This is a genomic window from Pseudomonas sp. PDM24, from assembly GCF_019218905.1.
Classification (GTDB): Bacteria; Pseudomonadota; Gammaproteobacteria; order Pseudomonadales; family Pseudomonadaceae; genus Aquipseudomonas.
Genome location: NZ_JAHUWR010000011.1, coordinates 1 through 113,317 on the forward strand (window position 1 = coordinate 1; position 113,317 = coordinate 113,317).

Below are 113,317 nucleotides of genomic sequence, written 5' to 3' on the forward strand. Positions count from 1 at the left end.
TCGTGGGCTATCACGTCCATGAAAGCCTGCACACCGAGTCGGTAGCACACGCACTGCGCCGGGCGGTAAAGCACCGTCGAACGGAGCAGTCGCTGGTTCATCACTCGGATAGAGGCAGCCAGTATTGAGTCCCGTCCTGAATAAGGTTTACACCTTCTGATCCGTTTTTCAGGAGGACGTAATGAAATCAGCAAAAAGGCGTAGTCAGCGCGACTACACGCTGACCTTTAAATTGTCGGTCGTCGATCAGGTCGAAAAAGGCGAGCTGAGTTATAAAGAGGCTCAGGAGCGCTACGGGATTCAAGGCAAAACGACCGTTCTGACGTGGTTACGCAAGCATGGTCGGCAGGATTGGAGCCCAGGCACATACATTGGCTCGCCGAGGATGGGGTCTATGCCCGACAAAAACCGACCATTAACGCCAGAGCAACGCATCAAAGAGCTGTCCCGTCCTGAAACAGGTGTAAACCTATTTCAGGACTAGACACTGTGATTTAACTTGAGCCGATGGCGCCACCTCCAGCGAACATAGTTTCTGAACTAACACAGCCATAACCGTCTATACATTGCAGGGGGCATCCCCTTTCTGAGAGAACGGATATGTTTAGATCTCGCTCGTTGATTGCCGCTATGACGTGTCTTGCCTTGGCGTCCGGTTCAATGACTGCATTGGCCGACCCGGGAAACGGGAAGGGCCAGGGAAGCGGCAAGGGAAATCCACAAAACATCCAGGACCATGGCAACGCCAGCCATGGAAACAAAGGCAAAGGTTCAGGGGGTGACGATTGGAGTCACGGCCCTAGCATCAATCACGGAAGTGTCCTTGGAATCGTGGGTGGTTATCGCGACTATTGGAGCCCTGGGCCCGCCTTGCCACCCGGCATTCAAAAAAATCTCGCCCGCGGAAAACCGCTACCGCCGGGGATCGCCAAAAAACTCGATGGCCGATTACTCGGCAGGCTTCCGCATTACGATGGCTACGAGTGGCGCCAGGCTGGCACTGACTTGATATTGGTGGCCATCGCTACCGGGATCATCTACGAAGTTCTCAATGGCGCATTCGATTGATAATGAAACTGACCAATTCAATCGTGTCCTCGCAGCATAACGACCTGTAAATCACGGGAAGCAATGTGCATTGTTCGATAACTGCACATTGCCTGCCGTTGGTCGTTGACCTTTGAACTGTGTGCCGCCGAAACAGTCAATTACTCCGTGCAATATCAACCACACGGAATCTCCCCATGTTATTAAAAAACAAGAGTTTTGCAGCCGTCATGTCATGCGTGATGATGCTCGCAGCCGCCCCCTTATTGCCCGCTGACCTGTCCATCATGAGTTCCGCCTATGCGAAGGATGGTGGTGGTGGTGGTGGTGGTGGTGGTGGTGGTGGTGGTGGTGGTGGTAACGGCGGCGGCAATGGTGGTGGTAACGGTGGTGGCAATGGTGGCGGTAATGGCAGTGGCCACGGTGGTTCCGGCCATTCCGGCGGCGTCAGCAATGGCCACGGCAATGGCTTGAGCAGTGATCACGCAGGCAAAGCTGTACGCGACCGTGGTCTCAGTGGCAACCACTACGGTAATGATCGTAATGGTGATAGCGGCCATGGTTCGGTGACTTCGGGCATTGCGAATTCCCGGGATACGCGAGGAGTAACGAAGGCTTCTGCCATTTCGGCCTCTACGCCTGGCGATCACAATGCTAAAGGACTAAGCAACGCTCGCACTTCGACTTCAAAAAGAACGGATTAAGTCCAGGTTCTCAAAGCCGGGTATCCATCAGGAGCCCGGCTTTTTTGTGCCCGCTATTTGCCAATTCTGTCTGGCGTTGAAGCCTCCGGCATACTGATCACCCTGGCGGTGGTGATTGCGGATAATCAGCGGAGCCGCGTGCGTGGGCAAATCCCCGCCGATGAACTACTACTGTAGGGCTGTTTCAACTTCGTCTGTAAGGAGTATGTCGATGCTGGCTCACTGGTTTCTGGCGGTGATTCACCTCTTGGCCTTTTCGCTAGGCTTCTGGGCGGTACTGACCCGCGGTACGGCTTTACGTCGTCTGATTGCCGGAACAGGGGAGGCGCGCAGCGTTTTGGTTGCGGATAATCTGTGGGGGATCTCTGCAGTCATTCTCTTGGTCACGGGAGGGATGCGAGCTTTTGGTGGGTATGAAAAAGGCACTGATTACTATCTTCACCAACCGCTGTTTCATCTCAAAATGACGCTCTTCGTCCTTATCCTGTTGCTTGAAATTGCGCCGATGGTGACGCTGATCAAATGGCGGATTGCGCTGGGGCGTAGGGCGGCTATCGATACCGGGCGCGCAACGCTGTTTGCCCGTATCAGTCATATCGAAGCGCTGCTGCTGGTGCTGATGGTCGTAGCTGCCACGGGCATGGCGCGTGGGGTAACGTTTGGTTAGCCAGGAATGAGGAAGCTCTTTCTCGCTGCAAATCCGAAACGTCTGACAGTCATGGCATGAGATGGGCGGTAGTATCGGCTCCACGTTGCGACGGTATCGCAAAGAGGCTGGGCAGAGGGCGATGCGGTGCTTGAATCTTTAGCCAGCCGTTATTCGAGGCAGAATGGGCTGGCTACTGACCACAGCAGGATTCAGGGTGTTTGCGGTTTGTCTGGGGCGGTCAGGCCGGCCTGAATGCGTTGGTAGATTTCTTCGCGATGCACCGCAACGTCTTTCGGGGCGTTGATGCCAATCCTGACTTGCTGGCCGCTAACGCCCAGAATGGTGATCGTAATATTGTCACCGATGTTTATGCTTTCACCGACTTTGCGGGTGAGTATCAGCATGGTTTTCTCCTTGATTGCTTTGTGGGGCACCTGATTCGGACAGTGCAGAGGTCGGTATAGGTATAGATTAGTGCGAAGTCTCGCAGTTTGGGTGCCTCTTTCTGACGCGCAGATGCTGCATTAATTCCCAAGGCGTAACTATACAGAGGCCGCAACCATCATTCTCGTTGTTTTGCGCCCATTTTGCGGCGCTTGAACAGGATCCATGAGTGTTAAAATCGCCGCTTTCAGCATTCAGAGGGAAGCGTTGTGCGCAAAATGGCCTTGGTAATCGCAGTATTGACGTTGGCCGGGTGCGGTGAGGGTAAGGGGGTTGACGCTCAAAAGCCGCAACCGGCAGTCGCCTCCGTGCCCGCAGCGACAACCGGTCCACAATGGGACGTCGAGGTGCGCGGCGAAACCCCCCAGGCGGTCAGCGACCTGAGCGGCTGGTTGATTGAGCATAGCTTCGTTTCCAGCGTCATCAGGGAGAATGGAAAGGTTCGTATCCTGATAGGGCCGTTCAATTCGAAAACCGAGGCACAAGCCAAGCAAGCTGAGGTGACGGCAGCGCTTACCCGGGCAAAGAAAAGGAATATCGAGTCGCTGGTGGTCGAACATCCGACGGCTCAATAAACAAAAAACAGCGGTTAGAAACGAACAAAGGCCTGGGGTGTAACGCCCCAGGCCTTTGTGTTTTCAGCGGCCGGTCAGCCGCAGGTTTTCATGTCCACCGGGCCGACAAACTCGTTGCCGCGCCCCATCACGCACGCAACGCTCTGATTGCGTTGACGTTCCCAGGCCTGTACCGGATAGGTTTTATTCCAGGCTTCATACAGTTGCCGATCCTGTTTTGACAGGCGCAAGCCGTATTGCTTACTCATGTAGAAATAAGTCCGGGCGATCATGCCGCGAATGGAAGGGCGGGGCATGACCTTCTTTGCCTTGAAGTCGACCTGTGTCAGGCACGAACCGTATTGACCGGTTTGCACGGGCAACCAGCCGAAGCTGAAGTTGCTGCGATCGCCATTCACCTCGCCGATGCTCGGCACCAGATTGTGCAGATCGGCCTCGGCTTTCTGATAGGTCGGGTCGTACCGTGTGCAGTTCTTGCGACCGCCTTGTTGCCAGCATTCGCGCTGATGGCCGATCTGCCAGGCCGGGACAATGTGTTCCCACTCGATGCGCGAGGCGCGTTTGGCGTTTTTGCGCGGCACATAGCCGCAGGCGGCCAGGTCCACGCGGTTGCCGGTGTATTTGCAGCCGCAATAAAACTCGGTGGATTGCGGGGCGTACAACTTCCACGCGACTTTCTTGGCTTCGTTGAAGGTGCGTGGGGCGCCAGCCTGGGCGCCGAGGGTGATGAACAGCAGCAGTAAAGCAAACCAGCGGACACTCATTGACTCAGTCTTCCTTTGGCACAACCCAGAAAATCTGCACACCGCCATCGTCGCGATGGGCGAGGGTGACGTTATCGTTCTCGTCGATTTCTTCGAGCAAGCGTTCCCACTCATCCACCGGTTCATCTGGAAGACGGAAGATCAGTGCTGCTTTGGCTTTTTGAGCGGTGGGGGAATTGATGATTTTCTGAACGCGCATACCCAGGCGTTCATAGGTATCAGGAGAGACAGAGGGAGTGGCCACGGAATTATCCTTATTAAGCTGTACGGGCATACAGTATTTAACTGTAAGCATTTTCGCAACTGCTTAAAATTCAAGAAAATCCTCTGACAGTAGTTTTTTCCGTTTGATGTAGGACGATGGGAAATTTTCTATCGGAATAGGTCGTGAACCACTCACCAAGGCTGGCGAGTGGTGGCAGCGATGCCCGACCAGAACAGGTCGGGCGAGGGCGGATCAGTATTCCCAGAACATCCGTTGCAGCTCTTTGCTGTCGTTGGTCTTGGTCAGCGCGACCATGGCCAGGATGCGGGCTTTTTGCGGGTTCAGGTCGTTAGCCACAACCCAGTCGTACTTGTCGTCAGGCTGTTCGGCGTTACGCAGTACGAAACCACCGGCGTTGACGTGGGAAGAACGAATGATTTGTACGCCGTCCTTGCGCAGGGCTTGCAGGGCGGGAACCACGCGGGACGAGACCGAGCCATTGCCGGTACCGGCGTGGATGATGGCTTTGGCGCCCGATTGAGCCAGGGCTTTGTAGGCGGTGTCGCTGACGTTGCCATAGGAATAGGCAATGTCGACGTCAGGCAGGCTCTTGATGGTTTTGATGTCGAATTCCGAATCCATGGTGTGGCGCTTGGCTGGCAAGCGGAACCAGTAGGATTTGCCTTCGACCACCATGCCCAGTGGGCCCCAGGCACTTTTGAATGCCTCGGTCTTGATGTTGATCATTTTGCTGACATCGCGACCCGACTGGATTTCATCGTTCATGGTCACCAGTACGCCTTTGCCGCGTGCGTCTTTACTGCTGGCCACGGCGACGGCGTTGTAAAGGTTCAGCATGCCGTCGGCCGACATGGCGGTGCCAGGGCGCATAGAGCCTACGACGATGATCGGCTTGTCGGTTTTTTCCACCAGATTGAGGAAGTAAGCGGTTTCTTCCAGCGTGTCGGTGCCGTGGGTGATGACAATGCCATCGACGTCTTTGCTGTCGGCCAGTTCAGCCACGCGACGGCCCAGTTGCAGCAGGTTGTCGTTGGTGATGCTTTCGGATGCGATCTGCATGACCTGTTCGCCGCGAACGTTGGCCAATTGGCTTAGTTCCGGAACCCCTGCGATCAGCTGTTCGATACCGACTTTCGCCGCTTGATAGGTGGCGCTGTTGGCGGCACTGGCACCCGCGCCGGCAATGGTGCCGCCAGTGGCCAGGATCACCACGTTTGCCAATTTCTGTTGGGTTTCGACTTCTTTTGCCTGAAGGGCGGTGGGCAGAAGCAATAGCAGGGCCAAAGCGCCCGGAATAAAAGTGTTGAAGGCAGATTTCATTATTGTTTTCTCTCGTAGTGAAACGTTGCGGATGCAGGTTCATCTAGACACGCCCCCAAGCAGATCTGAACGCCGGGGGTGTAGGAGAAGAGCAGGATCTGTACCAGCCTGATATTCAACAATAAGATCTTTTAACCATATGATTTTTATATGAATTATTGAAGCGTCTGGAAAAGTTTTCGCATTTGGGTGTCCGGGTTTCCGAACATATGTAGCTTTTACGTTCGGCTCTCCGACCCTCATTGAGACAGTCGACTTGCAAAATCGGAAATCAGTGCTAAAGAAACCCCCGTGCAGGTCGATGCTCCTCTAAAGGGATCTTTTCCAGGAGTTCATATGTCGTTTACTGTCGGTTTTCCAAATGCAGGTGCCATCACTATCGCGGGCAAGTCTCCGGCGACTATCAACGCCTTGAGTGAAGCGACGTCCGACGCCTCGGCCCAAGCGCTGGGTGAAGAGGCGGGTAGTGACAACCAAGTCAGAACCGGTGGCGGTGCGCAGGCTCAGGGCGAAAGCAAATCCGAAAAAAGCAGCAATCAAAGTATTGCGGTGCAGGTGCTGCTCAAGCGCATGCAGGAACTTCAGCAGCAACTGCGCGAACAGCAACAACAATTGGCGGCCGCTCAGGCAGCGAATTATCCGACCCCGGAAGCCAAAGCCACCGCTGTCATGTCGATTCAGGGGCAAATCGCCGATACCAGCGGTGCGCTCGCGCAAGTGACAGGCAATCTGGTCAAAGAGCTGGCCAAGGGTTCCAGCAGCGGCAATCTGGTCAGCACTACGGCGTGAGCAGGGTTGGCTTTTGCCTGTCGGGACACAAAACGGGTCGTTGACAAATCTCGATAGGGTTCGCATAGTTCGGTCTACGCAAACGTTTGCGCGGTCGCCCTTGATGGCTTGATCCCGTAAGGGCAGAGTCCAGCGCAAGCGTTGCTCAGAATAATCATAAGATCGGAGTGAACCCATGAAGCTGCCATTCGCTGGACGTCTTCTCGCTGTCGCAATGCTGGCTGCCGCATCCGCCGCGTTGCCCGTCTCTTCGGCTTTCGCCGAAACCCCTGAAAAACCTAAAGTCGCATTGGTCATGAAATCCCTGGCCAACGAATTCTTCCTGACCATGGAAGACGGCGCCAAGGCTTACCAGAAAGACCACTCCGGCGACTTCGAGCTGATCTCCAACGGCATCAAGGACGAAACGGACACGGCCGGCCAGACGCGCATCGTCGAGCAAATGATTTTGTCCAAAGTCAACGCATTGGTCATCGCTCCGGCAGATTCCAAGGCCATGGTTCCGGTCATCAAGAAAGCGGTCGATGCCGGCATCACCGTGATCAACATCGATAACCAGCTGGACCCGGCCGTGGTCAAAAGCAAAAACATCACGGTTCCATTCGTAGGCCCGGATAACCGCAAAGGCGCGCGTCTGGTGGGTGAGTACCTGGCCAAACAGCTGAAGGCTGGTGACGAAGTCGGCATCATTGAAGGCGTTTCCACCACCACCAACGCGCAACAGCGCACGGCGGGCTTCAAGGATGCGATGGAAGCGGCGCAGATCAAGGTCGTGTCCCTGCAATCCGGTGATTGGGAAATCGACAAGGGCGGCAAGGTTGCCTCGTCGATGCTCAGCGAATACCCGAACATCAAGGCCCTGTTGGCCGGCAACGACAGTATGGCGGTCGGCGCGGTATCTGCCGTGCGCGCGGCGGGCAAGGCCGGCAAGGTGCAAGTGGTCGGTTACGACAACATCAACGCCATCAAGCCAATGCTCAAGGATGGCCGCGTCCTGGCCACCGCCGACCAGTTCGCTGCCCGCCAAGCGGTATTCGGCATCGAGACTGCGCTGAAAATCATCAAGGGCGAGACAGTCGATAGCGGCGCCAACGGCGTCATCGAAACTCCGGTAGAGCTGGTTACCAAGTAGTCTTTCTGGCGACACAACGGTGCTCGCCTCCTGGGGCGAGCACATGGAGAGTTTTTATGTCCGTTTGCGCCCCGAACGCTGTCCTCTCGGTCAGCGGTATCGGTAAAACCTATGCCCAACCTGTCCTCACCGGTATCGATCTGACGCTGATGCGCGGTGAAGTGCTGGCGCTGACCGGTGAGAATGGTGCCGGTAAAAGCACGTTGTCGAAAATCATTGGCGGACTGGTCACGCCGACCACCGGCCAGATGCAATTCCAGGGGCAGGATTACCGTCCCGGCAGCCGGAGCCAGGCCGAAGAGCTGGGCATCCGCATGGTCATGCAAGAACTCAATCTGTTGCCGACATTGTCGGTAGCGGAAAACCTGTTTCTCGACAACCTGCCCAGCCATGGTGGCTGGATCAGCCGCAAGCAATTGCGCAAGGCGGCGATCGAGGCCATGGCCCAGGTCGGCCTGGACGCCATCGATCCGGATACTTTGGTTGGTGAACTAGGTATTGGTCATCAGCAAATGGTCGAGATCGCTCGCAACCTGATCGGCGATTGCCACGTGCTGATTCTCGACGAGCCGACAGCAATGCTCACGGCCCGTGAAGTCGAAATGCTGTTCGAGCAGATCACTCGCCTGCAGGCTCGTGGCGTGTCGATCATCTACATTTCCCACCGCCTCGAAGAACTGGCAAGGGTGGCCCAGCGCATCGCGGTATTGCGCGACGGCAACCTGGTCTGTGTCGAGCCGATGGCCAATTACAACAGCGAGCAACTGGTCACCCTGATGGTCGGCCGTGAATTGGGCGAGCACATCGACATGGGGCCGCGCAAGATCGGCGCGCCGGCCTTGACGGTCAAAGGGCTGACCCGTTCCGACAAAGTCTGCGACGTGTCTTTCGAAGTGCGCGCCGGTGAGATTTTCGGGATTTCCGGATTGATCGGGGCAGGGCGCACCGAGTTGCTGCGCTTGATCTTCGGCGCCGATACAGCCGACAGCGGCACCGTCGCGCTGGGCGCGTCGGCTCAGGTGGTGAGTATTCGTTCTCCGGCCGACGCGGTTGGTCACGGCATCGCGCTGATCACCGAAGACCGCAAAGGCGAAGGCCTGCTGCTGACACAATCGATCAGTGCCAACATCGCCTTGGGCAATATGCCGGTGATTTCCAGCGGTGGCTTCGTCAACAACGGTGACGAGATGTCTCTGGCCCAGCGTCAGATCAACGCTATGCGCATTCGCAGTTCCAGCCCGACGCAATTGGTCTCGGAATTGTCCGGCGGCAATCAGCAGAAAGTCGTGATCGGCCGCTGGCTCGAGCGCGACTGCACGGTGATGCTGTTCGACGAGCCGACCCGTGGCATCGACGTCGGCGCCAAGTTCGATATCTACGCATTACTCGGTGAGTTGACCCGTCAGGGCAAAGCGCTGGTAGTGGTGTCCAGCGACCTGCGCGAACTGATGCTGATCTGCGATCGCATCGGTGTGTTGTCGGCAGGGCGTCTGATCGACACCTTCGAGCGTGACAGCTGGACCCAGGATGATTTGCTTGCCGCCGCTTTCGCCGGCTACCAAAAACGTGATGCGCTGCTCAACGAAGCAGCGCCTAGGGATCTTCCATGAATACTGCATCTTTGGCCGGCAAACGTAGTGGCAATTTTTACGGCCTCGGCACTTATCTGGGCCTGGCCGGTGCCTTGCTGGCGATGGTCGCGCTGTTCTCGATCCTGAGCAGCCATTTCCTGTCCTACGACACCTTCAGCACCCTGGCCAACCAGATTCCCGATTTGATGGTGTTGGCGGTCGGCATGACCTTCGTATTGATCATCGGCGGTATCGACTTGTCGGTGGGGTCGGTGCTGGCGCTCGCGGCCTCGGCGGTCAGCGTGGCGATTCTCGGTTGGGGCTGGAGCGTCTTGCCTGCGGCCTTGCTTGGCATGGCGGTAGCGGCATTGGCCGGGACAATTACCGGCTCGATCACCGTGGCCTGGCGGATTCCATCGTTCATCGTGTCCCTCGGCGTGCTGGAGATGGCGCGAGGCCTGGCGTATCAAATGACTGGTTCGCGCACTGCCTACATCGGTGATGCCTTCGCCTGGCTGTCCAACCCGATCGCGTTTGGCATCTCGCCGTCATTCATCATCGCCTTGCTGATTATCTTCATCGCCCAGGCCGTGCTGACGCGTACGGTGTTCGGTCGTTACCTGATCGGCATCGGCACCAACGAAGAAGCAGTGCGCCTGGCGGGAATCAATCCGAAGCCCTACAAAATCATGGTCTTCAGCCTGATGGGGCTGTTGGCCGGGATTGCTGCGTTGTTTCAGATTTCGCGCCTGGAGGCGGCGGACCCGAACGCCGGCTCCGGTCTGGAGCTGCAGGTGATCGCCGCGGTCGTGATCGGCGGCACCAGCCTGATGGGCGGACGCGGTTCGGTCATCAGTACATTCTTTGGCGTCCTGATCATCTCGGTACTGGCGGCCGGTCTGGCGCAGATCGGCGCGACCGAACCTACCAAGCGCATCATCACCGGTGCGGTGATCGTGGTGGCGGTGGTGCTCGATACTTATCGCAGTCAGCGCGCAAGCCGGCGGACCTGAGTCATGGCAACAATCAAGGATGTAGCGGCACTCGCGGGCATTTCCTACACCACGGTTTCCCATGTGGTGAACAAGACGCGGCCGGTCAGTGAGGAAGTGCGGATCAAGGTCGAGGCGGCGATCAAAAGTCTCGACTACGTGCCCAGTGCCGTGGCCCGGTCGTTGAAAGCGAAAACCACCGCGACCATCGGCCTGTTGGTGCCCAACAGCCTCAACCCGTACTTCGCTGAATTGGCCCGTGGCATCGAGGATTACTGCGAGCGCAACGGCTATTGCGTCATCCTCTGCAACTCCGACGACAACCCGGACAAGCAACGCAGCTACCTTCGCGTGTTGCTGGAAAAACGCATTGACGGCCTGATCGTTGCCTCAGCGGGGGGGGATAGCGGTCTGGCCGAAGGTCTGGCGGGTGTGCGTACTCCGATGGTGATCGTCGACCGTGGGCTCGAAGGTCTCGATGCCGATCTGGTGCGCATCGATCACGAATACGGTGCCTACCTGGCGACCCGACACCTGCTGGATCTGGGACATCGGGACATCGCCACGATTGGCGGGCCGGGGAGTACCAGCGTGGCGCAGATGCGTCTGGCCGGTTATTGCCGCGCCTTGAAAGAGGCAGGCATCGAAGTGCCGCGCGAGCGCATGCTGGAAAGCGACTTCACCAGCACGGGCGGTTACAACGCCGCCGCGATCCTGCTGGAAAACAACCCGCCCAGCGCGATCTTCGCCGGTAACGACATGATTGGCATCGGTGTGTTGCGCGCCGCCGCCGAGCGCAATATTCGTGTGCCCACCGAGTTGTCGGTGATCGGCTTCGACGATATTCAGATGAGCCGTTACGTCTATCCGGCGCTGACCACCGTTGGTCAATCGATCCTGCAGCTTGGCGAGATGGCGGCCGAAGTGCTGTTGCGCAGGATTGCCACGCCGGATCTGGCAACCGATCAGCGCATCGTGACGCCCAGTATTGTCCTGCGCGAATCGACTGCGCCGCTGGCCAGTACATTCTCCCAATACCGCTGAAATAAAAAGCACCGCAGAAACAGAATTGACGAGTAGTGATGTATGCCAGCAAAAGTAGTGGTAATAGGCAGCCTGAACATGGACCTGGTAACCCGGGCGCCACGGCTGCCCCGTGGTGGTGAAACGCTGATCGGCCAATCGTTTGCTACGGTTTCCGGCGGCAAGGGCGCGAACCAGGCCGTGGCCGCGGCGCGGCTGGGGGCGCAAGTGTCGATGGTCGGTTGTGTCGGCAACGACGCCTATGGCGAAGCGCTGCGCGAGGCGTTGTTGGCCGAGCAGATCGATTGCCAGGCGGTCAGCACGGTCGAAGATTCCAGTGGCGTAGCGTTGATCGTGGTCGATGACAACAGTCAGAACGCGATCGTGATTGTTGCCGGTGCCAACGGTGCGCTCACGCCTGAAGTGATCGACCGTTTCGACGCGGTGTTACAAGCGGCGGATGTCATCATCTGTCAGCTGGAAGTACCGGATGCTACGGTCGGCCATGCTCTGAAGCGCGGTCGTGAGCTGGGTAAAACCGTGATTCTCAATCCGGCGCCGGCCAGTCGCCCGCTGCCGGCGGATTGGTATGCGGCCATCGATTACCTGATCCCCAACGAAAGCGAAGCCTCGGCCCTGAGCGGTTTGCCGGTGGACTCCCTGAGCACCGCCGAAACCGCCGCGGCCCGCTTGATCGCCATGGGCGCCGGCAAAGTGATCATCACCCTGGGTTCTCAAGGATCACTGTTCGCCGATGGCCAACGCTTCGAGCATTTCCCGGCAGCGAAAGTGAAGGCGGTCGATACCACAGCAGCCGGCGATACGTTCGTCGGTGGTTTCGCTGCGGCGTTGGCGGCCGGCAAAAGCGAGGCCGATGCGATCCGTTTCGGCCAGGTCGCCGCAGCGCTGTCGGTCACCCGGGCTGGCGCGCAACCTTCGATTCCCACCTTGTCCGATGTACAGGCCTTTAAAGCACCATGAAAAAGACTCCTTTGCTCAACGTCGCGCTGTCGCGGCTGATCGCCTCCCTGGGCCATGGCGACACGGTGGTGATCGGCGATGCCGGCCTACCGGTTCCGCCCGGCGTCGAATTGATCGACCTGGCTTTGACCCACGGTATTCCAGACTTCGTCAGTACCTTGAAGGTTGTGCTGAGCGAAATGCAGGTCGAAAGCCATGTGCTGGCCCATGAGATTCTGGATAAGAAGCCGTCGGCCTTGAGCGCGCTGGATGAGCTGAATGCCGACGGTGTACTGGGGCGGCGCGAGCTGCTCAGTCATGACCAATTCAAAGTACTCAGCCGACAAGCACGGGCGATTATTCGTACAGGCGAATGTCAGCCGTACTGCAACATCGTTTTGGTGGCTGGAGTAACGTTTTAACTTTCCGTTCTTCCCACGCACAAGGAGTGCCCTATGCAACGCTATGCTCAGAAACTGCGCCATCTGCTTCGGAGTCTGCTGCTTTTGTCCCTGATTGCCACAACTAGCGCCCAAGCGGCGGAAAAGATCGACCTGATCATCGACACCGATCCGGGTGCCGATGATGTGGTCGCCTTGCTGTTTGCCCTGGCATCGCCGGAGGAGTTGAATATTCGTGCGCTGACCACCGTTGCGGGCAACGTGCGTCTGGACAAGACTTCGCGTAATGCGCGTCTCGCCCGCGAGTGGGCAGGGCGCGAGGAGGTGCCTGTTTACGCGGGTGCGCCGAAACCAATGATGCGCACGCCGATTTATGCCGAGAATATCCACGGCAAGGAAGGCCTGTCGGGTGTCACGGTGCACGAACCGAAGAAAGGCCTGGCCGAAGGCAATGCGGTCAATTATCTGATCGATACCCTGAAGACCGCCAAACCCCACAGCATCACCATCGCCATGCTCGGTCCACAGACCAACCTGGCGCTGGCGCTGATCCAGGAGCCCGAAATCGTTCAGGGCATCAAGGAAGTAGTGATCATGGGTGGTGCGCATTTCAATGGCGGCAACATCACCCCGGTGGCCGAATTCAACCTGTTCGCCGACCCTCAGGCTGCGGAAGTGGTGCTCAAAAGTGGCGTCAAGCTGACCTACCTGCCGCTGGACGTGACCCACAAGATCCTGACCAGTGACGCGCGCCTGAAGCAAATCGCCGCTCTGAACAACAATGCCAGCAAACTGGTAGGCAATATTCTCAACGAATACGTCAAAGGCGACATGGAGCATTACGGCATTCCGGGTGGCCCGGTGCATGACGCCACGGTCATCGCTTACCTGCTCAAGCCAGAGCTGTTCACGGGGCGTTCGGTCAACGTCGTGGTTGATAGCCGCGAAGGGCCGACCTTCGGCCAGACCATTGTCGACTGGTATGACGGGCTGAAGGCACCGAAAAATGCCTTCTGGGTTGAAAGCGGCGACGCTCAGGGCTTCTTCGACCTGTTGACCCAGCGTCTGTCTCGTTTGAAGTAAGTCATAGGCCCGCAGGTGTCAGCCTGCGGGTTTTTTGCGCTACTCGGTCTCTGTTGCGCCCTTATAGTCGGCGGGGTACTTCTCGAGAACCTGTTTGATGAATGTCTGTGCGGCTTGTGTTCCCAGTTCCTTGACCAGCAAATCGATACCAATGATTGCCAGCTCTTCCGGGCTACCCGGGCTGTAAGAGCTGTGGCCTTGTGGCCACTTGGCTTTGATGTCGGCGTCGATGCTTACGGTGGTCATGATGGCGCTCGTGAAGTCGGAAAGGCTGAGTATCGAGTTAACCATTTTGCGCGGCGTTTGGCACTCCGACTTAGGCATGAGGGGAGGGCTATGCGACACTTGGTCTTTTACGAATTTTCAAGGACCGTGCTGTGCAGATCGATTTGATCACTCCCGACGGCTTGACCCTCGAAGCGGTGCGTCAGTTGCTGGCCTCTGCCAGCGACGATGAACACACTCAGTTGCGGGTCACCAAGGGCGGTATCGCCTACATTTCCTCGGGTATTGTGGGCGGTACGGACATCGACGGGTTGCTGTTTCGCCTGGAAACCTGGGCCAAGGGTTCCGGTTATGTCGGATTGGTCGCGGCCAGCGACGAGGTCTGGGTGATGCAGATTTTCAATGCGCTCAAGGAGAACTGGCCGAAACCGCCTTTCGACTACATCGACGTCTATTGATCGCCGTTCATATTCAGTCACGATTGAATGATGAACGGCAGGGTGATGCTCAGGCAAACTCGTCGCTGTCCGGATCGAGGGCGGGGCGATGGTACTCATCTTGAAACCAAACGCCGAAATGGCGGTCGCACGATCTCAGCTTAACTATTGAAAAAAGGAGGCTTCATGCCTTGGAAGCTCGCGTCATTGGGTACTTTGTTGGCCGCCACTCTGCTGGCCGGTTGCAGCAGTACGTCTACCGAGTCGGCAAAGGACCCCGTGGCGACCGATACCGGCCACAGCCGTTGTGAAGCCAAAGCTGCCGAATTCACCATTGGCAAAAAGGCTTCGCCCCAATTGCTGGAGCAGGCACGTACCCGCTCAGGCGCGCAGAATGCCCGGTTCCTCAAGCCTGATGACATGGTGACCCTGGAATACCGCTCCGATCGCCTGAACCTGAACACCGACAACAACCTGGTGGTCACCCGCGTCAATTGCGGCTGATTGCTTCAGGCTTTTGTTTCGACCATAAAAAACCCCGTCACATGGACGGGGTTTTTTTAGTGCGCCAGAAAATTACTCTGGGCGGACTTGTGCAGCTTGCATACCCTTTTGGCCTTTCTCAGCCACGAAGGAAACGGTCTGGCCTTCTTTCAGGCTTTTGAAACCGTCGCTTTCGATAGCTTTGAAGTGTACGAACAGGTCGTCACCGCCACCTTGAGGAGTGATGAAGCCGAAGCCTTTTTCATCGTTGAACCATTTAACGGTGCCGGTTTGGCGATTAGACATGGTGTATCTCCAAGAAACATATATTTTCAGTAGTACTGTGCTGCTCAGGCCAACTGGGCACACCGGAGTATCATAGTCGAAATGTTCGCTTTGGGAGCCCCCCGGGTGTGCTGTTTGCCCTTCAGTAGCGTTTGCTTTGTTGCTTCGTGTGGCTGAAAGCCCCGGTTTAAAAGGCTTTCAGCCGAAAGTAAAGACAATAAAAAAAGCTGTAAAACCTGCATAAATCGTACGAAAAAGCTTAAATCCGGCCCTTTTTATCAGTGATGGGCCGAGTCACAAGGACTTTTTTCTCACTTTTTCGCCGGTGCATTGGCCTTGCATTTGGCTATCTGACCCAGCGCCTTTTGTTGCAAATCCGGGCTGGCCTTATTGTCCATCAGAGCCTGAATGTCGCTGGCCGGGTACGATTTGATAGCGTCGGCACCACATGCGCAGTGTGACTTGGCTGCCGCAGCGCCGATCTGCGGAGTGGCCGCCTGAGTGCACTGAGCCATGTATTTCTCGCGCTCGCCCTTTGGCCAATCGGCATGGGCAGCCAGCGGCAGCAACAGGACGACGGGTGCGACGATGGCGAATAAACGATTCAGACGCATGCTGGGATGCTCCTTTTGGGTCAATGTCTTGTTATCTGAGGGGTAAAGCGAGGTTCAAGTTCAGCACTCTGGCATAAAAATGCGTGATTTGCCCCAGCAGAAAACCTTGCCACCGCGACGACCGTTCATCTGTGCTAGCATGCCTCGCTCGGGCGTTTGCAAGCTCCGGATGACCTTCAGTCCCGGCAGCGGCAGCGACTCGAATAACCCTGATTTGAATCCCAGTCACTCTGGTTCGGTTTTCCGGTTGGCCGCAAGGCTCCTGCCGCTGTAAGGCAGGCGTTCGTTATTGAATGGCCTGGATCGGATCTTGTACTGGCTCATCCCAACCCACGTGACCTTTGGTAGGGGTCACCACTAGGAGAGGAGGCGCCATGCCAACTATTACTCTTCCCGACGGCAGTCAACGTTCATTCGATCACCCGGTTTCCGTAGCCGAGGTCGCCGCATCCATTGGTGCCGGTCTGGCCAAGGCCACCGTGGCCGGCAAAGTCAATGGCAAGCTGGTCGACGCCAGCGACATCATCGATAGCGATTCCTCGCTGCAAATCATTACGCCAAAGGATGAAGAGGGGCTGGAGATCATTCGCCACTCTTGCGCCCACCTGGTGGGTCATGCGGTCAAGCAGCTGTACCCGACTGCGAAGATGGTCATCGGTCCGGTCATCGACGAAGGCTTCTATTACGACATCGCCTTCGAGCGTCCTTTCACTCCGGACGACTTGGCTGCTATCGAACAGCGTATGCAGCAGCTGATCGAAAAAGATTACGACGTGATCAAAAAAGTCACTCCGCGCGCCGAAGTGATCGAAGTGTTCAAGGCCCGCGGCGAAGACTACAAGCTGCGTCTGGTCGAAGACATGCCGAACGAGCAGGCCATGGGCCTGTACTATCACGAAGAATACGTCGACATGTGCCGCGGCCCGCACGTGCCGAATACCCGCTTCCTGAAATCCTTCAAGCTGACCAAGCTGTCCGGCGCCTACTGGCGTGGCGATGCCAAGAACGAGCAATTGCAGCGCGTTTATGGCACCGCATGGGCGGACAAGAAGCAGCTGGCGGCTTACATCCAGCGCATCGAAGAAGCTGAAAAGCGCGATCACCGCAAGATCGGCAAGCGTCTGGGCCTGTTCCACACCCAGGAAGAGTCGCCGGGCATGGTGTTCTGGCACCCGAACGGCTGGACTCTGTACCAGGTGCTCGAGCAGTACATGCGCAAGGTTCAGCGCGACAACGGCTATCTGGAAATTAAAACTCCACAAGTCGTTGACCGCAGCCTGTGGGAGAAATCCGGGCACTGGGCCAACTACGCCGACAACATGTTTACCACTCAGTCGGAAAACCGCGACTACGCCATCAAGCCGATGAACTGCCCGTGCCACGTGCAGGTGTTCAATCAGGGCCTGAAAAGCTACCGCGAGCTGCCGATGCGTCTGGCCGAGTTCGGTGCCTGCCACCGTAACGAGCCGTCGGGTGCACTGCACGGCATCATGCGCGTTCGCGCCTTCACTCAGGACGATGCTCACATCTTCTGTACTGAAGAGCAGATGCAGGCCGAATCCGCTGCGTTCATCAAACTGACCATGGACGTCTATGCCGACTTCGGCTTCAAAGACGTCGAGATGAAGCTGTCCACTCGTCCGGAAAAACGCGTCGGTTCCGACGAGTTGTGGGATCGCGCCGAAGCTGCACTGGCTGCAGCCCTTGATAGCGCTGGCTTGCCATACGATCTGCAGCCGGGCGAGGGTGCGTTCTACGGTCCGAAGATCGAGTTCTCGCTGAAAGATTGCCTCGGCCGCGTCTGGCAATGTGGTACCCTTCAGCTCGATTTTAACCTGCCTGTCCGTCTTGGAGCCGAATACGTCTCTGAAGACAACAGTCGCAAGCACCCGGTTATGTTGCACCGGGCGATCCTGGGCTCCTTCGAACGTTTCGTCGGAATCCTGATCGAGCACTACGAGGGTGCATTCCCCGCGTGGCTGGCTCCGACCCAGGCAGTGATCATGAATATCACTGATAAACAGGCTGATTTTGCCGCTGAGGTTGAAAAAACCCTCAATGAAAGCGGATTTCGTGCCAAGTCTGACTTGAGAAATGAAAAGATCGGCTTTAAAATCCGCGAGCATACTTTGCTCAAGGTTCCCTATCTCTTGGTTATCGGAGATCGGGAAGTCGAGATGCAGACTGTCGCTGTGCGTACTCGTGAAGGTGCTGACCTGGGCTCGATGCCCGTCGCCCAGTTCGCTGAGTTTCTCGCGCAAGCGGTTTCCCGGCGTGGTCGCCCAGATTCGGAGTAATTATTATTAAGCGTGAAATGAGACAAGATAAACGAGCTGCACCGAAAGCCCCGATCAACGAGAATATCTCGGCACGCGAGGTTCGGTTAATTGGAGCTGAAGGTGAACAGCTTGGGATTGTGTCAATTGAAGACGCGCTTCTTAAGGCTGAAGAGGCCAAACTGGATTTGGTGGAAATTTCCGCCGATGCAGTACCCCCTGTTTGCAAACTGATGGACTACGGCAAATCGATCTTCGAGAAGAAGAAGCAGATTGCCGCGGCCAAGAAAAACCAGAAGCAGATTCAGGTTAAAGAAATCAAGTTTCGTCCAGGGACGGAGGAAGGGGATTACCAGGTAAAACTGCGCAACCTGGTACGTTTCCTGAGTGATGGGGACAGGGCCAAGGTATCCTTGCGATTCCGCGGCCGTGAGATGGCCCACCAGGAGCTGGGGATGGAACTCCTCAAGCGAGTTGAAGGTGACTTGCTCGAGTACGGTTCGGTCGAACAGCATCCTAAGATGGAAGGACGCCAGCTGATCATGGTCATCGCCCCGAAAAAGAAGAAGTAATCAATAGGGCACGGCAGGCCTTCTGATTATGTTTATCAACTGAATGCGGAGTATCCGAACATGCCAAAAATGAAAACTAAAAGTGGTGCTGCTAAGCGGTTTTTGAAAACTGCTAACGGTATCAAGCACAAGCACGCTTTCAAGAGCCACATCCTGACTAAAATGTCGACCAAGCGTAAGCGTCAACTGCGCGGTAGCAGCTTGCTGCATCCGTCTGACGTGGCAAAAGTCGAGCGCATGCTGCGCCTTCGTTAATTTTAGTCAAGAATAGAGGAAGTAACTCATGGCTCGTGTAAAGCGTGGCGTCATTGCCCGTAAACGTCACAAAAAAATTCTGAAACTTGCTAAAGGCTACTACGGCGCTCGCTCGCGCGTATTCCGTGTTGCCAAGCAAGCGGTAATCAAGGCAGGCCAATACGCCTACCGTGACCGTCGTCAGAAAAAACGTCAGTTCCGCGCTCTGTGGATCGCTCGTATCAACGCTGGTGCACGTATCAACGGTCTGTCCTACAGCCGTTTCATCGCCGGCCTGAAAAAAGCGTCCATCGAGATCGACCGTAAGGTTCTGGCTGATCTGGCAGTGAACGAAAAAGCGGCGTTTGCTGCGATTGTCGAGAAAGCTAAAGCCACCTTGGCTTAAGTACCCCCGACAGTCACCCGGCCTCACCTCTGTGGGGTCAGGTGTTAAACGTCATAAATAGGGGAAGAGCCTTCAAGCTCTTCCCCTATTTTGTATCTGGAGTCTGTACATGGAAAACCTGGATGCGCTCGTCTCTCAAGCACTAGAGGCTGTGCAAAGCGCTGAAGATATCAATGCCCTGGAGCAAATCCGGGTTCACTACCTTGGCAAAAAAGGCGAATTGACTCAGGTGATGAAGACCCTGGGGAATTTACCGGCAGAAGAGCGCCCGCAAGTCGGCGCGCTGATCAACGTTGCCAAGGAGCGTGTCACAGAGGTTCTCAATGCCCGCAAGGCACTGTTTGAAGAGGCCGACCTGGCCGCCAAACTGTCCGCCGAGTCCATTGACGTGACCCTGCCTGGCCGCGGTCAGACCTCCGGTGGTCTGCATCCGGTTACTCGCACTCTGGAACGTATCGAACAATTCTTCACCCACATCGGCTATGGCATCGCTGAAGGCCCTGAGGTCGAAGACGATTACCACAACTTTGAAGCGCTCAACATCCCAGGCCATCACCCGGCCCGGTCGATGCATGACACCTTCTATTTCAATGCCAACATGTTGCTGCGCACCCATACCTCTCCGGTACAGGTCCGCACCATGGAATCGAAACAGCCGCCGATCCGCATCGTCTGCCCAGGCCGTGTGTACCGTAGCGACTCCGATATCACTCACTCCCCGATGTTCCACCAGGTCGAAGGCCTGCTGGTCGATCGCGATATCAACTTCGCCGACCTGAAAGGCACCATCGAAGAGTTCCTGCGCGTGTTCTTCGAAAAAGAACTGGCCGTGCGTTTCCGTCCTTCGTACTTCCCGTTCACCGAGCCTTCCGCCGAAGTCGACATGGAATGCGTGATGTGCAGCGGTAAAGGTTGCCGTGTCTGCAAGCAGACTGGCTGGCTGGAAGTCATGGGCTGCGGCATGGTTCACCCGAACGTGCTGCGCATGTCCGGGATCGACCCGGAAGAGTTTTCGGGCTTTGCCTTCGGCATGGGCGTTGAGCGTCTGGCCATGCTGCGTTACGGCGTGAACGACTTGCGTCTGTTCTTCGACAACGACTTGCGGTTCCTCGCGCAATTTCGCTAGTCGTAACGAATTCTTAGGAGAGCAGGATGAAATTCAGTGAACAATGGCTGCGTGGCTGGGTTAGCCCGCAGGTAAGTCGCGACGAGCTGGTTGCCCGTCTGTCGATGGCCGGTCTTGAGGTCGATAGCGTTACGCCGGCCGCCGGCGTATTCAGTGGCGTGATCGTGGGCGAGGTGCTGAGCACTGAGCAGCACCCGGACGCCGACAAGTTGCGCGTTTGCCAGGTCAGCAATGGCTCGGAGACTTTCCAGGTCGTGTGCGGTGCGCCAAACGTGCGCCCGGGCCTGAAGATCCCGTTCGCCATGATCGGTGCCGAACTGCCGGGCGACTTCAAAATCAAGAAAGCCAAGCTGCGTGGCGTTGAATCCAACGGCATGCTGTGCTCCCAGGCCGAGCTGCAAATCGGCGAAGGCAACGATGGCCTGATGGAATTGCCGGCCGATGCGCCGGTCGGTCAGGACATTCGTGAGTACCTGAGCCTTGACGACGCCAGCATCGAGGTTGATCTGACCCCGAACCGCGGTGATTGCCTGTCGCTGGCCGGTCTGGCCCGCGAAGTCGGTGCGCTTTATGCTGCCCAGGTCGTGCGCCCGGCGATTGCCAGCGTTCCCGCTGTGCACGACGAAGTGCGTTCAGTTGAAGTCCTCGCGCCAGCCGCGTGCCCGCGTTACCTGGGGCGCGTGATCCGTAACGTCGACCTGTCCAAGCCTACGCCGCTGTGGATGGTCGAGCGCCTGCGTCGCGCCGATGTGCGCAGCATCGACGCCGCCGTCGACATCACCAACTATGTGATGCTGGAACTGGGTCAACCGCTGCACGCGTTCGATCTCGCCGAAATCAATGGCGGCATCCGCGTACGCATGGCCGAAGAAGGCGAGAAGCTGGTTCTGCTTGATGGTCAGGAAGTCAGCCTGCGTAGCGATACGCTGGTGATTGCAGACCACACCCGTGCCTTGGCTATCGCCGGCGTCATGGGGGGCGAGCACAGCGGCGTCAACACCGCGACCACTCGCGATATTTTCCTCGAAAGCGCGTTCTTCGACCAGATTGCTGTCGCTGGCAAGGCTCGTTCCTATGGCCTGCACACCGATGCCTCACACCGTTACGAGCGTGGCGTGGATTGGCAGCTTGCCCGTGAAGCCATGGAGCGTGCCACTGGCCTGCTGCTGGACATCACCGGGGGCGAAGCTGGTCCGATCATCGAAACCGTCAGTGAGCAGCACCTGCCGTCGATCGCGCCGATCACCCTGCGTGCCCAGCGCATCACCCAGATGCTGGGCATGGAGATGGATTCGGCCGAAGTCGAGCGTCTGCTCAGCGCTTTGGGCCTGACCATTACCGCCGATGGGGCAGGGCAGTGGCGCGTAGAAGTGCCAAGCTTCCGTTTCGATATCAGCCTGGAAGTCGACCTGATCGAAGAGCTGGCCCGTCTGTACGGTTACAACCGTCTGCCGGTTCGCTACCCGCAAGCCCGTCTGGCGCCGCAAGCCAAGGCCGAAGCGCGCAGCGATCTGCCTGAACTGCGCCGTCTGCTGGTGGCTCGTGGTTATCAGGAAGCGATCACTTACAGCTTCATTGATCCGAAACAATTCGAGTTGTTTAATCCGGGTGTCGAGCCGCTTCTGCTGGCCAACCCGATTTCCAACGACATGGCTGCCATGCGTTCGTCCCTGTGGCCTGGTCTGGTCAAGGCGCTTCAGCACAACCTGAACCGTCAGCAGGATCGCGTCCGTCTGTTCGAAAGCGGCCTGCGCTTCGTCGGTCAGCTGGAAGGCTTGAAGCAAGAACCGATGCTGGCGGGTGTGGTGTGCGGTAGCCGTCTGCCGGAAGGCTGGGCGCAAGGTCGCGATGTCGTGGACTTCTTCGACGTCAAAGCCGATGTGGAAGCGGTACTGGGCTTCGCCGGTGCGCTGGATTCGTTCACGTTCGTGCCGGGCAAACACCCTGCGTTGCACCCGGGCCAAACCGCGCGCATCGAACGTGAAGGTCGTTTGGTAGGTTTCGTTGGCGCGATCCACCCTGAATTGTCGAAAACCCTCGGTCTCGACCGTCCGGTCTTCGTATTCGAGCTGGTTCTGGCCGAAGTGGCGTTGGGCAAAATGCCTAAATTCCAGGAGTTATCGCGCTTTCCTGAAGTGCGTCGTGACCTTGCACTGCTGGCGGATAAAGACGTTGCGGCCACTGCCGTACTGGACGTAATCCGTGAAAATGCAGGCGAATGGCTGACGGACCTCAGGCTATTTGACGTGTATCAGGGTAAAGGTATTGATCCGCATAGAAAAAGCCTTGCAGTTGGCTTGACCTGGCAGCATCCATCGCGCACTCTTAATGACGATGAGGTGAATACCACGACGCAAAACATCCTCACCTCGCTCGAACAAAGGTTGAACGCCACGTTAAGGAAGTGACGTATGGGGGCTTTGACGAAAGCTGAGATGGCGGAACGTCTGTATGAAGAGCTGGGCCTGAACAAGCGGGAAGCCAAGGAATTGGTCGAACTGTTTTTTGAAGAAATCAGGCACGCTCTTGAAGACAACGAACAAGTCAAATTGTCCGGTTTCGGCAATTTCGACCTTCGGGACAAACGCCAGCGGCCTGGCCGCAATCCGAAAACGGGAGAAGAAATCCCGATCACGGCTCGCCGTGTGGTCACCTTTCGTCCAGGGCAGAAGTTGAAGGCCCGAGTTGAGGCTTATGCTGGAACCAAGTCATAACGACGAGCTACCCGTCATCCCGGGCAAACGCTACTTCACCATTGGTGAAGTCAGCGAGCTATGTGCCGTAAAACCGCACGTGCTGCGCTACTGGGAGCAGGAGTTTCCTCAACTCAACCCCGTCAAACGCCGCGGAAACCGCCGGTATTATCAGCGCCAGGACGTGCTGATGATCCGGCAGATCCGCGCGCTTCTTTACGATCAGGGGTTTACCATCGGCGGCGCACGCTTGCGTTTGTCCGGCGATGAAGCCAAAGACGATACCACCCAATACAAACAAATGATCCGCCAGATGATCGCCGAGCTGGAAGATGTTCTGGTGGTGCTCAAGAAATAAATTCCTGCTTTTAAATACTTCCAGTTTTCAAAAGCTTGCGATATATTCTTGTGCGTTCCTCGAGATGAGGGACAGATTCAACGCCTAGTCGGGGCGTAGCGCAGTCCGGTAGCGCACTAGCATGGGGTGCTAGGGGTCGAGTGTTCGAATCACTCCGTCCCGACCATATTTACTGAGTAGAATCAGACACTTAAGCCGATCAAATAGATCGGCTTTTTTGTCCCTGCGCAAAACCAATCGCGTTCTGTAGCCAGGCTGGTGCCTTTTCCCTGATCGCTTTAAGACCTTCGACAGTATGGCGTTTGCGCTGTTTCTTCTCGCTGCGATTGATCGTACTGGCGGCGGGGATGTCCGGGTACAGTCCCTTTGCCGCGGCGTGGTTGAAAATATCGATCAGAACGTCGCAAAACGAGTGATGCAATCACCGTCGAAGGCGCACCTTCTCCCAGCTGCGATCAACGTAAAACGACCCCGTATCGCCCCGAAGGGAATAAAGCGTTGCTCTGTAGAAGGCTGTCCCGCGTGAAAAGTACATCCCACGCAGTTTTTGGTAAGCCCATTTCCATCCGTTCTTAGGTTCGGTGCTCATACTTTGCCCAGGTCAGTATCATCCATTCCCTGATGGTAGCTCGGGGGGGATGGATGTCCAACTATCGATTTCGGGCGTCAAAAGTACGTCCTGGAGCGATTCTTTTTCTGAAAATGAGTGCTGAGTAAACAAGTAGCTGAGGTATTCCCCAAGCCCGCCAAGTGCGGGCTTTTTTACGCCCGGAGATACATATGGCCGAAACTGAAAAATATCGCGATATCCTCGCGCGTACACGTTGGGGGGAAGCCTTGAATTATATGGTCGGAACGGAGTGATTCGAACACTCGCCCCCTAGCACCCCATCTCCTTTTTCATACTTCTTGAAAACTCCAAAATTTTACTCTGGATTTTTCTAAGATAGTATTTACTTGAGTTCCAGCGGTGTTCTGCTCTACGAGAGTCCAGGAACGCCCATCAAGAGCCGACGTTTTTGTGGGGGGAAAAGTAGGGGGGAATCCATTTCATGGCCAAAATCACCATCAAAGAACTCGAGTCGCTAACCGCCAATTAGCCCTCGCCCCACCAAGACTTTGTCTGACCGTCATTCACGCGATTGCGAATGGTCCAAGCCACTGCGATCTGACCTGCGAGCGATTCGTCACGGGTTGCGAGATTTTACCTTGCGACCCTTTTTTATTTTTGGTCGTTTTTACCCCTACAAAACGCCTGGCTCTGGGTGGAATCCTCGCCGTTTCCGTTTGGGCCTGAAGCCCACTTTGGCGTTTTGTCCAAACATCGAAGAGAAATTCTGGGACGTCATTGGGCTGTATCTGGAATGCAAAGGGAGAGGATGTTTTGAATAAAATACAACGCGCCCGTGAGGCACTGGCTTCACCGATCAATAGGGATCTTATTTCTGAGGTGGCACACTAGAGTTTTGAGGATTTTTCAATGGAAAAGTTGGCTTCTTTTTAGTGTGCAGTTAGGAAGTTGTGTTGTGTGGTAGCTATGAAGATTAGTTTTATAATTTACACCCCCTTGTTATGCGTTGAACAATATCAATTGTTTTACCCGTTATGCATATCTGATATGCGTTGACAGTCCTCGATTTGATATGGAATTTTATGCAGGCGTTACTGGCTTTTTTCTTGGCCCGTAAAGTGGTGCGATACTTCTATTCATACATAAAGGACTGTTTATGAGAGCGGTACATATGTTGGGCGCAGGGCATATGGGGGGGGGCATTCTTTACGGCCTTCGTCAGCAGATGAAGGGTACCGAAAGTCTTCGTGTTGTCGAGGTTGATGCCGAGCGTAGCGCCAAATATTCCACTGATGGTTTCCGGGTCAGTACCCGCCTCGAAAGACTTGAGGACGACGACATTGTTGTTCTGGCTGTCCCTCCACAGCAGTTCGAACAGGCATTGGTACAAAACGAGCTGCTCAAACGACATCGCGGCCCGGTCATCTCGGTCATGGCCGGCATCACTTTGCATACGCTGACCCGTGAGTTGGGGCATTGCAACGTCGTGCGTTCGATTCCCAATACACCGTCACAGGTGGGTGAAGGCGTGACACTGTATTACGCCCCGACGCAAGCCCGTCCCGAACTGACAGCTGCTGCACAGCAGGTGTTCGGTGCAATCGGCTTGGTCATTCGTGTTGAGGACGAAGCGCAGATTGATTCAGGCACGGCCCTGGCAGGCGGCGGTCCAGCGCTGGTCGCCTTTTTTGCCGACGCCTTGCAGGAATATGCTCATGAGGAAGGTTTCGATGCCCGTCAGGCTGAACTGATCGCAACTCAGCTACTGCACGGCACTGCCCGGTTGATACGCGAAACGGGCAAGCCCGCCTGGCAAGTCTGCAAGGATGTACAAACCAAAGGCGGTACGACGGAGCGTGCTATCGACACGTTTGTTGATGCGGATATCAAGGGCATCGTCAAAGCGGCGTTACGGGCTGCGGCGCGTCGCTCGGTAGAACTCGGAAAGTAATGAGAAAAGGATAGCTTGATGAGTGCCCAGGTAAATTTGCAATCAGCCTCTCCAAACATCGATTCTCCACCGGCGGAGGACGTCAGTTACTCGCTCTATTTTGGTTTGGGTCAGTGCCTCACACTGGTGGATCACCCTGAAGTGTTCAAAGTCAGCGCGGCCGGCAAAGCATTTGGTTCATTACTGACAAGGCGTTTCGGAAGGCAATACGCCGATGCTCGTTTTCTCGATATAGGAACGGGCAGTGGCGTGCATTCGCTGCTCTTGCGCCGCCTGGGTATGAAGTCAGTCACGGCCACGGACATTTCACCCCAGGCGATTGATGTGGCGAGGATCAATGAGGTTGCCAATCTTGGCACGGGCGATGTCCGATTTATCCACAGTGACCTGTTCGATGGCCTGGATCCCACCAACGACGCCTTTGATGTGATTCTGTTCAACCCTCCTGGCTGGCAAACCCCTTCGGCGGCGTTTCTACAGGCCTTGCAACGTACCGAGTCGGCTCAGGGGCTGTCCATTGAGGCGATGTTTTATGGCGATCGCACGCTCAAACGCTTTTTTGATGAAGTGCCATTATTTCTCAAGCCAGGCGCAAAACTCATTATTGGCCTGAACTCGCTGGTGGGTATTCCTGCCGTGATGCATGCCTTGTGTCAAAAGCACGAGGCCGATTACCACATTGACTGGTGCCTTTTGGAGCGACATGAGTTTCCGCTGATGCTGTACACGCAGCAGTGGCGGCAACTTCAGGGATTGATCCACGAGGAAATCGTCGATTGGACACGCCAGGGCGCCGCGTATTGTCGCTTTAACGAGCAGGGCGACATCATTTGGTCCTATGAAATCCTGGAGCTGACATTCAGCAGAAGGTCAATCGATGGCAACGGGCAATAAACGTTTACCTTTTCTGACCGGGATGCTCGCTGCCGGACTGTCCAACTTGTTTCTGGGACTGTCGTCGCTTTATTGGAGGGTGTTCCATGACATGAATGCTATTGCTCTGGTGGGTTACAGAGTGGTGCTTTCGCTAGCGACCGTCACATTGATCTTGTGGGTGAAGCGAGATCTGCTCGCGCTGTTTCACCGACTGAAGCTGCGTCAAGTAGTGCTTCATGGCTGTGCTGCGGTACTGGTGGCGACCAATTGGGGGGCCTTTATCTGGGCTTCGATTCACGGTCGGGTGCTGGAAAGCGGGCTGGGATACCTGATCGCCCCCTTGGTGAGTATTGCAGTGGGGTTGCTGGTCTATCGGGAACGGCTCAGCCCCCTGAAAGCGGTTGCGTTGGGCATCGTTTGCTTAAGTGTCCTTTTCCTGGTCACAGGCAGCGGCGATCTGGATGCCCGAGTCTATGTCGTCATCGGTGTGACATGGGGGCTGTACACCTGGCTGAAAAAACTCACGTCATTGAGCCCGCTCAACGGGTTGTTTGTGGAGTCCTTGGTGCTTGCCTGCGCGCTGTGCCCGCTGCTGTTTCTGTTCGATGGGTTCATACCCTTGCCCGCCAGCTTCGGCGGGTATGAACAGGCGCTGCTGATTGGCTGCGGGCTGGTGTCGATCATTCCGCTGGCGTTGTTTTCGTTTGCTGCCGGGCGCTTGCCCATTTCGGCCATGGGGCTGTTGCAGTTCATCCTGCCATTGACCCAGTTCATTGTGGCTGTCGAGATCTACGGGCAACCAGCCTCGACTTACACGTTGCTGGCTTTTGCGGCTATTGCGTTCGGCATGATACTGGTCATCTTTGAACCTGTATTGAAAGGCTTCCTTGGATCAAATGGAGTTGAAGAAAGTGGGTCGAAAATATAGCGCTGTCGTCATCGGGCTGGGCATTGTCGGGAGCGCCACGTTGTGGCGCCTGTCGACTCGCCAGTCCAACATTCTGGGTATCGATGCTGGAGCGCCGATCAATCGACTGGGTTCATCCTACGGTGGCTCCCGAATTTTCCGGCAAGCGTATTGGGAGGGCACGCAATACCTTCCTTTGCTTTCCCAAGCCAATGATCTTTGGCACGAACTGGAGGCGTCCAGTGATCATCCTTTGCTGTGGCGTAGCGGTGGCCTTTTCATCGGGCCGCAGAGTTCAGGCGTGGTACCCAAGAGTGCCGCCACGGCGCGGGCAGGCGGGATTGACCATCAGCAACTGAATGCACAACAGATTACGCAGATGTTTCCGGCCTTTCGGGTGCAGCCAGACATGGAAGGTATTGTCGAGGAAGGCGCTTACACGATTGCAGCCGACGCCAGCAGGCTGCACATGCTCAATCTTGCCGTGCGTAGTGGTGCCCAGATTCGTTTCGGTAGCCATGTTCTTGAAATACATCGCAGCGAAGGCAGGCTTTTGATTCGATTGTCTGATGGCGAAGTCATCGAGACGGAGCGGGTCGTGCTAGCGACCGGCTGCACCTTGACCGATAGTTTGATCCCCGACTTGGCCGGATTGTTGCGCCCTAAAAGCGTCCCGATTTATTGGTTCAGCCCCAGGCCGGGCAGCGCCGACAGCTTCAAGAATTTTCCGGCTTTCCTGTATGAACTCTCCGATGGCCGCTTGCTGTACGGTACCCCGCAGATCACTGAGACCGAACTCGGGATCAAGATAGGTTTTCATAACAGTCAGCAAACGGATCTGGATATGGGGACCCAACTGGAGCCCGTCAGCCACTCGGCAAGGGAGGAAATCGCCGAGTGTGTGGCAGCGCTTTTTCCATCCCTGGACCCAACGCCCTATGCCGCTAAAAAATGCATCTACACCATGAGCCCGGATGAGTCGTTTATCTTGGGGGAGTCGGCGCTACTGCCGGGTGTGTTCTATGTGTCTGCATGTTCGGGGCACGGTTTCAAATTCGCAACTGGGTTGGGGGAGTGGCTGTCCTGGGCGGTTCTTGGCGAGTCGCTGCAGCACATTGCCCCGGCTTTCTCCAAAGCTCGCTTCGATAAGGCCGGGTGAGCTGTCACTGGTCTGGGTGCGGTCTGTTTTCGCTGTCAGTGATTGATTGGAGCTGACTGGTCAGCACCTGGCAGCAATGCCTCAATGAGCTGATGAAATTGTCGACCAGCGGCGAATAGGGGCGATGCTGCGGGCGAACAACACTGACGGTGTACGGAATGGAAAGTGACAGCCCGCGAATTTTCAGCCCAAGTTTGGCGTAGGCCAGTGCTGTGAGTGGATTGATGATTGCGATGCCGACCCCTAGGGCCACCGTCGCGCAGACTGCCGCTGCGCTGTGCGTTTCAACTACCAACTGTCTGTTGATTCCGAGACTGTCGAAAAAACTGTCGATCTTGTTGCGATAGGGATCGTTGGTCGCCAGAGAAATAAAGTGTTCGCCTTCAAAGTCCTCGGGGTACAGGACGGCTTTTTCACACAGTCGGTGGTCGGTGGGCAAGATGCAGACAATGTCCGACGTGAAGATGGTCTCCAGGTCTGTGCCACGGGGGGCAATGGTGTCCTCGATAAGCCCCAGATCAAAGCGCTGTGAAGAAAGCCACTCGTTGAGCAGGGGAGAGTCCTGGGGAGTGATGCTGACTCCCACTCCGGGGTATTGATCGAGGAAATGTTTGCAGACAGTGGGCGCCACGGCCTGGGAGAAAGCAGGCAGGCAAACTATGGTGATTTGCCCGTGCTTGTACTGGCGAATGGCGTCAGCCGCTTTGGCTATCCGCTCAAGGCCAAAATAAGCCCTTTTGACTTCGTCGAAGAGCATCAGCGCTTGTTCGGTCGGGATCAGTTTGGCATTGGCGCGTTTGAACAACGTCAACTGGGTCACTGACTGAAGCCTGCCCAGTTCTCGGCTGATTGTCGGCTGTGAGGTGCGCAGCAGGGCTGCGGCGGCTGTCGCGCTACCTGTCGTCATGACCGCCCAGAATATCTCGATATGCCTGAAGTTCAACGTTGCCATGGCGATCCTTGCCTCAGTAATGGGTAGGATTTAACCATATCAGATATGAATCGATACTGAGTAAATTGATATTTTTAATCTGACTGTACGTTGCAGATAATAGCCAGCAAGCAAGTTCAGTACTTAAGCAAGTGCTCTGGATTATTGGTGGTTATGGATAACACGATGAATTACAGAACGTTTGGCAGGCTTGGCTGGAAAGTCAGTGAGGTGGGTTATGGCATGTGGGGTATTGCCGGCGGCGAAGGAGGCTGGACCGGCTCTGCCGATGAACAAGGCATGCAGGCTCTGCAACTGGCTGTCGATAAAGGCTGCAATTTTTTCGATACCGCATGGATATATGGCCGTGGGCACAGCGAACACATGCTGGGCCGAGTGCTCAAGAGCAATCCCGATAAAAAGATTGTCGTTGCCACAAAGATTCCACCAAAGAACAGGGAGTGGCCTTCCAAACGAGGCGATCGGCTCAATGATGTTTTCCCCTCCGATCATATTCGAGAGTTTGTTGATAAGAGTCTGAACAATCTGGGAATGCACTCTATTGACTTGATGCAGTTTCATGTCTGGGAAGACGACTGGGCACAAGATGAAAGCTGGATGCGGGTGATTGATGACCTGAAGTCTCAGAAGGTTATTCAAGGCATCGGCATCAGTGTTAATCGGTGGGAGCCTGACAATGTCATCAAGACACTGGAGACGGGATTGATTGACAGCGTTCAGGTTATTTACAACATCTTTGACCAGGCCCCCACGGACCACCTTATTCCTGCCTGCAAAAAACACAATGTGGGCGTGATCGCCAGGGTGCCGTTCGACGAGGGGTCCTTGACGGGGGTATTGACGAAAGAAACCGTGTGGCCGGAAGGCGATTGGCGTAACAGTTACTTTGTTCCGGAGAACCTGCACGCCACCGTCGATAGAGTCGAGGTGTTGAAAAAAGACATTCCCGAGGGGGTGTCACTGGCTGAGTGTGCATTGCGCTTCATCCTTTCGAATCCGGACATTCATACGGTTATCCCCGGCATGCGGGCGATAAGGAACCTTTCGCAGAACCTGGCGTGTTCATCGAAAGGTTCCTTGGACGCCGAACTTCTGCAGCGTCTTGCAGGTCATCGCTGGGACCGAACGCCGACAGAGTGGTCGCAATAACATTTCTTACGAAGTGTCTTCTATCTTGATCAAGGGAATGTCATGAAAATTTCAGAGTTGAAGAACCGCAAAGTAGGCGTGTGCTCATCGGGTGGCCTGGTCAGTCTGTTCATTAGCCAGCTACTCGAGAATGAGCAAATTGATTTCGAGCAGTTCATTGTTGATATCGGCCAGCCCAATGAAGAGGCCCATCAATTCTGTACCCGTAATATCGATCTGCTCAATGCCGCCCATGTTGTCGACTTGAAGGAAGATATGGCGACTGAATGCCTGAACGCTGTCAGGGCGCAGGCGCATTACGATGGTGGCTACTGGAACACCACCGGCATTGCCCGTGCCGTCACCGTCAAGGGGCTGGTCGCGGCGCTTGGCGCCAAGGGATGCAACGTCCTGGCCCACGGAGCCGTGCACGGTGGCAACGACGAATTTCGGTTCACCTACTACCTGAATATGTTTGCCCCGCAGATCATGCCCTATTCCCCCTGGCAGGACAGTGCGACGGCTGAACGCTTCAAGACCCGTAGCGATATGGGCCGGGCGGTAATAGACAAGAACGAACAGTTGTTGCGTGACAAGGCTGCCCATTCGATCGATGCCAATCTCGGCGGCGTGTCCCATGAGAGTGTTGAGCTTGAGTCCATTGCCAACTCCCCGGACAGCGTCCAGCCAATCATGGGGGTGCGCCCGGAGCAGGCGCCCGAACAGGTAGAACGTTGCACCATCCGGTTCGAGAAAGGTTACCCGGTGGAAATCAACGGCAAGGTCCTGTCCCATTATGAAGCGGTGGCGATGGCCAACGAAATCGCCGGGCGCAATGGTGTCGTGATCAAGGCAGTGCTCGAGAATCGAATGAATGGCACGAAAGGGCGGGGCACGTATGAGTCACCCGGTCTGGATTTGATCGCCACGGCATTGAAGAGCCTTTATCAGGCGACTGTCGATAAAGACTCCTGGGAAGTCTTGCGTTTCAGTTCGACGTTCATTGCCCGGCAGACGTATGCCGGTCGTTTGTACGATCCGGCCACTCAGGCGGCCTTCAAAGCGGTGAATGAGTTAGTGCAATGGGCCGATGGTTATGTGGACGTGAAGTTATACAAGGGCAGCTATCTGGTTGACCGTGTTTACAACTACAGCCGGAATCGATTCACGGCGCAGCAGTATCGCTTTGCCCATGGCGGGCAACGCTGGATCACCGAAAACATCCTTGAATCTGCCTGATCCGACTGGCGATTCACATGAGCGCAGGGATACCTTTGCTGTGCTCTTTCAGTTACCCGAGCTGAGCGGTCAAGGGAATGACAAACAAGTTAGTGATCTTGTGGGCGCCGCCGCGCTCGCTGTCAACGGCGTTCGTGCGAATGATTGAAGCCAGGGGCGATTTCACGGTACTGCATGAGCCGTTGTGCGATTTGGCTGCCGGTCATGTTTTTACCCATGAAGTACAGGGTGAAACGCACCGGATAGATTCGCCGGACAGGTTGTTCGCGCATGTCAGAACGTTATTGGACAAGGGCAATGTGTTCATTAAAGACACCTGCGAATTTTCTTATGCAGGGTTTATCGATGAAGGTGCTTATCCGGACGACGCGCACCATGTGTTCATGATCAGAAACCCCGAGCAAGTCATCAACTCGCACTATGCAATGAACCCGCAGTTGACCTCACAACAAGTCGGCTACCAGCACCTTGATGCGTTGTACTGCGCCGCCAGAGCGAGAGGCGTACATGATCCGGTCATTGTCGATGCCAACCAGTTGGTGCTGGCTCCGCAAAACGTTATCGCGGACTTTTGCCGCAAAGTAGGCATTGAACAAAAACCCGAATCCTTGCAGTGGGAACCCGGTCATCGCCGAGTGTGGGAGCGCACTCGGCACTGGCATGAAGATGCGGCCCAGAGCACCTCCATAAGACCGGTCAGCAAGCACTATGCGGTACGTGTCGATAACGACCCGCGCTTGAAGTCCTTCTATGACGACAACCTGGTTGTCTACAAGAAGTTCCTGTCTTACCTGTGATGTTCAAACTGAGTCGAGACGCTGTTTCGTTTTGAGTGAGGCGCTGTATGTCGAAAAATCTTGGCTGGCACGCTGGAGCGATCCTGCCGCACATGCGTTCGCGGCAATTACGTCAGCAGCCTTGTGCCTTGTGGTTCACGGGCCTCAGTGGGGCCGGCAAGAGCACAGTGGCGAGGCTGGTGGAGGCGAAGTTGTTCGAGTTGGGGTACGTCACGGTGGTGCTCGATGGCGACAACATTCGCCATGGCTTGTGCCGTGACCTGGGGTTCAGCGCCGATGACCGTATTGAAAATATCCGGCGCGTGGGGGAAGTCACCAAGCTGTTTCTGGACAGTGGAATCATTGTCCTCGCGGCGCTGATATCTCCCTTCGAACAGGACCGCAGTACGGTTCGGACGTTGCTGGGAGCGGACTTCATCGAAGTCTTCGTCGACACCCCGTTGGCAGTGTGTGAACGGCGTGATCCCAAAGGGCTGTATAGCAAGGCCAGGAGGGGTGAAATCACGAATTTCACCGGCATAGACTCGCCATACGAACGCCCCGTGGCCCCCGATATCCTGATCGGAGGGACACCGCAGAGCCCTGAGAGCAGTGCCGACAGCGTTATTGCTTATTTGCGCGAGAGCGGCAGGTTGAATTGATTTGTCGACGCGTCGCCGTACGACTGACATTAAAAAACATGCAATGACTATTTTACTGCCGGGTTTTTCAGAGAGGTTCGAATGGACGGTTTCAGTTACAAACAAGGTGTTCTGCATGCCGAAGGGGTGAACCTGGACAGCCTGGCTGAAAAGTTGGGCACACCCTTGTTTGTTTATTCATTGAGTACCTTGGCGTCGCACTTGCAAAACATGCGCGATGCTTTTTTACTGATTGACCCGCTGATTTGTTTCTCAGTCAAAAGCTGCAGCAATTTGAACATCCTGAAGTTTCTGGTGGAGCACGGCGCAGGTCTGGACGTCGTCAGTGGTGGCGAAATCTATCGAGCCCTGCTGGCCGGTGCTCGCCCCGAAACCATTGTATTTGCCGGGGTGGGCAAGTCTGCGGAGGAAATCAAATATGCACTGGAGGCAGGCGTCTATCAGTTCAATGTTGAGTCTGAGGGGGAACTGGCAAGGATTGATGCTATTGCGGGTCAGTGCGGCTGCAGGGCCAGGGTTTCTATTCGGATCAATCCCGACGTTGCTGACCGTGATACCCCGCAAAAAACATCTACGGGAGGACGTCAGACCAAATTCGGCATTCCGGTGACGCGTTCGGCGCGGCTTTACGCAGAGGGTTTGTACGGCAACGTCGACGTTTTCGGAATCCATGCGCACATTGGCTCGCCTATCCATGACAGCGCTTCCTATCTGGCTTGCATAGACGTCATCGAGACGCTGTTGGATGAGGTGGAACAGGCGGGCGGCACCGTCGATACGATCAATATCGGTGGTGGTTTTCCAGCCATATACGAAGCCTCTCATTCCAATAGCATTTCGTTGCAGGAAATGGGCAGCGTCATTTCTCACCGGCTTAAGAGACTCAAGGCGCGCGGCCTGCGGTTCGTGATTGAACCCGGTCGCTCTATCAGCGCCAATGCCGGCGTGTTGTTGACCGGCGTCGAATACATCAAGGATGGCTGGGACCGTCAGATCGTCATTGTCGATGCCGGCATGAACATCTTGCTCAGACCCACGCTTTACGGTGCCCACCATGCCATGTGGCCGATCCGATATGGCGATTTCAACGGGCACTGGACGCACGCGACCAATCCTTCGCAACCCCGGCCAGACGGGGCATTGTCGCCGGTGGATGTGGTTGGGCCGATTTGTGAAACAGGGGATTTTCTCGCGTTGTCGCGTCCGCTGCCGACGCTTTCGGAACATGACACCCTGGCCGTTTTTTCGGCGGGTGCCTACGCGATGAGCATGGCCAGCCAGTACAACTCGAAAGTTCGTCCGGCTGAAGTGGTGGTCATGGGCGAGCATTATCAAGTCGTGCGCCAGAGAGAGCGCTACGAGGATCTCGTTGCCAGGGAATTGGACGACATTGAAACAGTCAAGTCTGATGCTAAAAGTTTGAAGCTGGTTAAGTAATCCTCTGTTGTTTGATTAAGGCGGCTGGAAGTGACTGTGGACAATGAAACGTTTTGGCTTGTTTTTTTATTTTCGGCACTCTTGTTGAATATTTCTCCAGGGCCCGACCTGCTTTACATCTTGTCGAGGACGATATCCTCAGGAAAAAAAGTCGGTATCGCCTCGGCGCTGGGGGTCTGTAGCGGTGCCTTTGTCCATGTGGTTCTGGCGGCCTGCGGTGTCAGCGCTCTAATTGCCGCTTCGGAAAATGCCTTCGATGCACTCAAGTATGCCGGTGCAGCTTATTTGCTCTACTTGGGCGTGAAAAGTGTCATGCCCTCCACGGGGTCCGTTCATGATCAGGACAACGCGCAGGTCAAGCAATACGGTGTATGGCAAGCCTACAAGCAGGGCATTCTTATCGACGTGTTTAACCCGAAAGTCGCTTTGTTCTTTCTGGCGTTCCTGCCTCAGTTCGTTCAGCCGTCCATGGGGGCTCCCGCGCTACAGATCTTTTTATTAGGCAGCCTGGTAATCCTGGTTGCCATCGTCGTTGAAGTTTCGTTCGTCCTGGTGGCAGCCAAAGTCACAGAAAGGCTTCGCACCCACCCCAATGCAGGACAGTGGCTGGATCGAGTCATGGGCGCAGTTTTGATTGGACTGAGCATACGTTTGGCCACCACCGTCAGCTTGTGATCCGTGTATCAGCAAGCCTGGGATAGTTTGCAAATAAAGGGATTTATTTATGTCTGGCGCTCCCCTGAGTACTGCCTTTGGTTTTGATGTCGAGTTGTCTTGCGACGTCCTGGAAATGGTTTTGCAGAGTCACTCGACAACGCCGGATCACATTGCCGTTGTGAGCGGCACCGAGCGTGTCAGCTACCGTCACCTGATGCTTATGGCCAGCCATAACGCAGCGTCTCTGGAGGAGGCTGGATTGCAGGCGGGGGAGTGCCTGTTGTGCGGAGTCGATGCAGGTGTCGAGTTATCGGTGGTCTGGTTAAGCGCGATGATGGTCGGTGCCGTGCTCATACCGATCGACTTGTCCTGGCCAGCCAATCGCATGGCCGCCGTATTGGCCAGTACCCGTGCCCGGTTTGTTTATGTGCCCAGAGGTGAAGCGCCCAGACCCGAGCTTTGCGGCCTCACTTGTCTGGAGGTCAGCACTGACTGTGACGATGCGACACTGCCACCACGGACATCGCGCAGCAGTGCCAACACAAACCTCTATGGTTTCTTTACATCAGGCACGACCGGGACGCCCAAATGTGCCTTGAATCATCACGCCGGGGTGGCCAATCGATTCCGCTACATGAGTCGCTACTTTGGCGATGGGCATGTGGTTTACCAAAATAGTGCGCCGCTGTTCGATTCCTCGATCTGGCAACTGCTATGGCCTCTGACCAGTGGCGGCACAACGATTATTCCGTACCGGCGTGAGCTGTGGGATCTGGACTGCGTTGTCGAGCATATTCGTCGTCACCAGGTCACGATGACGGATTTTGTACCATCGCTTTTCAAGGTTCTTGTGCGGGCGTTGGAGCAAGGGGCAATCTGCCCATCTCACTTGCAGAGCCTGCAGTATGTGCTGATCGGCGGTGAGGCCATTGACCCGGTTTCCGTCCATTCCTTTCGCCGGATCCTGCCCGGTGTGCACATCATCAACACCTATGGGCATACGGAAGCCTCTATCGGCATGGTGTTTCACCAGGTGCGTGACACTGATGCCGGAGCTATTCCCCTTGGACGCCCAATCGACAATACCTACGTGCGAATCGTCGGGCCGCAACTGGAGGTGCTGCCAGACGGCATCGTCGGTGAGGTGGTGGTGGGGGGAATCTGTGTGGGCAACGGTTATCTTAACGAGCCCGAGCTGACGGAAAAATCCTTTGTGCCAAACCTGTTTCCCGATGTGCCGGGGGCTTTCGTTTATCGAACAGGCGACCGGGCGCGGGTGCGTGAAGACGGGTTGCTGGAGTTTCATGGACGCCACGATCATCAAGTGAAAGTGCGGGGTGTCAGAATCGAACTCGATGAGGTGAACGCGCGTTTTCGCGAAGCTTTTGTCCAAGTGCGCGATGCCGCGGCAGTCGTCGTCAACGCTGCACAGGGCGACGCCACGCTGGCATTGGCCTACACCGCAGAGCGTGCGATCGATGTCTGTGAACTGCGAAAAGAACTCGGTCGGCTTATGCCCCTGACGCACATCCCACAATACTTTCTGCACCTGCAAACGTTGCCGGTCAGTCCGAATGGCAAACTGGATTACACCGCCATTGCAGCCGCATTCATCGGGAGCTGGCAGTTTTTCCAGCCGCCCACCCCGGCCGTCTCGACGCAGGATCAGTTGCTTGAGTGCTTTCGTCAGGTGCTGTTGAGCGATTGTTTTTGTCAGGACTCGAATTTTTTTGAGTGGGGCGGGGATTCATTGGCTGCTGTTTCACTCAAGGTTTTGATAGGCGCGCGCTTCAACCGGACTTTTGCTTTACAGACCCTCTACCGCCACCCGACACCGCTGAGCCTTGGCGCGGCATTGTTCGATGGCAACGCCGGCACCAAAGCCATTGAAATGGCGCCTTTGTACAGCCACACCTTGCGACCTTGGGGGCAGTCGCAGAGGCGCATCCAGGAAATTCTGCTCACTGGAGCGACCGGTTTTGTCGGTATCCATATTCTGGAGCGTTTGCTGACCTCTACCGCGTTGAGGGTGACGGTACTTTTGCGCGGTGACACCCTTGAGTCAGCCCAGGCGCGGTTGATGTCCATCTACGCCAATGCCTTCACCGGAAGAGTATTGGATACCACCAGACTCAAGGCTGTCCTCGGGGATCTGAGGTCACCCTGCATTGGCCTCGATCCGCAAGAGTGGATACAACTGACCGAGAGCGTGGACGAGGTCATCCATAGCGCCGCTGAAGTGAATTTCTTGTCCGAGCCTTCCCATCTGTATGCCGCTAACGTGCAGGGGACTGCCGAGTTGATCCGGTTTTGCAACGAGTCGACCTTCAAGCGCCTGCACCATGTTTCCTCGTTGGCGGCCAGATGCTCGCTCGATGGTCAGGTCGGGGTGACGGGAGCCGAGCTGGATGAGCATGCCCGGTCGAACGGCATCAATGGCTACGGCTATACGAAATACCTGGCGGACCGATTGATTCTGGACGCCCAGGCGCAAGGGATGCGAGCGAAGATCTATCGGATCGATGATGTCTTGCCGTCGGTGAGCATGGGCTACAGCCATAAAAAATCCCTGGTGCACCTGTTGCTGAAATTATGCCTACGACTCGGGCAGGTGCCCGCGGGTTACGGGTACATTGGTTTACTGCCGGCAGACCGTTTGGCCAACTGGATTTGTCATTTTGTCGCGGCGCCCGAAGCCTTCGATTTGCTGGCACAACAAGTGGATGTCACGGCCATTGAGTTTGTAACGTTCGAGGCGTTGGTGGCCCATTGTGCCAATCGCTTAGGCATGTCGGTCAGCGTCGTCGATCACCGTGACTTTGTCGCGCAGATATCGGAGCGTGCGGACTGCGAATCGATGCTGATTGCTGGCATCCTGGCGGCCGACACTTCGAAGAGAGTCTTGTTTACTGACCCTTCGGATGTGAACTTGCGTGAATCGAGCCGTCAGCGACTGGGTCTGACCCAGTATCAGGAACTGATGGTCACGCTTTCGGAATTTGAGCCGTTTGTGGAACGGTTGGCGGGTGAGTTGGTTTAGTTTTTTTAACGGCTAATGATATGAAACTGTTCAGGCCCGGCAGATCTTCAACCGATACTGCGAACTGAATCCACAGATTCCGGAAGGCTTGGGCCAATCGACCTGTTTAATCAACTCGTTGAAGCATCACCGGCCGAACGCTCCCTTTCGCAGCTAATACAAATAGTGAACGACCAATGTTCACAGCATTGGCCTTTTTCATGCGCGTGACATTTACGTGACTTCTCGATTTCTCACGCCTGCTTCTTCTTCAAAATTGTCAGCACCGGTCCACGCGAATCGGTTGCTGACCGTGTTCGCAGCTTCAATCAAATGTCCAAGCTCAGCGCCCGGGTATGACTGGTGATGCTGCCGGTCTTCTATTGGTACTGACAGCCTGAGAGAACGATTTAGCTATGGGGCTGACCTTCGCCCTTACATGGCTCCGCATTCAATACGACGGAACCAAGCCAGTCCACTAGCTCATCGAAGCTGCACTAGGGTGTGCTGCCCGTTATGAGTATGTGAGATCAATTCTGACCAAGGGAAGGTTGTCGGCATCGTATGTACAACGATGTATCCGCAGAGCACATCTGATTCTCAGACACAAAGATGCGCAATCAATCACATGCTGCGGTAGGTCGCTGGTGAAACGATGTAATTCAATGTTGCTAACGTGGTGCCGATACTCCTGTATCCATATACCAACGGAGTGACAACGCATGGAAATCAGCAACACCCAAAGCGAGTACCAGAAGCCCAAAAATCTGGCTGGCCTGGGACGTCGGTGGGGAGGACAAATGATTGACTCCATAACCACCTTCTTTCTGTTCTATGCCGTAGGGCGAGCAGCCGAGTTTGTTGGTTTACCGCCAACCGTGGTCGCCCTCCTGGCTTTAGGATCAGGCGCGGCGTATTACCTGTTTTCCGATGCAATGCCCAACGGTCAGAGCTTGGGTAAAAAGCTGCTGGGGATGTCCGTGATTGATGAGCGCAGCTACCTTAACTGCAATCTATATCAATCTTTTGTACGCAACATCACTACGCCGTTTCTGAGTATTTTTGACTGGATATTTATTTTCTTTGGTTCGCGAAAACGGCTTGGTGACATGCTCGCATCTACGATCGTGATCCGATCCAAGTAAAGGCAAACGCTAGGGTCCCCACTTTTCGGGCGAGAAAGAATCATGCGGTTTTTTGTGACAGTAGTAGGCGTTCCAGCTCTGGCATTGATGCTTCTGTCTTTGCATGCGGGAGCGGAAACAATCAGGATTTCAGGGGTCCCAGGCGGGTGCACGGAGCCTGCTTTGACAGCAGCTTACATAATGCATGGCAGGCAGTACGAGCGTCCTATTGAAGAGACTAAGTCGCTAATCCCCGACTACGATCCGATTAAAGATGAAACAGGACTGACCAAGACAATGTTCTCTGCTGCTGAGCTTTATCCCGTGGAGGAAACAAAGGAGGGCAAGGAAGCCTCAGTGAAGCAGTTTTCCACTTTCTTTCGGGTCCTGTGCTTTGATGCTTATAGAAAAATGCAGCAGGCAAATCAAAAGCAGGGGAGCGGACAATGAACATGCGGATTTTGATAGGGATGGTGGCCTGAAACTCCGCATGTCCTGACGTGAAAAGCCCAGTCTAAATGCTGGATTTTGCTAAGTGCAGGACTCGGATGGAATCAAAACGACTAGATCCGTATCGCCTACGTCGACACCCGCCTGCGAAAGCAGAGTTGTAACTTGGCCGCGATGATGGGTCTGATGGTTAAAAAAATGCATGACCAAGCTGTAAAAATCCTTAGCGGACACTACACCCTTCATGTTTGCATAATTGAAGGGGCTATCTAAATCGGACTCCGTAATGGATTGAGCCCATTTGATGATTATTCGGTCGAGCCATTCTCGATACGCTGAGAGCTCTCGAATATTAGAGAACAACAATTGATCGAGGCTTTTCGGATCAGGAAGCTGCCTCACCGGCTCCAGTGCCAAGTGGTTCGTTGGGTGCTTGGCGAATCGCTTCAGCCAGATTGTATCTCCGACCGCTAAGTGGTTCAGAGTCCCGAGAATAGAGCCAAAAAAAGCTTTCCTGTCCGCCGAGAGCACTTCATCGGACAAGCCCCTGGCTGCTTCATAGACCTTGGCACTCATCCACTCGTTATAGGTTGCCATCAGACAGATATGGCTAGTGCGGCTCATCGTGTTCATCCTTTGAGTGGTTTGATAAGCGATCCTCGCTCATCTAAAAGCCCAGTCTAGTGCTGGGCTTTTGTATTTTGGCGGGCTGCATAAAGCCTGGGCGGGCCGGGCAAGATTTTAGCAGAGACGGTGTCCACATCGTTTGAGGTCCAACGCAACGACATCCCCGATGACGATTACTACGACGAGATCTTCGGTTGTGTCGACACCATCGGCCCGCTGGCTGGGGCACATTGCCCCCACCCGTCGGCTCGCTGACGTTAACCCAGCAGACTCGTCAGCTCCGCAAGCGCCGGGCTAAAGAAAAACCCCGCAAAAACAGCCGCTTCCAGATGGATGGCTGATTGTGTAACTTGTTGATACAAATATGAATCTGTATCATTTAGTTTCATATCAAGGGTGCGAGGGAGTGCATTGCCCATATAAAAATAAGGTCCAGGTAATGCTCAAAATGCTACTCGTGTATGGTCATCTGATTGCCACCTGTATTGCTCTGGGGAGGGTGTTACAGGCGGATCAAAAGCTATGGAGCTGGCGCAAGGATGTGTTGAGTGAGATACAGCGTGAGTATCTCGACGAGACCCAAAAAATCGTCACGCTCGCGCTATTGGCTCTTTGGGGAAGTGGCTTGCTGCTGGTGCTACAGGGTTACCTCTATGAGGGGAGCGCGTATCTGCTCAATCAAAAGCTCTGGGCCAAGGTGAGTGTTGTCGCGCTGCTTAGCCTCAATGGTGTTTTGTTGCATCGGATCGGTTTCCCGCTGCTGCAGAAGGCCCCCTTTGTCTTGTTACGCAACTCCGGCCGCACTCGCCTCGCTCTCTTGGGGGCTCTCTCTATGAGCGGCTGGTTATTTGCCGCTTTCCTGGGGGTAGCTCGAGCGTGGAATCACGTACTTCCTTACTTGCATGTGATGGGGGCTTTTGCTCTGTTCTCGTTGGTTGCCTGTGTAGTGGCGCTGATAGTCGCCAGTGCAGCGGGCGTCAGGGGAGATGAGTGGTCACGTACTGGCAGCAAGTGAAGCCAGGTCGGTTGTTCCTTCTCGTTTCTGCGGTGTTGCTCTTGCGGTCTTCCGAGGTGATGCGAGTTCACACTGTCCTCAATAAGTGAACCATGTGCCGCCGCTAAGGCGGCACAGGTGGATCAAGAGGTTGAATACTCGATATACAGTCTTTCGAGCGCCTCTTGGTATTTATCTCCCTTCAAAGTTTTTTTCAGCACTCCCAGGGCCTCGAGCGCTGAAGCCGCAGCCAGCGCCTCGTTTTCTCCCCGGTATGCGGCGCGCAGCCTTGCTGCTGCAATTATCGATTCTTCAGTCGTTGGCATGTTATTGCCCTCGAAGGATTGAACCTCACTGATAGTCGCAACCCTCAACGATTTCAAGCCCAAGGGGAGAGCTCCACCGAAAGGTCTTGGCCTGTTCAATGAAGTCGACCCCGATCAGCTTTGCACCGCCCCCGCGAAAGTGACTGCTGCGCAACGACAGCATGGACTGGCTCAGGTCGGACAGGCGCGGTGGCTGGCGCTGCTCTTCGTCGGCAATCCCTCGGCTCTCCCACTCATTGCCGACATAGGTGCCCGCCCCAGTGCGCGAGGCCAAAAAGCCTTCGGCAATCAGCTGATCGAATGCATTGAGAATGGTGATCCGCGACAGCGCCAATTCTTTGCTCAGGGTCCGCGTCGACGGCAGGCGCACGCCCCCTTGCATCTTTCCGCTGAGAATCTGCTTGCGAATCTGCAAATAGAGTTGGCGGTACAGGGGGATGGCGCTGGTACGGTCCAGCTCAATAGCCGACAGCAGCAAACCTGCAGGGGATTTCATTACATGCTCGTCTGGAGGGAGGTGGTTTGACCTGGAACACCATCAGGTACCCGCAGGGTATCGAGAGGCACTGGATAAGTCATCCATGGCAGCTGTTGATGCAGTGCCCGCTGTCATGAAATGAAAAGCCATTGTCGTCTGATGAGAAGCGACTCACCAGGCGGCGTCCTACAGTCCAATCAGCGCAATTCGACGCAGCACGCCCAACTTGAGACTGGAGAATAAGAAAAAATGGCCAAAGCCGTACGCTTCTACGAAACCGGTGGTCCCGAAGTCCTTCGTTATGAAGAGGTCGAAGTCGGCGATCCCGGTCCAGGCCAGGTTCGTCTTCGTCATGTGGCGGTGGGCCTGAACTATGCCGACACCTACTTTCGCAATGGCACTTACCCGATCCCGATGCCCAACGGCATGGGGGTTGAAGCGTCCGGTGTGGTCCAGGCCATCGGCGCAGGGGTGACCAACGTACAAGTCGGTGATCGCGTCACCTACACCGGTTTTCTCAATACATTGGGCGCCTACAGCACCGAGCGTCTGATCCCGGCCGCGCCGCTGATCAAGCTGCCGGAAACCATCAGTTTCGAGACTGCCGCAGCCATGACCATGCGCGGCTTGACGTCGTCGTACCTGATGCGACGCATTTACGACTTCAAGCCCGGCGACAGCATTCTGTTGCACGCCGCTGCCGGTGGTGTGGGCCTGATTGTTTCACAGTGGGCCAAGCTGCTCGGCCTGAACGTCATTGGCACTGTGTCCACCGAGGCAAAGGGTGAAATTGCCCGGGCCCATGGCTGCGAGCATGTCATCAATTACAGCCATGAAGACGTCGCCCAGCGCGTTCGCGAGCTGACGGACGGCGTTGGGGTCAACGTGGTGTTCGACAGTGTCGGCAAGAACACCTTCATGGGTTCCCTGGACTCGCTCAAGCGTCGCGGTTTGATGGTGTGCGTCGGCACGGCATCCGGCCCGATCCCGGCTTTCGATCCGGTATTGCTGGCGATGAAAGGCTCGCTGTTCCTGACCCGTCCGGCCCTGGCCGATTACATCGCCGATCCGGCGGAAAAAGCCGCGTTGGCGGGCGAATTGTTCGATCATGTCGGCAGCGGCCGGATCAAGATCGAGATCAACCAGCACTATGCTTTGCAGGATGCCGTGCAGGCCCATCGCGACCTGGAATCACGCAAAACCACGGGCTCATCGATTTTCGTCATTTAAGGGAGTTGTCTGCCATGAAAGTCGAACAATTGACCTGCAACATTGGCGCGGAACTGGTGGGCGTCAACCTCGCCGATGCAGTCCATGACGACGGTCTTTTTGCCGAGATTCGTGCTCAGCTGCTCAAGCATCGGGTGGTGTTCCTGCGTGATCAGGACATCACACGCGAGGAGCATGTGGCATTCGCCCGGCGCTTTGGCGAACTGGAGGATCATCCGGTGGCCGGCAGTGATCCGGATCATCCCGGGCTGGTGCGCATCTACAAGAATCCAGACCAGCCGATGGACCGCTACGAAAACGCCTGGCACACCGACGCGACCTGGCGCGAGGCGCCGCCGATGGGCTGTGTGCTGCGTTGCGTAGAGTGCCCTCCGGTGGGCGGCGACACCATGTGGGCCAACATGGTCGAGGCCTATGCGCGCTTGCCCGAAGACGTGAAGGTGAAGATCGCCGACCTGCGCGCGCGCCATAGCATCGAGGCGAGTTTCGGTGCCGCCATGCCGATCGAAAAGCGTCTGGCGCTCAAGGCGATGTATCCGGATGCCGAGCACCCGGTGGTGCGCACCCACCCGGAAACCGGGGAAAAGGTGCTGTTCGTCAACGCCTTCACGACGCACCTGAGCAACTACCACACCCCCGAGCGGGTGCGCTTCGGCCAGGACGCCAACCCGGGCGCAGGCGAGTTGCTGCGCTACCTGATCAGCCAGGCCTACATCCCCGAGTATCAGGTGCGCTGGCGCTGGAAACCCAACAGCATCGCCATCTGGGACAACCGCAGTACCCAGCACTACGCCGTCATGGATTACCCGCCGTGCCATCGCAAGATGGAACGCGCCGGCATCATCGGCGACAAGACTTACTGATCGACCGCCACTGCATTCGCACTCGTAAACACGCCTGCCCGGCACGATCCCGGGTGGGCGGAACAATCATAAGAATAGGAGTAACTCATGCAATTCTTCGACGATTCCCTGCACCCGGAAAACATGGAAAAGGTGGTGATCACCGTGGCCCCGTATGGCCCCGAGTGGATGCCGGAAGACTTCCCCGAAGACATCCCGTTGACCATGGACGAGCAGGTGCAGAAGGCGGTTGAGTGTTATGAGGCGGGTGCAACGGTATTGCACCTGCACGTGCGTGAATTGGACGGCAAGGGTTCCAAGCGTCTGTCCAAGTTCAACGAGTTGATCGCCGGTGTGCGTGAAGCCGTACCGGACATGATCATTCAGGTCGGTGGTTCGATTTCTTTCGCCCCCGAAAGCGATGGCGAAGCCGCCAAATGGCTGTCTGACGATACCCGGCACATGCTGGCCGAGCTGACGCCAAAACCGGATCAGGTCACGGTGGCCATCAACACCACCCAGATGAACATCATGGAGCTGCTGTATCCGCAATACCTGGAAGGCACGTCCCTGGCCAATCCTGCCTATCAGGCGGCGTACAGCGAAATGACCGTGCCGGCCGGCCCGGCCTGGGTCGCCGAGCACCTCAAGCGTCTGACGGACAACGGCATCCAGCCGCACTTCCAGCTGACCGGCATGCATGCCATGGAGACCCTCGAGCGTCTGGTGCGCAAGGGTGTCTACAAGGGCCCGTTGAACCTGACCTGGATCGGTATCGGCGGCGGTTTCGATGGCCCCAATCCGTTCAACTTCTTCAACTTCATCCACCGCGCGCCAGACGGTTGCACCCTGACCTCCGAGTCGCTGCTCAAAAACGTGATGCCGTTCAACACCATGTCGATGGCCATGGGTATGCACCCGCGTGTGGGCAATGAAGACACTATTATTGATCACAAGGGCGATCGTTTCGGCTCGGTTGCGCAGATCAAGCAAACCGTACGCATCGCCCATGAACTGGGTCGCGAAATCGCCACGGGTAAAGAAGCCCGTGAGATCTACCGCATCGGTGTGCAGTACCAAAGCATCGAAGAAACCCTGTTGGCCAATGGCATGGCCCCCAACCGCAAGGCCGGGCAGAAAGGTGTGCCGCAACGCGGCTGATCGGCAGACGAAGCGGGGGGCAATGGCTTCCCGCTCGCTGCACTGCAACACGCTTGATAACAACAATAAAACGAAGCTTTGAGGAGGCTGCATGGCCTTTCACCCAATCGCCGCAGACGATGATGACTGCAGTGGCGTCGGCGTTGCGCGCAAGTACGCCTGGATCGTCTTTGCGCTGACGTTCGGTTTGTTGATTTCCGATTACATGTCGCGTCAGGTGTTGAACGCGGTGTTCCCGATGCTCAAGGGCGAATGGGCCCTGAGCGACGGCCAGCTCGGCCTGCTCAGTGGCATTGTCGCGCTGATGGTGGGGTTGCTGACCATTCCCCTGTCATTGCTGGCGGATCGCTTCGGCCGGGTCAAGAGCCTGGCGCTGATGGCTTTGCTGTGGAGCCTGGCGACGCTGGGCTGCGCATTGGCGCAGGACTATCAGCAGATGTTCATTGCACGGTTCATGGTCGGCGTCGGCGAAGCGGCGTACGGCAGCGTCGGCATCGCCGTGGTGATCTCGGTGTTTCCAAAACACATGCGTGCAACGCTTGCCAGTGCGTTCATGGCGGGCGGCATGTTCGGTTCGGTGTTAGGGATGGCGCTGGGCGGTGCAATCGCCGCCAAGCTTGGCTGGCGCTGGTCGTTTGCCGGCATGGCGCTGTTTGGCCTGCTGCTGGCGGTGCTTTACCCGGTCATCGTCAAGGAAGCACGCATTGCGCCGCAACGTGCCGCTCAGGCGGCGAACAAGGCAGCTGCCGCGGTCAAGCGTCCGTTGCGTACGCTGTTTTCCAGCCGTTCGGTGATCGCTGCCTACATCGGCAGTGGCTTGCAACTGTTCGTCGGCGGCACCGTCATTGTGTGGATGCCCAGTTACCTCAATCGTTATTACCACATGGCCACCGACAAGGCTGGTGGCCTCGCGGCGATCATCGTGCTGTGCAGCGGTGCGGGGATGATCCTGTGCGGCATGCTCAGTGATCGACTGTGTCGCCATTCGCCGGAGCGCAAAGTCGCTTTGGCCATCGCCTATTGCCTGGGCAGTTGCCTGCTGCTGTCGGCGGCGTTCGCCCTGCCGGCGGGGCCTGGGCAATTGGTGCTGATCTGCCTGGGCATGTTGATTGCCGCCGGCACGACCGGCCCTTGCGGAGCCATGGTTGCCAACCTGACCCATTACTCGGTCCATGGCACGGCCTTCGCCACGTTGACCTTGGCCAACAATATGCTGGGGCTGGCGCCCGGGCCGTTCATCACCGGCAGGGTGTCCGACCTTATCGGCTTGCAGGCTGCTTTTCAGCTGGTGCCTCTGGTCAGCATCGCGGCGGCGGCCGTGTTCTTTTATGCCAAGTGTCATTACCACAAGGACATTGCCCGGCTTAAGGGCGAGCAAGTCCTCGATTCGATTGGCAAAGCGGCGTTAGAGGTGAAGTTGTGAGTGGTCGTTTACGTATTGATGTGTTTTTCGATTTCATCTGCCCGTGGTGCCTGATTGGCAAGCGTCAACTGGAGCGCGCGCAAGACCTGCTGCGCGTGCAGCAACCCGAGGTGGAAATCACCACGGTGTGGCACGGGGTGCAATTGCTGCCGCAGCTGCCGGCACAGGGTGAACCCTTCGCCGATTTTTATCTCAAGCGTCTGGGCAGCCCCGAAGCGGTAGCGATGCGCCAGGCCCAGGTGCAGCAGGCGGCGATGGCGGTGGGCGTGCCCATCGATCTGAGCCGAATTCCCAACATGCCCAATACCGCCGATGCCCATCGCTTGCTGGAGCGGGCGAGGGCGCTGGGCAATAGCGCCCAATGCGATGTGTTGCTGGAGCGTTTGTTCGCGGCTTACTTCCAGTTTGGCGAAAATCTTGGCTGCCCGGAAACCTTGCTGGTCATCGCCCGCTCGTGTGGCTTCAACGCTGCGGCGATGGCCTCCTTCCTGCAAGGTGACGGCGATCCTTACGTCGGCAACGAGGCGGGAGCGGCCAGCGGTGTACCCAATTTTCAGTTCGACCGGCGCCTGACATTGGTGGGCGCACAGCCTGCCGAAGCGCTGCTGGAGGCCATGTGCGAAGCCTTGGTTGAAAGTGCTCGCAAGCGGCAACCGGCATGAGTCTTCGTATTCCCGTGCCTGCCGGAAAACTCCCGCAGGCGGGTGGTCGTGCGCTGTTCGAATTCGATGGCAAAAGCCTGGCTTTATTCAACGTCGAAGGTGACCTGTTCGCCATTGACGACAGTTGCCCGCACCAGGGCGCCTCGCTGTGTGGCGGGCGTCTTGAGGGGCGGGTGATTCAGTGCTGCGCCCATGGCCTGCGCTTTGATCTGCGCAGCGGGTACTTGCTCAATTCAACCCAGCTCAAAGTCGCCAACTACCCCGTCGAGATCATTGACGGCCAGGTATTCATCGTCATCGTTCCCGAGGAGTCCGTGCCATGAGCACTATAGCTCTCACCCGCATCCACAGCCGAACGCGCGAATTGGCGCCAGGTTTTGTCGTCAGTCTGATCGTGGCGGCGGCCGCGTCCTTTTTGTCCGAGCATTACGGCGCGCCGGTGATGCTGTTCGCGTTGTTGCTGGGCATGGCGCTGAACTTTCTGGCCGGTGACGGCGCCTGCAAGGCTGGCATCGAATTCACGGCACGTACGGTGTTGCGCATTGGCGTGGCGTTGTTGGGCATGCGCATCACGCTCGAACAGATTGCCGCGCTGGGCTGGAAGCCTGTGGCGCTGGTGGTGATTGTGGTGGTGGTGACGATCGGCGTCTCGGTGATTGCGGCCAAAGCGCTGGGATTCCAGCGTTTGTTCGGCATGCTGACGGGCGGGGCCACCGCGATTTGTGGTGCGTCAGCCGCGTTGGCGCTGGCGGCGGCATTGCCGAACCATCCGCAGAAAGAACGCGCAACGTTGTTCACGGTGATCGGGGTGTCGGCGCTGTCGACCCTGGCGATGATCGTGTACCCGATGATTGCCAACTGGCTGTCGTTGTCGCCGCAAGTGGCGGGCGTGTTCCTGGGGGCGACCATCCACGATGTCGCGCAGGTGGTCGGCGCCGGTTACAGCATGTCGACCGAGACCGGCGATACGGCCACGGTAATCAAGCTGATGCGGGTTGCCATGCTGCTGCCCGTGATCGTCTGCGCCGCGATGATTACCCGCATGCAAGGCGCCGACCCGGCCGGCAAACGGCCGCCGCTGCTGCCATGGTTCGCCGTCGGATTTCTGATTCTGGCCTGTATCAACAGCACCGGCTGGATAGCCCCGGTGGTGCAGGGATCGGTCAATGACTTGTCGCGCTGGTGCCTGGTGGTTTCCATCAGCGCCCTGGGCATGAAAACCCAGCTCAAGGAGCTGGCGGCGGTGGGCATTAAGCCGATCCTGCTGATGGTGGGGGAGACGGTGTTCCTTGTCGTGCTGGTGCTGCTGTTGCTGCGCTGGGGTCTTTAAGCCCGTTAAAAAATACTGTCAGCCGTAATGCTATCCCGTAGGAGCTATCGAGCCTGCGAGGCTGCGATCGGCTGCGAAGCAGTCGTAAAACCAGAACCTGCGGTGCATCAGGCAAACCGCGTCAGCCGGATTCACGACTGCTTCGCAGTCGATCGCAGCCTCGCAGGCTCGACAGCTCCTACAGGGCCGGACCTCGCTCCACATTGCAGTGGGACTCCTCGGCCGGTGTCATAACACCGGTTCTTTTACGGCGACTGTGCCAGCAGTCGCCGTTTTTTTTGCCTGTTTTGCATTCGCTTCAGGGTTCGCTGGAGCCGGGCAGAGTGCTCAGGTCCGACGGTGCTTTGACGGGGTGCTTTTGCGCGCTGCGCCATGCGGCGGGCGGCATGCCGAACTGGGTGATGAACCAGCGTGTGAAGGAGCTCGCCATGGAGTAGCCAAGCATGTCGGCGATTCGGCCCAACGAATAATTCGGGTTTTCCAGGTAGCGCAACACCAGGTCGCGGCGCACGTCGTTGATCAGGTCGTTGAAGGCGCAGCCGTCGTCTTTCAGGCGACGTTGCAGGGTGCGTACGTTCATGCCCTGGGTCTGGGCGATCTGCTCGATGGTGGCGCGTCCCATCGGCAGCAGCAGGTAGATGGCTTTGCGCACCTCGAACAGCATCGAAGGACCTTCATGGCTGAGCAGCGAATCGAGGTAGCTCTGGGCGTAGCGTGCCATGGCCGGGTCGGCATTGGGGTTGGTCACGTCGAGGCTGGCGTCGGAGCAGACGATGCCGTTGAACTCGCTGCCGAACTCCAGCTTGCAACCGAACAGGCGCCGATGCAGTTGCAGGTTGTCGGGAGGCTGGTGCGTGAAGTTGACGCTGTAAGGGTGCCAGTGGCTGCCGAGTAGCGCGGCGCACAGGCGGAACATCACGCCGATGGCCAGTTCGGTGGCTTGCCGGCTGGGCATCGGCGATTCGGTGACCACCTCTTCGCGAATGATCACCATCTTGCCGGCCTCTTCAATGAAGATGGCTAATGAATCGTTCATCAGATGACGGTAATGCACCACGACCTGCAAGGCATCTCGCAGCGTTCGCTGGTGGCTGAGCAGCAGGCTGACCACACCGAAGTCCGAAAGCTGACGCGACTCGGCCATGCTCAGGCCGAAGCTCTGGCAGCCACTGGCGGCGGCCGAATCTTCCAGCAGGCGTACGGCGGCATCAATGGGGATGCGGTGTTCGGGCGCTTGCAGCAGCGCTTTGCTCAGGCCGACGCCGGCCAGTACATCACGCGGGTTGAACCCCAGGTATTGGGTGACCTCCAGGTAGTTGGTCAAGACAGCGGCGCGAACAAGCTTGGGCATGCGAAGGTCTTTCCTGGGCCAGTTGCGATTCGGATGAGCGTGGCGACTATATCCAGCACATCAGCAATTGAACAGTTGTGACGTTGTCGAGGGCGCTCGCCCGATTCTGTCCAGAAGCCCCTGCGTTTTTGTCGAGCAATCGACGCTCACCCATTGATTACAGTGACCTGCAGAGAAGCTGCGGGGTTTTTCGACCAATGGTCGGGGCACACCAGCCTCGGCAAATCTGTCATGAAAAGAAAAGTGCCTGACGTCCAATGAAAAGCGCCTTGGGTGGGCGCTCTTTAATGTCAGTCCTACAAAAAGCCCCTGGCGATAGAGCCAGTCGAGTCATCGAGAAAGCGAAGGTGTTGAAAGTGGACAAACTGCAAACTGCCGCAACCGTTCTGATCGTACCGGGTCTGCGCGAGCACGTTGCCGAGCATTGGCAAACGTTGCTTGAGGCAAGGCTCTGCAAAGTGCGCAGTGTGCCGCCGCTGGAAACCGACAAGCTCGATTGCGCCAAGCGGGTCGAAGCGATCCAGCACGCGCTGGAGCAGATCGACGGGCCGGTGATCCTGGTCGCTCACAGCGCCGGTGTGCTGATGGTCGCGCACTGGGCTGCGCAGCACAGTCGGCCGATCAAGGGCGCGCTGCTGGCCACGCCTCCGGATCTCGATGCTCATTGGCCACAAGGCTACCCATCTGCCGAAACCCTGCGTACCCAGGGTTGGAATCCTCTACCCAAAAAGCCACTGCCGTTCCGCAGTCTGGTGGCCGTCAGTACCAACGACCACCTCGCCAGCCTGGATGCCGCCACTCGCCTGGCAGAAGGCTGGGGCAGTGAACTGCTCAACCTGGGCAAGGTGGGTCATCTCAATCCGGCAGCAGGGTTTGGCCACTGGCCGCAAGCAGAAGCACTCATCCTGGAGCTGGATCGCTAGTTCAGGCGCCGGTTGGTTCCAGCCATCCGGTATTTGCCCTCACTCCTGAAAAACGCAAACCCCTGAAACAAGGGTTGCGCGAGGGCGGCTGCGCTTAAAACAAATACAAAAAGGCGGAGAGACAACGCAATGCACAACAATAAGAGTCACGGGTTCGCACCCTCGCGTTACACCTTGTTGGCCTCGGCCATTCTGGCCGCCGCCGTGCCGGTCGCGCAGGCGGTCGAACTCGACACAGGTAACCCGGACTGGACCGTGCGTTTTGATAACACCGTGAAGTACAACTACGGCGTACGCACCGAAAGCGCCGACAAGCGCATGTTGGCGACACCGAACAACAACGATGGCGACTACAACTTCCGCAAGGCCGGGACCAACATCACCAACCGTGTTGACCTGTTGACCGAAATGGATGTGGTCTACCAGAACCACATGGGCTTTCGCGTCAGCGCCGCCAGTTGGTATGACAAGGCCTACGAGAACACCGGTTCCAATTCCAACCCGTTCGTCAACGGCAATGACGCACGGTCGGGTCTGGTTGCCAACGATCCGCGCCTGGCCGGGGTCACCGGCGACAATGTCGGCAATGGCAGCCCGCACCTGAGCAACTACGCCCAGCGTTACTACACCGGTCCATCCGGCGAAATCCTCGATGCCTTCGTGTTCTACAGCACCGAAGTGGGCGAGGAGTCGCTGTTGAGCGTCAAGGCCGGTCAGCACAACGTGTTCTGGGGTGAAACCATTCTCAACCCGGTGCACTCGAACAGTTACGGCCAATCGGGCCTGGACCTGGCCAAACTGGCTGCCTCGCCCGGTACCGAAGCCAAGGAACTGTTCGTTCCGCGTAACCAGTTGTCGATGTCGTTCACCGTCAATCCCGAGTTGACCGTGGGCGCTCAGTATTTCCTCGATTGGGATGCTGCGCGCCTGCCTGAAGCCGGTACTTACTATGGTGGTTCCGATCTGGTCGGCTTCGGTGCGCAGTCGTTCCTGCTGGGCAACACCAATGGCGTGGTGCCGGGCAGTCCGCTGGGTTGTGGTCTGGCGCCCTGCAACGGGCTGACCAATGTGCGTCGCGGTCACGACCTGACGCCGGACAAGCGCGGAGACTGGGGCGTGATGGCCAAGTGGTCGCCGGCCTGGCTGGATGGCACCCTCGGTGTTTATTACCGCGAAACCTCGGAAATCCTGCCGCAAGCCTGGCTGGATGCCAGAGGCCTGAGTTCGGCCAACCCCAACGGCACCCGTCCGGCAGGGCAAGTGCCTGCGGTGATCAACACGCTCAACTCGCTGAGCACCGCCACCTATCAAATGGCCTATGCCGACAACATCAAGATCGTTGGCCTGAGCCTGTCCAAGGACGTTGGCGGGGTGAGCGTCGGTTCGGACCTGAACATTCGTCACAACATGCCGTTGGCCAGTATTCCGGCGGTTGTCAGCACTAACAGTCCGCTAGGCCTGGGCGCCGGTCTTGGCCTGTTGCCGGCGCGTACGGCGGCCACCGGTGTGGTTTATGACAACCCGCAGAAGGGCGACAGCATGGCCGCCACCGGTGACACGTTGCACTGGACGCTCAACGGCCTGATGACCTTCCCGAAAACCCCGGTGTTCGATTCGGCCAGCCTGCTCGCCGAGTTGTACTACAGCAACTTGCTCAAGCTCGATAGCAAGAACGAAGCGCTCTACAAGGGCAAGGACACCTATCGCGGCATCGACCAGCCGACCCGGGACAACTGGGGCATCGCGGTCAACTTCACACCGACCTGGTATCAGGTGTTTCCCGGTGTCGACCTCAACGCACCGATGTCCATCAACGTCGGTCTCGACGGCGTGTCACCGGTGTCCGGTGGCGGTGCCAAAGACACCGGCAACTATGCCGTGGGCGTGGGTGCTGTTGTGTACAACAAATACTTCATCGACCTGAAGTACGTGGACTCCTTCGGCAAGACCGACAAGTGCGACGCCAGCGGTCTGAGCACCGGCGCGGCCAATGCCGGCAGCGGCGACGGCTCCACCCCCAATGCCTTTAGCGGCAATGAAAACTACGCGTGTTACGGCGGCGGCTACTCGGCCTTCTCCGGTGGTGGTGCCACGACTGAGGACCGTGGCGCCGTTTACCTGACGATGAAAACCACTTTTTGATGCACCACTGATTTGCTCAATGCAAGCAGGAGAATAACAAGATGAAATTCGCAAAAACCGTGTTGGCCGCTTCGCTGGCCATGGTCCTTGCCGCCCAGGCACAGGCCGCTGTTTCCACTCAGGACGCTGCCAGGTTGGGCAGCAGCCTGACCCTGGTCGGGGCCGAAAAGGCCGGGAACGCTGATGGCTCCATTCCCGCCTATGACGGTGGCTTGACCACGCCGCCGGCCAGTTTCAAATCCGGTGACAGCATGCGTCCGGATCCCTTCGTCAACGAAAAACCGTTGCTGGTAATCGACGGCAAGAACGTCGATCAGTACAAGGGCTTGCTCAGTGCAACCACGGTGGAATTGGCCAAGCGTTTCCCAAGCTTCCACGTCAATGTCTACCCGACCCACCGCACCGTTTCGCTGCCAAAAGCCATCCTCGATAACGGCGTGAAGAATGCCAGCGGCGCCAAGTCCCTCGAAGGCGGTCTGGCCATCGATAACGTGCTGCCGGGCGTGCCGTTCCCGATTCCGCAGTCGGGCAACGAGGCGATGTGGAACTTCCTGTTGCGTTACCAGGGCGTCAACATCAACTCCAAGTACGACTCCTGGAACGTCGACTCCGCTGGCGTGCCGAGCCTGGCGACCACCGGACTGGCGTTCATTTCCTATCCGATCTACGAAAACCTCGCGCAGCCGATCAGCAGCGCCGATGTGTACTACCAGATGAAGCTGTCCTACACCGGCCCTGCGCGCCGGGCCGGTGAAGCGGTGATGCTCAAGGACGCCGCCAACCCGCTCCAGCAACCGCGCCGCGCCTGGCAATACTTGCCGGGCCAGCGTCGGGTCAAGTTGGCACCGAACCTGGCTTACGACACGCCTAACCCTGGCACCGCCGGCGCCGGCACCTACGACGATGTTTTCGTGTTCAACGGTGCACTGGACCGCTACGACTGGAAGCTGGTGGGCAAGCAGGAAATGATCGTGCCCTACAACACCTATAAGCTGACCTACGCCCAGGATCCCAAATCGCTGACCACCGCCAATCACCTGGCACCGGATTACGTGCGTTGGGAAAAACACCGGGTCTGGGTGGTGGAGGGCAACCTCAAGTCTGGCGCCCGGCACATCTATCAGAAGCGTCGCTTCTACCTCGATGAAGACAGCTGGACCGCTCTGGCCTCTGACCAATATGACGCCCGTGGTCAGCTGTACCGTGGCTCCTTCGCGTTCCTCAGCCAGAGCTACGACAAGCAGATCCCGGACTCCACGCCTTTCATGATCTATGACCTGGTGGGTGGTTCCTACAACATCAACGGTGTGGTCGGCCCTTACGGCGGCATCAAGTACATCGATCCGCTCTCCAAGGCGCAGTGGTCGCCTGAGTCCCTGGCCGGTAACGGGATTCGCTAAGCAAACCGTGACAAAGCGTCCGTGCAGTCCACTGCCTGACAGGCAGGGGACCGCACGACGGTCGGTGCATGCCGATCGTTTCGGGCGCCAGGTTGGAACGTCAGGCACACGGACGTGTGTCCCGACGCGGTTTTCCGAAGAGGACGCGGTATGTGTTCGTACAAAAATTATCTGCAGTTGGCGCTCGGCGCCTTGCTTGCAACGTTGCAGGGCCTGAGCCAGGCGTCCGCTTATGTCGACGTGCTGGATCTGCCGGCCAGGGTCAGCGCCTTGGCCGTCAACAGCCCGCTATCGGGCATGGCCCGCGCTGGCGACCGCTTGGTCGCCGTCGGGCAGCGTGGCCACATTCTGTATTCCGATGATGCCGGTAATCACTGGCAGCAGGCCGCGGTGCCAGTCAGTGCCGACCTCAATGCCGTGAGCTTTCCTTCCGCCACCCAAGGCTGGGCGGTGGGCGGTGACGGCGTGGTGTTGCACAGCAACGACGCCGGTGCGACCTGGCGCAAGCAACTGGACGGCCGCGAGATCGGGGCCTTGCTGGTCAAGCATTACGGCGCGTTGGCCAGTGCAGAACCGGGCAACGAACAATGGCCACTGCTGGTCGCCGAAGGTGAGCGCCTGATGGCGCAGGGCGCCGACAAACCGTTGCTCGATGTCTGGTTCGCCAACGAGCGCCTCGGTTATGTGGTCGGGGTGTTCAACCTGATCTTGCGCACCGAGGACGGCGGCCAGAGCTGGACACCGTTCCAGGACCGCACCGACAACCCGCAGGGCTTTCACCTCAACGCCATCGCCTCCACTGGCGATGCGCTGTACATCGCTGGAGAGCAGGGGCTGCTGCTCAAGTGGGATGACACCCAACAGCGCTTCGCCGCCGTGCAGACACCCTATCAAGGCAGTTTTTTCGGTGTGCTCGGCAAGCCCGGGGAAGTGCTCGTCTATGGCTTGCGCGGCAATGTGCTGCGCAGCACCGATGGCGGTCTCAGCTGGACTCCGCTGGACACTGGCCTGCGCGTCAGCATCACCGCGGGCCTGGTCGATGGCCGTGGCAACTACCGCTTGTTCACCCAGGGCGGGCAGATGCTGGTCAGCCAGGGCACAGGCGCGCAATTGCATCTGGTTCAGCAACAGGCACCGACACCGGTGACCGGCGCCACTCAGTCCGCCGACGGTGCGCTGGTGGTGGTTGGCAGCCGTGGTGCACGGACGCTGTCCGTTGATAAGCCCTCGAACCCTTAGAGCGAGAACCCAGACATGGGCAATATCAAACAAGAAACCATGCCGGTGATCCGCGATCTGCGGGATTTCGACCGCCATTCCGGCAACCTGCTGGAGCGGTTGGTGTTCAACTACCGTCCGTTGTTCATGCTGCTGATGGCGCTGGCCACCGTGGTGTTGGGCTACATGGCGGCAACGCGCCTGGAGCTGCGCCCCAGCTTCGAAAAGATGATTCCGCAGAGCCAGCCATACATTCAGAATTTCCTGGAAAACCGCCAGTCGCTGCGCGGTCTGGGCAACTTGGTACGGGTGGTGGTGGAGAACACCCAGGGCGATATTTTCGACCCCGCTTATCTTGACGTGCTCAAACAGGTCAACGATCAGTTGTTCGTCACCGAAGGCGTCGACCGTGCCTGGATGAAGTCGTTGTGGAGCCCGGCGGTGCGCTGGACCGAAGTCACCGAGGAAGGTTTTCAGGGTGGCCCGGTGATGCCTGATACCTACCAGGGCAAGCCGGAAGAAATAGAACAGCTGCGCCAGAACATTTCCCGCGCCGGTATCGTCGGCAGCCTGGTGGCCAGTGACTACAAATCGAGCATGCTCATTGTTCCGCTGCTGGACAAAGCCACGGCCAGCGGTCAGCGCATCGATTACCACGCCTTTTCGCAGATGCTTGAAGAGCAGTTGCGCGACAAGATCGAATTCGCCGGTGACAGCGCTGCGCGCAAGGCCGGGGAGGAGAGCAAGGGCCAGTACAAAGTCCGGGTGATCGGTTTCGCCAAACTGATGGGCGACCTGATCGATGGCCTGATCCAGGTGATGATGTTCTTCGGCCTGGCCGTCGTCACTTCACTGATCATCATTTACGCCTACACCCGTTGCGTGCGCAGCACCTTGCTGGTGGTCGGCTGCTCGCTGATTGCGGTGGTCTGGCAACTCGGCATCGTCGCCTGGCTGGGCTATGCCATCGACCCGTACTCGGTGCTGGTGCCGTTCCTGATCTTCGCCATTGGTGTGTCTCACGCGGCGCAGAAAATGAACGGCATCATGCAAGACATCGCCCGTGGCACCCACAGACTGATCGCCGCCCGCTACACCTTCCGCCGCCTGTTCATTGCCGGCGTCACCGCGCTGCTGGCCGACGCTGTCGGGTTCGCGGTGCTGATGCTGATCGATATTCCGGTGATCCGCGACCTGGCGATCACCGCCAGCATCGGTGTGGCGGTGCTGATTTTCACCTCGCTGTTGCTGATGCCGGTGGCGCTGTCTTATGTCGGCGTCGGCACCAAGGCGGCCGAGCGTGCGCTGAAAATCGACACCCGTGCAGAAGGGCACAAAGGCTTCGGCAAACTGTGGGACTTGCTCGACCGTTTCACCACGCGCAAGTGGGCCACGGGTGCGGTATTGGTCGCAGCGCTGATGGGCATCGGTGGCTTCATGATCAGCCTGCAGTTGAAGATCGGCGACCTGGAAAGTGGCGCACCGGAGCTGCGTGCCGACTCTCGCTACAACCGTGACAACGCCTACATCACCAGCCACTACGCGCTGTCCAGCGACCTGTTCGCGGTGATGATCAAGACTGCGCCGGAAGGCTGCTTGAACTATAAGACGCTAGTCCTCGCCGACCGTCTGGCCTGGGAGCTGCAGCAGTATCCGGGCGTACAGGCGACGGCTTCGTTGGTCAACGCGGTGCGCCAAATCACCGCCGGTACTTATGAAGGCAACCCCAAGCTCAACAGCATCCAGCGCAATCAGGACGTGCTGAACTACGCCGCGCAGCAAGCCTCGGTCAACTCCCCGGAGTTGTTCAACACCGACTGTTCGCTGATGCCGGTGATCACTTTCCTCAAGGACCACAAGGCCGAGACCCTGGATGCCGTGGTGGGCATCGCCGAAAAATTCGCCCGGGAGAACAACAGCGCAGATCGCCAGTTCCTGCTGGCGGCCGGGTCGGCCGGGATTGAAGCGGCGACCAACATTGTGGTGCGCGAGGCCAATCGCACCATGCTGCTTTACGTCTATGCGGCGGTGACGCTGTTCTGCCTGATCACCTTTCGCAGCTGGCGCGCCACGTTGGTTGCGTTGTTGCCGCTGGTGCTGACCTCGATCCTTTGCGAAGCGTTGATGGTGGCCATGGGCATTGGCGTGAAAGTCGCGACCCTGCCGGTGATCGCATTGGGCGTGGGCATCGGCGTGGACTACGCGTTGTACCTGCTCAGCGTGCAGTTGCATTACCAGCGCCAGGGCTTGCCGCTGTCTCAGGCTTACCGCAACGCCGTGTCGTTTACCGGTCGGGTCGTGGGCCTGGTGGGCATCACCCTGGCGGCCGGCGTGGTGTGCTGGGTCTGGTCGCCGATCAAGTTCCAGGCCGACATGGGCATCCTGCTGACCTTCATGTTCCTGTGGAACATGCTCGGCGCGCTGATCCTGATTCCAGCCTTGTCGTACTTTTTGCTGCGCCACCCCGTTCCGCAAGCCCAAGTGGCGCAAGCCGCTGAAACCGACACCTCTCAACGCCAGGGTATGCCCCATGCCCTGACCACTTCCGAGTAAGCCAACCATGTCTGATTACAAAGCTCCTTTGCGCGATATGCGCTTCGTACTCAACGAAGTCTTCCAGGTGTCCCGGCTATGGGCCCAATTGCCTGGCCTGGCCGAGGTGATCGATGAAGAAACGGCCGCCGCGATCCTTGAAGAGGCCGGCAAAATCAGTGGCGAAGTTATCGCACCGCTGAACCGCAGCAGCGACGAGCAGGGCTGCACCTGGAGCAACGGCGCGGTCCAGGCGCCGGACGGTTTTGTCGCGGCCTACCAGGCATTCGCCGAAGGCGGTTGGGTGGGTGTTGGTGGCGATCCGCAATTCGGTGGCATGGGCATGCCCAAGGCGATTTCGGCTCAGGTCGAGGAGATGGTCAACTCGGCGAGTCTGTCGTTCGGCCTGTACCCGATGCTGACCGCCGGTGCGTGCCTGTCGATCAATGCCCACGCCAGTCAGGAACTCAAGGAACGCTATCTGCCGAACATGTATGCCGGCACCTGGACCGGCTCGATGTGCCTGACCGAGGCGCATGCCGGCACGGACCTGGGCCTGATTCGCACCCGCGCCGAACCTCAGGCCGACGGCAGTTTCAAGATCAGCGGCAGCAAGATTTTCATCACCGGCGGCGAGCACGACCTGACCGAAAACATCATTCAATTGGTGCTGGCGCGGTTGCCGGATGCACCGGCCGGTCCCAAGGGGATTTCGCTGTTTCTGGTGCCCAAGGTGCTGGTCAATGCCGATGGCTCGCTGGGTGAGCGCAACTCGCTGTCCTGTGGCTCCATCGAGCACAAGATGGGTATCAAGGCCTCCGCCACCTGTGTGATGAACTTTGACGAGGCGACCGGCTGGATCATCGATGCGCCGAACAAAGGCCTGGCGGCCATGTTCACCATGATGAATTACGAACGTCTGGGCGTGGGTATCCAGGGCCTGGCGTTGGGTGAGCGCTCGTATCAGAACGCGGTCGAATACGCCCGTGACCGCCTGCAAAGCCGTTCGCCGACAGGCGCGCAGAACAAGGACAAAGCTGCCGATCCGATCATCGTGCACCCGGATGTACGACGCATGCTGTTGACCATGAAAGCCTTGAACGAGGGCGGGCGTGCGTTCTCCAGCTACGTGGCCCTGCAACTGGATACCGCCAAGTACAGCGATGACGCGGCAACCCGCACCCGCGCCCAAGAGCTGGTATCGCTGCTGACCCCGGTGGCCAAGGCGTTCCTCACCGACATGGGCCTGGAAACCACCGTGCATGGCCAGCAGATCTTCGGCGGCCACGGCTACATTCGCGAATGGGGCCAGGAGCAACTGGTTCGCGATGTGCGCATCACGCAGATCTACGAAGGCACCAACGGCATCCAGTCACTGGATTTGGCCGGGCGCAAAATAGTCGGAAGCGGCGGGGCGCTGTACCGGCTGTTCGCTTCGGAAATCCGCAACTTTACCGCCAAAGCCTGCGCTGACCTCGGTGAGTTCACTAAACCGTTGAACGCCGCCGTCGACACCCTCGACGAACTGACCGCATGGCTGCTGGACCGAGCCCAGGGCAACCCGAATGAAATCGGCGCGGCGTCGGTCGAGTACCTGCACGTGTTCGGCTACACCGCGTACGCCTACATGTGGACGCGAATGGCCAAGGCTGCCATGAGCACGCATTCCAAAGACGATTTCTACGCCAGCAAACTGGCCACCGCGCGCTTCTACTTCGCCCGTCTGCTGCCACGCATCCACTCGTTGAGCGCGTCGGCCAAGGCTGGCAGCGAATGCCTCTATCAATTGGATGCAGAGCAGTTCTGAGCCCACGTAAAAAGGACCGGGAACCCCAACCATGATGGCGACAAAAATAATTCCGCCCGCCGATGGCGCCTATGCCTATCCCTTGCTGATCAAGCAATTGTTGCTGTCCGGCGTGCGCTACGAACCGGGGCGGGAAATCGTCTACGCCGACAAACTGCGCTACAGCTACCAGACCCTCAACCAGCGGATCCGCAGGCTGGCCAATGCCTTGACCGCTGCCGGCGTCAAGGCCGGCGATACCGTGGCCCTGCTCGACTGGGACAGCCATCGCTACCTGGAATGCTTTTTTGCCGTACCGATGATCGGTGCGGTACTGCATACCGTGAACATTCGTCTTTCGCCGGATCAGGTGCTCTTCACCATGAACCATGCCGAGGACGACCTGGTGCTGGTGCATGATGATTTCCTGCCGCTGGTTGAACAGATTCACGGACGGCTTGAAACCGTCAAAGGCTACCTGCAGCTCACGGACGATACGGCAAACGATACGTCTCTACCGGTGCTGGGGGAGTATGAAAACCTGTTGTCCAGGGCCGCAGACCAGTACGACTTTCCCGACTTCGATGAAAACTCGGTGGCGACCCTTTTCTACACCACGGGCACCACTGGCGACCCTAAAGGCGTGTATTTCACCCACCGCCAATTGGTCCTGCATACCTTGAATGCGGTGGGCACGTTGGGCGTCTATCAAGGCCTGCCGTTGCTGCGTTCCGATGATGTGTACATGCCGATTACCCCGATGTTTCACGTGCATGCCTGGGGTGTGCCTTATGTCGCCACCCTGATGGGGCTCAAGCAGGTGTACCCCGGCCGCTACGAACCCAACAGCCTGGTCAGGCTGTATCGAGAGGAGAAGGTCACTTTTTCCCACTGCGTGCCGACCATTCTGCAAATGATCCTGAGCTGTGAAGAAGCAGACCAGACCCGTTTCGATGGCTGGAAAATGCTTCTGGGCGGCAGCGCACTGACGCTGGGAATTGCCAGCGAAGCGAGTGCCAAAGGTATTCAGGTGCACAGCGGTTACGGCATGTCGGAAACCTGCCCATTGCTGTGCCTGACCTACCTGCGTGATAAGGACCTCGAACAGTCCACGCAAGCCCAACTGGCCACCCGCATCAAGACTGGCACGCCGGTGCCGATGGTCGACCTGAAAATCATCGATGCCAATGGCAATGACGTTGCCCATGACGGCGAGTCTCTGGGCGAGATCGTGGTGCGCGCCCCCTGGCTGACCCAAGGCTATTTGAAGGAGCCCGAAAAGGGCGCCGAGCTATGGCACAACGGCTGGATGCACACCGGCGATCTGGCCTCCATCGACGCCTTGGGAGGGGTGGAAATCAAAGATCGAATCAAGGATGTCATCAAGACGGGCGGGGAGTGGATCAGCTCCCTGGAACTGGAAAGCCTGATCAGCGAACACGCGGCGGTGATGTCGGTCGCGGTCGTGGGCATTGCCGATGAGCAATGGGGCGAACGGCCGATGGCGCTGGTGGTGTGCGAGCCAGGGCAATATCTCGACCGCAAGATCCTGGAGGTGCATTTGCAAGGGTTTGTCGAGCGTGGGCGCATCAACAAATGGGCGATCCCCAAGCAGTTCAAGTTCGTCGCCGAGATTCCTAAAACCAGTGTCGGGAAGATTGATAAGAAGCTGATCCGGCAAAGTGAATTGGGGTGAAAGACGCGGTGCCCCTGTGCCAATTTCGTCATCCCTCGCGCCCAATCCCATCAAGCCACATCTCTGTGGATAGACCACCCTGACCGGTCTGTCCAAGGAGATGAGCATGATCCGACTGACCCTGATCGAAGCCCGCGAGTTGGCCGAATCGATCCTGTTGCACAACGGTTTTAATCTGGCCCACGCGCAAGCGGTGGCGGCGACGGTGATCGCCGGCGAGCGCGATGGCTGTGCCTCCCACGGTTTGTACCGGATTCTGGGCTGCGTGAATTCCCTGCGGGCCGACAAGGTGTCGGCCGATGCCGAGCCGCAGGTGATCGACCAGGCGCCGTCGATCGTACGGGTGGATGCCGCTGGTGGTTTCTCGCAATTGGCGTTTCAGGCGGGGCTTGGGTTGCTGGCGGAGAAAACCCGGGCCAACGGGATTGCGGCGTTGGCGATCAATCGCTGTGTGCATTTCTCGGCGCTGTGGGTGGAGATCGAGCAGTTGACCGCTGCCGGGTTGGTGGCGTTGGCCTGTAATCCGAGCCATGCCTGGGTGGCACCGGCCGGGGGACGTGTGCCGGTGTTTGGCACCAATCCCATTGCCTTTGGCTGGCCCCGTGCGGGGCAGGATCCGTTTGTGTTCGACTTCGCCACCAGTGCGATTGCCCGTGGTGATATCGAGTTGCATCGGCGTGCCGGCAAGGCGATTCCCGAGGGGTGGGGCGTGGACGCTGAGGGCCGGTCGAGCACCGATGCCAACGTCGTGCTCGACAGCGGCGCGATGCTGACGTTCGGTGGGCACAAGGGCTCGGCGCTGGCGGCCATGGTGGAGTTGATCGCCGGGCCTTTGATCGGTGATCTGACCAGTGCCGAATCGCTGGCCTATGACGCGGGCAGCAAGTCATCGCCCTACCATGGCGAGTTGATCATCGCGCTGGACCCGCGACGTTTTCTGGGTGCGGCCACCGAGGAACATTTGGCCCGGGCCGAAGTGTTGTTTCAGGGCATTGAAGGGCAGGGCGCGCGCTTGCCGTCGCAACGGCGTTATGCGGCGCGGGCGCGCAGTATGGTGGAGGGAGTACAGATTCCCGAGACGCTGTACAACGACCTGAACGCATTGCTGGCTTGAATGCGATGAAAATCCTGTAGGAGCGAGGCTTGCCCGCGAAGGCGGTGTATCAGACGACATCAATGGTGAATGTCGAGACGCCTTCGCGGGCAAGCCTCGCTCCTACGGGAGGTCATGTTTTTACAGCGGTTCGCGGTGGCTGTTGCCATCGACCAGACGCGTAATGCCCAACGGGTTGGCGTTTTTCAGGGCGTCGGGCAGCAGGGCGTCCGGGCAGTTCTGGTAGCACACCGGGCGCAGGAAGCGCTCGATGGCCAGGCTGCCGACCGAGGTGCCACGGGCATCGGAGGTCGCCGGATAAGGCCCGCCATGCACCATGGCATCGCAGACTTCGACGCCGGTGGGGTAGCCGTTGAACAGCACCCGGCCGACCTTTTGTTCCAGCAGTACCAGCAGATCGGCGTGTTCCTTCAGGTCCTGTGCTTCGCCAATCAACGTGGCGGTGAGTTGACCGTGCAAACTGTTCAGTGCTTGTCGCAACTCGGCTTTATCGGCCACTTCGACGACGAGGGTGGTCGGGCCGAACACTTCTTCCTGCAACAGCGGATCACCCTTGAGCAGCAGACTGGCGTCGGCCTTGAACAGTTGCGGCCACGCTTGATTGCCGTGCTGATCCTGGCCCGCCAGGCGGATTGTTCTCGGATGGTCGAGCAAGGCCTGCACACCTTTTTCGTAGCTGCCGAGGGTGCCGGCATTGAGCATGGTTTGCGCCGGTTGTTCGGCCATCAAGGCACTGAGCCGCGCGATGAAAGCGCTGAAGTGGGGTGAGCGCACACCGATCACCAACCCCGGATTGGTACAGAACTGACCGCAACCCTGGACCACCGACGCCACCAGTTCACCGGCGATTTTCTCGCCGCGCGCGAGCAGGGCTTCAGGCAATACCAGCACCGGGTTGATGCTGCTCATTTCGGCGAACACCGGGATCGGTTGTGGCCGTGCGGCGGCCATGTCACTGAGAGCGCGACCACCTTTCAGCGAGCCGGTGAAACCGACGGCCCGGATCGCCGGATGCTTGACCAGCGCTTCACCGACACCCGCGCCGTAGATCATGTTGAACACACCTTTGGGCATGTCGGTTTGCTCGGCGGCGCGGATGATTGCATCGGCCACGCGTTCGGCGGTTGCCATGTGTCCGCTGTGGGCCTTGAACACCACCGGGCAACCGGCGGCCAGGGCGGCAGCGGTATCACCGCCGGCAGTGGAAAAGGCCAGCGGGAAATTACTGGCGCCGAACACGGCCACCGGACCAACGCCGATCCGGTATTGGCGCAGGTCGACCCGTGGCAGTGGCAGACGTTCGGGCAAGGCGCGATCGATGCGCGCACCATAGAAATCGCCCCGGCGCAGAACCTGAGCGAACAGGCGCATTTGGTTGCTGGTACGACTGCGTTCGCCTTGAATGCGCCCGGTCGGCAGGGCGGTTTCGCGGGTGACCAGAGCGACGAATTCATCATCCAGCGCATCCAGTTGCGTGGCGATCGCTTCAAGAAATTCTGCACGGCGAGTTGCCGGTAGATTGCGCAAGGCCGGGTAAGCGGCAGCAGCGGCCTGGGCGGCGGCGTCCACTTCTTCCACGGTGGCTTGCATGAAAGAGAAGGGCAGCGCTTCGCCGGTGCTGGCGTCGTGGCTGTGCAGAGTGATGCTGCCGGCGGCGCTGCGGGCACCGCCGATGTAGTTGTGGCCGATGATCTCGGGCATGGAAAACTCCTATCAAAAAAGTGATCGGGACCTGTAGGAGCGAGGCTTGCCCGCGAAGGCGGTGTGTCAGACGACATCAATGGTGAATGTCCGACCCCGTTCGCGGGCAAGCCTCGCTCCTACAGGGCTCAGGCCAATGAATCACCCCGGCGTGTGGCCGGCGCGGCGCTATCCAGGGCAGCAATGCGCGCAGCGGATTCGACATCCACCAGGTGCAACGACTTGCCACGGGTTTCCCGGGTCAGGCCGACGGCCACGATGGAGATCAGCGCGGCGCCCACCAGGTACCAGGCAATGGGTGTCGAGCTGTGATATTTGTTGAGCAGGGTGATGGCGATCAGCGGTGCCAGGGAACCAGCGAAAATCGGCGCCACCTGGTAGCACAGTGAAAGGGCGGTGTAGCGCACGTGGGTCGGGAACATTTCGGCCATCAGCGCCGAGTAGGGTGCATAGGTCATCGACTCGATACCCAGGCCCAGAATGATCGCCGCCATGATCAGCCAGTTGTTGCCGGTGTCCATCATCGGGAAACCGACAAAGCCCCAGAACGCGGTGAGCACCGCGCCGGTCAGGTAGATCGGTTTGCGCCCGACGATATCCGACAGATACCCCATCAACGGAATCAGGAAGAAGTGCACCAAGTGCGCGCCGAACATCAGCAGCAGAATTTCCGAGGTGTCCTTGTGCACCACCAGTTTGAGGTAGGTGATCGAAAAGGTGACCACGGTGTAATAGAGGATGTTCTCGGCAAAGCGTGCGCCGATCCCCACCAGCACGGCGCGCCAGTGATGACGCAGCACTTCGACCACGCCCAGCTGTTGTTGCTTGGTCTGCGCCTGACGGGCCTGGGCTTCCTTGAAGATCGGCGCGTCATCGACACTGGTGCGAATCCAGTAGCCGATCAGCACCACCACCGCCGAGAACCAGAACGCTACGCGCCAGCCCCAGGCGAGGAATTGTTCCTCCGACAGGTTCGACGACAACAGCAATAGGGCGACGGTGGCCACCAGGTTGCCGGCCGGCACCCCGGCTTGCGGCCAACTGGCCCAGAAGCCGCGACGGTTGTCGGGGCAGTGTTCGGACACCAGCAGAATCGCACCGCCCCATTCACCGCCAAAGGCAAAACCCTGGATCAGCCGCAGCAGCACCAATAACACTGGCGCGGCATAGCCGATGCTGTCGAAGCCCGGCAGGCAGCCCATCAGGAAAGTGGTGATGCCGACCACCACCAGGCTCAGTTGCAGCAGGCGTTTGCGGCCGAATTTGTCACCGTAGTGACCGAACACCAGGCCGCCCAGTGGACGAGCGAGAAAGCCGACCGCGTACAGGGCGAAGGCGGCGATGATGCCGTCGATGGGGCTGTCGGTCTGGCGGAAGAACAACCGGCCGAAGACCAGTGCGGAGGCGGTGCCGTAGAGAAAGAATTCATACCACTCGGCAACGGTACCGGCCATGGCGGCGGCCACGACGCGTTTGAGTCCCGAGGGGGTGGTTGCGCTTTGCGTGTGTAGAGGATTGGACATGCTGGCGTTTCCTGTAGGGGCGCAAAAACAGGCAGCCGGGCCGGGTCCGCAAAGACCCGCCCGGCAATCACTCAGAGACCGACGTCTGGCAACTCCGGACGATTGGCCAAGGCCTTGGCCATGATCTGCTCGACGAACACCCGATCGGCTTGCGGCAGTGCCAGGCGTGGCGGACGGGTCAGCGCACTGCCGCGACCGGCGATGGCTTCACAGAGCTTGATGCACTGCACCAGGTCGGCACGGGCATCGAGGTGCAGGATCGGCATCAGCCATTCGTAGATCGGCATGGCTTCGGCAAAGCGACCGGCCTTGGCCAGGCGGAAGATGGTTTCGCCTTCTTTCGGGAACACGTTGGACATGCCCGAGACCCAGCCTTCGGCACCCACTGCAATGCTTTCCAGCACCACGTCGTCGAGGCCGGCGAACAGCACGAAACGGTCGCCGACTTCATTGCGCACGTCGATGAAACGACGGGTATCGCCGGACGAGTCCTTGAAGCACACCACGTTGTCGCAGTCGGCCAGGGAAATCAGGATGTCCGGGGTGACGTCGTTTTTGTAGATCGGCGGGTTGTTGTAGACCATCAGCGGTACGTCGGCATTCTTGGCCACGTAGCGGTAGTGCTCGGCGGTCTCGAACGGCTTGGAACCATAGACCAGCGCCGGCATCAGCATCACGCCGTCGACGCCGACCCGGCGCACGGCATTGGCGACCTTGGCCGCTTGCACGCTGGTGAACTCGGCCACACCGCAGATCACTGGCACGCGACCCCGGGAGGCGTCGACCGCGACTTCGGTCACGGCGATTTTTTCTTCGGCGGTCAATGAGGTGTTTTCCCCCACCGAACCGCACACCACCAGGCCTGAGACGCCGTCACGGATCACGTTGGAAATCACCTGATGGGTTTTTTCCAGGTTGATGGTGAAGTCATCGTTGAATTGAGTGGTCACCGCGGGGAAGACGCCACTCCAGTTAATACGTTTGCTCATTGTTGCCTCCAGTTCGTTTTTGTATTTCGTATACGATATTTTAAATGCCAGTGACTCGGCTAGTGTTTTTTTCAATTGGTCAGGGGTTTTTGGTAGCCGTTGGTCTGGGGGAATTTCAGGCACCCGGCCAGGTGTCTGACAAGCGATAGCCCTGTGGCCACGGATCGCTCGGATCGAGCAGCAGTTGGTGGGTGCCGGTGATCCAGGCCCGGCCGGAAATGCATGGGTAGATCGCCGCTCGCCCGGCCACTTCGGTCAGGGAATCGATGCGGCAATGGAATTCGGAACCGATGATCGAACGGCCAATAAAGCGCTCGCCCACTTGCATCAAGCCCTTGGCCTGCAGCACCGCCATGCGCGCCGAGCAGCCGGTGCCGGTGGGCGAGCGGTCGATCTTGCCGGGTTGTATCACCACCGCGTTGGCGCCGGTGGCGATGCCATTTTCAACGACAATGGGCGCGGCAATCTGGCAGAAGGAGATATGCGACCACTCGGGGTTTAGCGGATGGACGAAGCCCAGCTGTTCATTGGCCGCGCGAGTGATTTTCAGCCCGACCGCCACCAGGTCGGCAGCCTCATCAGGACGAATGGAAAAGCCCAGGCGTTCGGCGTCGGCGATGACAAAACTGTCGCCGCCGTACGCGGTGTCGACCTGCAACGAGCCAAGGCCTTCGACTTCGATCCAGGCGTCGAGGCGATCAGCGAAGGAGGGCACGTTCTTGATTTCTACCCGCTCGACCTTGCCATCGCGGCAATCGGCCACGGCCTCGATCAGGCCGCCGGGCGCTTCGAGTATCAGTCGGGTTTGCGGTTCGGTCATCGGCAGGATGCCGCTGTCGAGCAGCACCGTGGCGACGCACAACGAATTGGAGCCGGACATCGGTGGCGTGTCCGCCGGTTCCATGATGATCCAGGCCATCTGCGCCCGAGGATCCTTGGCCGGCACCAACAGGTTGACGTGGCGGAACACGCCGCCGCGAGGTTCGTTGAGGACAAAGTTGCGCAAGGTCTGATCCTTGGCGATCCAGCGCGATTGTTCCCACACCGTGGCGCCCGGTGGTGGGGCGACGCCGCCGACGATCACATCGCCGACTTCGCCTTCGGCGTGACAGCTGACAACATGAATGACTTTCGATGAGCGCATGGTTTGCTCCTTTTTCTGTCTGTGCGGGCCCCTTCGCGGGCAAGCCTCGCTCCTACATTTATCTGTGGCGGTCACCGACTTTGTGTACACCACCCAACCCTGTAGGAGCGAGGCTTGCTCGCGAAGGGGCCATCAGTTACTTCACCGATTTCAGAAACGCCGCAGTCTCCGCATGCACCGGATTACCGATCACCTGATCCGGCGAGCCGATCTCGTGCACCAGGCCATTGCGAAAGAACGCCACGCGGTCGGAGACATCGCGGGCAAAGCGGATTTCGTGGGTCACCAGCACCATGGTCATGCCGTCTTCGGCGAGCATGCGCATGGTGTCCAGCACCTCGCCGACCAATTGCGGATCGAGGGCCGACGTGGCTTCGTCGAACAGCATGTAGTCCGGCGACATGGCCAGGGCGCGGGCAATCGCCATGCGCTGTTGCTGGCCGCCGGACAACTTGCCAGGGAAGGTCTTGAGCTTGTCGCCAAGGCCCACGTGGGTCAGTTGCTGCACCGCCAGTTCCTCGGCCTCGCGCTTGCTTTTACCCAAGACTTTGCGTGGCGCCAGCATCACGTTTTCCAGCACCGTCAGGTGCGGGAAGGCGTTCCATTGCTGGAACACGATGCCGATTTTCTGCCGCAAGCGGTTGAGGTCGGTGGCGCTGTCATGGACCTCGACGCCGTCGACGCGGATGCTGCCTTTCTGGATCGGTTCCAGGCCGTTGATGCACATCAGCAGGGTCGATTTGCCGGAGCCCGAGCCGCCGATGATCGACACCACCTCGCCCTTGTTCACCGTCAGGCTGACACCCTTGACCACGGCGAGGTCGCCGAAGGATTTATGTACGTTGTCGATCTCAATCATTTTCTTGCCACCTTCTTTCCAGACGAGCGCCCAGGCGTGCGACCACCAGGCTCATGACGTAGTAAATAAGGCCCGCGATGCACAGCACCAGCAACGGTTCCTGGATGCGGGTGACGATGGTTTGCGAGGCGCGCAGCAGTTCGACGATGCCGATCCACATCACCAGCGCGGTGTCTTTCATCACGCCGAGCACCAGGTTCAACCAGCCCGGAAAAGCCACCCGGGTGGCCATCGGCAGAACGATCCAGCGCAGGTCCTGCAGGAAGCTCAGGCCCAGCGAGCGACTGGCCCGGCGCAGGGTGAACGGCACCGACAGCACACCAGCGCGCACGATCTCGGTGAAGTACGCGGCGGCATAAACCCCCAGCACAATGCAGCCGACGCTGAAGGCGCTGATGTTCAAGCCAACGATGCTTTTGAGCGAGTTGAACAGCACGAACTGGATCAGCAACGGCACGCTGCGAAACACGTCCAGCACCCAGGCCAGGGGCAAACTGGCCCGAGGCAACAAGGCCCGCAGCAGGCCGAAGAGCAAGCCGGCAAGGGTGCCGAGCATGATCGACCAGAACGTCAGTTGCAGCGTGACCCAGGCGCCATTGAGCAGGAACAACAGGTCATTGGAGGAAAAACCGGTGGCAAACATGGACAGCTCCTCAGTAACGGAACAACCGCCAGGCCATCAGCCGGGCTGCCGCGACGATCGCCTTGGCAATCAGGTAATACAGCACCGCTGCAATGGCAAAGAACTCGAAGGTGCGGAACGTTTTGACGTTGTAGTCCTGGGTCACGCCGGTCAGGTCATTGTTCAGCCCGACGATCACCCCCAGCGACGTCATCAGCACCGCCCAGACCATCTGATTAGTCAGTGGGTAGAAGACGATCCGCAGCAGCTGCGGGACGATGATCATTCGATAGGCCTGAAAGGCGCTCATGCCCAGCGAACGTGCGGCGCGCACTTGGGTGTCCGGGACGGCCTTGAGGCCACCGCGAAAGTTCTCCGCCAGATACCCGGCATTGTTGAAGGTGATCCCGGCCAGCAGGGCGAGCCATGAACTGACGTGCAGGCCCAGCGAGCCGAGGCCGAAGTAGAGGACGTAGATCTGGAACAGCGACGGGGTATTGCGCGCGATCGATACCCAGCCGTTGCCGATGCCGCGCAGCAGCGGGTTCTTGCTTTCGCGCATTACCGTCAGGGCCAGAGCGATCAGCACGCCGAAGATCATCGACAGCGCCGCGGTCTCGAAGGTGACCAGGGCACCGGCAAGCATGTCCGGCAGGGCGCGCAGCGCTGAGCGCCATTGGAAGCTGTAGTCAAACATGCGCAGGGCTCTCCAGTAGGGCGGCAGGTTGTAGCCACGCCGGCAGGCGCCCGCTGGCGGTGGCATTGCAGGCGGCATCGACGCATTCGGCGAGGCTTGCGAAATGCACCTTGCGGCCCACCAGGCCGGGTGCGTAATGGGCGTATTTGCCGGAGTTGGTCATCAAGGTTTTTGCGGCCAGCGGGATCACCGGCTCGCCGAGCATGCACCAGCAGGTATCGGTGACCAGGGTGGCGCCGAAAGCTTCGATCACGGCGATATGCCCGGCTTCGCGAGCCTGCTCCAGCACGGCACGGCCGCAGGTAATGGCGAGGACCACGTCAGGGTGTTTGTGCCGACCGAGGCACAATCGCGCGAGGTGGGCGAACTCGCTGAGGGAAAAGTGCGGGTTGCCCAGCGAGACCACATCCACCCGGCTGTCGCGGGCACTGTTGAGTTCGCGCCAGCTGACCAATAGATCGTTCAGGCGGATTTTTTCCACGGGTAGAAACCCATCCACTTCCAGCACCTGCGCCGGGTCGATAGCCTCCGGGGTTATCCCGGCGATATGGAACAAGGGCGCGGCGGAGGTGGTGGCAAATGCCGCGCCGAAAGCTTTGAGGTCGTCCAGGCTCGGCTTGCGGTTTTCCAACCCGCGCACCAGTGGAATCCGGCTGCCCGCCAGCGTACCGATGTGGTAACCGAGCAGCGGGTAGAAGGCGTCGTCCAGTTCACCCAGGGCGGGCAATTCGATTTGCAGTCGGGCCTTGCGTTGCGCGTCCAGATGGCAGCCGATCAACGGGGCGCGACCAGTCAGCGCGATGCAGATGTCCAGGTAGTCCGGGTACTTCAGGGTGCGTGCGCCGAGCACGCTGTTGGCGTAAACCACCGCGTTGGATTCGGCCCAGACGATCTGCTCACCAGCCTTCGGCGCGCTGTCGAGCAGGTAGGGCGCGCAGGTGAAACTCAGCTGTGCGCCCATCGCCATATAGGCATCGCCCAAGGCACTGGCCGGTTCACCGAGGGCCGGGTCGATGCCCAGCTCGCGCCAGCGGCGCTGGTCCACGGAAATCGAATTGAGGGTGGTGGGCACCCGCACTGTTGCTCCCCATTGCACCAGCTGTTGGGCAAAACGCAGACTCGCCGGTCCCGTGTAGATGCAGCCGTCGATGTGCGCTTGGGTGACGTCCACCAGATGGCGGGCACCTTGCAGTTCGGCCATGCGTAGGACGATCTGCATGGCCACCTGCACGGCCTTGCCATGCTGTCCGTCGAGCAGCGCCCGGTCGTGTTCGGTGAGTTCGATTGCGGTGGCGATATTGGTGCTCGGCAAGGGGCTGTCGAGTGCCTGCCAGGCATCGCCCGGCAGGTGCTCGAACAGACTCAGCGTTGTGTCCTCGACCCGAGCGAAGGCCTTGCCGCGCAGGGCGGCGAAGGCCTCCCGGCCGATGCACAGCACCGGCAGGGAACGCTCGAAAATGGTCTGTGCCACGAGCACGCCCAGGGTCAGGATCTCATCGGGCTCGGCCAGCACCAGTGCGGCCGGTGCGTGGCCGTTGCTGATCAGTTCCATCAACACGCTACTGCCGGTGCACGAGCCGCGACTGCTGGGGATGGCCAGCACGCGGCCGGCCAGGTATTCGCCACTGAGCGGGTGATGACGGTCAATGATTTCGCCGCTGTACGGATCGACCCCGCCCCAGAAACTCAACCCGATATCGGCGAACAGCAGGGCGCCCTCGGCGGCGCCCGCGACCAGGCTGCGACCGGTCAGAGAAGTGGGCCTAGGCATGCCGGACACCTTAGTAGTAGACCTGTGGCACGGTCAGGTTGGTCGGCGAGATTTCGGTGCCGACCCATTTGACGAACAACTCCTTGTAACGACCGGTGCGCACCTGCTGGTTGACGAACAGGTTGAGGTAATTGAGCAGGCCATACTCGTTGCGCTTGGCACCGAGGGAAACGTAGTCGATCACGTACGGCGCATTACCGGCGACTTTCAGGTTTTTGTATTTGCCCGACTTGAGAGTGGCGGCAGCCACGGTGTTGGTGACCACGGTGGCGGCGATATGGCCTTGGGCGACGGCAAGCAACGTGTCGTTTTGCGACTGATAGGCGCGGAAGGTGCCGGTGCCCCAACTCTTCACGTCTTTCTCCAGGGCGATGGCCTCATAAGTGCCGCTGGTGTTTCCCACGGGTTTGCCCTTGAGGTCATCGAAGCTGTTGATGCCGGTGTCGTCGCGGGTCAGCACCACCATCTGGAAGGCAAAGTAGGGCACGGTGAGGCCGACGGTCTTGGCCCGTTCGAGGGTGTCGGAGGTTGAGGCGACGATCACGTCGGCCCGCCCGGAAACCAGCGCCGGAATGCGGTCCGGGAACGGCGTCTCGACCACTTCGGCATCGACCCCAAGGATTTTCGCCAGGTCATGGCAGTAGTCCACGTCAAAACCGGCCGGGTTGTTACCGGCATCGCGAAAACCCATGGGCGGGAAGTCCAGGGTCACGGCGCAACGCAGCTTGCCCGAACCGATGATGTCGTCGAGCTTGTCGGCCTGGGCGGTGGCGATGAAGGAGGTACTGAGAACAGCGCTGAGGGCTACGGCAAATGCGGGGTTTTTCATAGAGGCCTCGTTGATGTGAAGTGCTGTTGGATATCGTATTGGGGATTTCGTATACGATATTAACAATAGCAATCAACGTGCCCATTTCCAGGCCGAGGCGCGAATTTAGTGTCAGGCCTTGAAGTAGAGGTGTTGCGATGGAGCAACTGGAGGGGAGTGATGGCGTGGAGGCTTGGGCCCGCAACGGCAGGTGTTACAGATGGGAGCAATGGTTGTGCGGTGCGCCCCTTTAAGGAACACCCACAGGCAAAGGAGTTGGCAAAGCCTGCGATCTTTTGATTAGGCTAACCCTTTGCGGGGATGCACCCAATGTGGCGAGGGAGCTTGCTCCCGCTGGGCTGCGAAGCGACCCCAAACCCGGCAGTCACGGTTTTTCAGATACACCGCATGCTCAGGTTTTGCGACTGCTGCGCAGCCGAGCGGGAGCAAGCTCCCTCGCCACAAAAGCCCTATGGCCTCAGATCAATGGTCAGGACGGCGGATCGAGGTTATCCAGCACCCGATTCACCGCCAGCTCTCCGAGCATGACCACCGATTGAATCCCCAACATCATGTTGCGATGTGGCATGTCCATCAATCCGGCGAACTCACTGAGCATCATGCTCGCTGACGCCAGGGATTCGCAGGCGTTGACCAGCAGGGTTTCGTTATCGACCTCGGTGCCGACATGGTAAATGGTGCTGGGTTTGCGCTTGGTGTCCTTGGGGATAGGCGGCTTGAGGTAGTAATCGAGAGCGCGGTCGGCGGCTTCGTTGAGCTTTTTGGAATCGAGGGATTCGTAGGGGGAGGTTGGATCGGTTTCAGGTGGGTTGGGTGTAGGTTTGAACATAGATGAAGCTCCAAATCAGAAAAGAGGAGCCATCACCCTCGCTACCAAACGAAGGGGTGGTGGCCATGCGAAGGTTGGTAGACCGGTGACTTGGAAAACCGGCGCGCCCGAAGGCGCCCTGCGCATGGCCACCATAAACGCAGGCCGAAAAGGCTCTGCATCAGGTGCGCTATGCACGCAAGTCAAACCGGGCTACCAAACCCGATCGCTGTTTTTCAGCGACAGGCAAACGATAGAGCCCGGCCCTTTAGCGTACAAGCCGGCGGATTCTGGCGTAGTCGTAGGCAGCGGCGCAAGGATGTGTAGCCTGAGTGAGTGTCTGGAAGTGTCGATTAAACAGTGCTTGTTTAGCGGTCTGACACCGAGCCTTGTGGTGGCTGTACCGGCCTCTTCGCGAGCAAGCCCGCTCCCACAGTTGATTTGTGTCGGTCACAAATAATGTGTTCACAGAAGATCCAGTGTGGGAGCGGGCTTGCTCGCGAAGAGGCCCGGAAGAACACCCTTTATCTCCCGGTCAAACCACCAGAAAATGAATCCGGAACAAAAAATTGCGCACATCCACCTAACGCTGATTATCGCGATACTGGCTCGGTGACAGGCTGGTCAGGGCGCGAAACTGTCGGCTGAAGGCACTGTGGTCGGTGTAGCCGCAGCGCAGGGCGATTTCGGTGATGGGCAGGTCGGTGTGCAGTAACAGCCGCGAGCCTTCTTCCAGGCGCGCCTTGTGAATCATCTGCCGTGGGGTGAGCTGGAATACCCGCTTGCAGTGACGCTCCAGTTGCGCCACGGAATAGCCGGCGATGGCGGTCAGTTCGGCGAGGCTGATGGGGCGGGCGAAGTGGCTGCGGATGTGCGCATCCACGGCGGCGAGTTTCTGGAACGCGGGGTGGTTGGACTGGGGGGATTGCAGGTCGCGGGAGATCCCGGCCAGGCCAACGATCTGACCCTGTTCATCCTGCAAGGCGAGTTTGTGGGTCAGGCACCAGATCGGTTGGTTGCCGTAATACAGGTGCAGCTCCAGTTGGTCGGCCAGTTCGCGGCCGCTGGACAGGACCCGCCGATCCTGTTCGGTGTACAGCGGGCCGAAGCGTTCCGGGAAGACCATTTCGGCGGTGCGCCCCAGCAACTCCTCGGGATGTTTGAAACCGCAACGCCGGGCCAAAGTCTGGTTGACGAAGGCGTAGCGGGCTTCGCTGTCCTTGATGAAAAACACCACATCCGAGAGGGTATCGAGCAGCGGCGCAATCGGCTGCAGGCTGTTCAGCAGCGTTGGCAGGTCGCAGGGTTTGAAGGTGCTGAGCGAGGGATACATGGCGCTGGGGTCTGAGGGCGACCCCGGGATCATAGAGGCTCGGCAGCGTGGCCGAAACCCCCGAGGGGGAATCAGGCTGGCGGGGTGTCGTCCAGGCACATCAAGGTCTCGATTCGCGCCGGGCTGAAGGGTGGGCGGGGCGCCGAAGGTTGCCAGCCGAACAGGTGCTGCACCGCACCGCCGCACACCCGGCCCTGACAGGCGCCCATGCCGCAGCGACTGGCCAGCTTGGCTTCGCGCCAGTCAGTGTGCCCGGCCAATGCGGCGTAGGGCACGTCTTCGCAGCGGCAGACCAGGGTGTCGGGCCGGGCCAGGGACTTGAGTGGCGGGGCGAGGGCGAATGCCTGATTCAGTGCCTTGGCAAAACCCTGCCAGCGTGCCCGGCGCGGCCACAATTGGCGGGCCGCTTCAAGGTTACCGACCGCCGCGTGACCAGCAATTGCACCTTCGACCAACGCCAGTTCACTGCCACCAAACCCGGTGCATTCGCCTGCCGCATAATGATCGGCACGGCTGCTGGCCTGCCAGGCATCCACCGCCAACGCCTGACCCTCGATGGCATAACCCAGTGCCTGGCCCAATTGAATGTTCGGGATCAAGCCGAAACCACAGGCCAGCCGATCACATTCCAGTTCGACGATTTTGCCTTGCTGTTGCAGGCGCACGCCTTCCAGTCGATCAGTGCCTAGGGCGGCCAGCACGTGAGTCGCGGTGCGGTAATGGCGATCGAGCAAGCTGAACGATTGCAACCATTTGGCGGGCCAGCGGGGCAGTTGCGCGGCGAAACCGGCGACGGCGGTGCGTGAGGCTTGCTCGGCGATGCGTTGTACTTGGGCGCCCTGTTTTTTCGCGGTGGCGGCACTCGCCAGTAATAGCGGGCCGCTGCCGGCGATCACCACGCGCTCACCCTGCACCGGCACACCGGCCTTGATCAGCGCCTGCAGGCCACCGGCCCCGGTCACGCCAGGTAATATCCAGCCGGGGAAGGGCAGCAGCAACTCGCGGGCGCCGGTGCACAGAATCAGTTTGTCGTAACTGATCAACCAGCCGTCGTCATCATCTTCGACCAACAGTTGTTTCGGACCGGGACTGGCGATCACCCGGGTGCCGGCGTGATGGCGGATGTTGCTGCAAGACTGCAAACGCTCACGCAGGCGACGGGCCTGATCGGGCACGTTGGCTTGAGGGCCGTCACGCCAGATTTGCCCGCCCGGCAGCGGATTGTCGTCGAGCATGACAATGCGTGCGCCGCTGGGTGCGGCGGCAAGGGCGGCGGCCATGCCAGCGGGGCCCGCACCGATGATCAGCAGATCGGCGTATTCGTTCATGAGCGTGTCTCCACCTGCATGCCGTCTCGGCACAAAGTCTGGCAGGCCAGGCGTCGCCGGCCGTCGATGGTCACCCGGCATTCCTGGCAGATGCCCATGCCGCACAGCGGTGCGCGGCGCTGACCACTGACCGACGTGCGCGTGCAGCCGTCGCTGCCCAACGCCAAGGCAGCGGCGACGCTGGTGCCCTCGGCCACCTTCAAGGCGCGGCCGTCCAGCAGCAATTCAGGCATAGGCAGGTTCTCCGAGGAAGCGCTGGGGCAAATAGGGTTGAGCGGGCAGTGGCGGGGTTTCATCGAACAGTTGCGCCACCAGCAAGTCGGCGGTGCCGGGGGCCGTGGTGACCCCCAACCCTTCATGACCGACCGCCAGCCACAAGCCCTGGCGCTGTGGATGCTGGCCCACCAGCGGCAGGCCATCGGGGCTGGCGGCGCGAAAGCCGGTCCAGGCGCGGATGCCGTTGAGCCGGGCCAGCCCCGGCATGTACTCGGCGGCGCGCTTGAGCATTTTCGCCAGCATCCAGCCTTCGACTTGCGGGTCGGTGGTGCCGAATTGCCGCGAGGCACCGATGAACAATTGCCCGGTGGGGCGCGGCTGAATATTGCAGGCGGTCGACGGCCCCGTGGCGTTGTGGGCGCTGGTGACGTAACCCAGTTCGACCAAGGTGTGGGTGACGGTGCGGGGGTAGCGATCGGTAATCAGCAGGTGACCTTTCTTCGGCTCGATGGGCAACTCCGGGCAGAGTTCGTTGGCCTGAATACCGTTGGCCAACACCACCGCTTCGGCGCTCAACCAGTGACCGTCATCGAGGCATACGCGGTTGCCATCGACCGCGCTGACCCGTGCCCGGCGTTGACGGATGTTCGGCGTGTCGAGCATCCAGCTAGCCGTCGCCGGCGCATAAAGAATGCCGTCGCCATTGATCAGCAAACCGCCTTCCAGACCTTCGCGCAGTTCCGGTTCACGCTGGCGCAAGGCACTGGCGCTGATCAATTCGCACGTCACGCCCTGGGCTTTCAGGTTCAAGTATTTGCCATGGGCGACCGCCATTTCCTCGGCGTTGGCCGCGAGCCACAGCGTGCCGTTGTTGCGGTAGGCGCAGCCGTCGGGCAGGTCCGGCGCCAGTTCGTGCCAGCGTCGCAGGGAATATTGACTCAGGGCCAGCTCGGCCGGATTGTCATCGAGCACCAGCAGGTGGCCCATGCCCGCCGCCGTCGCGCCGTGCAGGCCGGCGTCCAGCACCAGCACCTGCAAGCCACGACGGGCCAGCGCCTGGGCACAGGCGGCACCGATGATGCCGGCGCCGATCACGATCACATCGGCCACAAGGCCCTCGTTCATGGACGAATGCCCCAGGCGAACGGATCATCCTGTTCGATGATCAAACTGGCTTCGGCGCTGATAAAAGCGCGGCCGCGAATGGTCGGCACAACGCGCTCGCCCTGCCATTCGTAAGAGCCTTCGAACTCGCTGCCGATGACACTGGCCTGGCGCCAGATCTGTCCCGGTTGCAGTTTGTCGTCCGCTGCCAGGCACGCCAGTTTGGCACTGGTGCCGGTACCGCACGGTGAGCGGTCATAAGCCTTGCCGGGGCAGAGGACAAAGTTGCGGCTGTCGGCGTGATCGTCATCGCTGAACAGCTCGACATGGTCGATCAGCCCGCCGTCTTCGCCACGTATACCCTGGGCCTCCAGCGCCTGTTGCACGGCGTAGGTGTAAGCGGTCAGCGCGTCGAGGTTATCGCCGGCCACCCGCAGGCCATGCTCCGCGATCAGGAAAAACCAGTTGCCACCCCAAGCGATATCGCCGACCACCTGACCGACATCTGGCACCTGCAACACCAACGCCTTGCGGTAACGGTAGGCCGGCACATTGCGCACGCTCACCGAATGATCTTCGTGCAGGGTCGCCTGCACCGTACCCACCGGCGTCTCGATGCGGTGCACGCCGGGGCTGATCTTGCCCAGATGCGCCAACGACGCCACCAGGCCAATCGTGCCGTGGCCGCACATGCCCAGGTAACCGGTGTTATTGAAGAAAATCACCCCGGCACACGCACTCGGGTCCACAGGCGTGCAGAGCAGGGCACCCACCAGCACGTCACTGCCACGGGGTTCGAGCACACAAGCGGCGCGCCATTGATCGTGATGTTCGGCGAGCCGCTGGCGGCGTTCGGCCATGCTGCCGGTGCCCAGGTCAGGAAAGCCGGCAGTCACCAGACGGGTCGGTTCGCCGCCGGTGTGGGAGTCGATCACGGTGATGCGTTTCATGGGAGGGCCACGTCCGTTCAGATGAGTGAACGAAAGAGTGGCCTGTGCAGCGGGGTGTCGGCTTGATGGATTTATCCTGTGCCGATGACGAAATCAGCACAGCATCCTGAAGGCTCAGTGCGCGTGAGGCAGGTGTTCGAACAGGGTCTTGCAGACCCCGGCAATGTGCTCGTCCAGCAGCTTCACCGCCAGATCCACATCCCCGGCACGACAGGCTTTGATGATCTCACGGTGTTCGTGATCAGCCCGTTCCTTGCCGGCCGACAGGCTCATCTGCATGCGCAGGTAGCGCTCCAGCTTGTCGTTGACCGAACGAATCAGGCTGACCAGAAACGGTCGTTGCGCCGGCTCGTAGAGGCAAGCGTGCAGCTCCCAATTGAGCTCGGCCCAGCGGCCCACGTCGTCCTCGCCGATGAATTCCTGACAGATGCGCTCGGCACGGGCGAAGGTTTCTTCGGTCATGTTGGGAATGGCCAGGCGCAGTATCTTGTCCTCCAGCAACATCCGCACTTCGAACATCTGCGCCAGCTCGGCATCGGAAACTCGCGTGACCATCGCCCCGCGATTGCGCTGGAACATCACCAGCCCTTCGGCCTCCAGCCGCTTGAGGGCCTCGCGCACAGGGATCTTGCTGACGTTGAACTGGCGGGCAATGTCGTCCTGGCGAATCGGCTCGTCTTCGGCGAAATGCCCGGCGACGATCGCGTCCCGCAGATGACGGGTGATGATTTCCGAGGTCGAAGGGGTATTGCCAAGGTCAGGAGCGTTGAGTTTGGGTAGGTTCACGGCAGCGGTCGTTTGGAGTGAGATGGCGATAGGGTATACGAAATTCTTTCGCTGCGAAGTTCCAGGCGATGGCCGCCCGAAGATACAGGCATCAGCGGGGCGCCACCCAGACGCTTCGCGTGGGATTTCACGGGCCTGAATAGTCATTCGGCAGCGCGTCGGCCGGGGTTTGGACGGGATGGCCGAGTGGATATCTGCGCGAAGCCGATTATGCTTCAAGAAACCTTGCAGCGATGCGAGGCCGTCAGCCTGTTTGCATGCTTTGCGCAATCCGTAATCCGATGACATCAGCCCTGGGGCCTGGGTGCGGTAAAAAAATAATGAGGTACTCCGGCCTATAACAAGAGCAAGACGGAGAACAATCATGGCCGCAATCGACAATACGACCACAGGCAGCGCGCCCCACCACGGGATCACCAGGGAGGAGCGCAAGGTCATTTTCGCCTCGTCCCTGGGCACCGTGTTCGAGTGGTACGACTTCTACCTTTACGGCTCCCTCGCCGCGATCATCGCCAAGCACTTCTTCGCCGGCGTCAACGAAACAACGTCCTTCATCTTCGCGCTGCTCGCGTTCGCCGCCGGCTTCGCGGTACGTCCCTTCGGCGCCATCGTCTTCGGCCGACTGGGCGACATGATCGGGCGCAAGCACACGTTCCTCATCACCATTGTCATCATGGGTATCTCCACTGCCGTAGTGGGCTTTCTGCCCGGCTATGCGACCATCGGCGTGGCGGCACCGATCATCCTGATCACCCTGCGCCTGTTGCAAGGCCTGGCCCTGGGCGGTGAGTACGGCGGTGCGGCGACTTACGTGGCCGAACATGCACCCAAAGGCAAACGCGGCTACTTCACCTCGTGGATCCAGACCACCGCGACCCTCGGCCTGTTCCTTTCGCTACTGGTGATCCTCGCCTGCCGAACCATTCTCGGCACCGAAGCCTTCGAGGCCTGGGGCTGGCGGATTCCGTTCCTGCTGTCGATCCTGCTGCTGATCGTCTCGGTGTACATCCGCTTGCAACTCAGCGAGTCACCGGTGTTCTTGAAGATGAAGGAAGAAGGCAAGTCGTCCAAGGCGCCGCTGACCGAATCCTTCGCCCGCTGGGAAAACCTCAAGATAGTGATCATGGCGTTGCTTGGCGGTACCGCCGGCCAGGCGGTGGTCTGGTACACCGGACAGTTCTATGCGCTGTTTTTCCTGCTGCAGACGCTGAAGATCGACCCGCAAACCGCCAACTATCTGATCGCCGGCTCATTGCTGATCGGCACGCCGTTCTTCATCGTATTTGGCAGTCTGTCCGACCGCATCGGCCGCAAGGGCATAATCATGGCGGGCTGCATCCTCGCGGCGCTGACCTATTTCCCGATCTTCCATGCGTTGACCCAATATGGTAACCCCGACGTGTTCGCCGCGCAGGAGAAGAACCCGGTCACGGTGATCGCCGATCAGAGTAAGTGCTCGTTCCAGTTCGACCCGGTGGGCAAGGCCAAATTCACCAGCTCCTGCGACCTTGCCAAGACCGTACTGGCGAAGAGGGCCATACCCTACAAGAACGAGAAGGCTGAGCCAGGTGCAATCGCGCAGGTCCGCATCGGCGACAAGGTGATCCCGAGCTTCGAGGGCACCGGCATGCCGGCCGCCGACTTCAAGGCCCGCAACGATGCCTTCGTCGCTACCCTCGGCACCGCCCTCAAGGACGCCGGTTACCCCGAGAAGGCCGACCCGGCCAAGACCAACTATCCGATGGTGCTGCTGCTCCTGACCATCCTGGTGATCTACGTCACCATGGTCTACGGCCCGATCGCCGCCTGGCTGGTGGAACTCTTCCCGGCGCGCATTCGCTACACCTCGATGTCGCTGCCGTACCACATCGGCAACGGCTGGTTCGGCGGCTTTCTGCCCACGGTGGCGTTTGCCATGGTCGCGGCCACGGGGGATATCTACTACGGGCTGTGGTACCCGATCGTTATTGCCGTGATGACGGCCATTCTTGGCACGTTCTTCCTGCCGGAAACCAAGGATCGGGAAATTCATCACACATAAGATTGGCACCCGCCCTCTCCCGCAAGGGGGAGGGCAATGTGCGGTATCAGGAAGCTTTGAGCGTTAGCGCTTACGACGATGGCCAGTGATCATCGACAGAGGCAGGTTTTCACGCAAGCGCAGGCTTTCCACCAACGCTGCGACGATATGCACACAAACCAATGCGAGCAGTGCATTGGCCATAAACTCGTGAACATCACGTAGCCAGTCTTCGCCCCAGAAATAGTCCACTTCTTCCATCAAAAAACCGCTGATACCCAGACCGGTCATCAACAGCAGCATGAGGACCATCACCAGTGCACCGATGGGCGAGTGCCCCATGCGGTGATAGCCCTTGCCGGAAAACAGCGCGCGGCCATGCCGGGCGATACGCGTCGGGGTCGGCCAGAAGTCTGCCCAACGCGCCGCTGGCGGGCCGATGAACCCCCACACCACGCGCACCAGCACGACAGCCACGGCGTAATAGCCGAGCCAGCGATGCCAGCCGTCTCCTTCCTCATTGAGGAAGTAGTCGCTGATGAAGACAACCGCCAGGGACCAATGACAAACGCGTACGAGGGGGTCCCAGAGGCGCAGGGTTTCAGCTTTCACAGGGGGCCTATTCGATTTCTTCTTTCACGACTTTGCCGGTGACCGGGTCAAAGTAGATCTCGACTTTGCGCTTGTCTTTGTCCCAGCCGTAGATCTCGTAGCAATTGCCGCTCGTGACTTTGAACTTCTTGATGTTGTAGCCCTTGGCCTTGAGATCTTCCTGAAACTTGGCCTGGTCCTGCCATTGGGCCTTGTCGGCTGTGGTGCATTGAGTCCCGGCGAAAGCCAGGGGGGAGGCGGCAAGAAGGGAGAGCAACAGAAGTTTACGCATGGGTTTTCCTCGACATATTGTTGTTGTCTGACAACGCGAGAGATTCTCATCACTCTCCGCGCGCTGAAGGTTAGTTGAGCTTTGAATCGTTGTCACTGGATTGCTGGCTGCGAACAAACGCCCGGGTGTTTGAACCGCTGTAGGAGCCAGGCTTGCCGGCGAAGGCGTCCTTCAGAGCGCCTTCGCCGGCAAGCCTGGCTCCTACATGTCCGATTTGGACTGAAGACCGATTGGTCCTTGACCTGACGTCCCAGTTCCACGCCATAAAGCAGGCTGTGGTTCATCCCGGCCAGCGTGGCCTGTTGCTTCAGTTCGGTCTGGTTGAACCAGCCGTCTTCCTTGCGCTGCACGTTGCCGCGATTAAGGAGTCGACACATTGGCCGTTGAATTTCACATGCGGAAAAACGTATATTCGGAAAAACGCATATGAGTACACCAACCCAGAGCAACCCAATGGCAGACCACCTGACGCCGACCACTGTTTTCAAATGCCTGGCTGACGACAACCGGGTCCGCATGATGCTGCTTATCGCCCGTGAGGGAGAGCTGTGCGTCTGCGAGCTGACCTGTGCGTTGAATGAGAGCCAGCCCAAAGTCTCCAGGCACCTGGCGCAATTGCGCACCTGCGGATTGCTCTCGGACCGTCGGCAAGGCCAATGGGTTTATTACCGGCTGCACCCGAATCTCCCGGACTGGGTGCATCAGGTGCTGACCTTGGTGCTCGAAGCCAACAAGCACTGGTTGAGCTCTGATGCCAAACGCCTTGAAGACATGGGTGACCGTCCTGAACGGGCAGCGGTTTGCTGCCCGGCTTGATGATTCCAGAAGCGCACCCCCTGACAACAGAAACAGAGCACACCAACATGACTATCAAAGTGGGCATCAATGGTTTTGGCCGCATCGGTCGCCTCGCTCTGCGAGCAGCCTGGCGCTGGCCAGAGTTTGAATTCGTGCAGATCAATGATCCGGCAGGTGACGCGGCAACCCATGCGCACCTGCTGAACTTCGACTCGGTGCATGGCCGTTGGAATGACCAGGCCGACTCCGAGGGCGACAACATCGTCATCGACGGCAAACGCATCAAGGTAACGGCCAACAAGGCGATTGCCGACACCGATTGGTCGGGCTGCGATCTGGTGATTGAAGCCAGCGGCAAGATGAAGACCGTCGCGGTGCTTCAGGCTTACCTCGACCAAGGCGTCAAGCGTGTGGTGGTCAGCGCCCCGGTGAAGGAGCAGGGCGCGCTGAACATCGTCATGGGCGTCAACCATCAGCTGTTCAACCCGGCGGAACATCGCATTGTCACCGCCGCGTCGTGTACCACCAACTGCCTGGCGCCGGTGGTGAAGGTGATCCACGAGAAACTGGGCATTCGCCACGGCTCGATCACCACCATCCACGACCTGACCAACACGCAAAGCATCCTCGACCAACCCCACAAGGATCTGCGCCGTGCCCGGGCGTCGGGCATGAGTTTGATCCCGACTAGCACCGGCTCGGCCACCGCGATTGCCGAGATCTTTCCCGAACTGCGTGGGCGTCTGAATGGCCACGCCGTGCGCGTGCCGTTGGCCAACGCTTCGCTGACCGATTGTGTCTTTGAAGTCGAGCGCGTCACCACCGTCCAAGAAGTGAATCAGTTCCTCAAGGACGCGTCCGAGAACGAACTCAAAGACATTCTCGGTTTCGAGGAGCGTCCACTGGTGTCCATCGACTACCGCACCGACCCGCGCTCATCGATCATCGATGCGCTGTCGACCATGGTCATCAACGGCACCCAGGTCAAACTTTATGCCTGGTATGACAATGAATGGGGTTATGCAAACCGCACCGTGGAACTGGCCAGAATGGTCGGCCTGGCCGTTTAAGGGGCGGTGATGAAAGCGTTGTCAGCCCTCGCTCCGCCACTGCGGCAGTATTTGCTCGTGACGGGCAATTACTGGGCCTTCACCCTCACCGATGGTGCCTTGCGCATGTTGGTGGTGCTGCACTTTCACGCGTTGGGCTACAGCCCGCTGCAAATCGCGGCATTGTTTCTGTTCTATGAACTCTTTGGCGTGATCACCAATTTGCTGGGTGGTTATCTAGGCGCTCGATTGGGCCTGAACCGGACCATGAACATTGGGCTGGGGATGCAGGTTGTGGCGTTGTTGATGCTGACGGTGCCAGCGGCCTGGCTGACGATTCCTTGGGTGATGGGCGCGCAGGCGCTATCGGGGATCGCCAAAGACCTGAACAAAATGAGCGCCAAAAGCTCGATCAAGCTTCTGGTGCCCGATGGACAGCAGGGCACGCTTTACCAATGGATAGCCATCCTCACCGGCTCGAAGAATGCACTCAAGGGTGTCGGTTTCTTTCTTGGCGGGGCATTGCTCGCCCTGACCGGGTTCAAAGGGGCATTGCTGGCCATGGCGGGTGTCTTGGCGCTGATCTGGGTCAGTAGCTTGCTTCTGTTGAAAAAGGATCTGGGCAAGGCCAAAGCCAAGCCCAGGTTTCGCGACATCCTGTCCAAAAGCCGGGCGATCAACATTCTGTCAGCGGCCCGGATGTTTCTGTTCGGTGCTCGCGATGTCTGGTTTGTCGTGGCTTTGCCGGTGTACTTGAGCAGCGTCTTTGGCTGGGACTTCTGGAAGGTCGGTGGATTCCTCGCGGCCTGGGTGATCGGCTACGGCATCGTGCAATCGTTCGCGCCGCGAATCACTGGCAAGAAACGGGGGCATGTTCCTGATGGTCGCGCTGCCTTTCTGTGGGCATTTGCTCTGGCAGGCCTGCCCGCGGCAATCGCTCTGGGACTGAACACCGGGTTGTCGCAACAGGGGGTGCTGTTAGGCGGATTGATGGTCTTTGGTGCGCTGTTCGCGGTGAATTCCTCGCTGCACAGCTACCTGATCGTGTCCTATGCCAAGGAAGACGGCGTGTCACTGGACGTGGGTTTTTACTACATGTCCAACGCCATGGGACGGCTGATCGGCACCGTGCTCTCTGGCTGGGTTTATCAGGCTTTCGGGCTGGGGGCGTGTTTATGGATATCCAGCGCATTTGTTATTTTCGCGGCATTGATCTCTGTGGCGTTACCCCGGCATGCCAAGGCGATTCAACTGCCCTGAAAGCCGCTGTTTCATGGGCTTTACACCAAGTAAGAAAGTTTAATTTCTAGTGTGCTTATTATGTGGGTGCCATTTTTCAGGCGTCAAATAGTTGAAGTTTCTTATATGGATCGAAAAGTAATTAGTCTTAGCGCAATTTATTCATACGCATTTATTAAAACTTAAGCCATAAATAAACGCACCAGACCAGGCTGCGAGGAAAACTACAAGACCCGGACAACCAAAAGTTTCGCCACAATAAAAATCCAATCCTCCTTATAAGTCGGTGATCATCATGATTAAATTCATGACCTACTTTTTAATAGGAGCTGTTCTTGCAGGATGCAACGGTATGGTAAAGCCCGACTTGTCGGGGCCTGCCAATGATTCATACTTTTCAGTCTTCTCGGGCTTTCCTTTGCCTTATCTGTACATGGCCTCGGCCGTGCAATGGAACGAAGACTATGCCGTCACCACTCGCCACACCCCTCTCGTTCGCAATGTGAAATACAGCTGCAGCACTGGTTGCGACCTTGTTTTCATCCAGCACAAGGCCGACGGCCGCTACCCGTCATGGCGCGCACCGCGTGTGGGTGAACACATCACTGCCGTGGGGGCGAGCCCCTACATGACCACCGTCAGCGGGCAAGGCAAGGTGTATTCGGCGCCTTTCATCAATAGCAATGAAGGCAGCGGCGAACGCTATGCCATTCATGATGCCCCGATAATAAAGGGGATGTCGGGTGGCCCCGTCATCGCCAATGACGGCAGCATTGTCGGTATCAATGTCGGTTTTTTCTCCACCTCTTTTAATGATGTGAGTTTTCACCCCGGGTTAAAGGGGGCTGAGAGAGTCAGCGTCTTTATCCCTTACTCGATCATTCAGCGTGAATGGGAGTTGATGCAGGTGAAACTTAACGATCCGCACGGCGCGAAGTACGCGAAGAAGTAACGTTGAATTGTCGTCAATCAATTGACCGTCGGGATGGGGTTAATCGTAGTGGGTATGATGAACCCCATCATGGCTGGTTAGTTGAATCCAGGCGTATATTGATTGTGTCGATCCGGGTCATTGAGGCGATAGCAGATCGCTGGCGGTGCGACAGACGAAAGGCTGGGGGGCTAGCAGATATCCCAGAACGTTTGGAGGTGTGACATGAGCCAATATCAACGACTCTTTCTAATAGCCGGCCCCACCATGCGTCACACGCCGGCACTGCAGCGGGCCGTCGCCCTTGCCGAGGCCACGGGTGCAGCGCTGCATATCACGGTGTTAATCGAAGATTTCAACATCTTGGGTTTGATCCACGCCAGTGCGCGGTTTCGTGAGGCTTGCCAGCAAGAGAACGAAAAATGGCTCAACGATGAAGCCGATCTGATCCGTGGACGCGGAATCAACCTGAGTACCGAGGTGCTGTTCACTCGCGACGCGTTGCAAGAGATCCTTCAGCACGTGACAACAACGCAGGCGGATCTGGTGATCAAGGACGTGCAGCATGAGTCGGCGCTCAAACGCGTTTTCATCACGCCTCTGGATTGGCATCTGCTGCGTGAATGCCCTGTGCCCGTGCATCTGGTCAGCGAAGTCAGTTGCCCACTTCCACGCGTGATTGTGGCGGCCGTCGATCCGTCGCATCCAGAGACTCAGATCACCGGAATCAACGACCTGATCATCCAGGCTGCGAACGAATTGGCAACGCAATGCCATGCAGAAATGCATCTGCTGTATGCCTACGATCTATCGCAGACACATATATCCGATGCGGGCGCGGGTGCAGTGACGATGCCCGGCTTCAACAGCGACGTGCGCAAGTCTTTGCATAAGTCATTCATCGCATTGGCCGATCATTACGGCGTGCCCACCGAACGGCAACACTTCGTTGCAGGGCCACCAGGCAAAGCATTGGCCGATTTTGCAGCGCATCACCGGGCCGACGTGATCGTCATGGGCAATGCCCATCGCAAGGGGCTGGAAAAATGGGTGGGCAGTACCACGGAGCATGTTCTGTATCGGGTGCCCTGCAACATTCTCGCCGTCGCCGGGCAAGCGGATCAATGAATGGATCCGTTGTTAAGTGAGCTGGAAACGGGGCCTCGGCGGCCGCCTCGGGATTTTTTCAGGGCGCGTGCCGAGATATCCCGGAAGGTGTCACTGTCGGTCGCCGCGAGCAGCTTTGCACCGTCCTTCATTGTGGCCATAAAGGTCACCTCGGTGTTTTTTCCGGCGAGCAGATAGCCGGCGATGGCGCCGACGGGACCGAGCAACATGGCACCCGCGAGCCCCAGGCCTATGGCGGACTTTATATTCTTATTCGAATCAGTGTTCTGAACGGTTAGATCTTTAAACTCCGAGACTGGGAAGCTGGTTCCAAGCCGGGGTTTGAGGGACGTTTTGAGGGTGATGGTTCCAAGGTGATATTCCCCGTCGCACTGCGGGAAGTCACCGGCGAGTACTATGATCTTTGCCATATGGAATGTTCTCTTGGAGCGATCATTTTTGGGTAGAACATTGCGCGCGCCCAAAGCCGAAACGTCAACGATCCGACGATGAGTGGCATCCATGAATTCGCGATATACAAGTGCCGATTCTGCAAAAGAATTTCATACTCAGAGGTTCTCGGGGCGAAGGGTATTTCAGGAGCCCCGACCCGGCGCTGCGACATGGACGTTTTATAACGTTTAGCTCAAGCAGGCAGAGAGTGCGCTTTAATCCTCCGCTGGTTCGACAGGTTTAATCGCGACCAGAATCAAATGTTCGGCATCATCAACAGACCTTTCAGCCGAGAGGGTTTAACGGGGGATTAATGGACTTCTGGACCACCACGCAGGTATCGATTCTAGGGTTGGTTGAAGGGCTCACAGAGTTTTTGCCCATCTCCAGTACGGGACACCAGATTATTGCCGCGGACTTGCTCGACTTCGGCGGTGAGCGAGCCATGGCATTCAATATCATCATCCAGTTGGGGGCTATTCTGGCGGTCGTCTGGGAGTTTCGTCGCAAGATTCTGGAGATCACGACCGGTTTGCCGACCCAGCGTAATGCGCAACGTTTCACTTTGAATTTGTTGATCGGTTTCTTGCCGGCGGTTGTTCTGGGTGTGATGTTCGCCGACAAAATCCATGAGTATCTTTTCAACCCGATCACCGTGGCCGTGGCGCTGGTGATTGGCGGAATCATCATGTTGTGGGCCGAACAACGCGAGCATGTGGTGGTGATCGATCACGTTGACGAGATGCGCTGGACCGATGCCTTGAAAGTCGGTTGCGCACAATGCCTGGCGATGATCCCTGGCACTTCGCGCTCGGGATCGACGATTATCGGCGGCTTGCTGTTTGGCCTGTCACGCAAGACAGCAACCGAGTTTTCGTTCTTCCTGGCAATGCCGACGATGGTAGGCGCCGCGGTGTACTCGGGCTATAAGTACCGCGACCTGTTCCAGTCCGCAGACTTGCCGGTGTTTGCCTTGGGGTTTGTTGCCGCATTTCTCTTTGCGATGATTGCCGTGCGCGGTTTGCTCAAGTTCATCGCCAACCATAGTTATGCGGTGTTTGCCTGGTACCGGATTGCGTTCGGTTTGCTGATTCTGGCGACATGGTTTTTGGGTTGGATCGACTGGAATCATCTCTCGGAAGGGGCGTAGGTTTTCCTGGGTTTTGTGGCGAGCGAGCTTGCTCGCGTTGGGCTGCGTAGCGGCCCCAAAAATCTGACAACCGATTTTTGTGAGTGCTACGCACTCAAGCGGGAGCAAGCTCCCTCGCCACAGGTTTCTTCTCCGGGCGGATCTAAATCTTGTTAACGCCTGCCAATGGCAGGCTGATGCGCTGTTCACGCTGCAGGAAATTCATCATCAGCAGCACCCGTTCCTCGCCGTCCATGGCCAGGAATACCGCCTCAAGATCGGAGAACGGACCTTCAGTGATGCGCACCGTATCTCCGTGCCTCAACAACGTTGTCACGATCGCCTGACTGTCTCGCTCCTGGAGCTCGTCGATCAGCGCATCGCGGATCGGCAGTGGCTGACCGCCGAACCCGACGACTCGCGAAACACCGCGGGTCGAGCGCAGCGGACCCCAACTGTCCTGAAGGCTCAGTTGAATAAACAGATAGCCCGGAAACAGCGACTCGCTGATCACTCGACGCTGCCCGCGCAAAACGCGCTCACGCCGGTAGGTCGAACGAAAACAGGCGTAGCCCTGGCGCTGTAAATGCTCTTCGGCGCGTTCATCCTGTTTGGGCTTGCACTGAAGCAGATACCAGGCTTTGTCGGTGTGTTCTGCAATCGCGTTCATTCGAATTCCCTCCCAGCATCGATTTGCCTCAGCAGTTCGGCGGTTTTGTCCTGCATGAGCGAGCTGTCGCCGCGGCTTTCCACGGTCAGGCACGTCACGCCATCATCGTCCAGAAGACGCAAGCTGAGACGCCAGTCGGCAAAGACCAGGTTCAGCCCATCGCTCTCGTCGATGTCGAGGGCATCGGCGGCGTAACGCTGCCTGATGCTCGCCATTAACGCCGGACCATCCTTGACGTGACGGCGGATTTCCCCGGAGGAGGGGAAGGCACCGATGCGTTCCACCAGCAGCACCGGCTGTTTCTGCACCCGGGGAAAAATCAGCTCCGACGCGTAGGCGCGCACGATGAGGTACGCGAGGTTGTTTTTAAGGTCAGCGCCATACGGGCGGCGACTGTCACCTGCCTTGAAACCGCTCAATGTCTTCATAGAGGCTTCGTCCATAGGGAAATAAAGACCATAAAATCAATTCGATAACGCACACGTTTGTCAGGGTTCAGCGCCGTCACAAGGTGTTCTGATGCAGGTGCTCGAAACAGAAGTTGGTGGCTTCGATGTAACCTTCAGCGCCGCCGCAATCGAAGCGTTGGCCCTTGAACTTGTAAGCCAGCACGCAGCCATTTTGGGCCTGCTTCATCAAGGCGTCGGTGATCTGGATTTCACCGCCCTTGCCAGGCTCGGTGTCAGCGATCAGGTCGAAGATATCGGGCGTCAGAATGTACCGGCCGATAATGGCCAGGTTGGATGGGGCGTCTTCCGGGCGGGGCTTTTCGACCATGCTGTTGACCCGGTAAATACCCTCGCGAATCAGCTCGCCGGCAATCACGCCGTACTTCTGAGTCTGCTCACGGGGCACTTCCTGAATGGCCACGATCGAGCAGCGGAACTGCTGATAGAGCTTGATCATTTGCGCCAGTACGCCATCGCCCTCAAGGTTCAGGCACAGGTCGTCGGCCAACACCACGGCGAATGGCTCATCACCGATCAACGAACGACCGCTGAGAATCGCGTGACCCAGGCCCTTCATCTCTACCTGACGGGTATAGGAAAAAGTGCAGGTATCGATCAGCTCTCGAGTGCCTTCCAGGTACCGCTCTTTATCGGTGCCACGAATCTGGTGTTCGAGCTCGAAGCTGACATCGAAATGATCCTCCAGCGCTCGTTTGCCCCGGCCGGTGACGATGGCCATATGTTGCAGGCCGGCGTCACGCGCTTCCTCGACGGCGTACTGGATCAGCGGCTTATTGACGATCGGCAGCATCTCCTTCGGCATGGCCTTGGTGGCGGGCAAAAAGCGGGTCCCATAGCCGGCAGCGGGGAATAGGCATTTACGAATCATGGAAGCGTCCTTGAAAGTAGACAGATGGAATGGCTAATGGCAGTAGGAAAAGTTCGACGGGTTGTCGGAACCGGTAACGCTGGAGAGTGCGGGCTCTAAATGGCTCGTTCACTCGCGAAAAATGTTGGCAACGCTGCATGAGCAGCGAAAGGCCAGTACGCCATGTTTCTCGCAAGGCGCAGGCAGAGAGAAAGATCGCGCGGTCGCTTGGTCGGCGAGCATGCCTGGTTATTCCACCGCATGCTTCTGACGCAACCCGCTGTAAATAAAGTTATTGCCCAAGGCATCTCTTACCCAACTTCTAACCGAATGTCTGACGCCCTGGCAATTCACTAACGGAGCGACTATATATTAGCCGCTCGCTATTTCGGTGTAATTTAGATTGAACGGTCGCGGGAAAACGGCAATTGTTAGAAATTGTCTGGATAAATTGTCGAACTGTTATTTTCAGTGTTCAAAGAGTGAAATGTTATTTTTTGTCTGAAGAAAAAGTTGGGGGCTGTTCAAACGTCATGGTAATAAATACGCACTGATGGTTTGAAAGTCTCAGCTGCAGTTACTGGGGTTATACATACCCGGATTCATTCGTAGTTTAAAGCTCTTATGTTCGGCAAGTGCTATGTCACCGCCAATGTTGACAAGACGGGGAATGTTATCTTGCTTAAAAGGGTTTTGATTGTCTGCGTCGGCAATATTTGCCGCAGTCCCACCGCGGAGCATCTGCTGCGCGGGGCACTCGTTCATTCCGATATCGAGGTCAGTTCGGCTGGTCTCGCTGCCTTGGTGGGCAAACCCATCGAGCCGACGGCACACGCCCTACTCAAAGAGCATGGTCATCTGCCCGATGGGCATGAGGCCGCTCAACTTACGCCTCAAGCCGTCAGCGAGGCGGACTTGATTCTGGTGATGGAGCGGCGGCATGTCAGCGGCGTACTCAACATTGCCCCTGAAGCGCGAGGCAAAGTGTTGCTATTGGGCAAATGGCAAGACGATCGCGAAATCAGCGACCCCTACCGTCAAGGCAAACCTGCATTTGTGCACGCTTATGCGTTGATCGAAGAAGCCGTACTCGCATGGGCACAGCGCCTGGCGCGCTGATGGCCACTCCTTTTTGAATCGTAATACAGGCAAAGAATCCGACTTATGCAGCAAGCACCGGTAGTTAACGTGCGGGACGACGACAATGACGAGATTGATCTTCTCGGCTTGTTTGGAACACTCATCGACCATAAATGGCTGATTGCCGCGGTAACCGGCGCCTTCATGGTGGCTGGGGCCGCGTACGCGGTGCTTGCGACCCCGGTATACCAAGCGAATGCGCTGTTGCAGGTTGAAGCGAAAAAGAACGATTTGTTGGGTTTCTCCGATGTCAGCAGCATGTTGGGAAAAGAGTCGCCTTCGGCGACCGAGATCGAGCTGATCAAGTCTCGTGCGGTGATTGGCAAGACGGTTGATAACCTGAAACTTGATATCGTCATACAACCGATGTACTTCCCGGTGGTCGGTGAGTTCCTGGCGCGTCGATTCCAGAGTAAGAATCCCGGTGAAATAGCCGACCCCTTGTTGGGCTTGAACAGTTTCGCCTGGGGAGGGGAGTCGCTGAAGATATACAAACTGGATCTTCCCGACTCGCAACTGGGCAAGAAGTTGACCCTGACCGCGGGTGAAAATGGTCATTACACCCTGGTGGACGAAGACGACAACCTATTGGCAGCCACCCAGACTGGGCAACTTTTCGAACAAAATGGCGTTGCGTTCCAGATAGAGGAAATGCACGCCAATCCTGGAACCCGCTTCAGAATCATCCGCAATTCTCGCCTGACCAGCATCCTCGACTACCAAGAGGATTTGGATGTATCCGAGCGCGGTAAAGAGTCGGGCATTATCGGGCTGGCGCTGGAAAGCACCGATCCGAATCAGGCCATTAAAACCCTCAATGAAATTGCCGCTATTTATGTGCGGCAAAACGTAGAGCGCACTTCAGCTGAGGCAGCGCAGAGCCTGGCGTTTCTTAAAGAGCAACTTCCGGTGGTCAAGAAGGACCTGGAAAAAGCCGGGAATGCCTTGAATGAATACCAGACGCGCAGCAAGTCCGTGGACATCACGCTCGAAACCAAAGCCATTCTCGATCAGATTGTCGGGCTTGACACCAGCATTTCAGAGTTGAAACTGCAGCAAGCCGAGATGGACCGCAAATTCACCCGCCAACATCCCGCCTATCGTGCCTTATTGACTCAGATCGGTGAGTTGAGCAGCAAGCAGAAAAGTTTGGCGTCCAAGGTGGAGGGCCTTCCCTCCACCCAGCAAGAACTGCTGAGCCTTACCCGGGATGTAGAGGTCGGTACTGCCATTTATACCCAGTTGCTGAACAAGTCTCAGGAACTGGATGTGATGCGCGCGGGCACCGTCGGTAACGTGCGTCTCATCGACACAGCGGACGTCAATTTCCTCAAGCCGGTCAAACCGAAAAAAGCCTTGATTGTATTGATCGCCACCATTCTTGGCGGTTTCCTGGCGGTGGCCCTGGTGCTGGTACGCAAGGCGCTGAACCGGGGACTGGAAAGTCCGGAAGCCATCGAGCAACTTGGGTTGCCGGTCTATGCATCGATTCCTTACAGCATTCTGCAGAAAAGTGAAGAAGACAAAATCTCCCGTGGACGGGGACGTTCCGGCGCAGGTACTACGTTGCTGGCCGTCAGCCATCCTACCGATCTGGCAATTGAGGCACTGCGCAGTTTGCGTACCAGTCTGCACTTCGCCATGCATGAGGCCGACAATAACCGCCTGATGATTTCCGGGCCTAGCCCTCAAGTGGGTAAAACGTTCGTATCGGTCAACCTCGCGGTGGTGATAGCGCAAACCGGGTTACGGGTATTGTTGATCGACGTCGACATGCGTAAGGGCTATCTGCACAAAGTGCTAGGTACTTCTGCAGACAATGGGCTTTCCGATATCCTGGCCCGGCGCTGCGATATGGCCACCGCCATCCATAAGACCCAAATCGACAACTTCGATTTTGTTAGTCGAGGCCAGATCCCGCCCAACCCTTCCGAGTTACTGATGCATGCCAATTTCAGCGCGCTATTGGAACAGGCGAGTGAACTCTACGATCTGGTGATTCTCGATACGCCGCCACTACTGGCGGTGACAGATGCGGCGATCGTCGGACGCCAGTCCGGGACCAATCTGATTGTTACGCGCTATGGCCTGAACCCGGCGAAAGAAATCGAGTTGACGGTCCGCCGGTTCTCCCAGAATGGCGTCGCCATTAAAGGTGCGATTTTTAACGGCGTGGAGAAAAAGGCGTCCAATAAATATGGCTACAGTGATTATGGTTATTACAATTATGCCTACGCCTCCGATAAAAATTGATGAGTATTGAACAGATCGCATCATAAATTCATATTTTTGATGGTGCTGGTGTTGTTCTTTAGTGCTCATCTTATTGCTACGCGGGATCATGCCAATAGGCATGATCAAACCGATATTTCATGAGAGCACCCACGTCCTGAGGAAGATGACGAAAAATCCTGGGGCGGTAGCGTGTCAAATGACAACATCAGCATGAAGAATATCAAGCCATGTTCTACCTGTTATCGCTTATCGCCCTGTCAGCGGGGTTGCTTGCAGTAAAAACTCCTAAATACTCAATTGTATTTTTTGGACTCATGCTGTCTGTCATCCCCACCGGAAACTCCTACAGCGAAATAATATCGTTAAAAGGTATCTATTTTTTTGATTTCTATATAGCGGGTGCACTGAGTGCGTTGCTTACAAGACAAGCCGTGACACAAAAACTTCAATTAACAGTGCCCGCCGGCCTTCTTTTTGGCTGTGGGCTCTATGCAGTACTACTCGCGTGCGGCTTGATAGGGTCTGCGGATAAGTACTTATTAAAAGATACCCGACCTTTTATAATGATCCTGTCATTTGTAGTGCTCGCGAATATCGCCAAGCTTGCAGCGAAAACATTGACGCTACAAACGGTGCTGAAAATATTGATCGCGATGACGGCTTTTAATGTATTGGATATCGCTTGGTTGCGATTGGGGTTGTACAGTTTTCAAGATATCTACTATGAAGAAAACGCCTATAGATACCTTGACGGCGGCACATACGCAGCTGTGGCATATTTAATATATTACTTCATAGATCCCCGATCATTTGAGCGTAATAAAAAACTGGCGATGATCTGTATGATGACTTCATTTATCTGCTTGTTCATTGCCAATTCAAGATTCATTTTCGTTTCCGTTTTTGCAGCCATCATTATTCACCAGTATACAAAGCCTGCTCGAATGATCGGCATCATACTATTAGGCTCAGTCGTGCTATTGGCCTTCATTGGAATTAGCAACATGATCGGTGCTGATCGAATCAATGATGGTTTATCATCTGAAGGTTTGGCGGGGCAACTAGCCACTCGCTTCAGTCCTGCGTTGGACTTGATTCGCAATATGAATCCCGTGCACTACTTTGTCGGACTAGGGGCTGGAACTCCCTTTGAAATACCCTGGTTTGAATACCGTGGTCTCGATGATAAAAACTCGAACATTGACAGTGCTTACTTAACATATGTTGTTAAATACGGGGTCATCGGCGTGTACTTACTGCTCGTATTCACTACGTCCATTACTCAACATTTTAAAAGCCGGGTTGCGGTATCAATAGCCACCTTTCTGGCGCTGATGTTCATCGTATCGGCCACGCCTTATCAGCCGTACGCTATCGGAATCGCTTATAGCGCAATCATTTTGCGCGTCGTCTTGGAGCACGCCGGCAGGCAACGTAAAAAAACACAGACATTTCATCAGCCGCTGATAGCACCACCTTTTCAGGTTGAAGCCAGATGAACAACGCACTGTTGAAAAAGTTCGTGTCCAGTACTGCGTGGAGTTTCATTTCAGCCGTGGCCACGAAAGTCTCGGTTGTCATTACCGGCATACTGGTCGCTAGAGTACTGGGTGCACAATCATTTGGAGAATATGGCCTGATACAAAGCGCCATTGTCATGCTCGCCAATGTCGCAGCCCAAGCCACAACGACGGCGACGGCTAAACATATTGGTCAATTTAAAGAGATCTCCCCCGAGAAAACGGGCAGAGGTATCGCTCTAACGCTGATATTTGCCTTATCTTTCAGTGCCATGATCATTGGTATTTCTCTATTTTTTCCGATTTTCTTCTCTAACATAATTCTTGGCTCCGACAATCTGAAATATGTATCACTGATTGTATTGAGTACCATCACCTTCATTATTTTATCTGGATGGACCCAAGGGTGCTTAACCGGTTGGGGACAATATCGGTCTATTGCAACGATCAATGGAATTATCGCCATCGTCGCGATCCCGGGGACTTACTTCCTGACGACAAAATTCAGACTCAGTGGCGCCTTGCTGGGATTGGCGTGCTCTCAACTGTTAATTGTGTTTTTTAGCGCACTCGCGTGCTGGAAAACACTAAAGGAAAAGGACACAACGCTCAGTTTCAAAGGTGTAATGACTGAAAAGCATACCGTTCTTTCGGTCGGACTCCCGGTCTTGCTGACGGGGTTGATGGTCGCCCCGATGAATTGGTTAGCGAATAAACTGCTAGCCGAAACAAGTAACGGACTCGCCGCGTTAGGAATGTACGCAGCCGCCATGCAATGGAATGCAATATTCTCACATGTTTCCGTGGTATTAGGGTCCGTGCTTGTCCCAATGTTAGCCGCAACGTTGGGAGGTAAAAGCCGAAAGTTAGACGCCTTGAACTTTTTATCCGGCTGGTTAGTCGTGTTGATTGTTATACAGCCAGTTATCATGTTTCCCGAACTACTGGCAAAACTCTATGGGGATAGCTTCCTTGGTCGGGACTTTGAAATAACGTTGATTCTGGTCATTCTGGGTTCGCTGCTAAGTGCATTTAAATCCGGTATCTCAAGAAAAATGATCGTGATGGATTTGGCGTGGTACAGCGTCATGAGTAATATTCTATGGGGCGTATTATTCATATCCGGAGCTCTGCTTCTGAGGGAGGAGGGCGCCGTCGGCATTGCAAAAGCATTCATTGGCTCGCAATTAATACACTTCCTGCTTGGTCTGCCCTATTTCATATACAAAAAGATATTGCCCTTGGAATTACTCATTTCTCCCAGAATCCTGGTTTTGTGGGCATTGCCTTTCGTTACTTTCCTGTCAAGCACGTACATTGAAAGTGTCCTGTATCGATCGGCGATAGTGGTCATGATATTCATGTACATTCTGGCAACAACGTTTACCTTGAATACTATGTTTAATGAATCCGCAGAGATTGGAAGCCCAGCATGAACTCCAGTAAGGTTTATATTCGGGGGGCTTACGGCCCTGGTAATTTAGGTGATGATATCCTGATGTTGTGCGTCATCAATATTCTGAAAAAGAGATTCCAGGAGTCGGATATTGCAGTGGGCGTCGACCATCCGGCTATCGCCAAAAATTTTAACCCGCGCATAAAATGGCTGCATATCAAGGAACCGGTTAAAGCTGATCTGGTTGTTTTGGGGGGCGGTGGTCAGTTCTTCTCGTTCATTCCACCCTCCAAGAAGGCCTCCAGCGTTTCGCTTAAAGTATCAAAGCTTTTTAAGAGTATAAAAGCTCAAACGGATCTGAAATCCACACTGTTACGTTTGTACGTGGGGATGCGCGGTGGCATAGACAAAATTTACTTCCATCGTCGTCTTGCTGCGTTTTGTATTGGCTTAGGTCCATTTGACGGAGGCGGGAAGTTGCTGACACGCGCCGTCAGTGTCATTAATCGGTGTGACTATATTTCCGTCAGAGATGGTACAAGCCAACAGCATTGCAATACGTTTGGAAAATCTGATGTAGATGTGTATACCGATCCGACGCTACTTTCCGATCTGTGGATCTCCAGCAAAGATCTGAACATAAACAGCGCAAATAAAAACAAATACCTATCTTTTATTCTGCGCGATTGGCCGCATGACGTGAAGGGACAAAAATTCATAGAGGCAATGGTTCAGGCCGCTCATGAACTGTCCAAACGTGGTGAACAGGTTCGTCTGGTATCACTTTATAAAGAACGTGACCAGCATCTTATCGATAAGCACCACACGTTTGAATGGTTGTGCTGGGATGCCGCAGTCGACACACCAGAGACGTTCATGGCGAAATTGATAGTTGAATCCGATGTCATTATCAGCGCCAGGGCGCACGGCGTGCTTCTGCCTGCCTCTTTAGGTTATCCAACCATCGCTGTTGAAATCGAAAACAAACTGAAAAAAGTCCATGAAATGCTTCCGCGTGGCACCAAACTGGTCAGCGCTCCTGACCATAACCTGATCATGGCGACCATTAGCGAATTCAGACAATCCAAAGAGCAAATGGCAGAGCACCTCAAGCAAGAGATTTCACAGAGATCATCCATCGCACAAAATGCTGTTGATGATTTTTTGAAGTGGGTCGATAACAAATAAGATTCGAGGGGCAACTGACGTGAAAAAAAAAGGCTCGACGCTACTCACTTTAGCTTTTTCTCTGCATGTGGCTGCGAGCGGTGCGTCAGACGTAAAGGACAACTGCGAACAAAACATTGAAAACATCTATCCGTCACTTCCTGATGTTTCACAGACGTTTACCAGTCGTCAGGGCAAAGCCCAAGTACAGGACAGTATAAAAGGCAGTGCTAATTTAACCAACAAAGCCTACAGCAACGAAATCAAAGACATCACGGTACATTATCCCGCCGGGTCGTACGATCCAGGCTCGATGGTCCGGTTGGGTTTACCCTACGGGGGAATTGAGTTCAAATCCAGGCTCAAGCAACCGGGTAGAGAATGCCTGATTCTTACTTATGAATTGAAATTCGATAAAAACTTTGATTTTGTAAAAGGCGGAAAACTTCCGGGTCTCTACGGCGGCACTGGCAATACAGGAGGGAAAATACCTAACGGCCATGATGGTTTTTCCACTCGCTACATATGGAAAGAAAATGGCGTTGGCGCAATCTATGCCTATTTACCCACCAGCAAAACATGGGGGACAGCAATAGGCTTGGGCTCCTGGACCTTTAGTGTCGGGCGGTGGCACGTATTAGAGCAACTCGTAAAATTAAATACTCCGGGTCAAGCCGATGGTGTGATTTCTATTTGGTACGATAGAAAACTGGTGCACTCTGAAACAGGACTGATATTTAGAGACACTAAAAACTTAACGATCGATGGTTTGCTGTTCTCTACTTTCTTCGGTGGAAACAATGCATCCTTCGCCACACCTGCCAGTACCAATATTCGGTTCAGGAATTTCGTGATGAGTTCACGTCGCATCGCTAATACATCAGGGCAGGGCGCAGGTAACTAGATGAAAAACTTGAAGCTTAATACCAAGAAGGTAGTGGTTGCCTTATTTAATACGGCGCTTAGCCTGGCTTTCTTTTTTAGCTTGAGACGTTCACTGCTAAGGGCAACGGGATGCCGCATTGGCACCAAAACTACTGTCCATAGAAGGGTTATTTTTTTTTCATTTGGTAAATTCTCAATAGGAAAGAACTGCACGGTAAATTACAACTGCTACATGGATAATAGGGCTGGAATCAGCATCGGCGACAACGTCAATATCTCCCACAATACAAAAATTTATACACTGGGGCACGATATCGATGACCCCATGAGTAATACAGTCGGGAAGCCAGTTGTCATTGGAGATAACGCGTGGATCTTTCCCAATGTGATGATAATGCCAGGAGTTACAATAGGAAAAGGTGCGGTTATTTATCCCGGCAGCGTTGTTACGCGCAATGTTGAAGAGTATTCGATCGCGGGAGGAAACCCGGCTAAACATATTCGGTTCAGAAATAAAAGCATTCTGTACAGCGCCGAGTTCCCTATTTGGTTTGCATTGTAATGCACTCAATTTTCCCGACTATCCCTTATGCAGGATTCTGAAGTGAAATCATTAATGATCGCATGGGTTGGCTATCAACGACGCGCCGACACAATGAAACAATATTGGGCATATGACATTCTGCACCTCCCGAATAGATTCAAAAAAAAATATACCCGGCCATTGGACTATTTGATTAAGTCTTTTCAGACGATCAAAGCGCTTTTCGTCGGTGCGCCTGAGGTTGTTTGGGTCCAGCTACCACCGAGCCCTGTGTTGCACATAGCACTGGCCTACAAATTCTTGGTGAACAGGCGCCTCAAGATTATCGCTGACGCACACAACAGCTTGCTGCGCAAACAGTGGCTAACTTTCCCGGGGACGGTGTCTTTACTCAACAAAATCGATGCTGTTGTAGTCCACAACTTCAAAGTCAAAGAAGAGTTATCTCACGCAGGCGTTAACTCAGAAAACATTTTCATCCTGGAAGATTTGCCGTGTGATTTTAAAGCCTCGCCCGCCAGTGATCATCAGACACCCTATGTGCTTTTCCCTTGTTCTTTTGACATCGACGAACCCATAGAGGTCGTTATTAATGCAGCCAGGGAGATGCCTCATATAGACTTTCTTATCACAGGGAAGCATGAGGGCAAGTTGTCGGAGGCGCTCATAGAGTCAATGCCAGCCAATATCAAGCTTACGGGTTTTCTGAGTAAATTGATTTTTGAACAACTGCTGTGCAATGCGAATGTCGTTCTCGGTCTGACAACGCGCGACAATGTTCAATTGAGTGTGGCCAACGAAGCGGTCAGTGCGGGCAGGCCGATGGCACTCTCGAACACCACGGTACTGCGATCATTGTTTTCGGACGCGGCCGTATTTGTTGAGACATTAGACCCCCTGTCAATAAAATTTGGGGTATCTCAACTCATCGAAAATGAAGAACTCTATAAAGAAAAATCAGCCCAGTTAAAAGCCAAGCGAATAACACGCTGGAAGGGCCAGGCGGAGTTATTAAGAACAGCCGTTATCATCTAATGATGTCTATTAATCCTGACAGGAAGGGAACCGTCATGAGTCAATCGTATGATGTTTTACTGATTTGTTCCGGAGGTGGGCATTGGGTACAGATGAGCAAACTGCTTCCTGCCTTTGACGGGCAAAAGGTTAATATTGCCACCGTTGATATCAGCGTTCACTCGCAGTATCCACTTCACGATTTTGTTAAAGTTCCGGACTTTAATAGAAGTGAACCCTTGAAGATTATTAAGGGGTTCTATCAGATCTTCAATATCGTTTACCACAGCAAAGCAAAATACGTCATCTCTACGGGGGCTGCACCGGGTCTGCTGGGTTTGATCGCAGCAAAGATCATGGGAAAGAAAACGCTCTGGATTGATAGTATCGCGAACCCCAAGAAAATCTCTCTGTCCGGCAGAATCGCTTCTTACTTTGTAGATGAATTGCTCACGCAGTGGCCCACTCTTTCGGAGAATAGCAGGGCTCAATATAAAGGGAGGATTGTATAAATGATATTCTGCAGCGTTGGTACTCAAGCACCGTTTGAGAGAATGCTCAGCTATTTAAGTGAATGGAGTCATGCAAACCCTCATATCCCTATTGTTGCCCAAGTCGGCGATAACGAAAAGGACTTGGGCCGCATTACCGCGTTCAAAACAATAGCCGAACCTCTGTTTTCCAAAAACTTCAACACATCTGCAGTCGTCGTCTCTCATGCGGGTATGGGTAATATCATTCGCTCGCTTGAACTGGGAAAACCAATAGTTATCGTTCCTCGGGATAGCAGCCGTGGTGAACATATTAATAACCATCAGTACGACACTGTCGAGAATTTTTCGAGCTTCCCGTCTGTTTTCATTGCCTATGATAAAGATGATTTTTTTTCGGCTATTCATTCAGCGCTCAATTACAGTAACGCAGAGAGTTCGTTGGACTTCACGGAAAGAGATCGTTTGATCGATTATATAAAGTCATTCACGTCTTAATTCTTCGCTGTTTGTCGACACTCTTTCATCACCTTTAATCATTGAGTAATCGCTATGATCCCAGTTATTTTGTCTGGCGGCTCAGGCACGCGCTTGTGGCCGCTTTCAAGAGCTCTTAAACCAAAACAATTTATATCGATACACGGTGATTTGAGCTTGTTTCAAGCCACTTTAGATCGAATAAAAAATCTCTCTACAGAGGGGGAGAGCCTAAGTCCTCCGATAATAGTTTGTAACGAAGATCATCGTTTCATCGTGGCTGAGCAAAGCAGATCGCTGGATATAAAGCCACAAAAAATCCTATTGGAGCCTTTTGCACGAAATACCGCTCCCGCTATAGCGGCCGCGACATTGGCAGCCCTGGAGGACGGGGATGATCCTGTCCTTTTGGTTTTAGCCGCAGACCATGTCATAACTGACATTAACGCTTTTCAAGCCTCCATTGCGTTGGCCAAGGTGGAAGTCAACAAGGGTCGAATTGTCACCTTCGGGGTCGTACCCACTAAGCCTGAGACCGGTTACGGCTATATCCGTACGCAAATTGATACTGCCGAAGGTGCTGCGCACGTTGAAGCTTTTGTAGAAAAGCCCGACCTGGAAACAGCACAAAGCTACCTTGCCCAAGGAAACTATTTCTGGAATAGCGGAATGTTTATGTTCCGCGCCTCCGTCATGAAGTCTGAACTGGAACGCTTGAGTCCTGACATCGTTGTCGCCGCAGAGCTTTCTCTCTCCAACGCGGCGCATGACCAGGACTTCACAAGGCTCAATCAGGTGGACTTCGTGAACGCGCCCAATGTGTCGATTGATTATGCGGTCATGGAAAAAACCAACATTGCGTCAGTCGTTATCCTCAACTCCAGTTGGAGCGATCTTGGTGCATGGGATTCGGTTTGGGAAGCAGGCCCGAAAGATGAAAATGAAAACTGCATACAAGGGGATGTATTGCTGCACGGCGTTACCAATAGTTATGTCCACTCCAGCCATCGTCTGGTCACTGTTCTAGGTCTAAGTGATGTCGTTGTCGTCGAGACGTCTGACGCAATATTGGTGACGACCAAGGAGCACTCTCAAGACGTCAAGAAAATAGTGTCTGAACTCACTAAGAATAATCGAGTCGAGGGCGCTAGCCATCGTGAAGTCTATAGACCCTGGGGGAAATATGACTCAGTAGACCAAGGTCATAGATACCAAGTTAAGCGAATCACGGTCAAACCCGGGCATAAACTTTCTGTTCAACTTCATCATCATCGGGCAGAACACTGGATCGTGGTGTCAGGCACCGCAAATGTGCAAATCGGTGACAAACAGGTGTTGCTGAGCGAGAACCAATCCACCTACATACCCATTGGGGTTGTGCACTCTCTTGAAAATCCAGGGCGAATCCCCCTTGAGTTGATAGAAGTTCAGTCGGGTTCCTACCTTGGCGAAGATGACATTGTTCGTTTTGAAGATCGTTATGGCCGCCTCGAGCTCATTTAAAGGAGTATTAAAATGAATGTTACTGTTTTTGGAATAGGCTATGTGGGCCTGGTTCAGGCGGCTGTACTTGCTGACGCAGGGCATGACGTATGTTGTGTTGATGTCGATGCTATTAAAGTCGAGAACCTGAAGAGCGGGATTATTCCGATCTATGAGCCTGGATTAAGTGCTCTCGTAGAAAAATGCCATGAAGCAGGGCGTTTACATTTCACCACCGATGCAGCACGCGGCGTGGATCATGGTGACATCCAGTTTATTGCAGTGGGCACGCCTCCGGACGACGATGGCAGCGCTGATATAAAATACGTGTTATCCGTTGCAGCGACCATCGCGCTCCACATGACGGAGACTAAAATTATTGTTAACAAGTCTACTGTGCCTGTTGGTACCGCAGATAAAGTAAGAATGAAAGTTTCCGACGTATTGAAGTCTCGGGATCTTGAGGTGGAGTTTCACGTCATCTCGAATCCCGAGTTCTTGAAGGAAGGTTCTGCGGTAGCAGACTGCACTCGTCCCGATAGAATTATCATAGGCAGTGATAGTAGTTACGCCGTGGACCGGATGAGGGAGCTCTATGAGCCTTTCAACAGAAACCATGAAAAAATTATCACAATGGACATCAGGAGTGCCGAACTGACGAAGTATGCGGCTAACTGTCTATTGGCAACAAAAATTTCATTCATGAATGAAATGGCTAATTTCGCCGAGCGATTGGGCGCAGACATTGAGGCCGTTCGTAAAGGCATTGGCTCTGATCCAAGAATTGGCTACGACTTTATCTACCCTGGCTGCGGCTATGGCGGCTCCTGTTTCCCAAAAGATGTACAAGCCCTGGAGCGTACAGCGTCGTCGATCGGCTATAAAGCAACGCTTTTGTCAGCTGTCGAGGAAGTCAACAGACGGCAAAAGGAACATCTATTCGAGCATATCCAACATCACTTCGATGGGCAGCTGGAGGGAAAAACATTTGCGATTTGGGGCTTGGCTTTCAAACCCAATACCGATGATATGCGAGAAGCATCAAGCCGCGTCTTGATTGAACAGTTGCGTAGCGTTGGTGCCAGAATGCAAGCCTTCGACCCCGAAGCTATGGCCGAAACACAACGAATTTATGGAATGAAAGAAGACCTGCTTTTAATGGGTACCAAAGAAGCTGCGCTTCAAGGCGCTGATGCTTTAATCATTGTGACAGAATGGCGCGAATTCAAAGCCCCTGACCTGGACTTGATAAAGGAAAAGCTGAGTACTCCTGTCATATTTGACGGCCGTAACATATTCGATCCTCACCGCATGAAAGCCAATGGATTCGATTATTATGGTATAGGGCGCGGGCTATCTGTAAGGCCGGTCATTTAATACTGTCTAGGTCACCAAGAAAAAGCCATAGTCCCTCTTTCATACTTGTCCGCGTCTTGGAGCGGACAAGTCCGTAGTAAAAAAATTGGGATAATGCTGGCTACAACTCTTCAGCGCGTTGGAAGGTTTGTGCTCAATGATGAGCGCTGAGAAACGGCATTCTGCTAATTTCGTAGAAAGGTCGGCGAAACCTACAACATCGTTGGCCATAACGAAAAACACAATCTCGAGTTCCTGCGAACCCTGTGCGATCTGCTTGAAGAGTTGGCTCCCGACAAGCCTGCGGGCGTCGAGCGTTATCGTGCGCTGATTACCATTCAAACCCTGCCTCTATTAAATTTTGAAGGGTATCCCCATATGAAAGGCATCATTTTGGCGGGAGGCTTCGGCGCCCACTTGCACCCCATTCCTCGTGGCGTATCCAAACAACTGCTTCCGGTCTACGGCCAGCTTTGGTTATCGGCCGCGGAACAGGATAAACAAGCCATCGCGTTACACAAAATCGGTTACGGCCAATACCTGGCACGTGTGCTGACTACGGAGCCTGCGAGATGAATGTCATCAACACTCGGTTGCCCGGCGTACTGATTGTCGAGCCTAAAATCTTCGGTGATGGCCGCGGGTTCTTTCTTGAGAGCTATCACCAGCAGCGTTATCGCGATGCCGGCATCGAATTGCCTTTCGTACGGGACATTCACTCGCGTTCGCAATATGGCATGCTGCGGGGTTTGCACTTCCAGCGAACCAAGCCCCAAGGCAAGTTGGTGCGTGTCACCCAAGGTGCGGTGTACGACGTGGTAGTGGACATCAATCCCCAATCGCCCACCTGTGGTGAGCATGTGGGCGTCAAATTGACCGCTGACAACCATCTTCAACTATGGGTGCCGCCGGGTTATGCCCACGGTTTCTGTGTGCTCAGTGATACCGCCGATTTTCAATACAAATGCACCGATCTGTATTACCCCGAGGACGAGGGTGGTCTGTTCTGGAATGATCCGGAGCTGGACATTGCCTGGCCCGTGGAGTCGCCTCAACTCTCGGAAAAAGACTTGCACAACCCGCGCTTGCGCGCGGTATTGAACGGGGAATGACTGATTCATAGTGGTCTATAGTTAACATTAACTATTTATGACTTGATGTTATGTAATCTCAATGACCCACCACAGTAGAATTTTGCGTGATAAGAAGCCGGGAAAATCCTGACTAATAATAACAATAGGCGCGGAGGGCGGATGATTTGCACTCTGGGATTTGTTCCGAAAATGCTTTGCCATGTAGCAAAAATCTTGAAAAGTCGCCGTTTTTCATCAAAGAGGCCTGCTCCTTGAAGCGCTTTTGCCCATGGCGTTGCGAGGTTCGGCGTATGGTATGCACTCCCTATAAATGACATGCTCCAAAGGAGGCAATGTGCATGAACGGGCTCGTTCAACTTACGGGTGGCAGTTCATTCACCTGCTGTTCAATTCCCGGTCCCCTAGTATCAAATCTAATGCAGAGTTGATGTCGAGAAGGAGTCTGATATGAAGAAGCTACTTACGGCCGGCTTGCTGGCTGTCATGAGTACCGCGGCGTTAGCAGCGGATGAACCACCGAGTAAACCGGCGAGCGAAGCAGCCAGCGAGCCACTGTCGTTGAACACCCCGCTGGTCGGGGACGTGACGGTCGCCGAAACTGTTGTGATCGGCGCGGCTATCGCGGGCGCTGCAGTGGCCGCTTCAAACTCCGGTGGCAGTTCCAATGGCGGTACCTCCGGAACAGGCGGCACCACCGGTACGGGTGGTACTACCGGTACCACCAACTAATACCCCGCGAAGTGTGTTGTTCAAGATCACTCAGAACTTTCTGGGTGATCTTGTTTTAGATTTGCCCTCGACTAGCGTAGTGCCATTATGATCCGTAGATTATCTGTTGTTATGCTGGCAAGTATCAGCTTGCACGGCTGTATGTTTTCGCCTGGTCAACACATGGACACCAGTCAAATGGTCAGTGACGGCTCTGGGGAAAGTAGCCGGGTGGAGCTTATTCCCATCACGCCTAAATTGATTGCCATGGATGCCGCCACGCAAGTTCGCGAATCGGTCCCCGCTGCGTTGTTGTCCTATGTTCCGGGCGGTTATCGCGTGGGTGCCAATGACCTGTTGTTTATCACGGTCTGGGATCACCCCGAATTGACGGCGCCTTCAGGGCCGCAACAGCAACTCGATGCCAACGGTCGTCTGGTGCGCCCGGACGGCACGCTGTTTTATCCCTACATCGGTAATATTCCGGCCGCGGGTAAAACCATCGAAGAGTTGCGAGCCTTTATCGCCGAGCGCTTGTCGCAATTTGTCGAAAGCCCTCAGGTCGACGTCAGTGTTTTGCGTTTCGCCAGCCAGACCGTGGTGATTTCTGGCGCGGTGCTCAAAGCCGGTCAACAACCGATCACCACCAACCCGTTGAGTGTGGTGGAGGCCGTTGGCGCGGCCGGGGTGGACCCTTTGAACGCAGACTTGTCGGGTCTGACGCTGACCCGGGACGGGCGCGAATACAAGCTTGATCTGGACACCCTCAATCGCCGGGACTCAGAGCTGCAGGGCGTCTACCTCAAGGGTGGCGACCGGTTGTACTTGCCTTATAACGACCAAAAGCGAATCTATGTCATGGGTGAGGTCAACCAGCCTCGCGCGCTGAGCTTCAAGAGCAAATCGATCAACCTGACCGATGCCTTGGGCACTGTGGGTGGCTTGAACCAGACCACCTCCAATGGCAACGCGGTGTACGTGATTCGCGGCGCGGATAACCTGGAAACCGAACCGGCCAAAGTGTTCCAGCTCGATGCCGAATCCCCTTCGGCCCTAGTGCTGGCCACTCGTTTCGACTTGCAGCCGCAAGACATCGTCTATGTCGGCCCGGCCGGCGTGACGCGCTGGAACCGTCTGATCAGCCAGCTTCTGCCCACGGCCGCAGTCCTCGGGACCGGCGCCAGCTCTGTTAATAATCTCAGCGAAGCCAACAGCAGATAAGGCTCTATCCCGCCGTGAAAATTTTGCCTACCTGTGCCTGTCTGTCGATGGCGCTCTTGCTATGCGGGTGTAACCCGTTGATGAAGGCCTCCTGGCACACCCTGGAATCCTCCATCACAGGACCTGCCTCCATCAACCTGACCCGCGCTCAGGTCGACGCCGTGCCGTATCCGCAGATCCTGGTCACCACCACCTCCAGCGAGGGGGTGATGGCCATGGCCCGTCGGCGCGGTGACCTGCAGTTCTGGGTTGCTTCCGGCAAGCAAGTGTTGATGATGCGCGACGGTCTGGTGGTACGCACCGTCGGGCTGGGCGTTTCTCTTGACGGCACTCGCTTTAATGAAGAGTCGCCGTTCAAGCGCGGCCTTCAGCATTTGCCTGATGGCTATACCAGCACGCGCTGGATAGACATCTATGACGGCAACCGTATCGGCATTGCGGTCGACAGCCGTTTCAGCACCCAAGGCATCGAGACCATCAGCATTCTGGACAAGGATTACGCCTTGCTGCGCATCGACGAGCAGGTGGATGCACCCACCCTGAATTTCCACGCCACCAACCGCTACTGGGTCGACCCCCAGGACGGTTTCATCTTGCGCAGCGAGCAGCACCTGACGCCGCAATTGTTCCTGAAAATCGTGCAGTTACGCCCTGATCGGGGGGCTGCCCGTTGAAGTGTCCGAACCTTTTGTTGCTGGGTTTGTTCTTGATCGGTCCGGGCATGAGCCAGGCAGCCGTCACGGTGAGTGGTGATGTGCGCAGCCCCGGGCCCATCGACGTCAAACCCGGTGCACGTTTGATGGACGTCATTCGAGAGGCCCAACCTAACGCCGAAAGTTACTGGCTGGGTGCTGCGTGGCTGCACCGCTCATTGGAGGATCAGCAAACGCGTTTGAAGGCCGGCGTCTTGTTCGATCTGAAGTTGCTACAACGGGGTGCCTTGCTGGATGGCAAGGGCACGCGAGCAGACTTGAGCAAGCGCCTGTATGAGCAGATCGAGCGGCTGCCGGTCACCGGGCGTCAGGTCGCGGTGCTCGACCCGATCGCCGTGGAAGTGGGCTTCGCCCGCAACGCTTTGCTGGATGATGGTGACCGACTTATTTATCCCGCGCGGCCGTCCACTGTTGAAGTCCTTGGGGCAGTCGCGCAGCCCTGTCATGTGCCTTACCGCGGCCTGCAGGAAGTCCGAGCTTATGCTCTGGACTGCACCATTCTCGACGATGCCGAACGCGATTATTTATGGCTGATTCAGCCCGACGGCCAGGTGCGGCGTGTGGGCGTGGCGGCATGGAACCGTGAGGAGGGCGTCGTGGCTGCTCCTGGCAGCAAGATCCTGGTGCCGATCAGGAACGACGACCTTGAGGTGCCGACTCCCGAGCTCAATCAACAACTGGCCGAGTTTCTCGCCACTCAACCCTTGGCTGAGGTGGCCCCTTGAAGTGCCCCTTTAAGTTACGTTTTGCTGCTGTATTGCTCCTGCCCTGCGGATTTGCTCACGGTGAACCGCGCTACACCCAGAGTGATTTTGGTGGCGTCGGTCTGCTTCAGACCCCCACCGCACGCATGGCTCCCGCGGGGGAGTTGAGCGTCACGGCCAGTCGTACTGACCCTTATTCGCGCTACAGTTTTTCCTTGCAGCCGCTCGATTGGCTGGAGGGCTCGTTTCGTTACACCGCGATCTCCAACCGCAAGTACGGCACCGAAGAGCTGAGTGGCGATCAGAGCTTCAAAGACAAGGCTATCGACGTCAAGGCACGGCTTTGGGAAGAAAGTCACTGGGCACCGCAGGTCGCCCTCGGTGCCCGGGACATTGGCGGTACCGGGTTGTTTTCCAGCGAATATTTCGTCGCCAACAAGCGTTATGGCGACCTGGATTTCAGCCTCGGCATTGCCTGGGGCTATCTGGGTAATCGGGGGGATTTCAGCAACCCGCTGGCGGTCTTCGGCAGCAAGTTCAACGACCGGCCAGAGAGCACGGCGGTTGTCGCCAGGGCAGGGGACGTGAACGCCAATGCCTACTTCAGGGGTCATCCTTCATTGTTTGGCGGGATCGCCTATCAAACGCCGTGGGCACCGCTGAGCCTGAAGCTTGAATATGAGGGCAACGATTATAAAAATGAGCCGTTGGACAACTCGATCAAGCAAGACCTGCCGATCAACATCGGCGTGGTCTACAAGCTGGCCGACAGCGTCGATTTGAGTGCTGGCTGGGAGCGTGGCAATACGGCGATGTTCGGCATCACCCTGCACACCAATTTTGTCAGCCGCAAGGCACCGGTCAAGACCTATGACCCTCCCGCCGAGCCATTGCCGGTGCAGGCACCGTCGACTCCGGCTGATCAGGTCAATTGGGCCGATGTCTCCGACCGGCTACAGGAAAATGCCGGCTACAAGGTGAAACGCATCACCCAGCGCGGTTCGGAACTGATGGTGTATGGCGAGCAGTCCCGCTATTTTTATCCGTCCAAAGCCGTCGGGCGGGCTAGCCGGATTCTCGATAACAGCGTTAATCAAGACATCGATTGGTTCACCCTGGTGAATCAGCGTTATGACATGTCCATCGAGGAAACCAGCGTGCCGCGCGAAACCTTCCGCGCGGTCGTGAACAACGACCAGCCGTTGAAGGATCTGCACCGTACGACCGAGGTCAACCCGGCGATGGCGCACCGGGAAACCACGCTCTACACCCAGGCGCTGCAACCGTTCAGTTACGGCTTCGGCCTGGGCTACAAACAGAACATCGGTGGCCCCGACGGACTGATCTATCAGTTCACCGCCGATGCCGATGCGGAGTACCGTTTCACTCGCAATACCTGGTGGAGCGGTTTGCTCAGTGTCAACCTGCTGAACAACTACGACAAGTTCACCTACGACGCGCCGAGCGGGCTGCCGCGAGTGCGCACTGATTTGCGCCAATACATGACCACCTCCGATGTGACGATGCCGACGTTCCAGTTCAACCATGCAAAACAGCTGGATCAGGACTTGTATGGCATGGTCTACGGCGGCTATCTGGAATCCATGTACGCTGGCGTTGGCAGCGAAGTGCTGTATCGACCCACGGGGAAACGCTGGTCGGTGGGCGCTGACCTGAACTTCGTGCGCCAGCGCGATTATGATCAGGGCTTTGGCCTGCGTGACTACAAGACCGTGACGGGCCATGTCACCAGCTATACTGAACTGCCCAATGACATGCTTGCAGCGGTCAGTGTCGGGCGTTATCTGGCGCGGGACTGGGGCACCACCGTGGACTTGTCGCGGGTGTTCAAGAACGGCGTGAAGTTTGGCGCCTGGGTCACGCTGACCAGCGCGTCGAAGGAGGAGTATGGCGAGGGCAGCTTCGACAAAGGGATTTATGTTTCCATCCCGTTCGACGAACTGATGAGTACCTCCACCATGCGTCGGGCCAACATCGTCTGGGCGCCACTGACCCGCGATGGCGGTGCACGCCTGAGCCGTGCCTACTCGCTACAGACCATGACCGATGGACGTGACAGCGACCTGTTTTACAACAACTTCGAGAAAATTACCGAATGATCACGTGGCTCAAAGGCTTGGTCGAGTTGCCATTCTGGCTTCGGGGTCTGGTCTTTGCTGTGGTGACCGGGATTCTGCTGTTCGCGGGGTTACGCTCTCAGCCGGTCCCGGAGCTGTTCGTCGAAGAGGACAAGCTCCATCACTGGATCGGCTTTCTGGTATTTGCGTTCAGCTGCCGCCTGGCCTTTCCCAATGTGAAGTTACGCTGGATAGTCTTGGGGTGTTTGCTCACTGGCGTGCTCATCGAGTTCGCACAAGATTTGATGCCGCTACGCACGGCCTCGCCCTATGACATGCTGGCAAATAGTATCGGCGTGTTGATGGGTTTGCTGGTCTCGAGATACTGGCTGCGCTGAAAAGGCTTTAAGCACTAAGCAGTCTGCTGGCATGTTGTACCGCTGGCGACACTGGTTCGTTCATCGGCGACAACGGCTGGCAGCGAATACGCCTGCGACGCTAAATCAATATCACAACAGAGCTTATAGGAGATGGACCTCATGAAGAACCTATTAACTATGCTGCGCGAAACATACAACCCACCGGAAAGATCAGAAAAATACGATCTAATCCAGGTACTACGTTTTATCGCAGCGCTAGCCGTCGTCCTATGCCATTCCGCGTTTTATACGAAAGAACGACTAGATCCTGACGCATCCTTTTACGCGCCCGGAAGCCATGGCGTTTCTTTATTCTTTGTGATCAGCGGCTTCGTCATGATTCTCGCCTCTGAAAAGCTGCACGGAACGGCCAATGGTTGGAAACACTTCGCCGCCCGCAGAATTGCCCGTATTGTTCCGCTGTACTGGGCTGCCACTACCATAAAACTGCTCGTGTTACTCTCAGCCGCGCACTTAGTGCTGCACGCTGAAATTGACTGGGTCTATATATTTAAATCATATTTTTTTATTCCTTCCGTAAACATTGACAGCGACATCAAGCCGCTACTGGGCGTAGGCTGGACACTGCTATTTGAAATGTTCTTTTATGCCGTGTTTACCCTTTGCCTGCTGCTAAAGTTGAGCGCCATACGCTGGTGCGCCGGGCTATTCGGTTTATTGACCGTCGCCTCATTCTTTAAAACAGAAGACTGGTCGCCGGCGATGCAATTCTATGCAGACCCGATTGTCCTTAATTTTCTATGGGGAATGCTGGCCGCGCGTCTTATCCAGAAGCGTATTTACATGCCTACATCTATTTCCGTTATCTTAGTGGTATTGTCATTGGCTTATCTTTTCCTGCCACGCACCACCATTTGGGGCGAA

The 113,317-nt window shown here is 56.8% G+C and carries 113 protein-coding genes, 1 tRNA gene and 6 pseudogenes (1 of these 120 cut by a window edge); 83 read left to right on the plus strand and 37 right to left on the minus strand.

Going from position 1 to position 113,317, the window contains the following annotated elements; all coding sequences use genetic code 11:
* Positions 1–181: 181 nt before the first annotated feature.
* The 4 genes and pseudogenes from KW837_RS27065 to KW837_RS27080 all read left to right on the plus strand — a co-directional run.
* Positions 182–445 (plus strand): annotated as a pseudogene (locus KW837_RS27065) (IS3 family transposase); the annotation flags it as partial.
* A gap of 155 nt (positions 446–600) precedes the next feature.
* On the plus strand, positions 601–1,068 hold the full coding sequence (locus KW837_RS27070) for an anti-virulence regulator CigR family protein (RefSeq protein WP_008007237.1): 468 nt from the start codon (positions 601–603) through the stop codon (positions 1,066–1,068).
* Positions 1,069–1,244: 176 nt separating this feature from the next.
* Positions 1,245–1,751: a hypothetical protein gene (locus tag KW837_RS28870; protein ID WP_256349028.1), complete on the plus strand. Its 507-nt coding sequence runs from the start codon at positions 1,245–1,247 to the stop codon at positions 1,749–1,751.
* 211 nt (positions 1,752–1,962) lie between these two features.
* Positions 1,963–2,418, plus strand: coding sequence for a DUF2214 family protein (locus KW837_RS27080; RefSeq protein WP_218399177.1), 456 nt, complete (start codon positions 1,963–1,965; stop codon positions 2,416–2,418).
* 191 nt (positions 2,419–2,609) lie between these two features.
* Here the strand turns inward: KW837_RS27080 and csrA are convergent, their stop codons facing one another.
* Complete coding sequence (csrA, locus tag KW837_RS27085) at positions 2,610–2,804, minus strand: carbon storage regulator CsrA (RefSeq protein WP_007905913.1); 195 nt, start codon at positions 2,802–2,804, stop codon at positions 2,610–2,612.
* A gap of 249 nt (positions 2,805–3,053) precedes the next feature.
* Between csrA and KW837_RS27090 the strand changes: the two genes are divergently transcribed.
* Positions 3,054–3,419: an SPOR domain-containing protein gene (locus KW837_RS27090; protein WP_218399178.1), complete on the plus strand. Its 366-nt coding sequence runs from the start codon at positions 3,054–3,056 to the stop codon at positions 3,417–3,419.
* 74 nt (positions 3,420–3,493) lie between these two features.
* On the opposite strand, the gene KW837_RS27095 is transcribed toward KW837_RS27090, so the two are convergent.
* The 3 genes from KW837_RS27095 to KW837_RS27105 all read right to left on the minus strand — a co-directional run bounded on the left by KW837_RS27095 (position 3,494) and on the right by KW837_RS27105 (position 5,729).
* On the minus strand, positions 3,494–4,183 hold the full coding sequence (locus KW837_RS27095; protein ID WP_008007243.1) for an endonuclease: 690 nt from the start codon (positions 4,181–4,183) through the stop codon (positions 3,494–3,496).
* 4 nt (positions 4,184–4,187) lie between these two features.
* Positions 4,188–4,478: a DUF1654 domain-containing protein gene (locus KW837_RS27100; RefSeq protein ID WP_218399179.1), complete on the minus strand. Its 291-nt coding sequence runs from the start codon at positions 4,476–4,478 to the stop codon at positions 4,188–4,190.
* Positions 4,479–4,640: 162 nt separating this feature from the next.
* Positions 4,641–5,729 carry an asparaginase gene (locus KW837_RS27105; RefSeq protein WP_218399180.1) on the minus strand — a complete coding sequence of 363 codons (1,089 nt, stop codon included), beginning with the start codon at positions 5,727–5,729 and terminating at the stop codon, positions 4,641–4,643.
* A gap of 336 nt (positions 5,730–6,065) precedes the next feature.
* Between KW837_RS27105 and KW837_RS27110 the strand changes: the two genes are divergently transcribed.
* The 8 genes from KW837_RS27110 to KW837_RS27145 all read left to right on the plus strand — a co-directional run bounded on the left by KW837_RS27110 (position 6,066) and on the right by KW837_RS27145 (position 13,680).
* Positions 6,066–6,518: a hypothetical protein gene (locus tag KW837_RS27110; protein ID WP_218399181.1), complete on the plus strand. Its 453-nt coding sequence runs from the start codon at positions 6,066–6,068 to the stop codon at positions 6,516–6,518.
* A gap of 175 nt (positions 6,519–6,693) precedes the next feature.
* On the plus strand, positions 6,694–7,650 hold the full coding sequence (locus KW837_RS27115) for a sugar ABC transporter substrate-binding protein (protein WP_008075878.1): 957 nt from the start codon (positions 6,694–6,696) through the stop codon (positions 7,648–7,650).
* Positions 7,651–7,706: 56 nt separating this feature from the next.
* Entirely contained in the window at positions 7,707–9,260 is a 1,554-nt protein-coding gene (locus KW837_RS27120; RefSeq protein WP_218399182.1) for a sugar ABC transporter ATP-binding protein, read from the plus strand.
* Positions 9,257–10,234, plus strand: coding sequence for an ABC transporter permease (locus tag KW837_RS27125; protein WP_123498765.1), 978 nt, complete (start codon positions 9,257–9,259; stop codon positions 10,232–10,234). The genes KW837_RS27120 and KW837_RS27125 overlap by 4 nt, the downstream gene beginning before the upstream one ends.
* 3 nt (positions 10,235–10,237) lie before the next feature.
* A complete protein-coding gene (locus KW837_RS27130; RefSeq protein WP_218399183.1) occupies positions 10,238–11,257 on the plus strand; it encodes a LacI family DNA-binding transcriptional regulator in 1,020 nt (339 codons plus the stop codon).
* Positions 11,258–11,299: 42 nt separating this feature from the next.
* On the plus strand, positions 11,300–12,217 hold the full coding sequence (rbsK, locus tag KW837_RS27135; protein WP_218399184.1) for a ribokinase: 918 nt from the start codon (positions 11,300–11,302) through the stop codon (positions 12,215–12,217).
* Positions 12,214–12,618: a D-ribose pyranase gene (gene rbsD, locus KW837_RS27140; RefSeq protein WP_123498772.1), complete on the plus strand. Its 405-nt coding sequence runs from the start codon at positions 12,214–12,216 to the stop codon at positions 12,616–12,618. The genes rbsK and rbsD overlap by 4 nt, the downstream gene beginning before the upstream one ends.
* Positions 12,619–12,651: 33 nt before the next feature.
* Positions 12,652–13,680, plus strand: coding sequence for a nucleoside hydrolase (locus tag KW837_RS27145; protein ID WP_218399185.1), 1,029 nt, complete (start codon positions 12,652–12,654; stop codon positions 13,678–13,680).
* A gap of 39 nt (positions 13,681–13,719) precedes the next feature.
* Here the strand turns inward: KW837_RS27145 and KW837_RS27150 are convergent, their stop codons facing one another.
* The gene (locus tag KW837_RS27150; RefSeq protein WP_063340416.1) at positions 13,720–13,926 is read right to left on the minus strand and encodes a hypothetical protein; all 207 of its coding nucleotides are present in this window, start codon (positions 13,924–13,926) and stop codon (positions 13,720–13,722) included.
* Positions 13,927–14,057: 131 nt separating this feature from the next.
* Here KW837_RS27150 and KW837_RS27155 point away from each other — a divergent pair, with 131 nt between their 5' ends.
* Both KW837_RS27155 and KW837_RS27160 read left to right on the plus strand, forming a co-directional pair.
* Positions 14,058–14,363: a hypothetical protein gene (locus KW837_RS27155; RefSeq protein ID WP_218399186.1), complete on the plus strand. Its 306-nt coding sequence runs from the start codon at positions 14,058–14,060 to the stop codon at positions 14,361–14,363.
* Between the two features lie 165 nt (positions 14,364–14,528).
* Positions 14,529–14,846, plus strand: a complete 318-nt coding sequence (locus KW837_RS27160) for an I78 family peptidase inhibitor (protein WP_008075866.1) — start codon at positions 14,529–14,531, stop codon at positions 14,844–14,846.
* Positions 14,847–14,918: 72 nt separating this feature from the next.
* Here the strand turns inward: KW837_RS27160 and KW837_RS27165 are convergent, their stop codons facing one another.
* Together KW837_RS27165 and KW837_RS27170 are read right to left on the minus strand one after the other, a co-directional pair.
* Positions 14,919–15,131: a cold-shock protein gene (locus tag KW837_RS27165; RefSeq protein WP_003179963.1), complete on the minus strand. Its 213-nt coding sequence runs from the start codon at positions 15,129–15,131 to the stop codon at positions 14,919–14,921.
* A gap of 290 nt (positions 15,132–15,421) precedes the next feature.
* Positions 15,422–15,724, minus strand: a complete 303-nt coding sequence (locus KW837_RS27170; RefSeq protein WP_123498778.1) for a hypothetical protein — start codon at positions 15,722–15,724, stop codon at positions 15,422–15,424.
* 374 nt (positions 15,725–16,098) lie between these two features.
* Between KW837_RS27170 and thrS the strand changes: the two genes are divergently transcribed.
* The 9 genes from thrS to KW837_RS27215 all read left to right on the plus strand — a co-directional run bounded on the left by thrS (position 16,099) and on the right by KW837_RS27215 (position 23,555).
* Positions 16,099–18,021 (plus strand): threonine--tRNA ligase, encoded by a 1,923-nt coding sequence (thrS, locus tag KW837_RS27175; protein ID WP_008007259.1) that lies wholly within the window; start codon positions 16,099–16,101, stop codon positions 18,019–18,021.
* A complete protein-coding gene (infC, locus tag KW837_RS27180) occupies positions 18,021–18,572 on the plus strand; it encodes a translation initiation factor IF-3 (RefSeq protein WP_172435341.1) in 552 nt (183 codons plus the stop codon). The genes thrS and infC overlap by 1 nt, the downstream gene beginning before the upstream one ends.
* A 60-nt stretch (positions 18,573–18,632) precedes the next feature.
* Complete coding sequence (rpmI, locus tag KW837_RS27185; RefSeq protein WP_002553160.1) at positions 18,633–18,827, plus strand: 50S ribosomal protein L35; 195 nt, start codon at positions 18,633–18,635, stop codon at positions 18,825–18,827.
* Between the two features lie 28 nt (positions 18,828–18,855).
* The gene (gene rplT / locus KW837_RS27190) at positions 18,856–19,212 is read left to right on the plus strand and encodes a 50S ribosomal protein L20 (RefSeq protein WP_007905879.1); all 357 of its coding nucleotides are present in this window, start codon (positions 18,856–18,858) and stop codon (positions 19,210–19,212) included.
* Between the two features lie 109 nt (positions 19,213–19,321).
* The gene (gene pheS / locus KW837_RS27195) at positions 19,322–20,338 is read left to right on the plus strand and encodes a phenylalanine--tRNA ligase subunit alpha (RefSeq protein ID WP_007905876.1); all 1,017 of its coding nucleotides are present in this window, start codon (positions 19,322–19,324) and stop codon (positions 20,336–20,338) included.
* Between the two features lie 26 nt (positions 20,339–20,364).
* A complete protein-coding gene (gene pheT / locus KW837_RS27200; protein ID WP_218399187.1) occupies positions 20,365–22,746 on the plus strand; it encodes a phenylalanine--tRNA ligase subunit beta in 2,382 nt (793 codons plus the stop codon).
* Between the two features lie 3 nt (positions 22,747–22,749).
* Positions 22,750–23,052, plus strand: coding sequence for an integration host factor subunit alpha (gene ihfA / locus KW837_RS27205; protein ID WP_002553164.1), 303 nt, complete (start codon positions 22,750–22,752; stop codon positions 23,050–23,052).
* Positions 23,033–23,389: a MerR family transcriptional regulator gene (locus tag KW837_RS27210; RefSeq protein ID WP_003179985.1), complete on the plus strand. Its 357-nt coding sequence runs from the start codon at positions 23,033–23,035 to the stop codon at positions 23,387–23,389. Before ihfA ends, KW837_RS27210 begins: the two co-directional genes overlap by 20 nt.
* An 89-nt stretch (positions 23,390–23,478) precedes the next feature.
* Positions 23,479–23,555, plus strand: a tRNA-Pro gene (locus KW837_RS27215).
* A gap of 60 nt (positions 23,556–23,615) precedes the next feature.
* On the opposite strand, the pseudogene KW837_RS28875 reads toward KW837_RS27215, so the two are convergent.
* Together KW837_RS28875 and KW837_RS28880 are read right to left on the minus strand one after the other, a co-directional pair.
* Positions 23,616–23,789, minus strand: a pseudogene (locus KW837_RS28875) (integrase); the annotation flags it as partial.
* Between the two features lie 699 nt (positions 23,790–24,488).
* Positions 24,489–24,581: pseudogene (locus KW837_RS28880) on the minus strand (cell wall hydrolase); the annotation flags it as partial.
* 535 nt (positions 24,582–25,116) lie between these two features.
* Here KW837_RS28880 and KW837_RS27220 point away from each other — a divergent pair.
* Genes KW837_RS27220 through solA form a run of 4 tightly spaced genes read left to right on the plus strand, consistent with a single transcriptional unit; the run spans position 25,117 to position 28,853 of the window.
* Entirely contained in the window at positions 25,117–25,911 is a 795-nt protein-coding gene (locus tag KW837_RS27220; protein ID WP_218399188.1) for a pyrroline-5-carboxylate reductase, read from the plus strand.
* 18 nt (positions 25,912–25,929) lie between these two features.
* Positions 25,930–26,805 carry a methyltransferase gene (locus KW837_RS27225; protein ID WP_123498788.1) on the plus strand — a complete coding sequence of 292 codons (876 nt, stop codon included), beginning with the start codon at positions 25,930–25,932 and terminating at the stop codon, positions 26,803–26,805.
* Entirely contained in the window at positions 26,789–27,715 is a 927-nt protein-coding gene (locus tag KW837_RS27230; protein WP_148050152.1) for an EamA family transporter, read from the plus strand. Before KW837_RS27225 ends, KW837_RS27230 begins: the two co-directional genes overlap by 17 nt.
* Positions 27,684–28,853: an N-methyl-L-tryptophan oxidase gene (gene solA / locus KW837_RS27235; RefSeq protein ID WP_256349058.1), complete on the plus strand. Its 1,170-nt coding sequence runs from the start codon at positions 27,684–27,686 to the stop codon at positions 28,851–28,853. Before KW837_RS27230 ends, solA begins: the two co-directional genes overlap by 32 nt.
* 4 nt (positions 28,854–28,857) lie before the next feature.
* Here the strand turns inward: solA and KW837_RS27240 are convergent, their stop codons facing one another.
* Positions 28,858–29,805, minus strand: a complete 948-nt coding sequence (locus KW837_RS27240; RefSeq protein WP_218399189.1) for a LysR family transcriptional regulator — start codon at positions 29,803–29,805, stop codon at positions 28,858–28,860.
* Between the two features lie 165 nt (positions 29,806–29,970).
* Between KW837_RS27240 and KW837_RS27245 the strand changes: the two genes are divergently transcribed.
* The 9 genes from KW837_RS27245 (at position 29,971) to KW837_RS27285 (ending at position 40,297) form a co-directional block, all read left to right on the plus strand.
* Entirely contained in the window at positions 29,971–30,954 is a 984-nt protein-coding gene (locus KW837_RS27245; protein ID WP_218399190.1) for an aldo/keto reductase, read from the plus strand.
* A 42-nt stretch (positions 30,955–30,996) separates the two neighbouring features.
* The gene (locus KW837_RS27250; protein WP_218399191.1) at positions 30,997–32,172 is read left to right on the plus strand and encodes an argininosuccinate synthase domain-containing protein; all 1,176 of its coding nucleotides are present in this window, start codon (positions 30,997–30,999) and stop codon (positions 32,170–32,172) included.
* A 77-nt stretch (positions 32,173–32,249) separates the two neighbouring features.
* Complete coding sequence (locus KW837_RS27255) at positions 32,250–32,969, plus strand: sulfotransferase family protein (protein ID WP_007992552.1); 720 nt, start codon at positions 32,250–32,252, stop codon at positions 32,967–32,969.
* A gap of 47 nt (positions 32,970–33,016) precedes the next feature.
* Positions 33,017–33,610: an adenylyl-sulfate kinase gene (gene cysC, locus KW837_RS27260; RefSeq protein WP_218399192.1), complete on the plus strand. Its 594-nt coding sequence runs from the start codon at positions 33,017–33,019 to the stop codon at positions 33,608–33,610.
* Between the two features lie 81 nt (positions 33,611–33,691).
* On the plus strand, positions 33,692–35,047 hold the full coding sequence (gene lysA, locus KW837_RS27265; protein ID WP_218399193.1) for a diaminopimelate decarboxylase: 1,356 nt from the start codon (positions 33,692–33,694) through the stop codon (positions 35,045–35,047).
* A gap of 36 nt (positions 35,048–35,083) precedes the next feature.
* Positions 35,084–35,722, plus strand: coding sequence for a LysE family translocator (locus KW837_RS27270; RefSeq protein WP_218399194.1), 639 nt, complete (start codon positions 35,084–35,086; stop codon positions 35,720–35,722).
* Between the two features lie 115 nt (positions 35,723–35,837).
* Positions 35,838–38,744, plus strand: a complete 2,907-nt coding sequence (locus tag KW837_RS27275) for an AMP-binding protein (RefSeq protein ID WP_256349060.1) — start codon at positions 35,838–35,840, stop codon at positions 38,742–38,744.
* A gap of 701 nt (positions 38,745–39,445) precedes the next feature.
* Positions 39,446–39,868 (plus strand): RDD family protein, encoded by a 423-nt coding sequence (locus KW837_RS27280; RefSeq protein WP_218399196.1) that lies wholly within the window; start codon positions 39,446–39,448, stop codon positions 39,866–39,868.
* 162 nt (positions 39,869–40,030) lie between these two features.
* On the plus strand, positions 40,031–40,297 hold the full coding sequence (locus KW837_RS27285) for a hypothetical protein (RefSeq protein ID WP_218399197.1): 267 nt from the start codon (positions 40,031–40,033) through the stop codon (positions 40,295–40,297).
* Between the two features lie 81 nt (positions 40,298–40,378).
* Here KW837_RS27285 and KW837_RS27290 read toward each other — a convergent pair whose 3' ends face one another.
* Entirely contained in the window at positions 40,379–40,921 is a 543-nt protein-coding gene (locus KW837_RS27290) for a DinB family protein (protein ID WP_218399198.1), read from the minus strand.
* 129 nt (positions 40,922–41,050) lie between these two features.
* Between KW837_RS27290 and KW837_RS28885 the strand changes: the two genes are divergently transcribed.
* On the plus strand, positions 41,051–41,179 hold the full coding sequence (locus tag KW837_RS28885) for a hypothetical protein (RefSeq protein ID WP_256349037.1): 129 nt from the start codon (positions 41,051–41,053) through the stop codon (positions 41,177–41,179).
* Between the two features lie 2 nt (positions 41,180–41,181).
* Here the strand turns inward: KW837_RS28885 and KW837_RS27295 are convergent, their stop codons facing one another.
* Positions 41,182–41,343: a hypothetical protein gene (locus KW837_RS27295; protein WP_218399199.1), complete on the minus strand. Its 162-nt coding sequence runs from the start codon at positions 41,341–41,343 to the stop codon at positions 41,182–41,184.
* 20 nt (positions 41,344–41,363) lie between these two features.
* On the opposite strand from KW837_RS27295, the gene KW837_RS27300 reads away from it, so the two are divergent.
* The gene (locus tag KW837_RS27300) at positions 41,364–41,939 is read left to right on the plus strand and encodes a hypothetical protein (RefSeq protein WP_218399200.1); all 576 of its coding nucleotides are present in this window, start codon (positions 41,364–41,366) and stop codon (positions 41,937–41,939) included.
* A 122-nt stretch (positions 41,940–42,061) separates the two neighbouring features.
* On the opposite strand, the gene KW837_RS27305 is transcribed toward KW837_RS27300, so the two are convergent.
* Both KW837_RS27305 and KW837_RS27310 read right to left on the minus strand, forming a co-directional pair.
* Complete coding sequence (locus KW837_RS27305; RefSeq protein WP_218399201.1) at positions 42,062–42,244, minus strand: hypothetical protein; 183 nt, start codon at positions 42,242–42,244, stop codon at positions 42,062–42,064.
* A 130-nt stretch (positions 42,245–42,374) separates the two neighbouring features.
* A pseudogene (locus KW837_RS27310) lies at positions 42,375–42,740 on the minus strand (GntR family transcriptional regulator); the annotation flags it as partial.
* Positions 42,741–42,971: 231 nt separating this feature from the next.
* Here KW837_RS27310 and KW837_RS27315 point away from each other — a divergent pair.
* The 7 genes from KW837_RS27315 (at position 42,972) to KW837_RS27345 (ending at position 49,370) form a co-directional block, all read left to right on the plus strand.
* Entirely contained in the window at positions 42,972–43,952 is a 981-nt protein-coding gene (locus KW837_RS27315; RefSeq protein ID WP_008072383.1) for a quinone oxidoreductase, read from the plus strand.
* A 14-nt stretch (positions 43,953–43,966) separates the two neighbouring features.
* On the plus strand, positions 43,967–44,815 hold the full coding sequence (locus KW837_RS27320) for a TauD/TfdA family dioxygenase (RefSeq protein ID WP_218399202.1): 849 nt from the start codon (positions 43,967–43,969) through the stop codon (positions 44,813–44,815).
* Positions 44,816–44,902: 87 nt separating this feature from the next.
* Positions 44,903–45,955 carry a 3-keto-5-aminohexanoate cleavage protein gene (locus tag KW837_RS27325; RefSeq protein ID WP_218399203.1) on the plus strand — a complete coding sequence of 351 codons (1,053 nt, stop codon included), beginning with the start codon at positions 44,903–44,905 and terminating at the stop codon, positions 45,953–45,955.
* Positions 45,956–46,046: 91 nt separating this feature from the next.
* A complete protein-coding gene (locus tag KW837_RS27330) occupies positions 46,047–47,378 on the plus strand; it encodes an MFS transporter (protein ID WP_218399204.1) in 1,332 nt (443 codons plus the stop codon).
* Positions 47,375–48,040, plus strand: coding sequence for a DsbA family oxidoreductase (locus KW837_RS27335; protein WP_218399205.1), 666 nt, complete (start codon positions 47,375–47,377; stop codon positions 48,038–48,040). Before KW837_RS27330 ends, KW837_RS27335 begins: the two co-directional genes overlap by 4 nt.
* On the plus strand, positions 48,037–48,363 hold the full coding sequence (locus tag KW837_RS27340; RefSeq protein WP_008072378.1) for a Rieske 2Fe-2S domain-containing protein: 327 nt from the start codon (positions 48,037–48,039) through the stop codon (positions 48,361–48,363). Before KW837_RS27335 ends, KW837_RS27340 begins: the two co-directional genes overlap by 4 nt.
* Positions 48,360–49,370, plus strand: coding sequence for a YeiH family protein (locus KW837_RS27345; RefSeq protein ID WP_008072377.1), 1,011 nt, complete (start codon positions 48,360–48,362; stop codon positions 49,368–49,370). Before KW837_RS27340 ends, KW837_RS27345 begins: the two co-directional genes overlap by 4 nt.
* Before the next feature lie 298 nt (positions 49,371–49,668).
* On the opposite strand, the gene KW837_RS27350 is transcribed toward KW837_RS27345, so the two are convergent.
* Positions 49,669–50,721 (minus strand): AraC family transcriptional regulator, encoded by a 1,053-nt coding sequence (locus tag KW837_RS27350; protein ID WP_218399206.1) that lies wholly within the window; start codon positions 50,719–50,721, stop codon positions 49,669–49,671.
* A 356-nt stretch (positions 50,722–51,077) separates the two neighbouring features.
* Here KW837_RS27350 and KW837_RS27355 point away from each other — a divergent pair, with 356 nt between their 5' ends.
* The 8 genes from KW837_RS27355 (at position 51,078) to KW837_RS27390 (ending at position 63,532) form a co-directional block, all read left to right on the plus strand.
* Entirely contained in the window at positions 51,078–51,644 is a 567-nt protein-coding gene (locus KW837_RS27355) for an alpha/beta hydrolase (RefSeq protein WP_218399207.1), read from the plus strand.
* A 129-nt stretch (positions 51,645–51,773) separates the two neighbouring features.
* On the plus strand, positions 51,774–53,786 hold the full coding sequence (locus KW837_RS27360) for a DUF1302 domain-containing protein (protein WP_218399208.1): 2,013 nt from the start codon (positions 51,774–51,776) through the stop codon (positions 53,784–53,786).
* A gap of 41 nt (positions 53,787–53,827) precedes the next feature.
* Positions 53,828–55,186 carry a DUF1329 domain-containing protein gene (locus KW837_RS27365; protein WP_123497769.1) on the plus strand — a complete coding sequence of 453 codons (1,359 nt, stop codon included), beginning with the start codon at positions 53,828–53,830 and terminating at the stop codon, positions 55,184–55,186.
* Positions 55,187–55,336: 150 nt separating this feature from the next.
* The gene (locus tag KW837_RS27370; protein WP_218399209.1) at positions 55,337–56,425 is read left to right on the plus strand and encodes a YCF48-related protein; all 1,089 of its coding nucleotides are present in this window, start codon (positions 55,337–55,339) and stop codon (positions 56,423–56,425) included.
* 15 nt (positions 56,426–56,440) lie between these two features.
* Positions 56,441–58,957, plus strand: a complete 2,517-nt coding sequence (locus tag KW837_RS27375; protein ID WP_218399210.1) for an RND family transporter — start codon at positions 56,441–56,443, stop codon at positions 58,955–58,957.
* A 7-nt stretch (positions 58,958–58,964) separates the two neighbouring features.
* The gene (locus KW837_RS27380; RefSeq protein ID WP_218399211.1) at positions 58,965–60,743 is read left to right on the plus strand and encodes an acyl-CoA dehydrogenase C-terminal domain-containing protein; all 1,779 of its coding nucleotides are present in this window, start codon (positions 58,965–58,967) and stop codon (positions 60,741–60,743) included.
* 31 nt (positions 60,744–60,774) lie between these two features.
* Positions 60,775–62,418 carry a fatty acid--CoA ligase gene (locus KW837_RS27385; RefSeq protein ID WP_218399212.1) on the plus strand — a complete coding sequence of 548 codons (1,644 nt, stop codon included), beginning with the start codon at positions 60,775–60,777 and terminating at the stop codon, positions 62,416–62,418.
* 106 nt (positions 62,419–62,524) lie between these two features.
* The gene (locus KW837_RS27390; protein WP_192343364.1) at positions 62,525–63,532 is read left to right on the plus strand and encodes an Ldh family oxidoreductase; all 1,008 of its coding nucleotides are present in this window, start codon (positions 62,525–62,527) and stop codon (positions 63,530–63,532) included.
* A gap of 120 nt (positions 63,533–63,652) precedes the next feature.
* On the opposite strand, the gene KW837_RS27395 is transcribed toward KW837_RS27390, so the two are convergent.
* The 16 genes from KW837_RS27395 to KW837_RS27470 form a co-directional block, all read right to left on the minus strand.
* Positions 63,653–65,233 carry an aldehyde dehydrogenase (NADP(+)) gene (locus KW837_RS27395; protein WP_218399213.1) on the minus strand — a complete coding sequence of 527 codons (1,581 nt, stop codon included), beginning with the start codon at positions 65,231–65,233 and terminating at the stop codon, positions 63,653–63,655.
* 128 nt (positions 65,234–65,361) lie between these two features.
* Entirely contained in the window at positions 65,362–66,756 is a 1,395-nt protein-coding gene (gene abaF, locus KW837_RS27400; protein ID WP_218399214.1) for a fosfomycin efflux MFS transporter AbaF, read from the minus strand.
* Positions 66,757–66,827: 71 nt separating this feature from the next.
* Entirely contained in the window at positions 66,828–67,745 is a 918-nt protein-coding gene (locus KW837_RS27405) for a dihydrodipicolinate synthase family protein (protein ID WP_218399215.1), read from the minus strand.
* A gap of 115 nt (positions 67,746–67,860) precedes the next feature.
* Complete coding sequence (locus tag KW837_RS27410) at positions 67,861–68,889, minus strand: proline racemase family protein (RefSeq protein ID WP_218399216.1); 1,029 nt, start codon at positions 68,887–68,889, stop codon at positions 67,861–67,863.
* 136 nt (positions 68,890–69,025) lie between these two features.
* Entirely contained in the window at positions 69,026–69,748 is a 723-nt protein-coding gene (locus tag KW837_RS27415) for an amino acid ABC transporter ATP-binding protein (RefSeq protein ID WP_007903722.1), read from the minus strand.
* Entirely contained in the window at positions 69,741–70,391 is a 651-nt protein-coding gene (locus tag KW837_RS27420; protein WP_218399217.1) for an amino acid ABC transporter permease, read from the minus strand. Before KW837_RS27420 ends, KW837_RS27415 begins: the two co-directional genes overlap by 8 nt.
* 10 nt (positions 70,392–70,401) lie before the next feature.
* Positions 70,402–71,067, minus strand: a complete 666-nt coding sequence (locus tag KW837_RS27425; RefSeq protein WP_007903733.1) for an amino acid ABC transporter permease — start codon at positions 71,065–71,067, stop codon at positions 70,402–70,404.
* Complete coding sequence (locus tag KW837_RS27430) at positions 71,060–72,838, minus strand: aconitase X (protein ID WP_218399218.1); 1,779 nt, start codon at positions 72,836–72,838, stop codon at positions 71,060–71,062. The genes KW837_RS27425 and KW837_RS27430 overlap by 8 nt, the downstream gene beginning before the upstream one ends.
* Before the next feature lie 10 nt (positions 72,839–72,848).
* The gene (locus tag KW837_RS27435; protein WP_007903735.1) at positions 72,849–73,667 is read right to left on the minus strand and encodes a transporter substrate-binding domain-containing protein; all 819 of its coding nucleotides are present in this window, start codon (positions 73,665–73,667) and stop codon (positions 72,849–72,851) included.
* Positions 73,668–74,136: 469 nt separating this feature from the next.
* Positions 74,137–74,496, minus strand: coding sequence for a DUF6124 family protein (locus KW837_RS27440; protein ID WP_218399219.1), 360 nt, complete (start codon positions 74,494–74,496; stop codon positions 74,137–74,139).
* A 562-nt stretch (positions 74,497–75,058) separates the two neighbouring features.
* Complete coding sequence (locus KW837_RS27445) at positions 75,059–75,808, minus strand: AraC family transcriptional regulator (protein WP_218399220.1); 750 nt, start codon at positions 75,806–75,808, stop codon at positions 75,059–75,061.
* Positions 75,809–75,879: 71 nt separating this feature from the next.
* Positions 75,880–77,136, minus strand: a complete 1,257-nt coding sequence (locus KW837_RS27450; RefSeq protein ID WP_218399221.1) for an FAD/NAD(P)-binding oxidoreductase — start codon at positions 77,134–77,136, stop codon at positions 75,880–75,882.
* Entirely contained in the window at positions 77,133–77,369 is a 237-nt protein-coding gene (locus KW837_RS27455; protein ID WP_063340377.1) for a (2Fe-2S)-binding protein, read from the minus strand. The genes KW837_RS27450 and KW837_RS27455 overlap by 4 nt, the downstream gene beginning before the upstream one ends.
* Entirely contained in the window at positions 77,362–78,477 is a 1,116-nt protein-coding gene (locus KW837_RS27460; RefSeq protein ID WP_218399222.1) for an FAD-binding oxidoreductase, read from the minus strand. The genes KW837_RS27455 and KW837_RS27460 overlap by 8 nt, the downstream gene beginning before the upstream one ends.
* Complete coding sequence (locus KW837_RS27465; protein WP_218399223.1) at positions 78,474–79,406, minus strand: 4-hydroxyproline epimerase; 933 nt, start codon at positions 79,404–79,406, stop codon at positions 78,474–78,476. The genes KW837_RS27460 and KW837_RS27465 overlap by 4 nt, the downstream gene beginning before the upstream one ends.
* A gap of 114 nt (positions 79,407–79,520) precedes the next feature.
* Positions 79,521–80,192 (minus strand): GntR family transcriptional regulator, encoded by a 672-nt coding sequence (locus KW837_RS27470; protein WP_007900901.1) that lies wholly within the window; start codon positions 80,190–80,192, stop codon positions 79,521–79,523.
* Positions 80,193–80,556: 364 nt separating this feature from the next.
* On the opposite strand from KW837_RS27470, the gene KW837_RS27475 reads away from it, so the two are divergent.
* On the plus strand, positions 80,557–82,233 hold the full coding sequence (locus tag KW837_RS27475) for an MFS transporter (protein ID WP_218399224.1): 1,677 nt from the start codon (positions 80,557–80,559) through the stop codon (positions 82,231–82,233).
* Positions 82,234–82,296: 63 nt separating this feature from the next.
* Here KW837_RS27475 and KW837_RS27480 read toward each other — a convergent pair whose 3' ends face one another.
* The gene (locus tag KW837_RS27480; RefSeq protein ID WP_218399225.1) at positions 82,297–82,824 is read right to left on the minus strand and encodes a cytochrome b/b6 domain-containing protein; all 528 of its coding nucleotides are present in this window, start codon (positions 82,822–82,824) and stop codon (positions 82,297–82,299) included.
* 7 nt (positions 82,825–82,831) lie between these two features.
* Positions 82,832–83,095: a PepSY domain-containing protein gene (locus tag KW837_RS27485; RefSeq protein ID WP_007900892.1), complete on the minus strand. Its 264-nt coding sequence runs from the start codon at positions 83,093–83,095 to the stop codon at positions 82,832–82,834.
* A 453-nt stretch (positions 83,096–83,548) separates the two neighbouring features.
* On the opposite strand from KW837_RS27485, the gene KW837_RS27490 reads away from it, so the two are divergent.
* The 5 genes from KW837_RS27490 to KW837_RS27510 all read left to right on the plus strand — a co-directional run bounded on the left by KW837_RS27490 (position 83,549) and on the right by KW837_RS27510 (position 88,240).
* Entirely contained in the window at positions 83,549–83,911 is a 363-nt protein-coding gene (locus KW837_RS27490) for a metalloregulator ArsR/SmtB family transcription factor (protein WP_218399290.1), read from the plus strand.
* A gap of 47 nt (positions 83,912–83,958) precedes the next feature.
* A complete protein-coding gene (locus KW837_RS27495; protein WP_192343381.1) occupies positions 83,959–84,963 on the plus strand; it encodes an ArsJ-associated glyceraldehyde-3-phosphate dehydrogenase in 1,005 nt (334 codons plus the stop codon).
* 9 nt (positions 84,964–84,972) lie between these two features.
* The gene (gene arsJ / locus KW837_RS27500; RefSeq protein WP_218399226.1) at positions 84,973–86,202 is read left to right on the plus strand and encodes an organoarsenical effux MFS transporter ArsJ; all 1,230 of its coding nucleotides are present in this window, start codon (positions 84,973–84,975) and stop codon (positions 86,200–86,202) included.
* Positions 86,203–86,533: 331 nt separating this feature from the next.
* A complete protein-coding gene (locus KW837_RS27505; protein ID WP_218399291.1) occupies positions 86,534–87,133 on the plus strand; it encodes a serine protease in 600 nt (199 codons plus the stop codon).
* 204 nt (positions 87,134–87,337) lie between these two features.
* The gene (locus tag KW837_RS27510; RefSeq protein ID WP_218399227.1) at positions 87,338–88,240 is read left to right on the plus strand and encodes a universal stress protein; all 903 of its coding nucleotides are present in this window, start codon (positions 87,338–87,340) and stop codon (positions 88,238–88,240) included.
* Here the strand turns inward: KW837_RS27510 and KW837_RS27515 are convergent.
* Complete coding sequence (locus tag KW837_RS27515) at positions 88,234–88,650, minus strand: hypothetical protein (RefSeq protein ID WP_192343384.1); 417 nt, start codon at positions 88,648–88,650, stop codon at positions 88,234–88,236. The two genes, KW837_RS27510 and KW837_RS27515, sit on opposite strands and share 7 nt — an antisense overlap.
* Positions 88,651–88,985: 335 nt before the next feature.
* On the opposite strand from KW837_RS27515, the gene KW837_RS27520 reads away from it, so the two are divergent.
* Positions 88,986–89,822, plus strand: coding sequence for an undecaprenyl-diphosphate phosphatase (locus KW837_RS27520; RefSeq protein ID WP_123497711.1), 837 nt, complete (start codon positions 88,986–88,988; stop codon positions 89,820–89,822).
* A 142-nt stretch (positions 89,823–89,964) separates the two neighbouring features.
* On the opposite strand, the gene rfaH is transcribed toward KW837_RS27520, so the two are convergent.
* The 3 genes from rfaH to galU all read right to left on the minus strand — a co-directional run bounded on the left by rfaH (position 89,965) and on the right by galU (position 91,809).
* Complete coding sequence (gene rfaH, locus KW837_RS27525; protein WP_218399228.1) at positions 89,965–90,471, minus strand: transcription/translation regulatory transformer protein RfaH; 507 nt, start codon at positions 90,469–90,471, stop codon at positions 89,965–89,967.
* Positions 90,468–90,899: a phosphomannomutase gene (locus KW837_RS27530; protein WP_218399229.1), complete on the minus strand. Its 432-nt coding sequence runs from the start codon at positions 90,897–90,899 to the stop codon at positions 90,468–90,470. The genes rfaH and KW837_RS27530 overlap by 4 nt, the downstream gene beginning before the upstream one ends.
* Positions 90,900–90,975: 76 nt before the next feature.
* Positions 90,976–91,809 (minus strand): UTP--glucose-1-phosphate uridylyltransferase GalU, encoded by an 834-nt coding sequence (galU, locus tag KW837_RS27535; RefSeq protein ID WP_218399230.1) that lies wholly within the window; start codon positions 91,807–91,809, stop codon positions 90,976–90,978.
* Positions 91,810–92,412: 603 nt separating this feature from the next.
* Between galU and KW837_RS27540 the strand changes: the two genes are divergently transcribed.
* From KW837_RS27540 to KW837_RS27645, 22 genes and pseudogenes are all read left to right on the plus strand, one after another.
* Complete coding sequence (locus tag KW837_RS27540) at positions 92,413–92,907, plus strand: low molecular weight protein-tyrosine-phosphatase (protein ID WP_008074717.1); 495 nt, start codon at positions 92,413–92,415, stop codon at positions 92,905–92,907.
* A 45-nt stretch (positions 92,908–92,952) separates the two neighbouring features.
* Positions 92,953–95,181: a polysaccharide biosynthesis tyrosine autokinase gene (locus tag KW837_RS27545; protein ID WP_218399231.1), complete on the plus strand. Its 2,229-nt coding sequence runs from the start codon at positions 92,953–92,955 to the stop codon at positions 95,179–95,181.
* A gap of 209 nt (positions 95,182–95,390) precedes the next feature.
* A complete protein-coding gene (locus tag KW837_RS27550) occupies positions 95,391–96,662 on the plus strand; it encodes a DUF6369 family protein (RefSeq protein WP_218399232.1) in 1,272 nt (423 codons plus the stop codon).
* A complete protein-coding gene (locus tag KW837_RS27555) occupies positions 96,659–98,119 on the plus strand; it encodes an oligosaccharide flippase family protein (RefSeq protein WP_218399233.1) in 1,461 nt (486 codons plus the stop codon). The genes KW837_RS27550 and KW837_RS27555 overlap by 4 nt, the downstream gene beginning before the upstream one ends.
* Entirely contained in the window at positions 98,116–99,267 is a 1,152-nt protein-coding gene (locus KW837_RS27560) for a polysaccharide pyruvyl transferase family protein (protein WP_218399234.1), read from the plus strand. The genes KW837_RS27555 and KW837_RS27560 overlap by 4 nt, the downstream gene beginning before the upstream one ends.
* A 19-nt stretch (positions 99,268–99,286) precedes the next feature.
* Positions 99,287–100,150 carry a polysaccharide lyase gene (locus tag KW837_RS27565; RefSeq protein ID WP_218399235.1) on the plus strand — a complete coding sequence of 288 codons (864 nt, stop codon included), beginning with the start codon at positions 99,287–99,289 and terminating at the stop codon, positions 100,148–100,150.
* Positions 100,151–100,693, plus strand: a complete 543-nt coding sequence (locus KW837_RS27570) for a DapH/DapD/GlmU-related protein (RefSeq protein WP_218399236.1) — start codon at positions 100,151–100,153, stop codon at positions 100,691–100,693.
* A 42-nt stretch (positions 100,694–100,735) separates the two neighbouring features.
* The gene (locus KW837_RS27575) at positions 100,736–101,710 is read left to right on the plus strand and encodes a glycosyltransferase family 1 protein (RefSeq protein WP_371317175.1); all 975 of its coding nucleotides are present in this window, start codon (positions 100,736–100,738) and stop codon (positions 101,708–101,710) included.
* 35 nt (positions 101,711–101,745) lie between these two features.
* The gene (locus KW837_RS27580) at positions 101,746–102,201 is read left to right on the plus strand and encodes a UDP-N-acetylglucosamine transferase subunit ALG14 (protein WP_256349048.1); all 456 of its coding nucleotides are present in this window, start codon (positions 101,746–101,748) and stop codon (positions 102,199–102,201) included.
* Positions 102,202–102,678 (plus strand): glycosyltransferase, encoded by a 477-nt coding sequence (locus KW837_RS27585; RefSeq protein ID WP_218399237.1) that lies wholly within the window; start codon positions 102,202–102,204, stop codon positions 102,676–102,678.
* Positions 102,679–102,732: 54 nt separating this feature from the next.
* Positions 102,733–104,160, plus strand: coding sequence for a mannose-1-phosphate guanylyltransferase/mannose-6-phosphate isomerase (locus KW837_RS27590; RefSeq protein WP_218399238.1), 1,428 nt, complete (start codon positions 102,733–102,735; stop codon positions 104,158–104,160).
* Positions 104,161–104,172: 12 nt separating this feature from the next.
* The gene (locus tag KW837_RS27595; protein WP_218399239.1) at positions 104,173–105,516 is read left to right on the plus strand and encodes a UDP-glucose/GDP-mannose dehydrogenase family protein; all 1,344 of its coding nucleotides are present in this window, start codon (positions 104,173–104,175) and stop codon (positions 105,514–105,516) included.
* Positions 105,517–105,687: 171 nt separating this feature from the next.
* Positions 105,688–105,831, plus strand: a pseudogene (locus KW837_RS28890) (dTDP-glucose 4,6-dehydratase); the annotation flags it as partial.
* Positions 105,832–105,873: 42 nt separating this feature from the next.
* A pseudogene (locus KW837_RS29190) lies at positions 105,874–105,960 on the plus strand (sugar phosphate nucleotidyltransferase); the annotation flags it as partial.
* Positions 105,961–106,067: 107 nt separating this feature from the next.
* Positions 106,068–106,607: a dTDP-4-dehydrorhamnose 3,5-epimerase gene (gene rfbC, locus KW837_RS27610; RefSeq protein WP_218399242.1), complete on the plus strand. Its 540-nt coding sequence runs from the start codon at positions 106,068–106,070 to the stop codon at positions 106,605–106,607.
* Positions 106,608–107,036: 429 nt separating this feature from the next.
* Positions 107,037–107,318 (plus strand): hypothetical protein, encoded by a 282-nt coding sequence (locus KW837_RS27615; RefSeq protein ID WP_218399243.1) that lies wholly within the window; start codon positions 107,037–107,039, stop codon positions 107,316–107,318.
* An 87-nt stretch (positions 107,319–107,405) separates the two neighbouring features.
* Positions 107,406–108,518, plus strand: a complete 1,113-nt coding sequence (locus KW837_RS27620; protein ID WP_218399244.1) for a polysaccharide biosynthesis/export family protein — start codon at positions 107,406–107,408, stop codon at positions 108,516–108,518.
* A 14-nt stretch (positions 108,519–108,532) separates the two neighbouring features.
* The gene (locus KW837_RS27625) at positions 108,533–109,192 is read left to right on the plus strand and encodes a YjbF family lipoprotein (protein WP_371317176.1); all 660 of its coding nucleotides are present in this window, start codon (positions 108,533–108,535) and stop codon (positions 109,190–109,192) included.
* Positions 109,189–109,956 (plus strand): capsule biosynthesis GfcC family protein, encoded by a 768-nt coding sequence (locus KW837_RS27630; protein WP_218399246.1) that lies wholly within the window; start codon positions 109,189–109,191, stop codon positions 109,954–109,956. The genes KW837_RS27625 and KW837_RS27630 overlap by 4 nt, the downstream gene beginning before the upstream one ends.
* Positions 109,953–112,055, plus strand: a complete 2,103-nt coding sequence (locus tag KW837_RS27635) for a YjbH domain-containing protein (RefSeq protein ID WP_218399247.1) — start codon at positions 109,953–109,955, stop codon at positions 112,053–112,055. Before KW837_RS27630 ends, KW837_RS27635 begins: the two co-directional genes overlap by 4 nt.
* Entirely contained in the window at positions 112,052–112,411 is a 360-nt protein-coding gene (locus tag KW837_RS27640; RefSeq protein WP_218399248.1) for a VanZ family protein, read from the plus strand. The genes KW837_RS27635 and KW837_RS27640 overlap by 4 nt, the downstream gene beginning before the upstream one ends.
* Positions 112,412–112,552: 141 nt before the next feature.
* Positions 112,553–113,317, plus strand: the 5' portion of a protein-coding gene (locus KW837_RS27645; RefSeq protein WP_256349051.1) for an acyltransferase. The gene runs 351 nt beyond the window's last position; the window shows 765 of its 1,116 coding nt (coding positions 1–765); the start codon lies at positions 112,553–112,555; the stop codon falls past the right edge of the window.

Excerpts from the sequence above, each read along its gene's own strand:
- KW837_RS27640 (WP_218399248.1), top strand. The coding sequence starts at position 112,052 with ATGATCACGTGGCTCAAAGGCTTGGTCGAGTTGCCATTCTGGCTTCGG.
- KW837_RS27290 (WP_218399198.1), bottom strand. The coding sequence starts at position 40,921 with ATGAGCCGCACTAGCCATATCTGTCTGATGGCAACCTATAACGAGTGG.
- KW837_RS27620 (WP_218399244.1), top strand. The coding sequence starts at position 107,406 with ATGATCCGTAGATTATCTGTTGTTATGCTGGCAAGTATCAGCTTGCAC.
- KW837_RS27415 (WP_007903722.1), bottom strand. The coding sequence starts at position 69,748 with ATGATTGAGATCGACAACGTACATAAATCCTTCGGCGACCTCGCCGTG.
- rfbC (WP_218399242.1), top strand. The coding sequence starts at position 106,068 with ATGAATGTCATCAACACTCGGTTGCCCGGCGTACTGATTGTCGAGCCT.
- KW837_RS27430 (WP_218399218.1), bottom strand. The coding sequence starts at position 72,838 with ATGCCTAGGCCCACTTCTCTGACCGGTCGCAGCCTGGTCGCGGGCGCC.
- KW837_RS27445 (WP_218399220.1), bottom strand. The coding sequence starts at position 75,808 with ATGTATCCCTCGCTCAGCACCTTCAAACCCTGCGACCTGCCAACGCTG.
- pheT (WP_218399187.1), top strand. The coding sequence starts at position 20,365 with ATGAAATTCAGTGAACAATGGCTGCGTGGCTGGGTTAGCCCGCAGGTA.
- KW837_RS27340 (WP_008072378.1), top strand. The coding sequence starts at position 48,037 with ATGAGTCTTCGTATTCCCGTGCCTGCCGGAAAACTCCCGCAGGCGGGT.
- KW837_RS27240 (WP_218399189.1), bottom strand. The coding sequence starts at position 29,805 with ATGGCAACGTTGAACTTCAGGCATATCGAGATATTCTGGGCGGTCATG.
- KW837_RS27095 (WP_008007243.1), bottom strand. The coding sequence starts at position 4,183 with ATGAGTGTCCGCTGGTTTGCTTTACTGCTGCTGTTCATCACCCTCGGC.
- KW837_RS28870 (WP_256349028.1), top strand. The coding sequence starts at position 1,245 with ATGTTATTAAAAAACAAGAGTTTTGCAGCCGTCATGTCATGCGTGATG.
- KW837_RS27350 (WP_218399206.1), bottom strand. The coding sequence starts at position 50,721 with ATGCCCAAGCTTGTTCGCGCCGCTGTCTTGACCAACTACCTGGAGGTC.
- KW837_RS27450 (WP_218399221.1), bottom strand. The coding sequence starts at position 77,136 with ATGAACGAATACGCCGATCTGCTGATCATCGGTGCGGGCCCCGCTGGC.
- KW837_RS27380 (WP_218399211.1), top strand. The coding sequence starts at position 58,965 with ATGTCTGATTACAAAGCTCCTTTGCGCGATATGCGCTTCGTACTCAAC.
- KW837_RS27145 (WP_218399185.1), top strand. The coding sequence starts at position 12,652 with ATGCAACGCTATGCTCAGAAACTGCGCCATCTGCTTCGGAGTCTGCTG.
- KW837_RS27440 (WP_218399219.1), bottom strand. The coding sequence starts at position 74,496 with ATGTTCAAACCTACACCCAACCCACCTGAAACCGATCCAACCTCCCCC.
- KW837_RS27570 (WP_218399236.1), top strand. The coding sequence starts at position 100,151 with ATGAAAAACTTGAAGCTTAATACCAAGAAGGTAGTGGTTGCCTTATTT.
- KW837_RS27390 (WP_192343364.1), top strand. The coding sequence starts at position 62,525 with ATGATCCGACTGACCCTGATCGAAGCCCGCGAGTTGGCCGAATCGATC.
- abaF (WP_218399214.1), bottom strand. The coding sequence starts at position 66,756 with ATGTCCAATCCTCTACACACGCAAAGCGCAACCACCCCCTCGGGACTC.
- KW837_RS27615 (WP_218399243.1), top strand. The coding sequence starts at position 107,037 with ATGAAGAAGCTACTTACGGCCGGCTTGCTGGCTGTCATGAGTACCGCG.
- KW837_RS27305 (WP_218399201.1), bottom strand. The coding sequence starts at position 42,244 with ATGCCAACGACTGAAGAATCGATAATTGCAGCAGCAAGGCTGCGCGCC.
- KW837_RS27250 (WP_218399191.1), top strand. The coding sequence starts at position 30,997 with ATGAAAATTTCAGAGTTGAAGAACCGCAAAGTAGGCGTGTGCTCATCG.
- solA (WP_256349058.1), top strand. The coding sequence starts at position 27,684 with ATGGAGTTGAAGAAAGTGGGTCGAAAATATAGCGCTGTCGTCATCGGG.
- KW837_RS27510 (WP_218399227.1), top strand. The coding sequence starts at position 87,338 with ATGAGCCAATATCAACGACTCTTTCTAATAGCCGGCCCCACCATGCGT.
- KW837_RS27325 (WP_218399203.1), top strand. The coding sequence starts at position 44,903 with ATGCAATTCTTCGACGATTCCCTGCACCCGGAAAACATGGAAAAGGTG.
- rpmI (WP_002553160.1), top strand. The coding sequence starts at position 18,633 with ATGCCAAAAATGAAAACTAAAAGTGGTGCTGCTAAGCGGTTTTTGAAA.
- KW837_RS27530 (WP_218399229.1), bottom strand. The coding sequence starts at position 90,899 with ATGAAGACATTGAGCGGTTTCAAGGCAGGTGACAGTCGCCGCCCGTAT.
- pheS (WP_007905876.1), top strand. The coding sequence starts at position 19,322 with ATGGAAAACCTGGATGCGCTCGTCTCTCAAGCACTAGAGGCTGTGCAA.
- KW837_RS27540 (WP_008074717.1), top strand. The coding sequence starts at position 92,413 with ATGTTCGGCAAGTGCTATGTCACCGCCAATGTTGACAAGACGGGGAAT.
- KW837_RS27405 (WP_218399215.1), bottom strand. The coding sequence starts at position 67,745 with ATGAGCAAACGTATTAACTGGAGTGGCGTCTTCCCCGCGGTGACCACT.
- KW837_RS27385 (WP_218399212.1), top strand. The coding sequence starts at position 60,775 with ATGATGGCGACAAAAATAATTCCGCCCGCCGATGGCGCCTATGCCTAT.
- KW837_RS27550 (WP_218399232.1), top strand. The coding sequence starts at position 95,391 with ATGTTCTACCTGTTATCGCTTATCGCCCTGTCAGCGGGGTTGCTTGCA.
- KW837_RS27255 (WP_007992552.1), top strand. The coding sequence starts at position 32,250 with ATGACAAACAAGTTAGTGATCTTGTGGGCGCCGCCGCGCTCGCTGTCA.
- KW837_RS27320 (WP_218399202.1), top strand. The coding sequence starts at position 43,967 with ATGAAAGTCGAACAATTGACCTGCAACATTGGCGCGGAACTGGTGGGC.
- KW837_RS27070 (WP_008007237.1), top strand. The coding sequence starts at position 601 with ATGTTTAGATCTCGCTCGTTGATTGCCGCTATGACGTGTCTTGCCTTG.
- KW837_RS27300 (WP_218399200.1), top strand. The coding sequence starts at position 41,364 with ATGCTCAAAATGCTACTCGTGTATGGTCATCTGATTGCCACCTGTATT.
- cysC (WP_218399192.1), top strand. The coding sequence starts at position 33,017 with ATGTCGAAAAATCTTGGCTGGCACGCTGGAGCGATCCTGCCGCACATG.
- KW837_RS27370 (WP_218399209.1), top strand. The coding sequence starts at position 55,337 with ATGTGTTCGTACAAAAATTATCTGCAGTTGGCGCTCGGCGCCTTGCTT.
- KW837_RS27170 (WP_123498778.1), bottom strand. The coding sequence starts at position 15,724 with ATGCGTCTGAATCGTTTATTCGCCATCGTCGCACCCGTCGTCCTGTTG.
- KW837_RS27230 (WP_148050152.1), top strand. The coding sequence starts at position 26,789 with ATGGCAACGGGCAATAAACGTTTACCTTTTCTGACCGGGATGCTCGCT.
- KW837_RS27475 (WP_218399224.1), top strand. The coding sequence starts at position 80,557 with ATGGCCGCAATCGACAATACGACCACAGGCAGCGCGCCCCACCACGGG.
- KW837_RS27505 (WP_218399291.1), top strand. The coding sequence starts at position 86,534 with ATGGTAAAGCCCGACTTGTCGGGGCCTGCCAATGATTCATACTTTTCA.
- KW837_RS27295 (WP_218399199.1), bottom strand. The coding sequence starts at position 41,343 with ATGGGCAATGCACTCCCTCGCACCCTTGATATGAAACTAAATGATACA.
- KW837_RS27105 (WP_218399180.1), bottom strand. The coding sequence starts at position 5,729 with ATGAAATCTGCCTTCAACACTTTTATTCCGGGCGCTTTGGCCCTGCTA.
- KW837_RS27280 (WP_218399196.1), top strand. The coding sequence starts at position 39,446 with ATGGAAATCAGCAACACCCAAAGCGAGTACCAGAAGCCCAAAAATCTG.
- rbsK (WP_218399184.1), top strand. The coding sequence starts at position 11,300 with ATGCCAGCAAAAGTAGTGGTAATAGGCAGCCTGAACATGGACCTGGTA.
- KW837_RS27225 (WP_123498788.1), top strand. The coding sequence starts at position 25,930 with ATGAGTGCCCAGGTAAATTTGCAATCAGCCTCTCCAAACATCGATTCT.
- KW837_RS27115 (WP_008075878.1), top strand. The coding sequence starts at position 6,694 with ATGAAGCTGCCATTCGCTGGACGTCTTCTCGCTGTCGCAATGCTGGCT.
- thrS (WP_008007259.1), top strand. The coding sequence starts at position 16,099 with ATGCCAACTATTACTCTTCCCGACGGCAGTCAACGTTCATTCGATCAC.
- KW837_RS27580 (WP_256349048.1), top strand. The coding sequence starts at position 101,746 with ATGAGTCAATCGTATGATGTTTTACTGATTTGTTCCGGAGGTGGGCAT.
- KW837_RS27245 (WP_218399190.1), top strand. The coding sequence starts at position 29,971 with ATGAATTACAGAACGTTTGGCAGGCTTGGCTGGAAAGTCAGTGAGGTG.
- KW837_RS27410 (WP_218399216.1), bottom strand. The coding sequence starts at position 68,889 with ATGCGCTCATCGAAAGTCATTCATGTTGTCAGCTGTCACGCCGAAGGC.
- rplT (WP_007905879.1), top strand. The coding sequence starts at position 18,856 with ATGGCTCGTGTAAAGCGTGGCGTCATTGCCCGTAAACGTCACAAAAAA.
- KW837_RS27395 (WP_218399213.1), bottom strand. The coding sequence starts at position 65,233 with ATGCCCGAGATCATCGGCCACAACTACATCGGCGGTGCCCGCAGCGCC.
- rbsD (WP_123498772.1), top strand. The coding sequence starts at position 12,214 with ATGAAAAAGACTCCTTTGCTCAACGTCGCGCTGTCGCGGCTGATCGCC.
- KW837_RS27210 (WP_003179985.1), top strand. The coding sequence starts at position 23,033 with ATGCTGGAACCAAGTCATAACGACGAGCTACCCGTCATCCCGGGCAAA.
- lysA (WP_218399193.1), top strand. The coding sequence starts at position 33,692 with ATGGACGGTTTCAGTTACAAACAAGGTGTTCTGCATGCCGAAGGGGTG.
- KW837_RS27375 (WP_218399210.1), top strand. The coding sequence starts at position 56,441 with ATGGGCAATATCAAACAAGAAACCATGCCGGTGATCCGCGATCTGCGG.
- galU (WP_218399230.1), bottom strand. The coding sequence starts at position 91,809 with ATGATTCGTAAATGCCTATTCCCCGCTGCCGGCTATGGGACCCGCTTT.
- KW837_RS27485 (WP_007900892.1), bottom strand. The coding sequence starts at position 83,095 with ATGCGTAAACTTCTGTTGCTCTCCCTTCTTGCCGCCTCCCCCCTGGCT.
- KW837_RS27080 (WP_218399177.1), top strand. The coding sequence starts at position 1,963 with ATGCTGGCTCACTGGTTTCTGGCGGTGATTCACCTCTTGGCCTTTTCG.
- csrA (WP_007905913.1), bottom strand. The coding sequence starts at position 2,804 with ATGCTGATACTCACCCGCAAAGTCGGTGAAAGCATAAACATCGGTGAC.
- KW837_RS27425 (WP_007903733.1), bottom strand. The coding sequence starts at position 71,067 with ATGTTTGACTACAGCTTCCAATGGCGCTCAGCGCTGCGCGCCCTGCCG.
- KW837_RS27120 (WP_218399182.1), top strand. The coding sequence starts at position 7,707 with ATGTCCGTTTGCGCCCCGAACGCTGTCCTCTCGGTCAGCGGTATCGGT.
- KW837_RS27160 (WP_008075866.1), top strand. The coding sequence starts at position 14,529 with ATGCCTTGGAAGCTCGCGTCATTGGGTACTTTGTTGGCCGCCACTCTG.
- KW837_RS27595 (WP_218399239.1), top strand. The coding sequence starts at position 104,173 with ATGAATGTTACTGTTTTTGGAATAGGCTATGTGGGCCTGGTTCAGGCG.
- KW837_RS27490 (WP_218399290.1), top strand. The coding sequence starts at position 83,549 with ATGGCAGACCACCTGACGCCGACCACTGTTTTCAAATGCCTGGCTGAC.
- KW837_RS27165 (WP_003179963.1), bottom strand. The coding sequence starts at position 15,131 with ATGTCTAATCGCCAAACCGGCACCGTTAAATGGTTCAACGATGAAAAA.
- KW837_RS27520 (WP_123497711.1), top strand. The coding sequence starts at position 88,986 with ATGGACTTCTGGACCACCACGCAGGTATCGATTCTAGGGTTGGTTGAA.
- KW837_RS27360 (WP_218399208.1), top strand. The coding sequence starts at position 51,774 with ATGCACAACAATAAGAGTCACGGGTTCGCACCCTCGCGTTACACCTTG.
- KW837_RS27130 (WP_218399183.1), top strand. The coding sequence starts at position 10,238 with ATGGCAACAATCAAGGATGTAGCGGCACTCGCGGGCATTTCCTACACC.
- KW837_RS27220 (WP_218399188.1), top strand. The coding sequence starts at position 25,117 with ATGAGAGCGGTACATATGTTGGGCGCAGGGCATATGGGGGGGGGCATT.
- KW837_RS27555 (WP_218399233.1), top strand. The coding sequence starts at position 96,659 with ATGAACAACGCACTGTTGAAAAAGTTCGTGTCCAGTACTGCGTGGAGT.
- KW837_RS27275 (WP_256349060.1), top strand. The coding sequence starts at position 35,838 with ATGGTTTTGCAGAGTCACTCGACAACGCCGGATCACATTGCCGTTGTG.
- KW837_RS27345 (WP_008072377.1), top strand. The coding sequence starts at position 48,360 with ATGAGCACTATAGCTCTCACCCGCATCCACAGCCGAACGCGCGAATTG.
- KW837_RS27455 (WP_063340377.1), bottom strand. The coding sequence starts at position 77,369 with ATGCCTGAATTGCTGCTGGACGGCCGCGCCTTGAAGGTGGCCGAGGGC.
- KW837_RS27150 (WP_063340416.1), bottom strand. The coding sequence starts at position 13,926 with ATGACCACCGTAAGCATCGACGCCGACATCAAAGCCAAGTGGCCACAA.
- KW837_RS27495 (WP_192343381.1), top strand. The coding sequence starts at position 83,959 with ATGACTATCAAAGTGGGCATCAATGGTTTTGGCCGCATCGGTCGCCTC.
- KW837_RS27330 (WP_218399204.1), top strand. The coding sequence starts at position 46,047 with ATGGCCTTTCACCCAATCGCCGCAGACGATGATGACTGCAGTGGCGTC.
- KW837_RS27460 (WP_218399222.1), bottom strand. The coding sequence starts at position 78,477 with ATGAACGAGGGCCTTGTGGCCGATGTGATCGTGATCGGCGCCGGCATC.
- KW837_RS27435 (WP_007903735.1), bottom strand. The coding sequence starts at position 73,667 with ATGAAAAACCCCGCATTTGCCGTAGCCCTCAGCGCTGTTCTCAGTACC.
- KW837_RS27560 (WP_218399234.1), top strand. The coding sequence starts at position 98,116 with ATGAACTCCAGTAAGGTTTATATTCGGGGGGCTTACGGCCCTGGTAAT.
- KW837_RS27515 (WP_192343384.1), bottom strand. The coding sequence starts at position 88,650 with ATGGCAAAGATCATAGTACTCGCCGGTGACTTCCCGCAGTGCGACGGG.
- KW837_RS27110 (WP_218399181.1), top strand. The coding sequence starts at position 6,066 with ATGTCGTTTACTGTCGGTTTTCCAAATGCAGGTGCCATCACTATCGCG.
- KW837_RS27315 (WP_008072383.1), top strand. The coding sequence starts at position 42,972 with ATGGCCAAAGCCGTACGCTTCTACGAAACCGGTGGTCCCGAAGTCCTT.
- KW837_RS27585 (WP_218399237.1), top strand. The coding sequence starts at position 102,202 with ATGATATTCTGCAGCGTTGGTACTCAAGCACCGTTTGAGAGAATGCTC.
- KW837_RS27545 (WP_218399231.1), top strand. The coding sequence starts at position 92,953 with ATGCAGCAAGCACCGGTAGTTAACGTGCGGGACGACGACAATGACGAG.
- arsJ (WP_218399226.1), top strand. The coding sequence starts at position 84,973 with ATGAAAGCGTTGTCAGCCCTCGCTCCGCCACTGCGGCAGTATTTGCTC.
- rfaH (WP_218399228.1), bottom strand. The coding sequence starts at position 90,471 with ATGAACGCGATTGCAGAACACACCGACAAAGCCTGGTATCTGCTTCAG.
- KW837_RS27420 (WP_218399217.1), bottom strand. The coding sequence starts at position 70,391 with ATGTTTGCCACCGGTTTTTCCTCCAATGACCTGTTGTTCCTGCTCAAT.
- KW837_RS27365 (WP_123497769.1), top strand. The coding sequence starts at position 53,828 with ATGAAATTCGCAAAAACCGTGTTGGCCGCTTCGCTGGCCATGGTCCTT.
- KW837_RS27100 (WP_218399179.1), bottom strand. The coding sequence starts at position 4,478 with ATGCTTACAGTTAAATACTGTATGCCCGTACAGCTTAATAAGGATAAT.
- KW837_RS27590 (WP_218399238.1), top strand. The coding sequence starts at position 102,733 with ATGATCCCAGTTATTTTGTCTGGCGGCTCAGGCACGCGCTTGTGGCCG.
- KW837_RS27465 (WP_218399223.1), bottom strand. The coding sequence starts at position 79,406 with ATGAAACGCATCACCGTGATCGACTCCCACACCGGCGGCGAACCGACC.
- KW837_RS27125 (WP_123498765.1), top strand. The coding sequence starts at position 9,257 with ATGAATACTGCATCTTTGGCCGGCAAACGTAGTGGCAATTTTTACGGC.
- ihfA (WP_002553164.1), top strand. The coding sequence starts at position 22,750 with ATGGGGGCTTTGACGAAAGCTGAGATGGCGGAACGTCTGTATGAAGAG.